At 71.1% G+C, this 112202-nt stretch carries 104 protein-coding genes and 5 pseudogenes (1 of these 109 cut by a window edge); 62 read left to right on the top strand and 47 right to left on the bottom strand.

The window, feature by feature from the left end; all coding sequences use genetic code 11:
• The first annotated feature begins 119 nt into the window (after positions 1 to 119).
• The 3 genes and pseudogenes from FB465_RS04185 to FB465_RS37660 form a co-directional block, all read left to right on the top strand.
• Entirely contained in the window at positions 120 to 2669 is a 2550-nt protein-coding gene (locus tag FB465_RS04185) for an ATP-binding protein (RefSeq protein ID WP_145787697.1), read from the top strand.
• Entirely contained in the window at positions 2666 to 3340 is a 675-nt protein-coding gene (locus FB465_RS04180) for a response regulator (RefSeq protein ID WP_145787695.1), read from the top strand. Before FB465_RS04185 ends, FB465_RS04180 begins: the two co-directional genes overlap by 4 nt.
• Positions 3341 to 3441: 101 nt before the next feature.
• Positions 3442 to 3555 (top strand): annotated as a pseudogene (locus FB465_RS37660) (transposase); the annotation flags it as partial.
• 88 nt (positions 3556 to 3643) lie between these two features.
• Here the strand turns inward: FB465_RS37660 and FB465_RS04175 are convergent.
• From FB465_RS04175 to FB465_RS04160, 3 genes are all read right to left on the bottom strand, one after another.
• The gene (locus FB465_RS04175) at positions 3644 to 4351 is read right to left on the bottom strand and encodes a hypothetical protein (RefSeq protein WP_170290497.1); all 708 of its coding nucleotides are present in this window, start codon (positions 4349 to 4351) and stop codon (positions 3644 to 3646) included.
• Between the two features lie 392 nt (positions 4352 to 4743).
• Entirely contained in the window at positions 4744 to 5337 is a 594-nt protein-coding gene (locus FB465_RS04165; RefSeq protein WP_145787690.1) for an HD domain-containing protein, read from the bottom strand.
• Positions 5315 to 5515, bottom strand: a complete 201-nt coding sequence (locus tag FB465_RS04160; RefSeq protein ID WP_246192499.1) for a helix-turn-helix domain-containing protein — start codon at positions 5513 to 5515, stop codon at positions 5315 to 5317. The genes FB465_RS04165 and FB465_RS04160 overlap by 23 nt, the downstream gene beginning before the upstream one ends.
• A gap of 64 nt (positions 5516 to 5579) precedes the next feature.
• Between FB465_RS04160 and FB465_RS36670 the strand changes: the two genes are divergently transcribed.
• Positions 5580 to 5954, top strand: coding sequence for a hypothetical protein (locus FB465_RS36670; protein ID WP_246192498.1), 375 nt, complete (start codon positions 5580 to 5582; stop codon positions 5952 to 5954).
• On the opposite strand, the pseudogene FB465_RS37855 reads toward FB465_RS36670, so the two are convergent.
• A pseudogene (locus tag FB465_RS37855) lies at positions 5904 to 6086 on the bottom strand (carbonic anhydrase); the annotation flags it as partial. The gene FB465_RS36670 and the pseudogene FB465_RS37855 sit on opposite strands and share 51 nt — an antisense overlap.
• A 192-nt stretch (positions 6087 to 6278) precedes the next feature.
• Between FB465_RS37855 and FB465_RS37850 the strand changes: the two are divergent.
• Positions 6279 to 7058: a DJ-1/PfpI family protein gene (locus FB465_RS37850; protein ID WP_145787688.1), complete on the top strand. Its 780-nt coding sequence runs from the start codon at positions 6279 to 6281 to the stop codon at positions 7056 to 7058.
• On the opposite strand, the gene FB465_RS04145 is transcribed toward FB465_RS37850, so the two are convergent.
• Both FB465_RS04145 and FB465_RS04140 read right to left on the bottom strand, forming a co-directional pair.
• Positions 7000 to 7221, bottom strand: a complete 222-nt coding sequence (locus tag FB465_RS04145) for a helix-turn-helix domain-containing protein (RefSeq protein ID WP_010981499.1) — start codon at positions 7219 to 7221, stop codon at positions 7000 to 7002. The two genes, FB465_RS37850 and FB465_RS04145, sit on opposite strands and share 59 nt — an antisense overlap.
• Complete coding sequence (locus FB465_RS04140; RefSeq protein ID WP_145787686.1) at positions 7221 to 7706, bottom strand: DUF2975 domain-containing protein; 486 nt, start codon at positions 7704 to 7706, stop codon at positions 7221 to 7223. Before FB465_RS04140 ends, FB465_RS04145 begins: the two co-directional genes overlap by 1 nt.
• A 224-nt stretch (positions 7707 to 7930) precedes the next feature.
• On the opposite strand from FB465_RS04140, the gene FB465_RS04135 reads away from it, so the two are divergent.
• The 4 genes from FB465_RS04135 to FB465_RS04120 all read left to right on the top strand — a co-directional run bounded on the left by FB465_RS04135 (position 7931) and on the right by FB465_RS04120 (position 10076).
• Entirely contained in the window at positions 7931 to 8080 is a 150-nt protein-coding gene (locus FB465_RS04135) for a hypothetical protein (RefSeq protein WP_246192497.1), read from the top strand.
• 185 nt (positions 8081 to 8265) lie between these two features.
• The gene (locus tag FB465_RS04130; protein ID WP_246192496.1) at positions 8266 to 8823 is read left to right on the top strand and encodes a sigma-70 family RNA polymerase sigma factor; all 558 of its coding nucleotides are present in this window, start codon (positions 8266 to 8268) and stop codon (positions 8821 to 8823) included.
• A complete protein-coding gene (locus FB465_RS04125; RefSeq protein ID WP_145787682.1) occupies positions 8820 to 9590 on the top strand; it encodes a zf-HC2 domain-containing protein in 771 nt (256 codons plus the stop codon). The genes FB465_RS04130 and FB465_RS04125 overlap by 4 nt, the downstream gene beginning before the upstream one ends.
• A 120-nt stretch (positions 9591 to 9710) precedes the next feature.
• Entirely contained in the window at positions 9711 to 10076 is a 366-nt protein-coding gene (locus FB465_RS04120) for a hypothetical protein (RefSeq protein WP_145787680.1), read from the top strand.
• Here the strand turns inward: FB465_RS04120 and FB465_RS04115 are convergent.
• From FB465_RS04115 to FB465_RS04095, 5 genes are all read right to left on the bottom strand, one after another.
• On the bottom strand, positions 10060 to 10998 hold the full coding sequence (locus tag FB465_RS04115) for an SGNH/GDSL hydrolase family protein (protein ID WP_145787679.1): 939 nt from the start codon (positions 10996 to 10998) through the stop codon (positions 10060 to 10062). The genes FB465_RS04120 and FB465_RS04115 overlap by 17 nt on opposite strands.
• Positions 10998 to 12167 (bottom strand): glycosyltransferase, encoded by a 1170-nt coding sequence (locus FB465_RS04110; RefSeq protein WP_145787677.1) that lies wholly within the window; start codon positions 12165 to 12167, stop codon positions 10998 to 11000. Before FB465_RS04110 ends, FB465_RS04115 begins: the two co-directional genes overlap by 1 nt.
• Complete coding sequence (locus FB465_RS04105) at positions 12164 to 13381, bottom strand: glycosyltransferase family 4 protein (RefSeq protein WP_145787675.1); 1218 nt, start codon at positions 13379 to 13381, stop codon at positions 12164 to 12166. Before FB465_RS04105 ends, FB465_RS04110 begins: the two co-directional genes overlap by 4 nt.
• Before the next feature lie 237 nt (positions 13382 to 13618).
• Complete coding sequence (locus FB465_RS04100) at positions 13619 to 15220, bottom strand: phytoene desaturase family protein (RefSeq protein WP_145787673.1); 1602 nt, start codon at positions 15218 to 15220, stop codon at positions 13619 to 13621.
• A gap of 241 nt (positions 15221 to 15461) precedes the next feature.
• Complete coding sequence (locus FB465_RS04095) at positions 15462 to 16334, bottom strand: universal stress protein (RefSeq protein WP_145787671.1); 873 nt, start codon at positions 16332 to 16334, stop codon at positions 15462 to 15464.
• A gap of 234 nt (positions 16335 to 16568) precedes the next feature.
• Between FB465_RS04095 and FB465_RS04090 the strand changes: the two genes are divergently transcribed.
• Together FB465_RS04090 and FB465_RS04085 are read left to right on the top strand one after the other, a co-directional pair.
• Complete coding sequence (locus tag FB465_RS04090; protein WP_145787669.1) at positions 16569 to 16838, top strand: SHOCT domain-containing protein; 270 nt, start codon at positions 16569 to 16571, stop codon at positions 16836 to 16838.
• Positions 16839 to 16944: 106 nt separating this feature from the next.
• Positions 16945 to 17601 carry an Rv1733c family protein gene (locus FB465_RS04085; protein ID WP_145787667.1) on the top strand — a complete coding sequence of 219 codons (657 nt, stop codon included), beginning with the start codon at positions 16945 to 16947 and terminating at the stop codon, positions 17599 to 17601.
• 44 nt (positions 17602 to 17645) lie between these two features.
• Here the strand turns inward: FB465_RS04085 and FB465_RS04080 are convergent, their stop codons facing one another.
• From FB465_RS04080 to FB465_RS04070, 3 genes are all read right to left on the bottom strand, one after another.
• Positions 17646 to 18173 carry a hypothetical protein gene (locus FB465_RS04080; RefSeq protein WP_246192495.1) on the bottom strand — a complete coding sequence of 176 codons (528 nt, stop codon included), beginning with the start codon at positions 18171 to 18173 and terminating at the stop codon, positions 17646 to 17648.
• A gap of 114 nt (positions 18174 to 18287) precedes the next feature.
• Positions 18288 to 19634 carry an amidase gene (locus FB465_RS04075; protein WP_246192494.1) on the bottom strand — a complete coding sequence of 449 codons (1347 nt, stop codon included), beginning with the start codon at positions 19632 to 19634 and terminating at the stop codon, positions 18288 to 18290.
• 168 nt (positions 19635 to 19802) lie between these two features.
• A complete protein-coding gene (locus FB465_RS04070; protein ID WP_145787663.1) occupies positions 19803 to 21173 on the bottom strand; it encodes an FAD-binding oxidoreductase in 1371 nt (456 codons plus the stop codon).
• Positions 21174 to 21327: 154 nt separating this feature from the next.
• Between FB465_RS04070 and FB465_RS04065 the strand changes: the two genes are divergently transcribed.
• Complete coding sequence (locus FB465_RS04065; RefSeq protein WP_145787661.1) at positions 21328 to 22440, top strand: sulfite oxidase; 1113 nt, start codon at positions 21328 to 21330, stop codon at positions 22438 to 22440.
• Between the two features lie 16 nt (positions 22441 to 22456).
• On the opposite strand, the gene FB465_RS04060 is transcribed toward FB465_RS04065, so the two are convergent.
• The 4 genes from FB465_RS04060 to FB465_RS04045 all read right to left on the bottom strand — a co-directional run bounded on the left by FB465_RS04060 (position 22457) and on the right by FB465_RS04045 (position 26237).
• Positions 22457 to 23920 carry an amidase gene (locus FB465_RS04060; protein WP_145787660.1) on the bottom strand — a complete coding sequence of 488 codons (1464 nt, stop codon included), beginning with the start codon at positions 23918 to 23920 and terminating at the stop codon, positions 22457 to 22459.
• 19 nt (positions 23921 to 23939) lie between these two features.
• A complete protein-coding gene (locus tag FB465_RS04055) occupies positions 23940 to 25172 on the bottom strand; it encodes an MAB_1171c family putative transporter (protein WP_145787658.1) in 1233 nt (410 codons plus the stop codon).
• Between the two features lie 9 nt (positions 25173 to 25181).
• Positions 25182 to 25700, bottom strand: coding sequence for an ImmA/IrrE family metallo-endopeptidase (locus tag FB465_RS04050; RefSeq protein WP_211785718.1), 519 nt, complete (start codon positions 25698 to 25700; stop codon positions 25182 to 25184).
• A gap of 66 nt (positions 25701 to 25766) precedes the next feature.
• Positions 25767 to 26237 carry a helix-turn-helix domain-containing protein gene (locus FB465_RS04045; RefSeq protein ID WP_425461124.1) on the bottom strand — a complete coding sequence of 157 codons (471 nt, stop codon included), beginning with the start codon at positions 26235 to 26237 and terminating at the stop codon, positions 25767 to 25769.
• Between the two features lie 184 nt (positions 26238 to 26421).
• Here FB465_RS04045 and FB465_RS04040 point away from each other — a divergent pair, with 184 nt between their 5' ends.
• The 16 genes from FB465_RS04040 (at position 26422) to FB465_RS03965 (ending at position 42632) form a co-directional block, all read left to right on the top strand.
• Positions 26422 to 27501 carry a ParB/RepB/Spo0J family partition protein gene (locus FB465_RS04040; RefSeq protein ID WP_246192493.1) on the top strand — a complete coding sequence of 360 codons (1080 nt, stop codon included), beginning with the start codon at positions 26422 to 26424 and terminating at the stop codon, positions 27499 to 27501.
• Between the two features lie 63 nt (positions 27502 to 27564).
• Complete coding sequence (locus tag FB465_RS04035) at positions 27565 to 28491, top strand: ABC transporter ATP-binding protein (protein ID WP_145787655.1); 927 nt, start codon at positions 27565 to 27567, stop codon at positions 28489 to 28491.
• Positions 28478 to 29308, top strand: a complete 831-nt coding sequence (locus FB465_RS04030; protein WP_145787653.1) for a hypothetical protein — start codon at positions 28478 to 28480, stop codon at positions 29306 to 29308. The genes FB465_RS04035 and FB465_RS04030 overlap by 14 nt, the downstream gene beginning before the upstream one ends.
• Before the next feature lie 26 nt (positions 29309 to 29334).
• On the top strand, positions 29335 to 29637 hold the full coding sequence (locus FB465_RS04025; protein WP_145787651.1) for a hypothetical protein: 303 nt from the start codon (positions 29335 to 29337) through the stop codon (positions 29635 to 29637).
• A gap of 312 nt (positions 29638 to 29949) precedes the next feature.
• The gene (locus FB465_RS04020; protein WP_170290496.1) at positions 29950 to 30618 is read left to right on the top strand and encodes a sporulation delaying protein family toxin; all 669 of its coding nucleotides are present in this window, start codon (positions 29950 to 29952) and stop codon (positions 30616 to 30618) included.
• 118 nt (positions 30619 to 30736) lie between these two features.
• Positions 30737 to 31306, top strand: a complete 570-nt coding sequence (locus tag FB465_RS04015; RefSeq protein WP_145787648.1) for an SdpA family antimicrobial peptide system protein — start codon at positions 30737 to 30739, stop codon at positions 31304 to 31306.
• Positions 31297 to 32229, top strand: coding sequence for a sporulation-delaying protein SdpB family protein (locus tag FB465_RS04010; RefSeq protein ID WP_145787646.1), 933 nt, complete (start codon positions 31297 to 31299; stop codon positions 32227 to 32229). Before FB465_RS04015 ends, FB465_RS04010 begins: the two co-directional genes overlap by 10 nt.
• A 146-nt stretch (positions 32230 to 32375) precedes the next feature.
• On the top strand, positions 32376 to 34145 hold the full coding sequence (locus tag FB465_RS04005; RefSeq protein ID WP_145787645.1) for a cation:proton antiporter: 1770 nt from the start codon (positions 32376 to 32378) through the stop codon (positions 34143 to 34145).
• An 89-nt stretch (positions 34146 to 34234) separates the two neighbouring features.
• Positions 34235 to 34444, top strand: coding sequence for a hypothetical protein (locus tag FB465_RS04000; RefSeq protein WP_145787643.1), 210 nt, complete (start codon positions 34235 to 34237; stop codon positions 34442 to 34444).
• A 101-nt stretch (positions 34445 to 34545) separates the two neighbouring features.
• Positions 34546 to 35454, top strand: a complete 909-nt coding sequence (locus FB465_RS03995; protein WP_145787641.1) for an oxidoreductase — start codon at positions 34546 to 34548, stop codon at positions 35452 to 35454.
• A gap of 168 nt (positions 35455 to 35622) precedes the next feature.
• A complete protein-coding gene (mutA, locus tag FB465_RS03990) occupies positions 35623 to 37500 on the top strand; it encodes a methylmalonyl-CoA mutase small subunit (protein ID WP_145787638.1) in 1878 nt (625 codons plus the stop codon).
• The gene (gene scpA / locus FB465_RS03985) at positions 37497 to 39701 is read left to right on the top strand and encodes a methylmalonyl-CoA mutase (RefSeq protein WP_145787636.1); all 2205 of its coding nucleotides are present in this window, start codon (positions 37497 to 37499) and stop codon (positions 39699 to 39701) included. Before mutA ends, scpA begins: the two co-directional genes overlap by 4 nt.
• Positions 39702 to 39713: 12 nt before the next feature.
• Positions 39714 to 40712, top strand: coding sequence for a methylmalonyl Co-A mutase-associated GTPase MeaB (gene meaB, locus FB465_RS03980; protein WP_145787634.1), 999 nt, complete (start codon positions 39714 to 39716; stop codon positions 40710 to 40712).
• An 82-nt stretch (positions 40713 to 40794) separates the two neighbouring features.
• Positions 40795 to 41283, top strand: coding sequence for an ATP-binding protein (locus FB465_RS03975; RefSeq protein ID WP_145787633.1), 489 nt, complete (start codon positions 40795 to 40797; stop codon positions 41281 to 41283).
• A gap of 101 nt (positions 41284 to 41384) precedes the next feature.
• Complete coding sequence (locus FB465_RS03970) at positions 41385 to 42191, top strand: SigB/SigF/SigG family RNA polymerase sigma factor (RefSeq protein ID WP_145787631.1); 807 nt, start codon at positions 41385 to 41387, stop codon at positions 42189 to 42191.
• An 84-nt stretch (positions 42192 to 42275) separates the two neighbouring features.
• Entirely contained in the window at positions 42276 to 42632 is a 357-nt protein-coding gene (locus FB465_RS03965) for a WhiB family transcriptional regulator (RefSeq protein ID WP_145787629.1), read from the top strand.
• Positions 42633 to 42702: 70 nt separating this feature from the next.
• Here FB465_RS03965 and FB465_RS03960 read toward each other — a convergent pair whose 3' ends face one another.
• The gene (locus FB465_RS03960; RefSeq protein ID WP_145797116.1) at positions 42703 to 43053 is read right to left on the bottom strand and encodes an SHOCT domain-containing protein; all 351 of its coding nucleotides are present in this window, start codon (positions 43051 to 43053) and stop codon (positions 42703 to 42705) included.
• Positions 43054 to 43320: 267 nt separating this feature from the next.
• On the opposite strand from FB465_RS03960, the gene FB465_RS03955 reads away from it, so the two are divergent.
• Both FB465_RS03955 and FB465_RS03950 read left to right on the top strand, forming a co-directional pair.
• Complete coding sequence (locus tag FB465_RS03955; RefSeq protein WP_145787627.1) at positions 43321 to 46011, top strand: winged helix-turn-helix domain-containing protein; 2691 nt, start codon at positions 43321 to 43323, stop codon at positions 46009 to 46011.
• A 109-nt stretch (positions 46012 to 46120) separates the two neighbouring features.
• Positions 46121 to 46318 carry a hypothetical protein gene (locus tag FB465_RS03950; protein WP_145787625.1) on the top strand — a complete coding sequence of 66 codons (198 nt, stop codon included), beginning with the start codon at positions 46121 to 46123 and terminating at the stop codon, positions 46316 to 46318.
• Between the two features lie 161 nt (positions 46319 to 46479).
• On the opposite strand, the gene FB465_RS03945 is transcribed toward FB465_RS03950, so the two are convergent.
• Positions 46480 to 47028: a YjbH domain-containing protein gene (locus tag FB465_RS03945; RefSeq protein ID WP_246192492.1), complete on the bottom strand. Its 549-nt coding sequence runs from the start codon at positions 47026 to 47028 to the stop codon at positions 46480 to 46482.
• Between the two features lie 231 nt (positions 47029 to 47259).
• Between FB465_RS03945 and FB465_RS03940 the strand changes: the two genes are divergently transcribed.
• Positions 47260 to 47772, top strand: a complete 513-nt coding sequence (locus FB465_RS03940) for a DinB family protein (RefSeq protein WP_145787624.1) — start codon at positions 47260 to 47262, stop codon at positions 47770 to 47772.
• Positions 47773 to 47806: 34 nt separating this feature from the next.
• Here FB465_RS03940 and FB465_RS03935 read toward each other — a convergent pair whose 3' ends face one another.
• Positions 47807 to 49009 carry a glycoside hydrolase family 1 protein gene (locus tag FB465_RS03935; protein WP_145787622.1) on the bottom strand — a complete coding sequence of 401 codons (1203 nt, stop codon included), beginning with the start codon at positions 49007 to 49009 and terminating at the stop codon, positions 47807 to 47809.
• 122 nt (positions 49010 to 49131) lie between these two features.
• Here FB465_RS03935 and FB465_RS03930 point away from each other — a divergent pair, with 122 nt between their 5' ends.
• Together FB465_RS03930 and FB465_RS03925 are read left to right on the top strand one after the other, a co-directional pair.
• On the top strand, positions 49132 to 49785 hold the full coding sequence (locus tag FB465_RS03930; RefSeq protein WP_145787620.1) for a TetR/AcrR family transcriptional regulator: 654 nt from the start codon (positions 49132 to 49134) through the stop codon (positions 49783 to 49785).
• A 156-nt stretch (positions 49786 to 49941) separates the two neighbouring features.
• A complete protein-coding gene (locus FB465_RS03925) occupies positions 49942 to 50727 on the top strand; it encodes a DeoR/GlpR family DNA-binding transcription regulator (protein WP_145787618.1) in 786 nt (261 codons plus the stop codon).
• A 58-nt stretch (positions 50728 to 50785) separates the two neighbouring features.
• Here FB465_RS03925 and FB465_RS03920 read toward each other — a convergent pair whose 3' ends face one another.
• Positions 50786 to 52774, bottom strand: coding sequence for an alpha-galactosidase (locus FB465_RS03920; RefSeq protein ID WP_145787616.1), 1989 nt, complete (start codon positions 52772 to 52774; stop codon positions 50786 to 50788).
• 303 nt (positions 52775 to 53077) lie between these two features.
• Here FB465_RS03920 and FB465_RS03915 point away from each other — a divergent pair, with 303 nt between their 5' ends.
• Entirely contained in the window at positions 53078 to 54331 is a 1254-nt protein-coding gene (locus FB465_RS03915) for an extracellular solute-binding protein (protein WP_145787614.1), read from the top strand.
• Between the two features lie 28 nt (positions 54332 to 54359).
• Here the strand turns inward: FB465_RS03915 and FB465_RS03910 are convergent, their stop codons facing one another.
• Entirely contained in the window at positions 54360 to 55019 is a 660-nt protein-coding gene (locus FB465_RS03910) for an NADPH-dependent FMN reductase (RefSeq protein WP_145797114.1), read from the bottom strand.
• Positions 55020 to 55493: 474 nt separating this feature from the next.
• Here FB465_RS03910 and FB465_RS03905 point away from each other — a divergent pair, with 474 nt between their 5' ends.
• Entirely contained in the window at positions 55494 to 55952 is a 459-nt protein-coding gene (locus tag FB465_RS03905; protein WP_145787612.1) for a DUF5709 domain-containing protein, read from the top strand.
• A 54-nt stretch (positions 55953 to 56006) separates the two neighbouring features.
• Here FB465_RS03905 and FB465_RS03900 read toward each other — a convergent pair whose 3' ends face one another.
• From FB465_RS03900 to FB465_RS03885, 4 genes are all read right to left on the bottom strand, one after another.
• Positions 56007 to 56684: a response regulator transcription factor gene (locus FB465_RS03900; protein WP_145787610.1), complete on the bottom strand. Its 678-nt coding sequence runs from the start codon at positions 56682 to 56684 to the stop codon at positions 56007 to 56009.
• Positions 56681 to 57880 (bottom strand): sensor histidine kinase, encoded by a 1200-nt coding sequence (locus FB465_RS03895; protein WP_145787608.1) that lies wholly within the window; start codon positions 57878 to 57880, stop codon positions 56681 to 56683. The genes FB465_RS03900 and FB465_RS03895 overlap by 4 nt, the downstream gene beginning before the upstream one ends.
• Before the next feature lie 106 nt (positions 57881 to 57986).
• Positions 57987 to 60197, bottom strand: coding sequence for an MMPL family transporter (locus FB465_RS03890; RefSeq protein ID WP_211785717.1), 2211 nt, complete (start codon positions 60195 to 60197; stop codon positions 57987 to 57989).
• 165 nt (positions 60198 to 60362) lie between these two features.
• Positions 60363 to 60845, bottom strand: coding sequence for a MarR family winged helix-turn-helix transcriptional regulator (locus FB465_RS03885; RefSeq protein ID WP_145787604.1), 483 nt, complete (start codon positions 60843 to 60845; stop codon positions 60363 to 60365).
• 155 nt (positions 60846 to 61000) lie between these two features.
• Here FB465_RS03885 and FB465_RS03880 point away from each other — a divergent pair, with 155 nt between their 5' ends.
• The gene (locus tag FB465_RS03880; RefSeq protein ID WP_145787602.1) at positions 61001 to 62446 is read left to right on the top strand and encodes an MFS transporter; all 1446 of its coding nucleotides are present in this window, start codon (positions 61001 to 61003) and stop codon (positions 62444 to 62446) included.
• Between the two features lie 43 nt (positions 62447 to 62489).
• Here the strand turns inward: FB465_RS03880 and FB465_RS03875 are convergent, their stop codons facing one another.
• The 4 genes from FB465_RS03875 to ltrA form a co-directional block, all read right to left on the bottom strand.
• Positions 62490 to 63080, bottom strand: coding sequence for a hypothetical protein (locus FB465_RS03875; RefSeq protein ID WP_145787600.1), 591 nt, complete (start codon positions 63078 to 63080; stop codon positions 62490 to 62492).
• 153 nt (positions 63081 to 63233) lie between these two features.
• Positions 63234 to 63974 carry a DUF8189 domain-containing protein gene (locus tag FB465_RS35605; protein ID WP_170290430.1) on the bottom strand — a complete coding sequence of 247 codons (741 nt, stop codon included), beginning with the start codon at positions 63972 to 63974 and terminating at the stop codon, positions 63234 to 63236.
• A gap of 93 nt (positions 63975 to 64067) precedes the next feature.
• On the bottom strand, positions 64068 to 64457 hold the full coding sequence (locus FB465_RS36665) for a transposase (RefSeq protein WP_246192490.1): 390 nt from the start codon (positions 64455 to 64457) through the stop codon (positions 64068 to 64070).
• Between the two features lie 118 nt (positions 64458 to 64575).
• Positions 64576 to 66138 carry a group II intron reverse transcriptase/maturase gene (gene ltrA / locus FB465_RS03860; protein WP_484140823.1) on the bottom strand — a complete coding sequence of 521 codons (1563 nt, stop codon included), beginning with the start codon at positions 66136 to 66138 and terminating at the stop codon, positions 64576 to 64578.
• A 769-nt stretch (positions 66139 to 66907) separates the two neighbouring features.
• On the opposite strand from ltrA, the gene FB465_RS03855 reads away from it, so the two are divergent.
• The 3 genes from FB465_RS03855 to FB465_RS03845 are packed head-to-tail and all read left to right on the top strand — an operon-like array spanning position 66908 to position 68498.
• On the top strand, positions 66908 to 67621 hold the full coding sequence (locus tag FB465_RS03855) for an SDR family NAD(P)-dependent oxidoreductase (protein WP_095878400.1): 714 nt from the start codon (positions 66908 to 66910) through the stop codon (positions 67619 to 67621).
• Positions 67622 to 67659: 38 nt separating this feature from the next.
• Entirely contained in the window at positions 67660 to 68049 is a 390-nt protein-coding gene (locus tag FB465_RS36660) for a Cif family virulence factor (RefSeq protein ID WP_246192489.1), read from the top strand.
• The gene (locus FB465_RS03845) at positions 67974 to 68498 is read left to right on the top strand and encodes an IS5 family transposase (RefSeq protein ID WP_246193119.1); all 525 of its coding nucleotides are present in this window, start codon (positions 67974 to 67976) and stop codon (positions 68496 to 68498) included. The genes FB465_RS36660 and FB465_RS03845 overlap by 76 nt, the downstream gene beginning before the upstream one ends.
• 50 nt (positions 68499 to 68548) lie before the next feature.
• Here FB465_RS03845 and FB465_RS03840 read toward each other — a convergent pair whose 3' ends face one another.
• Positions 68549 to 70246 (bottom strand): DUF8189 domain-containing protein, encoded by a 1698-nt coding sequence (locus FB465_RS03840; RefSeq protein WP_484140828.1) that lies wholly within the window; start codon positions 70244 to 70246, stop codon positions 68549 to 68551.
• A gap of 441 nt (positions 70247 to 70687) precedes the next feature.
• Here FB465_RS03840 and FB465_RS03835 point away from each other — a divergent pair, with 441 nt between their 5' ends.
• Together FB465_RS03835 and FB465_RS36655 are read left to right on the top strand one after the other, a co-directional pair.
• Positions 70688 to 72265 (top strand): helix-turn-helix domain-containing protein, encoded by a 1578-nt coding sequence (locus FB465_RS03835; protein ID WP_246192488.1) that lies wholly within the window; start codon positions 70688 to 70690, stop codon positions 72263 to 72265.
• A gap of 93 nt (positions 72266 to 72358) precedes the next feature.
• Positions 72359 to 72598 carry a hypothetical protein gene (locus FB465_RS36655; protein ID WP_246192487.1) on the top strand — a complete coding sequence of 80 codons (240 nt, stop codon included), beginning with the start codon at positions 72359 to 72361 and terminating at the stop codon, positions 72596 to 72598.
• A gap of 62 nt (positions 72599 to 72660) precedes the next feature.
• Here the strand turns inward: FB465_RS36655 and FB465_RS36650 are convergent.
• The 8 genes and pseudogenes from FB465_RS36650 to FB465_RS03800 all read right to left on the bottom strand — a co-directional run.
• A pseudogene (locus tag FB465_RS36650) lies at positions 72661 to 72789 on the bottom strand (IS5 family transposase); the annotation flags it as partial.
• Positions 72735 to 72884 (bottom strand): hypothetical protein, encoded by a 150-nt coding sequence (locus tag FB465_RS03825; protein ID WP_246193393.1) that lies wholly within the window; start codon positions 72882 to 72884, stop codon positions 72735 to 72737. The pseudogene FB465_RS36650 and the gene FB465_RS03825, both read right to left, overlap by 55 nt.
• A gap of 121 nt (positions 72885 to 73005) precedes the next feature.
• Complete coding sequence (locus tag FB465_RS03820; protein ID WP_246192486.1) at positions 73006 to 73413, bottom strand: hypothetical protein; 408 nt, start codon at positions 73411 to 73413, stop codon at positions 73006 to 73008.
• A gap of 147 nt (positions 73414 to 73560) precedes the next feature.
• Positions 73561 to 74001 (bottom strand): DUF6262 family protein, encoded by a 441-nt coding sequence (locus FB465_RS03815; RefSeq protein ID WP_145787594.1) that lies wholly within the window; start codon positions 73999 to 74001, stop codon positions 73561 to 73563.
• A complete protein-coding gene (locus tag FB465_RS03810; protein ID WP_246192485.1) occupies positions 73991 to 75382 on the bottom strand; it encodes a tyrosine-type recombinase/integrase in 1392 nt (463 codons plus the stop codon). The genes FB465_RS03815 and FB465_RS03810 overlap by 11 nt, the downstream gene beginning before the upstream one ends.
• A gap of 55 nt (positions 75383 to 75437) precedes the next feature.
• The gene (locus tag FB465_RS36645; protein ID WP_246192484.1) at positions 75438 to 76223 is read right to left on the bottom strand and encodes a hypothetical protein; all 786 of its coding nucleotides are present in this window, start codon (positions 76221 to 76223) and stop codon (positions 75438 to 75440) included.
• The gene (locus tag FB465_RS03805) at positions 76220 to 77338 is read right to left on the bottom strand and encodes a tyrosine-type recombinase/integrase (RefSeq protein WP_145787592.1); all 1119 of its coding nucleotides are present in this window, start codon (positions 77336 to 77338) and stop codon (positions 76220 to 76222) included. Before FB465_RS03805 ends, FB465_RS36645 begins: the two co-directional genes overlap by 4 nt.
• 120 nt (positions 77339 to 77458) lie before the next feature.
• Positions 77459 to 77877 (bottom strand): annotated as a pseudogene (locus FB465_RS03800) (transposase); the annotation flags it as partial.
• Between the two features lie 437 nt (positions 77878 to 78314).
• Between FB465_RS03800 and FB465_RS03795 the strand changes: the two are divergent.
• From FB465_RS03795 to FB465_RS03780, 4 genes are all read left to right on the top strand, one after another.
• Positions 78315 to 78743 (top strand): VOC family protein, encoded by a 429-nt coding sequence (locus FB465_RS03795; protein ID WP_145787590.1) that lies wholly within the window; start codon positions 78315 to 78317, stop codon positions 78741 to 78743.
• 396 nt (positions 78744 to 79139) lie between these two features.
• On the top strand, positions 79140 to 80132 hold the full coding sequence (locus FB465_RS03790) for an ATP-binding cassette domain-containing protein (RefSeq protein ID WP_145787588.1): 993 nt from the start codon (positions 79140 to 79142) through the stop codon (positions 80130 to 80132).
• Positions 80129 to 80932: an ABC transporter permease gene (locus FB465_RS03785; RefSeq protein ID WP_145787586.1), complete on the top strand. Its 804-nt coding sequence runs from the start codon at positions 80129 to 80131 to the stop codon at positions 80930 to 80932. The genes FB465_RS03790 and FB465_RS03785 overlap by 4 nt, the downstream gene beginning before the upstream one ends.
• 114 nt (positions 80933 to 81046) lie before the next feature.
• On the top strand, positions 81047 to 83101 hold the full coding sequence (locus FB465_RS03780; RefSeq protein ID WP_170290495.1) for an ATP-binding SpoIIE family protein phosphatase: 2055 nt from the start codon (positions 81047 to 81049) through the stop codon (positions 83099 to 83101).
• Positions 83102 to 83176: 75 nt separating this feature from the next.
• On the opposite strand, the gene surE is transcribed toward FB465_RS03780, so the two are convergent.
• Complete coding sequence (gene surE, locus FB465_RS03775; RefSeq protein WP_145787582.1) at positions 83177 to 84076, bottom strand: 5'/3'-nucleotidase SurE; 900 nt, start codon at positions 84074 to 84076, stop codon at positions 83177 to 83179.
• A 516-nt stretch (positions 84077 to 84592) separates the two neighbouring features.
• Here surE and FB465_RS03770 point away from each other — a divergent pair.
• Positions 84593 to 85306, top strand: a complete 714-nt coding sequence (locus FB465_RS03770) for a phosphatase PAP2 family protein (protein WP_145787580.1) — start codon at positions 84593 to 84595, stop codon at positions 85304 to 85306.
• 90 nt (positions 85307 to 85396) lie between these two features.
• Here FB465_RS03770 and FB465_RS03765 read toward each other — a convergent pair whose 3' ends face one another.
• On the bottom strand, positions 85397 to 86107 hold the full coding sequence (locus FB465_RS03765) for a phosphatase PAP2 family protein (protein ID WP_145787579.1): 711 nt from the start codon (positions 86105 to 86107) through the stop codon (positions 85397 to 85399).
• A 555-nt stretch (positions 86108 to 86662) separates the two neighbouring features.
• Here FB465_RS03765 and FB465_RS03760 point away from each other — a divergent pair.
• From FB465_RS03760 to FB465_RS03735, 6 genes are all read left to right on the top strand, one after another.
• A complete protein-coding gene (locus FB465_RS03760) occupies positions 86663 to 87610 on the top strand; it encodes an ABC transporter permease (RefSeq protein ID WP_246192483.1) in 948 nt (315 codons plus the stop codon).
• Positions 87607 to 89490, top strand: a complete 1884-nt coding sequence (locus tag FB465_RS36640) for a dipeptide/oligopeptide/nickel ABC transporter permease/ATP-binding protein (protein ID WP_145787577.1) — start codon at positions 87607 to 87609, stop codon at positions 89488 to 89490. Before FB465_RS03760 ends, FB465_RS36640 begins: the two co-directional genes overlap by 4 nt.
• Complete coding sequence (locus FB465_RS36635; protein ID WP_145787575.1) at positions 89487 to 90476, top strand: ABC transporter ATP-binding protein; 990 nt, start codon at positions 89487 to 89489, stop codon at positions 90474 to 90476. The genes FB465_RS36640 and FB465_RS36635 overlap by 4 nt, the downstream gene beginning before the upstream one ends.
• A gap of 29 nt (positions 90477 to 90505) precedes the next feature.
• Entirely contained in the window at positions 90506 to 92059 is a 1554-nt protein-coding gene (locus tag FB465_RS03745) for an ABC transporter substrate-binding protein (protein WP_145787574.1), read from the top strand.
• 77 nt (positions 92060 to 92136) lie between these two features.
• The gene (locus FB465_RS03740) at positions 92137 to 93738 is read left to right on the top strand and encodes a carboxylesterase/lipase family protein (RefSeq protein WP_145787572.1); all 1602 of its coding nucleotides are present in this window, start codon (positions 92137 to 92139) and stop codon (positions 93736 to 93738) included.
• 86 nt (positions 93739 to 93824) lie between these two features.
• Positions 93825 to 95426: a carboxylesterase/lipase family protein gene (locus FB465_RS03735; RefSeq protein ID WP_145787570.1), complete on the top strand. Its 1602-nt coding sequence runs from the start codon at positions 93825 to 93827 to the stop codon at positions 95424 to 95426.
• An 8-nt stretch (positions 95427 to 95434) separates the two neighbouring features.
• Here FB465_RS03735 and FB465_RS03730 read toward each other — a convergent pair whose 3' ends face one another.
• A complete protein-coding gene (locus tag FB465_RS03730) occupies positions 95435 to 97666 on the bottom strand; it encodes a tetratricopeptide repeat protein (RefSeq protein WP_246192482.1) in 2232 nt (743 codons plus the stop codon).
• Positions 97667 to 97867: 201 nt separating this feature from the next.
• Between FB465_RS03730 and FB465_RS03725 the strand changes: the two genes are divergently transcribed.
• On the top strand, positions 97868 to 98407 hold the full coding sequence (locus FB465_RS03725) for a hypothetical protein (protein ID WP_145787568.1): 540 nt from the start codon (positions 97868 to 97870) through the stop codon (positions 98405 to 98407).
• A gap of 91 nt (positions 98408 to 98498) precedes the next feature.
• On the opposite strand, the gene FB465_RS03720 is transcribed toward FB465_RS03725, so the two are convergent.
• On the bottom strand, positions 98499 to 99356 hold the full coding sequence (locus FB465_RS03720; RefSeq protein WP_145787566.1) for a LysR family transcriptional regulator: 858 nt from the start codon (positions 99354 to 99356) through the stop codon (positions 98499 to 98501).
• Positions 99357 to 99425: 69 nt separating this feature from the next.
• Here FB465_RS03720 and FB465_RS03715 point away from each other — a divergent pair, with 69 nt between their 5' ends.
• Entirely contained in the window at positions 99426 to 100331 is a 906-nt protein-coding gene (locus FB465_RS03715; protein ID WP_211785716.1) for an EamA family transporter, read from the top strand.
• 40 nt (positions 100332 to 100371) lie between these two features.
• Here the strand turns inward: FB465_RS03715 and FB465_RS03710 are convergent, their stop codons facing one another.
• Together FB465_RS03710 and FB465_RS03705 are read right to left on the bottom strand one after the other, a co-directional pair.
• Positions 100372 to 101697 carry a cytochrome P450 family protein gene (locus FB465_RS03710; protein WP_145787562.1) on the bottom strand — a complete coding sequence of 442 codons (1326 nt, stop codon included), beginning with the start codon at positions 101695 to 101697 and terminating at the stop codon, positions 100372 to 100374.
• 133 nt (positions 101698 to 101830) lie between these two features.
• Positions 101831 to 102778, bottom strand: a complete 948-nt coding sequence (locus FB465_RS03705) for an alpha/beta hydrolase (protein ID WP_211785715.1) — start codon at positions 102776 to 102778, stop codon at positions 101831 to 101833.
• Positions 102779 to 103040: 262 nt separating this feature from the next.
• Here FB465_RS03705 and FB465_RS03700 point away from each other — a divergent pair, with 262 nt between their 5' ends.
• From FB465_RS03700 to FB465_RS03665, 8 genes and pseudogenes are all read left to right on the top strand, one after another.
• Positions 103041 to 104663, top strand: a complete 1623-nt coding sequence (locus FB465_RS03700; RefSeq protein WP_145787561.1) for an AMP-binding protein — start codon at positions 103041 to 103043, stop codon at positions 104661 to 104663.
• Between the two features lie 67 nt (positions 104664 to 104730).
• The gene (locus tag FB465_RS03695) at positions 104731 to 105216 is read left to right on the top strand and encodes an acyl-CoA thioesterase (protein WP_145787559.1); all 486 of its coding nucleotides are present in this window, start codon (positions 104731 to 104733) and stop codon (positions 105214 to 105216) included.
• A gap of 146 nt (positions 105217 to 105362) precedes the next feature.
• Positions 105363 to 107735 carry an oxidoreductase gene (locus FB465_RS03690; protein WP_145787557.1) on the top strand — a complete coding sequence of 791 codons (2373 nt, stop codon included), beginning with the start codon at positions 105363 to 105365 and terminating at the stop codon, positions 107733 to 107735.
• A 40-nt stretch (positions 107736 to 107775) separates the two neighbouring features.
• Positions 107776 to 108825, top strand: coding sequence for a carbon-nitrogen hydrolase family protein (locus tag FB465_RS03685; protein WP_145787555.1), 1050 nt, complete (start codon positions 107776 to 107778; stop codon positions 108823 to 108825).
• Positions 108822 to 109943 (top strand): cupin domain-containing protein, encoded by a 1122-nt coding sequence (locus FB465_RS03680; RefSeq protein WP_145787554.1) that lies wholly within the window; start codon positions 108822 to 108824, stop codon positions 109941 to 109943. The genes FB465_RS03685 and FB465_RS03680 overlap by 4 nt, the downstream gene beginning before the upstream one ends.
• A gap of 191 nt (positions 109944 to 110134) precedes the next feature.
• Positions 110135 to 111040 carry a fumarylacetoacetate hydrolase family protein gene (locus tag FB465_RS03675; RefSeq protein WP_145787552.1) on the top strand — a complete coding sequence of 302 codons (906 nt, stop codon included), beginning with the start codon at positions 110135 to 110137 and terminating at the stop codon, positions 111038 to 111040.
• Positions 111041 to 111173: 133 nt separating this feature from the next.
• Positions 111174 to 111917: a maleate cis-trans isomerase family protein gene (locus FB465_RS03670; protein WP_145797109.1), complete on the top strand. Its 744-nt coding sequence runs from the start codon at positions 111174 to 111176 to the stop codon at positions 111915 to 111917.
• A gap of 70 nt (positions 111918 to 111987) precedes the next feature.
• A pseudogene (locus tag FB465_RS03665) lies at positions 111988 to 112176 on the top strand (PaaX family transcriptional regulator C-terminal domain-containing protein); the annotation flags it as partial.
• A 3-nt stretch (positions 112177 to 112179) separates the two neighbouring features.
• Here FB465_RS03665 and FB465_RS03660 read toward each other — a convergent pair.
• On the bottom strand, positions 112180 to 112202 hold the 3' end of the coding sequence (locus FB465_RS03660) for a LacI family DNA-binding transcriptional regulator (protein WP_145787549.1). The gene runs 985 nt beyond the window's last position; 23 of the gene's 1008 nt are visible here — the last part of the coding sequence; the start codon falls outside the window, past its right edge — the gene reads right to left on this strand; it ends in the stop codon at positions 112180 to 112182.

Genomic DNA, 112202 nt, shown 5'->3' with positions numbered 1-112202 from the left:
TGCATCAGCTGTGAGAAACCGGCCGGCCCGGCGTGGGGAGTCCCCCCGCACCGGGCCGGCTGCCGCCCGTTTCCCCGCCGCCCTCGTAGCAGCCGCCCTCGTAGGAAAGAGCAGCGCCCATGGCCCGCGACCTCACCCCCGGCACTCTCACCCGCCGCGGCAGGCTGAGGGTGTACCTCGGTTCGGCCCCGGGCGTCGGCAAGACGTACCGGATGCTGGACGAGGCCAGGCGCAGACAGGAGCGCGGCGCGGACGTGGTGGTCGGCTGGATCGAGTGCCACGGCCGGCGGCACACCGAGAACATGCTCCAGGGCCTCGACGTCGTACCACGGCTCACCCGTACCTACCGGGGCACCGAGTTCGCCGAGATGGACCTCGACGCGCTGCTCGCCCGTAAGCCCTCGGTGGCCCTGGTGGACGAGCTGGCGCACACCAACATCCCGGGCGGGCGCAACGCCAAGCGCTGGCAGGACATCGAGGAGCTCCTCGAGGCGGGCGTCGACGTGATCACCACCGTCAACATCCAGCACCTGGAGTCGCTGAACGACGTCGTCCAGAAGATCACCGGCATCCCGCAGCGCGAGACCGTCCCCGACGAGGTGGTCCGTCGTGCCGACCAGATCGAGCTGGTCGACATGGCACCGCAGGCGCTGCGCCGCCGGATGGCCCACGGCAACGTCTACAAGGCCGAGAAGGTGGACGCCGCGCTCTCCAACTACTTCCGCGTCGGTAACCTGACGGCCCTTCGGGAGCTCGCCCTCCTCTGGGTCGCCGGGCGGGTGGACGAGGGACTGCGCGACTACCGGGCGAGCCACAACATCGACCGGGTCTGGGAGACCCGCGAACGCGTGGTGGTCGCGCTCACCGGGGGCCCCGAGGGCGAGACCCTGATCCGCCGGGGCGCCAGGATCGCCGACCGCACCGCCGGCGGCGAACTGCTCGCCGTCCACATCACCCGCAGCGACGGTCTGGCCGGCGCCTCGCCGGGCGCGCTGGCCGAGCAGCGGCAGCTGGTGGAGACCCTCGGCGGCAGCTACCACGTGGTGGTCGGCGACGACATCCCCACCTCATTGCTGGCCTTCGCGCGCGGCCGCGACGCCACTCAGCTCGTCCTCGGCACCAGCCGGCGGGGCCGGATCAACCGCTTCCTCACCGGCCCGGGGATCGGCGAGACCACCGTGGACGCGTCCGAGGACATCGACGTCCACATGGTGACCCACGAGTTCACCGGCCGCGGCCGGCTGCCCTCCCTCGGCCGCCGCCACTCCACGCGGCGGACCGTCGCCGGGTACCTGGCCGGCGCGGTCCTGCCGACCCTGCTGACCGCGGTCCTGTCCCAGGTGAACGGCCTGAATCTCACGACCGTCGCCCTGATCTTCCAACTCGGCGTGGTGGCCGTGGCGTTGCTCGGCGGCGCGGTCTCCGCCCTGCTGGCCTCGCTGGTCGCGTCCCTGCTGCTCAACTACTACTTCATCCCGCCCGTCCACACCTTCACCATCGGCGAGACCAACAACGTGATCGCGCTGATGGTCTTCGCCGCCGTCGCGCTCACCGTCTCCACCGTGGTCGACCATGCCACCAAGCTGACCAGCCGCGCCGCCCGGGCCACCGCCGAGGCCGAGACCCTCTCCACCCTCGCGGGCAGCGTCCTGCGCGGTGCCGACGCGCTGCCCGCGCTGCTGGAGAAGTCCCGTACGGCCTTCGGCATGGACTCCGTCGCCCTGCTGGAGCGGACCGGCGGCGAGGTGCTCGCCCGCAGCGACTCGGGCGGCGAACCCGCGCCGGACCGGGTGGTCACCGAAGTCCCGGTCGGCGCCGACGCGTTGCTCATCCTGGCCGGCCGTCGGCTGCCCGCCGCCGACCAGCGCGTCCTCGCCGCGTTCGCCGCCCACGTCGCCGTCGCCCTGGAACGCGACCGGCTCGCCACGGTCGCCGCCGAGGTCGAGCCGATCAAGGCCGCCGACCGGATGCGCACCGCCCTGCTGGCGGCCGTCAGCCACGATCTCCGTACGCCCCTGGCCGCCGCCCGCGCCTCCGTCGGCTCACTGCGCAGCCCGGACGTCGAGTTCTCGGCCGAGGACCAGGCCGAACTCCTCGCCACGGCAGACGAGTCACTCGTGAAGCTGACCGGGCTGGTGGACAACCTGCTCGACATGAGCCGCCTCCAGGCCGGTGCGCTGACCCTCCACCTGGCGGCCACCCACCTCGACGAGGTGCTGCCCCGGGCGGTCGACTCGCTGGCCGACCCCGAGGCTCCCGTCCAGCCGCTCGACCTCGACTCGGCCCCGGCCGTGCTCGCCGACCCGCCGCTGCTGGAACGCGTCCTGGCCAACGTCATCACCAACGCGCTGCGCCACAACGCCCCCTGGGCGCCCGTACTGGTGACCGCCAGCAGTCACCGGGACCTGGTGGAGATCCGGGTGATCGACCGTGGCCCCGGCATCGCCCCCGAGGACCGCGACCGCGTCTTCCTGCCCTTCCAGCGCCTCGGCGACACCGACAACACCACCGGTGTCGGCCTCGGGCTCGCGCTCTCCCGCGGCCTCGCCGAGGCCATGGGCGGGACTCTCGAGGTCGAGGACACCCCGGGCGGTGGCACCACCATGCTGCTCACCCTGCCCGCCGTCCGACTCGTGCCCGACACGCCACCCGGAGAGGCCACGGAATGAGCCACATCCTCGTCGTGGACGACGAGCCACAGCTGTTGCGCGCCCTGAGGATCAGCCTGCACGCCCGGCACCACTCCGTGCTCACCGCGGCCACCGGCGCGGAGGCCCTGGACCTGGCAGGCCGCGCCGCCCCCGGAGCCGTCCTGCTCGACTTATGCCTGCCGGACCTCGACGGCATGGACATCATCCGCGGCCTGCGCGCCTGGAGCGGGGTGCCGATCATCGTCCTCTCCGGCCGCAACGACCCGGCGGAGAAGGTGAAGGCGCTCGACGCCGGCGCCGACGACTACCTCACCAAGCCCTTCGTGATGGACGAACTGCTGGCCCGCCTACGGGCGGTGCTCCGCCGCCCGGCGGCCGAGGTGGCACCGCCGCGGGTCGTGATCGGCGATCACCACATCGACGTCGCGGCGGGCACCGTCACCGGACCCGACGGGCCGGTGCGGCTCACCCCCACCGAGTGGCGGATCCTCGCGCTCCTGCTGGCCGGCCCCGGACGGCTGGTCCCCGGCAGGCACATACTGCGCGAGGTCTGGGGCCCGGAGCAGGAAGGCCGTGGCAACTACCTCCGGGTCTACTTCGCAGGCCTGCGCCGCAAGTTGGAGCCCGATCCGGCCCGGCCGCGCCACCTGATCACCGAGCCGGGCATCGGGTACCGGTACGAGCCCTGAGAGGGCGATACGTGAGCCGATGTCCGGTTCGTGGTCGCCTGATCGTGTGGTTCTGCGGCGTCCGGTGTGGTCGGGCGGCTTGGCCGCGTTGGGGTGCCCGGGTGAGTGGACACAAGCCGTACCGGAGCGACCTATCGGATGAGCAGTGGGCGTTGATCGAGCCGGCGATCGCGGCGTGGAAAGCCGGGCACCGGTCGGTCGGCGGGCATTCGGGCCGCCCGCCGACGCCGCCCGCCGACGCCGCCCGCCGACTACGCTGCCGACGGCCGACAGGGCGGCAACCGGGGCTCGACGCCGCTTCGGCTACTTCGGCTTCTCGGTGGCGGCGCGGAACTGGCGGGTGTGGGCGGCGGTCTTCGACATGCCGGGGTCGTCGAGACTGAACTCCTCGCTGAACGCGCCGAAGGTGTTGTCCCCCACCCAGTAGCACTCGGCCATCACCGTCGTCATGTTCGCGCCCTCGAACCTGGTGGTCACCCCTCGGCAGCGCATCAGCCCGCCTTGTGGGCCCGGGTCCATGTTCTTGAGAGAATCGTTGATGATGGTCACGCCCGGCGCCGACTGCTCCGGCGCCGACACCAGCTGCATCGCCTCCTCCTTCGACGGGAAGTCGGTGTCGCTCTCACCGGCCACGCCGACCACGGTTTTCAGCAGGTTCGAATAGATCGCCATGTCCAGGTGCAGATCGGGCTGGGACTTGAAGATGCTGAGCGTCGCCTCCCGCACGCCCGCGAACGCGGGGTCGTCATCCGCACGCGGCAGGCCGAGGAAGCTGTCGGGCAGGACCACCTTGAAGCGGCCGGGCACCTGCTTCGCCGTCGGGGCGTTGTTCGTCCCGCCGTTCGCTCCGCCGGTCCCCTTCGTCGTGCCTGCGCCGCCGGTCCCCTTCGTCGTGCCTGCGCCGTCGGCGGCCGTCGCCGGCGCGCCCCCGGCGGCGGAGCCCACGGGGGCCCCGTCCTTCTGGTTCACCACGGCCGTCGCGGTGCCAGCCAGCACCAGAGCGCAGATCACGCCCAGAGCGATCCAGAGCGGCTTGCGGGACGACGCGGGCGCGGCCGGTACCGGCGGCGGGTGGCCCGGACCGTAACCGGCCGGCGGCAGCGGCAGCTGCCCAGGGTCGGGCGGGGGAGGCCCCATGAGGCGCGGCCCGGACGGGGGCCGGGGTGCCGGCTGCCCGTACGCGGGCGGCTGGGGCGGGGGCTGCGGGGCGGGATTGCTCGGTGGTGGCGTCCCGGTCGGGCCGTCATGCATCGGTAGGCTCCTGATTCTCACGTGGGGCGCGCGGCATGTGGGCGAGATGCAGTCCTGGGGATTTCTCGAATCCTCATCAGCGCCCCCGGTCGTGGCCGAGGACGAGCTGCCGAAGCCCGCGACGAGGACATGGTCTCTTCGTAGCGTGGCGGTCAGTCGTTGAACGGGGCTGCGGCGACCAGGTCGAGGAAGCGCGCGTGCTGGAACAGGGCGGCGATCGTCGAGTCCGGTTTAGCGGTCGCCTGCCGGGTCATTGCCTTGGTCACATAGGCGGAGAACCCCTGCCGGGGGTGGCGTTCGAGCACCTCGGCGACCAGTTCGGGCGGAAGCTGGTCCAGGCGTAGGCCGATGACGTCCGCCACGGCGCCCAGGTGGACCGCGGCTACCTCGGGCCGGGGGTCGTCGGCCGTGCTGATCTCCATGTGCAGGGCGATCGCGTCCCGGACCAGCTCGACCAGCTCGGGCCGCGCCCCGCGGGTGGTCAACTCCTGTGCAGCCAGCCGAGATCCGTGCAACTCGAACGGGGTAACGGGGTCGTCGTACGCTTCGACCAGAGCAAGGTCGTGCAGGGCGGCGGCGATGAACAGGGCTTCCGCGTCGAAGGCGCCCTGCCGTCCGTCGAGGAGGGCGGCGCCGAAGCGGTAGGTGCGGTGGCAGTGGGCCACCAGGGTGGGCGGGCAGGCGGTGTGCAGCAGCTGGTCGGCTGCGCGAGCGAGCGGTGAGTCAGGGAACGGGGACAGTGGCACGAGTGGGCTCTCTTCGTTGGTCGTGGTGGCGGAAGCGGCGGCGGTATTCGGCGGGGGTGGTGACGAGCCGTCGGTGGAAGGCTCGGTGCAGCGCCTCCACCGAGGCGGGCCCGCTCGCGGCCGCGACCTCGGGCAGGCTCTGCTCGGTGTCCTCCAGCAGGCGGCGCGCGGCCTCCAACCGGACGGCTCCGATGAACGCAGCGGGGCGTGCTGCCCGTGCGCCGGCGGAACAGCCACGAGAAGTGACGCATGCTCAGCTGCAGCTGCTCGGCGGCGCCTGGCATCCGAATCGACGGTGTGGGGCCGCCGTTCTCGACCCGGTCGACCGTGCCGGTCTCCACGTCGTAGACGAGGCCGGCCAAGCGGATGTCGGTGGGGATGAGCGGTGTGTTGCGAAGGAGGTGCAGGTCTGCCTTTACCGCGGCGACCGGGTCCGTGAGGTGCTTGGCGTCGAGCTCGTCCTCGCTGACGCCGAAGATCTGTGCGGCGAGGGCGGCGTGCTCCGGTCGGGCAAGGCGGGAGGTGCCGCAGTCGGTGTGGTGCATGACGACGATCTCGACGTCCAGGTCCAGGTTCTCGACGAGGGCCACGGTGGCGAGGGTCGTCAGCGTCCGTAGCACGTCCGGTGTGACCCGGCCGCCCTCGTTGCGGATCACCACGGCCTCGTCGAGTCGCAGCCCCAGCACGTGGGCGGGGTCGACCCGGTGGTCGCAGCAGGTGATCAGAACGGTCTGGAGCGACGGCACCATGGACGAGGCGCGCCGGGGGTGGTGCTCGGCGTGTACCTGGTTCCGCTTCAGCAGTTCGCCGGTGACGGTCATGGGGATGTCCTCCTCGGTGATGGGCCGGCGAAAAGTGCCGTCCTCCGAGAGAGATCGTCTCCCGCGCTCACGTTTCTGCCGAGGGGCGGGATCGCCCTCTTCCGGGGGTAATCTCGCCATATGAATCACGTACCGTACCGAATCGGCGTCCTGGCCTTCAACGGGTGCTTCGCCTCGGAGGCGTTCGGATTCGCCGACCTGATGACGGTGGCGAACCAGGTTGCCGGGCACCTCCACGGCGACACGGCGCCCAGGTTCGAGGTCGCGATCGTGGCCGCCCGCCGCCGGGTGACCGCCTCCGGCGGTGTCCCCGTCGGCGTGGTCGCCGTGCCCACCTCGCTCGACCTCCTGGTCGTACCGGGCTTCGAGCTGCTCCCGACCCAGGATCTGGATGCTCGGATGGGCGCCCTTGGCAGAGAGGTCGATGTGATCGGGCAGCTCGCCGGGCGCGGGGTGCCGATCGCGTCGATCTGTCTCGGGGCGTTCCTCCTCGGGGAGGCCGGGCTGCTCGACGGGCGCCGGGCGACGACCGCCTGGCTGTTCGCCCGGGCCCTGGCCGCTCGCTACCCGCAGGCGACGGTGGACGAGAAGGCCCTCATCATCCGGCCCCCGGTGCCACCGCGCCTGTCGGCCAACCAGCGGCCCCCTGGGGTTTGCGGTGGGGAGGTCGACGTTCGCAGGTCGCGATCGTCGACCAGGACGGTGCGGTGCAGGTCAACCGGAATCTGTCCAACGAGGTCGGGACGGTGCTGCGGGCGATCGGCGATCCACGTTCATGCGGTCCACGTGCCGCGGCACCGGCCGGTGGTGCCAGGCGTTCTCACGCCCGCCCTGGGGCGCGTCATCCGCCCGCGGCGTCCTCGGCCTCCCAGCGCAGCAGGTCGCCCGGCTGGCACTTGAGCACCTCGCAGAGCGCGGCGAGCGTCGCGAAGCGTACCGCCTTGGCGCGGCCGTTCTTGAGTACCGCCAGGTTGGCGGGAGTGATCCCTACGCGGTCCGCGAGCTCGCCCACGGACATCTTCCGCCTGGCCAGCATCACGTCGATGTCGACGGCGATCGGCATCAGATCACCTCGTCCAACTCGGCCTGCATCTGCGCCGCTTCGACGTCGCGCGCGACGGCCTGGGCGAGCAGCATCCGCAGCACGAGCACGATGAGCGCGACCCCCAGGATGGCCACGCCAACCCCGCCCATGATCACGGTGACGCCCGGGTCGTCCCGCTGGCCCGGCGCATTGAGGGCCGTGACCGCGAACCACACGAGGGCAGCCGCCACGATCGCGCCGATCACGCCGTCCACGTACCGGAAGGCGGCGGGGGAGAACACGGTTCCGCGTCGCACCATCGCCACCAGCCGCCATACACAGACCAGGGCGACCTGGGCCGACACCATCCCCAGGATCGTGATCACGCGCAGCGGGGTCAGCGGGAGCGACCCGTCCTCCGGATCGGTGGCCAACGCCCACACCATCAACGCCTGTACGAACACGGTGCCGGCGAGCACCACCGCGAGCACGGCGCGCAGCGCACGCACTGTCAGCTTTCCCATGACCCATCCCTCCATCGAGTTGCGATGGGAATCTATCGACTTTCGATAGGTGAGGCAAGGGCTGGGACGGAGGATGGGCGGCGGTTTCGCACCGTGGCGGGACGCCGCCGCCCCCACCCATGACATGGCGTTCACGCCAACCGTCTTGATCTTGTCGAAGTCGGCCTCCCTGAGCACAAATCCGGGCGCCACCCGACTACGCCGAAGCCCTGGCGGCGTTCCACGTGAGCACCAGGACGATGCTTCGACGGTTCCGGGCCGAGACCGGCGAGAGCCCGCTCGGCCACCTCCAGCGTGTGCGCATCGGCATGGCGAAGGTGCTCCTCGAGGCCTCCGATCTGTGCATCCTGGCAGGTGGCGGAACCGTCCTCTGAGGGGGACGGAGAAACCCCGGAAGGGATTTCCGGTCCATGCGTTGAGTGGATTCCGGCTGCCGACCGTACTGAGAGGTACGAGCGGGAGGCGGCGGCCCAAGGGCGGCAGCGGGTACCGACCGCACAGCGCGCGGACCGCCCGGGCGCTCTCGACCGGGAGCTGACGAGTGCGAGACACTACGGCGGTGACAGACCATCCGCTGACCAGCCGACACCCTTCAGGGCGTCCGGAGCCCGTACCGGACGAGGAGCTGATACGGCTCCTCCACCAGGAGCACGCCGGGCCTCTGCTCGGCTTCGTGCTGCGGCTGGTGGGCGGTGACCGGCAGCAGGCCGAGGACGTGGTCCAGGAGACCCTCGTTCGGGCCTGGCGCAACGCCCAGCGTCTGGACGTCGATGCGGGGTCCCTGCGTCCGTGGCTGGTCACCGTCGCCCGGCGTATCGTGATCGACGGCCATCGCGGCCGACTCGCCCGGCCCCGGGAGGTCGACTCCTCGCACCTGGAGGCCGTGCCGGCCGAGGACGAACTCGACAAGGCGCTCCGGCTGATGGCCGTCTCCGAGGCACTCGACGACCTCACCCCGGCCCACCGCGAGATCATCGTCGAGACCTATCTGAAGGGCCGCACCGCCAACGAGGCAGCCGACGCACTCGGCATACCGCCCGGCACCGTCCGGTCCCGGGTCTTCTACGCGCTTCGCTCGCTGAAGCTCGCGCTCGAGGAACGAGGAGTAACGTCATGACGCCGCCGCAGGACCAGCACCTCGACGCCGGCGCGTACGTCCTCGGTCTCCTCGAAGCGGACGAGCGCGCCCGGTTCGAGGACCACCTCGCCACTTGCGCCCTCTGCACGGCCGAGGTCGACGAACTCTCCGGCCTCGAACCGCTGCTCGCCGAGTTCGCCGACGCGACCCGCCCGGCTGCCACGCCTCCGGAGGTCGGCCGTCCGCAGGCCGCCACCGTTCCCGACCCGCTGCCGCGCCCCAGCGAGGAGCTCCTGGACCGCCTGGTCGGCCAGGTGACACAGGCCCGCCGTGCCAGTCGAACCAGGCGCCTCTTCCTGGTCGCCGCAGCCGCCGTGCTGATCGTCGGCGGACCACTGGCCGGGGCGCTCGCCGCGGGGGCCGGCAGCGACCACGGCGGTACGGTGACCGCCCACTCCACCAGCCCCGCCCAGGACCTGATGGACCACGGCGAGCCGCACACCGCGACCGACCCCGCGACCCATGTGGTGGCCACCGTCGCCCTGGAGACGAAGAAGTGGGGCACCCACGTGGCCCTGCGGCTCGGCAACGTCTCCGGCCCGCTGGTCTGCGACCTGGTCGCCGTGTCCCGCACCGGCGAACGCCAGACCGTCACCACCTGGTCCGTCCCGCCGGCCGGCTATGGCATCCCCGGCTCTCCGGACGCGCTCGTCACCCACGGCGGCTCGGCTCTGCAGCGCTCCGACATCGACCACTTCGAGGTCCGCACCCTGGACGGCAGGCAACTCGTCGCGATCCCCGTCTGAGCACCCGCAGGGCTCAGTCCGGACGACCGTGGGCGCGGGCGTCAGGTCGGAGGGAGGGAGATCTGGTGGCGCACACCGCCGATAAGCTGTGGCTGTCGGTCAAGTGGGGGGAGGTAGGCGATGGGTGGCTGGCTGTGGTGGCTCATCCCCGCCGTGGTGGTCGGCGGGGGCTGGGTCAGCGAGAACGTCCGGAGTGCATTGAAGACCCGGCACAAACGGAAACTCGAGCTGCTCAAGTTCGCCGAGCGGCAGCAACTCGCGTTGGACGCGGCGAACAGGCCGCCCGAGCCGGTCTGCGGCTGCACTCACCACCTGGCCAAGCACGACAAGGATGGCAAGTGCCATGAGGTGGTCGAGGCGCCGACCGCCTGGGACGCCGAGCGCAAGCCGCTGCAGTACGAGCCCCGACCGTGCACTTGCCAGCAGTACATTGGCCCCGAACCGCTCGCGACTGTCTTCGCGCCGGAGATCACCGACTTGCGCTAGCCGATCTCGAAACGACCGTGTCACTGACACTCTCAGTCCGGATACCTGCCTGCTCATCGGTCAGAACTCCACCGGCAACGCCGGCCCGCGCCGCGGGAGCAAGGTGCAGGCGGGCCAGGGCGGAGGCCGTGGCACGGGTGGACCGTTCGTCGAGCTCGGCGGTACTGCCGCGGAGGAGGTGGCGGGTCTCCACGGCGGCCAGGGCGAGCAGTCCCGGGAGCAGGTCGGTGCAGCGCGCCGCGACCCAGCGGGTGCCCTGGGTCGCCATCCACCAGGCGTCGGCGAGCCGGCCCGGGGGAGGGGCCGAGGGCTCGGCGGCGGGGGCCGCGCCGAGTCGGTGCCCGTGCGCGGTCAGCCGGGTGTGGAACTCGCGGGCGATCCGGTGGTGGCCCGCCGCGCTCGGGTGCAGCCGGTCCACGCTCACCAGGGGGCGCTCCTCCTGCCAGGGCAGCTCGGCCACATGCAGGTGAACCGCTCCGTAGCGGTCGGAGAGCGCGTGCACCACGGCGTTGACCGCCCGCATCCGGCGCGCCAGCGGGCGGGCGAGCGGCTGCGGCAGACCCAGCAGCAGGCCCGGGTCCGGCAGGCAGGCGGTGAGCAGCACCGTGCCCTCGGCGTGCAGCGCGTGCATCGCGGTGTCCAGGTGATGTGCCGTCCGGCCGATGTCGAAGCCGGCGCGCAGGGTGTCGTTGCCGCCGACCACCACGGCGGCGAAGTGCGGCCGCAGGGCGGTCGCGGCCGGTAGCTGATCAGTCGTCAGATCCCTGCTGAGCACGCCGCTCCGGGCGAAGTTGTGGAAGTCCACCGGCCCGTCGGACAGGGCCGGAGCCAGGAGGGCGGCCCAGCCCCGTCGGCCGACCGGGGCAGGATCGCCCACCCCCTCGGTGAGCGAGTCGCCGAGGGCGGCGAATCTCAACGGCATCACGAACTCCCCTCCGAAGGCTGAGCGGTGGGTGCCGTGGCTCCCCGGGCGCCGTGGGCGGCCAGGAAGGCCGCCACGGCCGTATCCCACCCGAAGCCCTCGGCCCGGGCGCGGGCCGCCGCGCGTCGCTCGGCCTCCGGTCGGGACAGCAACTCCCGTACGGCCTCGCCGAATCCGGCTCCCGTGTCGTCCGCGACCGCTCCCGCAGCGCCGATGATCTGCGGCAGTGCGGAGGAGCGGCTCACCGCGACCGGCGTCCCGCAGGCCAGGGCCTCCAGGGCGGCCAGACCGAAGGTCTCCACCGGTCCGGGAGAGATGACGGCATCCGCGCTCGCCAGCAGCGCCGCCAACTCCTCACGCTCGGCGAGATGGCCGAGGAAGCGGACCGGAAGCCGCTGGTCACGGGCCCGCGCCTCCAGCCGGCGGCGCAGCGGTCCCGTCCCCGCCACCGCGAGTACGGCCGGCACCCGGTGCCGGCGTCGCAGCTCGGCGAGTGCGTCCAGCGCCCGGTCGGGCCGCTTCTCGGTGGACAGCCTGGAGCACAGCACCAGCAGCACCTGCCCGGGATCGGCGTACCGGGCCCGCACGGCGGCGTCGTACCGCTCGGGGTTCAGCAGCTCCAGGTCGACGCCCAGCGGCGCCTGGACGACGTTGCGTGCCCCGATCCGCCGGAACTCGGCGGCGGACCAGGCCGTCGTGCACACCACGGTGTCGTACGCACGGGCGGTACGGGCGTTGAGCCGGTCGGCGAGCACCCGCGAGGCGGAGGCGCGCACGCCCCAGGTGCCGAGGACCCCGGCGGCGCTCTCGTGGGAGACCATCACCGAGCGGATGCCCCGGCTGCGGGCCCAGTCGCCGGTCCAGCGCAGCGTGGTCCGGTCCGAGACCTCCAGGCGGTCGGGGGCCAGCCCGGCCAGCGTCCGTGCGACGGCACGCCGGTCGGTGAGCACCCGATAGCCGCCGCTGCCCGGAACGGCGGGCCCGGGGAGGGTGATCACCCGGCCCTGGGCGGTCCACTCGTCGCCGTGCCTGCGGCCGGGCACGACCAGGACCGGCAGGTGCCCGGCGGCGAGGTAGCCCGCCCCGAGGTGGTGCAGGGCGGTGCGCAGGCCGCCGGAGACCGGGGTGACGAAGTTGGCCACCCGGACGATGCGCAGCGGGGTGGTCATACCGGCTGTTCCTCCGCGAGTGCCACGGGCGCGGGCGCCGGCATCGTCGGTGCGGGCGCGGTCGGCAGAGGTGTGCCGTGGTGCTCGGCCAGCACCTCCCGGTAGTGACGCAGCAGCAGGTCACCGACGGCTTCCCAGGTACGGGCCGTCACGTCCGCCCGCCCGGCCCGGCCGTAGGCGGCCCGCAGTTCCGGCTCGGCGGCCAGTGCGGCGACGGCCCGGGTGACCGCCTTGGCGTCCCGCGGCGGGACCAGCAGGCCGGTGCGGCGGTGGCCGACCAGGTCCAGCGGCCCGCCGACCGCGGGGGCGACCACCGGGACACCGCTCGCCATCGCCTCCTGGATGGTCTGGCAGAAGGTCTCCAGCGGGCCGGTGTGCACGAAGAGGTCCAGGGTGGCGAAGTACCGGGCGAGTTCCGCTCCGGTGCGGCGGCCGAGGAACACCGCGCCGGGCAGGGCCGTACGCAGGGCGGGCCCGCTGGGGCCGTCCCCGATCACCACCACCCGTACGCCGGGCAGCCCGCACGCCCCGGCGAGCAGGTCGACGCGCTTCTCGGGGGCGAGCCGGCCGACATAGCCGACCAGCACCTCGCCGTTGGGTGCGAGGGCGCGGTGCAGCGCCTCGTCGCGGTGGCTCGGGTGGAACCGGGCGGAGTCCACGCCGCGCGGCCAGAGCTTCACCCGGGGTACTCCGTTGGCCGTGAGGTCGTGCGCGGCCGGGGTGGAGGGGGCGAGGGTGCGGGCGGCCGAGCGGTGGATCGTCCTGATCCGGTGCCAGGCGGCGGCCGAACCGAGCCCGCGGCCGACCCGGTACGCCTGGGCGTAGCCGGCGAGGTCGGTCTGGTACACCGCGACCGCGGGCAGGCCGAGCCGCTGGGCGACCTGTGCGGCCCGCGCGCCGAGCACGAACGGCCCGGCCAGGTGCACCAGGTCGGGCCGGTGGCCGGCGATGGCGGTCGCGAGGCGGGAGCTGGGCAGGGCGATGCGCACCTGCGGGTAGCCGGGCAGCGGAACGGAGGGGATCCGCACCACCGGCAGCGGAGTCTCCTCGGGGCCGAAGGAGTGCGGCGGGCAGTGGGCGCCCCGCGCGGGGGCCGGGGTGATGACCAGGGGCTGGTGGCCACGGCGGGCCAGGTGCTCCGCGGTCCGCAGCACGCTGTGGGCGACGCCGTTGACCTCGGGAGGGAAGGACTCGGTGACGATGGCTACTCGCATGCCAACGTTGTTGCCGGGCGGAGCGTGCGGCTGACCAAAGGGATCTTTCGTACAGGCGAACGTATGCCGGTATTTCCGCGCGGCCCGGCGAGTACCGATCGGGATCGGCTCACCACAGGGGCGCGGGGAACTGCGCGAAGCGGTAGGGCACAGGTCGTTGGCTTCCGTTCTCGCGCAGTTCCCCGCGCCCCTGGGATTCCCGATCCTGATGGGTTGCCCCCGAATCGGCGGAGCCGCTCAGCGGCCGAGGGCAGCCATCGCTGCGTTGTGGCCCGGGATGCCGCTGACGCCTCCGCCGCGCAGTGCGCCCGCCCCGCAGAGCAGGACCTTGGGATGGCCGGTGGCGACGCCCCAGCGGTTGTCGGTGCCGTCGCCGTAGGGGAACTCCAGGTCCTGGTGGAAGATGTTCCCGCCGGGCAGGCCGAGGTCGTGCTCCAGGTCCAGGGGGCTCTTCACCTCGATGCACGGCCGGCCCTCCCCGTCCAGCGCCAGGCAGTCCGCGAGCGGCTCGTCGAGGCAGGCGTCCAGGGGTGCCAGCACGGCGTCGAGGGCCGCCCTGCGCGTCGCGTCGCCGCCCTCCGTGAAGAGCCCGGCGGGCAGGTGCAGGCCGAAGAGGGTGAGGGTGTGGAAACCCCGGGCCGCGAGGTCCGGGCCCAGGATCGACGGGTCGGCCAGCGAGTGGCAGTAGATCTCCGACGGTGCGGGTGACGGGATGCGGCCATCGGCGGCCTCGCGGTACGCGGCCTCCAACTCGCCGTACGACTCGGCGATGTGGAAGGTGCCGGCGAAGGCCTCGCGGGGGTCCACCGAGCCGTCCCGCAGGCGGGGGAGCCTGCGCAGCAGCATGTTCACCTTCAGCTGCGAGCCCTGCGGCCCGGGCACCGCGGGCTTGCGGCCGAGCAGCCCGGCCAGGGTCTGGGGAGCGGCGTTGGACAGCACCTGACGGGCCCCCACCCGGCGTTCGACGTCGCCCGTCCGGTAGGCCACCTCCGCCACGGCGCCGTCCGGGTCCAGCGCGGTCACCTCGCAGCCGGTGAGGATCTCCGCCCCGGCGGCCCGCGCAGCGTCGGCGAGCGCGTCGGTGAGCGCGCCCATGCCGCCGACGGGTACGTCCCAGTCGCCGGTGCCGCCGCCGATCACGTGGTAGAGGAAGCAGCGGTTCTGACGCAGCGACGGGTCGTGGGCGTGGGTGAAGGTGCCGATCAGAGCGTCCGTCAGCACCACGCCCCGGACCAGGTCGTGGCTGAAGAAGCGCTCCACCGTCTCGCCGATCGGCCGCTCGAAGAGCGCCTCCCAGGCGGCCGGGTCGGCGACCCGCTCGCGCAGCTCCGCCTGGCTGGGCAGCGGCTCGGTGAGGGACGGGAAGACCCGCTCGGCCACCTGCCGGGTCATCCCGTAGAACTCCCTCCATGAGTCGAACTCGCGGTCGGAGCCGGTCAGTTGACGGAACGAATCAGCGGTGCGGGCCTCGTCGCCGTTGTCCACCAGCAGCCCGCCCGGCCGGCCGTCACGGGTGGTCGGGGTGTACGAGGAGATCCGCCGGCGCCGGACGGCGAAGCGCAGCCCCAGCTCGTCGACGATCTTCCGGGGCAGCAGGCTCACCAGATACGAGTACTGGGACAGCCGTGCCTGCACACCGGGGAACGCCTGGGTGGACACGGCGGCGCCGCCGGTCCGGCCGAGCCGCTCCAGGACCAGCACGCTGCGCCCCGCGCGGGCCAGATAGGCCGCCGCGACCAGGCCGTTGTGCCCGCCGCCGATGATGACGGCGTCGTACGTCGAACGAGCGGGTGGCCGCGAGGCACCGCCGGCCGCCGGGATTCCTTCACGGGGCTGCATGACGCAGTCCTACCAGAGCCCGCGGGCCGCCCACCAGAGGTGCACGGAGCAGGATCGGGCATCCCAGGGGGCGCGGGGCTCTGCTTGATGAAGTGCGTGCGCGAGACCGGAAGCCAACGACCTGTGCCCTACCGCTTCGCGCAGTTCTCCCCCAGCCTTCGGCCGGGAGGTGCCCCCACGCGCCCCTGCTGCAGTGCTCGTCCACCTGACCTGCCGGCGGAGCCGCTCCGGCGGCCCCGGGTCACTTCCCGTCCCGCGGGGGTACGGTCACGACCGGGCAGTGGGCGTGGTGCAGCAGCCCGTGCGGGACGGAGCCGAGGCGCATCCCGGTGAAGCCGCCGCGCCCGCGCCGTCCGACGACGACGGCCAGGGCGTGCTCCGACGCGCCGGCCAGCTCCTCGACCGGGTGGCCGCGCACCACCTCGTGGCTCACCTGCACGTCGGGGTACGCCCCGGCGCGTCCGGCCACCGCCTCCGAGAGCAGGCGGCGGCACTCCTCGATCGCGGAGGGCTCGTCCACCAGCCCGAGCGGCGGGGCCTGCCAGACCCACAGGGCCCGGAGGTCGGCACCGCGTAGGGCGGCGGCCTCGAAGGCGTGGTCGACGGCCGCCTCGGACGAATCGCTGCCGTCCACGCCGACCACCACGTACGGCGGCTGCTGGGTGACGTGCTCGCCGTCGACCACCACGACGACCGGGCAGGCGGCCTGTGCGCTCACGGGCACGACCACCGAGTTGGCGCTCACGACCTCCTCCAGCCGCGACAGCCGGCGTGATCCGAGCACCACGAGCCGCGCGTGATGGGCCTGCCGGAGCAGCACCTGGGCCGGCCCGCCGTCCGCCAGCAGCGTGGCCACCTCCAGCCCGGGGCGCCGCTCGCGGACGAAGGCGGCGACCTCGTCGAGGACCTCGTCACCCCGCTTGAGCAGCGACTTGTGGTACACGTCCCCCTCGAATCCGCGGGCGTCGTGGACCAAGGGCGGCACCCCGTGCACCAGCCGCAGGGGCAGTCGGCGACGCTCCGCCTCGTCGGCGGCCCACGCGGCGGTGGGTCGCCAGGAGCGGACGGCGTCGATGCCGGCCACGATCGGACCGCCTTCGCCGGTGACTGTCATGGCTCCTCCACGGTCTCTCCTGAGCCGGGGCAGCAGCGCCCATCCCTGCCGACAACGGTCGGCCACGGCGTCCTCGGGCCTCATCTCCACTCTATGGACCGCACCGGCCGGGCCGGGAGGGGTCAAGGGGCCCCGCCTGCGGCCGAGCCGCTCGGCCCGCCCCGAAGGGGGATCCGGATGCACGATGGGTGGTGAGGGCTCAGCCTTCACCACCTCGTCCGGGAGGAGCCCGCAATGTACTGGCACGACCGCATGGGCGGCTGGGGCTACGGCCTGATGACCATCATCATGCTGCTTCTCCTGGGAGTGATCATCTTCGGGGCGGTCGCCGTGGTCCGTTACCTGGGCCGCGCCCCGCAGCGCACCCCGATGCCGCCGTCGGATCGCCCGACCCCCGAGCAACTGCTCGCCGAGCGCTTCGCCCGGGGCGAGATCGACGCCGAGGAGTACCGCCACCGCCTGGACACCCTGCGAGGCGGGCCACCCGGCCCCGCCGGCGGATGACCGGCACCGCACGAAGTCTGCCCGTCTGCCCTTGGAACGGCGGGGCAGCAGGAGGATGCTGGAAAGCCGGAACCTTCACTGAAGGACCGGCCCGAGGAGGCGGATCATGGCCCGCAACTCTCCCGACCTCCGGCCGAAGGGCTCTCCGCGTCCGTCGGCGGCGCATCTGCGCCGGGCGCTCGGCACGGACCACAACCCGCTGTGCCGCCCGCTCGACCGAGCCCGCAGCAGGCTCTGGCTTGGTGCGCGGCTGAGCATCCTGCTGGCGGCCGCACTCGCCTGCGCCGCGGCTTTCCTGACCCTGCGGGAGGCGGAGGCGAACGCGCGAGCGGCGGCCGCGCACGTCCACCGGTCGCAGGCGGTCCTGCTCACCCCGCCCGAGGGGACGGACCCGTCACCCACGGGTGACGGCCATGTCACCTACGAGGCCCAGGTGGCCTGGACATCACCTGCCGGGCACACCACGACCGGCCAGGCGACCGTCCCCGCGAACGCTCAGCCGGGGTCGACCGTGACGGTCTGGCTGAGCGACAGCGGCACGCTCGCCCCCGCGCCCCGCTCGGCCGCCGGCCTGCAGAGCGACGCGATCGCCGTCGGGATCGGCACCGTGACCGCCGTGTCGCTGACCGTCATCGCCGTTCTCGGCGTGCGCCGGATCGCCCTCGACCGCCGTGCGGCCGCGGACTGGGACAGGGAGTGGGCCGAGGTGGAGCCGACCTGGTCGGGCCGGGCACGCGGCACGCCGGACGAACCCGGGGTCTGACGGCGTGGCGTCCGGCCCCCGATCCGAGAGCGGGCCGTACGGGCTCAGTGCCCGGCGGTGACCTTGACGAGGGCCACGGCCACGCCGATCACGGTGTCCACCGCACCGGCGAGCAGCGCGGCCGGCACCCCGCCGCCCATCCGCACCCCGCCCACGCAGCCCCAGACGAACAGTGAGGCGATCGCGAGCGCCACCGCCGTGACCAGGGCGGTGTGCAGTGACATGGCACCCGTGGCCGCGATCCCGACCATCACCAGCGGGGCGACCGCGGACAGCAGGAGCGGGCTGCTGACGTAGAGCATCCTGCGCAGCTCCGCCCCGGTGGCGAGGCTTCGGTAGACCGTCCGGTGAGCCTGCTGGTCCGCGACCAGGGCGGCGAGCCAGAGACCGAGCGCGGTGGTTGCCAAGGTCGCGGCGGCTCCGCCCGGCCCGACCCCGTGGGTGGCGGAGAGTCCCACGATCACCGAGATCATGGTGATCGTGGCGTAGATGCGCTCCTTGAGGCGCTCGGCCGCCGCTTCGACCGGCACCTCCGCCTCCTGCGGCGACGCCGCCCCGCCGTGACCCGTCACAGCCGCCTCCTCCCGGAGCCCGGCAACGGCAGCCGCGCCAGGGCCAGTCTCCTCCGCCCGGCCCAGAGCCGGCAGGCTGACGCGCCGTCACGCGGAGACGGGTGGGGGGCGGGCTCAGTCGGCGTAGATCGAGGGCTGGCGGTCCTTCCATGGCACGGCCTGCTCCAGCTGTGCGGCCACCCGCAGCAGCAGGTCCTCCCGGCCGTGGGCGGCGACGAGCTGGACGCCGATCGGCAGTCCTTCGCGGCTCTGCCCGAGCGGGAGGCTGATCGCGGGGTGCCCGGAGACGTTGAACGGCGCGGTGAAAGGCCCGTACGCGAAGATCCGCCGCAGCCAGGAGCGCACCGTGTGGCCGGGGTCGTCGTAGTCGAGGGTGCCGTGCGGTGCCGGGAGCCGGCCGAGGGTCGGGGTCACCAGGAGGTCGTGGCGGGTGAAGAACAGGCCGACCGGGCGGGTCACCCGGTGCTGGGCGTCGATGGCCGCCATGACGTCGACGGCGGTGAACGCCTCGGTCTCGGCGAGGACCTTCTGTGACACGGCTTCGAGCAGGGACCGGTCGGGTCGGCGCGGCGCCCTGAGCATCGCGGCGCCGGCGGCGACCACGGGGAGCATCGACGCCTCGACGACGGACTCGGAGTCCACGGCCGGGCTCGCCTCCGTCACCGTGTGCCCGATCCACTCCAGGACCTTGCCGACCGAGACCGCGACCTCCGCGACCTGCGCATCGACCGCCGTGCCCGACCACGCCTCGGTCGTGAGCGCGACCCGCAGGCGTCCGGGGTCGGCGCGCAGCTCGTCGGCGTACGGCCGGGAGGGCGGCGGTGCCGTGTACTTGTCGCCGACGGTCGGCGCCGCGACGGCGTCGAGCAGGTGCGCGGCATCGCGTACGGTCCGGGTGAGCCCGAACTCGACGGTGTGCCCGAACCCGCTCTCGCCGACCAGCGGGCCGCAGGGCGTCCGGCCGCGGCTCGGCTTCAGCCCGACAAGACCGCAGCAGGAGGCCGGGATACGCAGCGACCCGGCCCCGTCGTTGCCGTGCGCGAGCGGCACCGCTCCGGCGGCGACCAGTGCGGCCGAGCCCCCGCTGGAGCCGCCGACACCGCGGTCGAGGGCCCACGGGTTGCGGGTCGGTCCGTAGCGCACCGACTCGGTCGAGAAGCTCAGCCCCAGCTCCGGTGCGGTGGTCTGGCCGAGTGTCACCAGGCCGGCGGCACGGAAGCGGGCCATGAGGTCGTGGTCGGCCACGGCGGCGGCACCGCGGATACTGCGGCTGCCGAGCGCGAACGGAACGCCCCGCGCGAACGGGCCGCTGTCCTTGACGAGGAAGGGCACGCCGCCCAACGGCCCGTCGGGCTCGTGGTCGAGCGCGGGCTCGAAGGGCGGCAGGGTCAGGGCGTTGAGCTCGGCGTCCGCGTACTCGAGTGCGCGCCGGGCGAGAGCCTCGACCTCCGCCGCACTCACCTCACGCGCCCGGATCAGCTCACGCAGACCGACCGCGTCGAGGCTCGCGTATTCGTGCAGTTCCAGCGGTCCGGCTCCTCACATCCCATGGCTCGGACCAGCCTGGCGCACGCACTCGTGCGGCACCAGCGAATTTCGGCCACCGGACCGCCGGAAGGCGCAGAGGCGTCAGGCCTTGATGTTCTGGTTGAGGTGGAAGAGGTTGTCGGGGTCGTAGGTGCGCTTGATCTCGGCCAGCCGCTCGTAGTTGCCACGATAGTTGGCCTTGATCCTGCCCTGGTCGTCCGAGGCCATGAAGCCGATGTAGCCGCCCTCCTCCGAGTGCGGTGCCGTGGCCTCGTAGTAGCCGCGCACCCAGCCGATGTTGGCCTCGGTGTCGGCTGGATCGGGCCACGCGCCCGCGATGACGGTGGCGAACGTGGCGTCCCGGTAGGAGAAGGCCGTTCCGTCCGGGGCCACCCGGTGGCACGCGCCGTTGATCGAGTAGAGGTGCATGGTCGAGTTCACGGTCGGTACCCGCGGGCCGTGCTCCACATGTGCGGCGATGGCCTCGTCGGTGAGCTCGGTGACGAAGCTGGCCTTCCAGTACTGCTGGAGGCCCGGCGGCAGCAGGGCGTCGAAGGCGCTGTTCAGCACGGGGTAGGGCATCAGGCCTACGCCCTCGGCTACGCGGGGTGCCAGATCGCGGAGCGGCTGCAGGACGCGGTCCGCCTCCTCCGGTGGCCCGGTCCAGCAGGGGATGAGCGCGATGAAGGTGTCACCGTGCCGGTCCTCCGGGATGAAGGGAAGCGGCGGAGCGATGTGGAACCCGGGGAACAGCCCGAGCTGTTCGGGAGCGTCCTTGATGAACTCCCGGTAGAAGCGCAGGACCGTCGCGGCGTGCTCCAACTCGTAGAAGAGCGGGCCGGCGTAGACGTTGTTGACCGGGCTGAGCCGGTACTCGAACGACGTCACCACCCCGAAGTTGCCGCCGCCGCCGCGGAGGGCCCAGAAGAGGTCCTGGTTCTCCTCCTCGCTGGCCGTCAGGAACCGGCCGTCGGCGGTGACCACGTCGGCCGAGAGCAGGTTGTCACAGGTCAGGCCCAGGCCCCGGCCCAGGTGCCCCATACCGCCGCTGAGGGTCAGCCCGGCGATGCCGGTGGTGGAGATGATCCCGCCGGTGGTGGCGAGGCCGAAGGCGTTCGTGGCGGCGTTGAAGTCGCCCCAGGTGGCGCCGCCGTCGGCGCGGGCGGTGCGCCGCTGCGGATCGACCCGGACGCCCCGCAGGCCGGAGAAGTCGATCACCACGCCGCCGTCGCAGGTGCCGAAGCCGGGCACGCTGTGGCCGCCTCCGCGCACCGCCAGGTCGAGCCCGTTCTCCCGGGCGAAGTCGACCCCGGCGATCACGTCGCCGGCGTTGGCGCAGCGGATGACGACCGCCGGCCTGCGGTCGATCATCGCGTTGTAGACCTTGCGTGCCTCGTCATAGGCATCGTCGTCGGGGGTGACGATCTGCCCCCGGACTCGTTCTCTTAAGTCTTCGATCGTGGGCTTGGCCATGGCCGTCACTCCTGGTGCGCCGGCCCCCCTGAGACGTTGCTGAACCCCCGTCCCACGCTACGCCGAACGGGCGAAGGCTCAACTTCTCGTGGCACTGGGCCGGCCACGGTACGGCCGAGGTGCGGCGCCGTCCGCCCGGACGGAGACTGAACGCATGGACCCACGGCTCGTCAGCGGGCCCGCGCGACTGGCCGCGCCCGCTGAAGGCATCACCATGGAGGAACTCGCCCTCGCCGCCCGGAATCACGGCATGCCGCTCGAGGCGCTGCGCGAGGACCTCACGCCACCCGGTCTGCACTACGTGCTGGTGCACTACGACATCCCCTGGGTCCGCCCCGGAGCCCCGTGGCCGCTGACGGTACACGGGAGGGTGCGCCGCCCGCTGAGCATCGACGTGGCGGACCTGTACGTGCGGCACGCGACGACCTGCCGGGTGACCATGGAGTGCGCGGGGAACGGCCGGGCCCGGCTCGAACCACGGCCGGTGAGCCAGCCCTGGCTGGTCGAGGCCGTGGGCACGGCCGAGTGGACGGGGGTGCCGCTGCGGGAGCTGCTCACCGAGGCCGGCGTCGAGCCGGATGCCGTCGAGGTGGTGTTCACCGGCGCCGACCACGGCATCGAGCGCGGCGAGGAGCAGGACTACCAGCGCAGCCTGCCGCTCGCCGAGGCGATGCGCCCCGAGGTGCTTCTCGCCTACGAGATGAACGGCGCGCCCCTGCCGCCCCAACACGGCTACCCGCTGCGGCTGGTGGTCCCCGGCTGGTACGGCATGGCGCAGGTGAAGTGGCTCAGCGACATCAACGTGGTCGACACACCCTTCACCGGCTTCCAGCAGGCGGTCGCCTACCGGATCCGGCAGACGCCGGACGAGCCCGGGCAGCCCGTCACCACGATCGAGCCGCGGGCCCTACTGATCCCGCCCGGCTTCCCCGACTTCATGACGAGGACCCGCCTGGTGCGCCCCGGCCAGGTCACCCTGGAGGGGCGCGCCTGGTCCGGACATGCGCCGGTCACCAGGGTGGAGGTGAGCGCGGACGACGGCAGGTCCTGGACCGACGCCGTGCTGGACGCGGCAGGCGGCCACCCCTGGGCATGGCGGAGCTGGGAGGCCCGGTGGACCGCCACGCCCGGCACCCACGTCCTGGCCGTGCGGGCGAGCGACGCCGCAGGCCGTACCCAGCCCCTCCAACAGCCGTGGAACCGCGGCGGGTTCGCCAACAACCTCGTCCAACGCGTCCCCGTCGTATGCCTGGAGGACGGCCCCTGACCCCTCGGCGCCGATGTCACAGCTGCGGTGGCGGCTGGAAGCCGCCGAGCAGCCGGGTGAGGTGTCGCGCGAGGTCGGTGACCGTGCGGTCCTCCAGGTGGGGGCCGATGATCTGGATGCCCACCGGCAGACCCTCCGGCGTGAGACCGACCGGCGCGACTGCCGCGGGGAGGTGCGCGAGGGAGGCGAGGCCGGTCCACGGGCTCTGGTCCCAGTAGGGGCGCTCCTTCCCGTTGACCGTCAGCCGGCGGGCGCCCAGGTCCGGGTTGTGGTCGTGCGGGATCGCGGCCGTCGGGGTGACCGGGCAGAGGAGCACGTCGTGGTAACGGAAGTACTCAGCCCAGACCGCCCGCAGCTGCTCACGCTGTTCGTTGGCGTGGTGCCAGTCGCGCAGGCGCTGCGTCGTGTTGCGCAGGAACCGGGCGCCCGGGTCGTCCGCGTCGGCGGGCAGTCCGGCGGCGAGTGCGCAGGAGCGCTCGAAGTCCGATTCCTGCCAGGACGCGACGGCGGTGCCGTGCATGAGTTGTTGGAACAGCCGGTCTCCGGTGGCGAGTTCGACTGGCCTGGTCCGCTCGTCCGTACGCGCGCCGGCGGCGCGGAGTGCGGCGACCGCGCCGGCCAGCAGATCGCCGACCGTGGTGTCGATCGGACAGTACGGGTCATCGAGCCAGACACCGACCCGGTAGCCGTCGAGGTGCGCCGCCCGCGGTCGCGGCAGCTCGAGCCGCCAGGCGACCGCCTGGGCGGAGGCCGGTCCGGCCAGGACGTCGAGGCCGAGGTCCAGGTCCTCGGGGCCGCGCCCGAGAGGTCCGATCGACATCATGTCACTGCTGGTCAGCCACCCGGGTGCGCGCGGGATGTGGCCGCGGGAGGGGACGATGCCGAAGGAAGGCCGCAGCGCGTACACACCGCAGTAGTGCGCCGGATTGCGTATCGAGCCCGCGAGGTCACTGCCCACCTCGAAGCCGGTGAGCCCGGCGGCGAGGGCGGCTGCGCCGCCGCCGGACGACCCACCCACCGCACGGCCCTGGTTCCAGGGGTTGTTGGTCGTGCCGAACAGGGGGTTGTAGGTCTGGACATCCCTGGCGTAGCCGGGGACGTTGGTCTTGCCGAGGATGACCGCCCCGGCGGCCCGCAGCCGGGCCACGCTGTCGGCGTCCCGCTCCGGCAGGTGGTCCGCCAGCTCGGGGGCGCCGGCCGTGGTCCGGATCCCGGCGGTCTCGATGGTGTCCTTGACCGTCATGGGCAGCCCGTGGAGCGGCCCGAGCCGTTCTCCCCGTGCGAGGGCCGCGTCGGCCGTGCGGGCCTGGGCCCGCGCCTGCTCGGGGTCGATCGTGCTCACGGCGTTGACCGCCGGGTTGAGCTTCTCGATCCGGCCGAGGTAGTGGTCCAGCAGCTCGACGCTCGAGATCTCGCGACGCCGTAGGGCGGCGGTGAGTTCGGCGGCGGTCCGGAACGCGATGTCGGTGGTGTTCGTCATGGTTCTTCCGAGTCGGTGGTCATGTGGTCCGGTCCGCGCGCTGCTCGCGGACCTCGGTCACCGCGGTGGCTGCCGCGACAACGGGGGATCTTCGGAAGGCGGTTGACACCAGAGTGAGCCAGAGGACCTCGTCGGTGAGATCGGCCGACTCCGGGCCGTCGGTCGTCCAGCCCCCGGAGTCTCCGGCTGCCGGTAGGCCGAGCTCCTTGGCCCGCAGCGCCGCTCCGATCTGCGCTGCGACCACGGTGGCCCGCAGCCTGTCGCCGCTCAGACCGGCGGCGCGGCAGAGGTGTCTGGCCGCGTCGGCCGCTTCGGCATCGTGGTGGGATCGCAGCGCCAGCTGCCCGTCCCGGATCTCGATCACCCGGCGGTAGAGGCGGAATTCGAGGTTGCGGACGGTCAACAGCCCGGCGAGCGCCGAACGGGAGGGTTCCAGCGCGATCGTCGGGTTCGCCCGGTGGAGTGCGCGCCACAGTGGGTACAGGCGCTGGTAGTGCAGGTAGTGACGAACTCCGCGGTGAGCGGCGGTGAGCCGAGGCCCCCACCCGGGAAGCGTCCACCCGACGAGTGTCAGGAGAGCGCCGAGATCGCCGCACACCCAGGCCACGGTCTCTGCCCGGTGCAGATCGAGGCCGAGCTGCGCTGCGGTGAGATCGGCGATCCGGACAGCGCTGTACCCCAGGGTGGTCCAGGCCCCCACGGCCGTGGTGCGAAGGCCTCGTTGCAGCCACCGCCGGTTGGAGATTCTCGCGTATCTCCAGCAGCGGAGTCCGACCTCGGCCTCGCCCGCGGTGTAGGCCGCGATGTAGAGCAGGAGGTACGCCGCGTAGTAAGGGTCCTGGGCGTAGCGGAGGGTGAAGTCGACCGGGTGCTGCTCGGCCGGTGCCATGAGCGAGAACAGGACGACCATGGCCGTCAGCACCGCCACGGTCGCCGGTAGCCGGCGGACCGCCAGGCGGACGGCCTGCTGCCGTGGCGCGAGCCAGAAGGAGAGCAGTAGCTGCTGACTGCCGACGAGGGCCATCACGCAGCTCTGCGCCAGCAGTGCGGCGATGTCGGGGATTCCCGCCCAGCGGTCCAGGTGCAACCAGACCGTGGGGATCGAGAGTGTGAAGCTGAGTGCGGAGAAGGCCAGTACGGCACAGAGCGCGATCAGGGCCGGGTCGCGTGGAGCCCGTCGTAAGGCGGCGAGTTTGTACAGCAGGGCCATCCAGGCCACGATGGCGCAGGGTGGATGGAGCAGCGTGGTCATGCGGGTCCTTCAGGGTGACTGCCGCAGCGAGCGTTCGAGGCGGTGGACGAGGTCTGCCGTCCCTGCCTGGGCCGTCCAAGCCGGGTCGGCCGGCCGGTGGTTGGCCTGCTGAAGGATCAGCGAGGCGATCATCTCCGCCTCCTGTTCCTCAGCGGCGCTGTAGTGGGTTCTTCGCAGCACACGCCTGACCATCTCCGGGTCGAGCTCGGGCAGCAGCACGTGCGGGATGTCCTCGTCCACGGCCTTCTGCGTCTGGTGGTCGCAGAGAAGGTGTCCCAACTCGTGGGCGATGATGTGCTCCTGGTGAAGCCGGCTGGTCCTGCGTTCGTAGAAGATGAAGTCGAGCCGCGGTGTGGCGACCCAGAGTCCGCAGGGGCCTTCGGCGGGAAGGGACATCGGCTCCAGGTGGATCGGCCGACCTGAGCGCCGGGCCGCTCGCTCGCAGAGTTCGCGCACGTCGAACGGGCTCGGAATGTCCAGTTGACGGACCAGTGATTCGCAGCGCGACTGCAGCCGCCGCAGATTCACTGGCCGTCTCTCCTCAGCTCTTCCGATGTCCGCACAGCTGACCTGGCGTCATACGAGAGGACTGTATCAATTCATCCGGACAGGCGTCGGTCCGTCGTCCGTCTGCGGAGCATCGGGGGGCAGGCCTTCCAGTTCGCGTACCCGTTCGATCACTTCGGTGATCGAACGGAGGCTTCTGGCCGACAGGCCCGCCGCCCGGAGTGCGACGCGTTGCACCTGCGTGTCCCGGAGCGCCACGAGCAGGCCGAGTTGGGCGTCGACGTCCTCGGCCACCTGGTCGTCGAAGAAGTACGCCGCGGGTACGCCGAAGAACTTCGCGATCCCCTCCACGTGCCGAAGTGTGGGGTTGTCCCGCTGCCCTCTGCGCAGCAGCCAGATGTAGCTCCCGGAGATCGGCACGCCACCCGCGCTGATCTCGCGAGCCACCTCTTCGGTGTTGTACGGGCCGCGGCCTGCTGGAATCACCGTTTCGAAGAGGTGGTTCAGCTTGTCGGCCAGGGCGTGTCCGGCCGGGGCGTCGGGATCGGTCAAGGTCACACCTCCACGTGTCCGGGCGGTCAATCTAGCGCCAAGTACGCGAATCGGTCGACCGAGGTGGCGAGGACGTGTTCGACTCATGTTTGATGAACCTGACAGACGGTCAATCATGAGTCGGCCGTACGGGCCCCGGAATCACCCACGACGGGGCCGCGCGATCCCTGCTTGCTCACGGAGGAGCACCATGTCCGAGGTGTTGGCCTACAGCCCGGTTCCCACACCGGCGGCCGACGGGCCCCGACGGTTACCGGCCGTTGGCCGGCCCGGCGCCGAGCAGGAGGAACGGGCGGCGGTGATGGTCCCCATCAGCTCGTTGTCGCCCTCGGACTCACCGCGTGTGGACGGCGAGAACCTCCACCACGTGCGAGGGCTGGCGGAGCTGGACGCCCCGCTGCCGCCGATCACGGTGCACCGGCCGACGATGCGGGTCGTCGACGGCATGCACCGTCTGCGGGCCGCGGAGCTCCGCGGTGAGAATCAGATCGCGGTCCGCTTCTTCGAGGGGGAGGAGGCCGATGCCTTCGTTCTCGCCGTCAAGCTGAACGCCACCCACGGCCTCCCGCTGTCCCTTCCGGACCGGGTCGCCGCTGCCGCCCGGATCATCCACTCCCATCCGCAGTGGTCGGACCGGTTGGTCGCCTCGGCCACCGGCCTCGCCGCCCGCACCGTGGCGTCCGTCCGCAGCCGTTCAACCGACGACGATGCGCAGTTGAACGCGAGGATGGGCCGAGACGGACGGATGCGCCCGCTCAACTCCGCCGAAGGGCGCAGGCTCGCAGGCAGGTTGATGGCCGAAAAGCCCGACTCCTCGCTGCGGGAGATCGCGGCGGCGGCGGGCGTCGCGCTGGCCACCGTCAGAGATGTCCGCGAGCGGATGCGCCGGGGGGACGACCTGGTCCCGCCGAAGCTTCGTGAGCGGGAGGCCAAGCGGTCTGCCGCCGGGGCGGCCGTGACGGCGCGCAGTGCCGACCGCGTCCTTCCCGAACCGCCCTCGACGGATCTGAGCGCCGTCCTGCAGAGTCTGAGGCGGGACCCCTCCCTGCGCTTCACCGAGGTGGGCCGCACGCTCCTCCGCCTGCTGAGCGCCCACCCGGCCGCCGCGGAAGGGTGGGAACGATGGGCCGGAGCCGTCCCGGCGCACTGCGCCGAGGCCGTGGCACAGGTGGCTCGCGGCCATGCCCAGAACTGGCTTCGGTTCGCCGCGGTGGTGGAGGGGCGGCGCCGGGCTGCCCACCGTGCTCCCGATGGCTCGAACAGCCCTTGAGCGGCGGGCTGTTCGAGCAAGCCTGACGTATCGTCACAAAGACCGCGATGCTACGTTGGATCAATGGCCAAACTGACTGTCGAGAATGTCTGCGCCGGTTACCGGGGTAAGTTGGTCGTGCGCGATATCAACCTCGAGTACGACGCAGGGATCCATATCCTGCTCGGGCCCAACGGCGCGGGTAAGACGACCACATTCCGAGTGCTCGCCGGCATTCTGGCGCCGATGAGCGGAGTCGTCAGAATCGACGGAAGGGATCCGCACTCCGCCGTGGATGCCAAGGCCCTCATCGGTATGGCGACCCATCGCTCCGCCCTGGCACCCCGGTTGAGCGTCGTGGACAACCTGCGGTACTGGGCCCGGGTACTCGGCATGTCGTCCGGGACGGCGGAAGCACGCATCGCCGACGTCCTCGGTCTGCTCGGTCTCACGGGATTCGCCGACCAGCGCACGGAGACCCTCAGCCGCGGGCAGAGCCAACGGGTCAGCCTGGCGAAGGCGTTCCTCAACAGGCCGCCGATCCTCCTCCTCGACGAGCCGATGTCCGGTGTCGACCCGGGGACGGCAGCGCAGTTGTCCGACCACCTGCGGGCGCTGGCCGATGCGGGACACACCATCGTCGCGTCGACGCACGCCCTGGCCGATGCGAGCCGGCTCGCCGACGATGTGACCGTCCTCCATGGCGGCCGGATCGTCGGCCGGGGTGAACCGGCAGCGCTGCGGGCCTCCCTGATGGGCAGTGCGTACCGCCTGCAGTTACGCGGATCAGGTGACATACCCGGGGCGCTCGCCGAGCTGGGCTACCGGTGGGAGCAGTCGCGTACCGGTCACGTCGTGATCGAGGTGTCCGACGAGGGCGAGGCCCGGTCCCTGGTGGCCCGGCTGATCGGCTCCGGAATCGGTGTGCACGAGGTTGCGCCCGTCCGAAATCCGCTGGAGGACGTCTACCAGCAGCTCCAGAGTGAGGGTGCCGACAGTGTCGCAGAGTGATCAGAAGTCGAGTGCGCCGCGGGCCGGCGTCCTCATGTGGGCACTGCTCTGGCGCATGCGGCGGGAGCAACTGCGCTACCTGCTCACCATCTTCGTCCCGTTCACCCTGACGGTGACGGTCGTGGTCGTGCTGCCGATGCTCTCCGACGACAGCACCATGAACGGAGCGGACAGCAGCGCGGCCTTCGGCCTTCGCTACGGCGCGAGCACCGACTCGGTCGCAGCCGGACTGCTGCTCATGCTGATGCCCGGACTGGTGGCCCTGTACAGCACGGCCGCCGCGGCGATGGCGGTGCGGAACGTGGTCGGCGCCGAGGCAGGGCAGGGCGCGCTGGAGTCGCTGCTGGCAGCCCCGTACACGCCGGGCGGAATTGCCGGCGGGCTGCTCGGTTTCGCCGTCGTCATCACCACCGGTCAGTGGGCGGTGATGAGCTGTCTGGGCGTCATCGCCGTGGGGACCTCGGTACTGGTCCACCACGACAGTCTCACGCTCGACGCCGGGTACTGGGCGCTGGCCCTCGGGTTGCCGCTGATGTCGGCATGGGCCGGTGCCAGTCTCGCCCTGCTGGTCAACCTGCTCTTCCCGCGTCTCTCCCAGCCGGGCCGCAGCGGCCTGGCCGGAAGCGGGGGAGGCCTGGGGAACATCGTCGCCATGCTGCCGGGATTCGGCGCACTGCTGGCGCTCGCGCTGGGCTCGGTCGATCTCGGCGCCGTCAGGCTGCTGCTCATCGCGGGCGGAGCCACCGCGCTGATCGCCGTGGCCAGCCTGGTCGGCGTCGCACGCGGCTTCCGGCCCGAATCCGTGCTCGGATCCTGAACCCGCGAGAAGGACGTGTCGGACATATGAAGAAACTCGTCATCGATATCCAGCCCTCTCTGATCGCCCTGCCCTTCCACCGCCTTTTCACCACTCCGCTGGTCGATATCGACGGCGCGGAGACCCCGGCGGCGTGGGGCACCACAGAGCTTGCCGTCGACACCGGGCCGCATCAGATCCGCGTGTACTTCCGTTACCGCGGGCAGCGGAACGCCCGCCTCGGCGAGGGGCGCCTGGAATTCTCCGTGGCGGGCACTGCCCCGGAAACCCGCCTGAAGGCCACTCTGGGCGTTCGGAACGGCAGTAGTTTCCGCATCACCACCGTTTGACGGCACCACCCGAAAGCGCCTCGGCCGGCTGATCACGTCAGCCCGCCGGGGCGCTTTTCCGTACTCGAGATGCGGGCGTTGACCTTCGCGCGGCGCCCTGCCTACTATCGATAACGCCTTGAGAACGGGGACGAGGCCAACGGGGGTTGATGCGGGTTCCGGCGATGCGCAGAGCAGCCGGACCATGCCGGTTTCCTATTGCCCCGGTTCTTCTCCATGGCGTTTTCATGGCTTTTTCAAACCGCCCGGAAATATCCGGGCGTCTTTTCCGTGCCGTCAGCCGGGAAAGTCGGTCAGATGAAAGTTGGTTCCATGAAGATTTCCAGGACCCGAGCGCTGGTCGGTTCGGCTCTCGCCGCCACCATGATCGTCGGAATTGCCGGGACCGCTGCGGCGCAGGCTCCCTCGGGGGACACCGTCGCTCCGGTCTCGTCGGCGTCGGCCGGCGGCGGGGCGTACTCCGACGGTGATGTCGTCAGCTTCCTCGTCTTCGGGCAGGGCAAGGCTGCGGCGGCGCACCCCGCGCTGGCTCAGCAGATCAGGGACCGGCGCGGCGACACGTCGGTGACCGGCGAGCAGCTGGACTACCTGATGAACAAGCTCCACTCGGTCGACCCGGCGTTCCGGACCAAGGTGACCGTTCCCGTCCAGTCCAAGGACCCGTTCCTGGTCCAGGCCGGCATGGAGCGTCTGAACGGCGACCTCAAGCAGGTCATCGCCCAGGAGAGCAACCCCGACACGCTCAACAGCAACGCCATCGTCCGACCCAACGGCTGGGTCTGGACGAAGGCGAACATCGTCACGGTCGCCAATGTCGCGGCCGGAATCAATGTGGCGGCCGGCACGAACGTGGCGGTGGGGGCGGAGGCCGTGGTGGTCGTCGTGATCGTCCCCGCAGCGGCCAGCTACGGGTTCGACCTGCAGCAGCCGAACAAGCTCGACCAGAACGACATGGTGGCGGCGGTCGCAGCCGCCCTCTGACCCGGCCAAACCTCGGGAATCAATTCCTGACGGGCCGGCCTGCCCCGTCCGCGGCGTGGCAGGCCGGCCCGTCGGCCGCTCTGTCGCCCTCCTTCGAGGGCAGAGGGAAACCTGTTCAATGTCGACCAGTTCATCTCCGGGAGTCCGGCGGCGACAGCTGATCGTGTTCTCGGTCGCCTGTCTTACGATCTTCTCCTACCTCGCCATGTCGCTCTTCTACACCATTCCGAGCAATGCTCTGAGCAGCCGTCATTCCAAAGGCGCCAGGGCGTACTTCAATACCGTGACGCCGCAGGTATGGGCGTTCTTCACGAAGAACCCGGAAGGCACCCAGATCGGCTTCTACTCCCGTGAAGCAGGCGTGGCTCATAACCTGCTCCGGACACCCCAGGGAAACCCGTCGAACCTTTTCGGCCTCGACCGGACCCAGCGGGCCCAGGGTCCCGAGATCGCCTATCTGAACGCCGGGGTCACGAGTTGGGAGGACTGTGCGGGGCTGCTCGACAGCTGCCTCGACGACGCGGCGGCAAGAACGGCCCAGAAAGTCGAGAACCACAGCCCGGTCCGGACGATCTGCGGTGACTCGTACATCACCCAGGAGGAGACCGTCCCCTGGTCCTACCGCAATCTCGTGAAATACGAGAAGCGAGTCGTCCGAATCGCACACCTGGATGTCATATGCGCCTAGACACGATTGTCGACGATCAGGCCACTCGCCTGCACCGCCACCTCAGCCGGTACTCGGCCCGGACCAGGTGGTTCGGCATCGGCCGCTCGATCATCTGCTTCGCCGAACTGACCGTTGTCCTGCTGACGCCGTCGAACGCGCTGCTCATTCCCGTCCTGAGCATCACCGACGGAGCACGGTGCGACGGGGTACGCGCCGTCTCGGCCTTCTGTGTCGGGGACCAGTCGTCCGGTGGTGAGTACGCCAGGTGGCTGCTGGTCGCCATCCTCCTGGTGGCCGCCAGCGGGTACCGGCCGCGATGGACCGTCATCCCGCAGACCTGGGCCGTCTTCTCCATCGCGAGCAGCATCTCCGTCCCCGACGGCGGGGAGTCGATCAGCCTGATCATGTCGATGCTGATGGTGCCGATCGCCCTCGCGGACGGCCGCAAGTGGCACTGGACCAAGGCGGAACGTCCCAGCTCTCCGACCTGGCACGCGGTCTCCTTCGCCGCCTTCTGGGCGATCAGACTGCAGCTCGCCTACGTCTACCTCGACACGGCGATCAGCAAGTTCGGAGTGTCCGACTGGGCCAACGGGACGGCCGAGTACTACTTCCTGCGGGACAACATGTTCGGTGTCGCGCGGCCACTGGACGGGATCTTCCTGGAGCTGTCCAAGAATCCCGTGATCGTGGTCGGCATGACCTGGGGTGCTCTGGTCGTCGAACTGGCCATCGCCGCGTGCATCCTCTCCTCGGGCCAGTGGCGAAAGGTCGGACTGGGTCTGGATGTCATGCTGCACGGGATGATCATCCTGACCATGGGGCTGTGGAGCTTCGGCCTGGTGATGATCGGATCCGCAGTCATCGCCTCCACCCCTGCCGTCATCGCCCCCACCCCCGCACTCGCGGAACCGTGCCGGGGTACCGTGCTCGCCGCGTAGGGGTCGGGGCCTGCGAAATACGTGGCCGGGCCAGGGGGAACGGACGAGGACATCGAGCTCGTGTCCTGCTTGACTCTCCAGGTCGGTGCCAGCACAGTCACGATGAGTGTTCATCGTGTTGCTCCCGGCCACTGGAGGGGACGGCCGTGTCGACTGACCAGATCCTCATCGGGCTCGGCCTGACCATCGTGCTCGCGGTCGGCTCCCAGGTGCTGGCGAGCCGACTGCGGGTCCCGGCGCTCGTGATTCTGCTGCCGGTCGGGTTCATCGGGGGCGCGCTGACCGACGACCTCGATCCCAACCGCTTCCTGGGCCCGGCCTTCTCGCCGCTGGTCTCGCTGTCCGTGGCGGTGATCCTCTACGACGCCGGCCTCGGGCTCGACCTCCAACACCTGAGGGGCCACACCCGACGCGTCGTGGTCAGACTGCTGTGGCTCGGTGTCGTCATCACCTGGCTGTTCGCCACCCTCTTCGCATGGCTGCTGCTCGACCTGTCGCGCAGCGCGGCGGTGATGCTCGGAACGATCCTCGTCGTCTCCGGGCCCACGGTCGTGGGCCCGCTGCTCAACTTCGTCCGGCCGGTCGAGCGGCTGCAGCGCATCCTCACCTGGGAGGGTTCGCTGATCGACCCGATCGGCGCCATTCTGGGGGCCCTGGTCTTCCACACCGTCATCGCGAGCAACAGCACCACCGGACACATCGGCAGTCGCGCCACGCAGTTCCTCGAGAGCGCCGCGGTGGGCCTGGCCGGCGGCGCCGTGGGGATCGCAGTGCTGTGGCTGCTGCTCAGCAGGCTCCGGCTCCCCGAATCGCTCGCCACCGCGGTGCAGCTCGCCACCGTGATCGGCGCGGCCGCCGTCTGCGATGTGCTCCGGGACGACACGGGGCTGATCGCCGCAGTGGTCATGGGCATGGCCGTTGCCAACATGCCGGGATTCGACCTCCCGACGAGGGATCCCTTCTTCGAGACGCTGGTCCAGCTGATCCTGGGGCTGCTGTTCATCTCCATCTCGGCCACCATCACGCCGCAGTCCCTGCGTCACGTGGTGCTCCCGGCGCTCGGGCTGGTCGCCGTCCTGGTGCTCGTCGCCAGACCCCTGGTCGCGGTGGTGTCCACGGCCGGTACGGACCTCAGCCGGGGCGAGCGCGGCTTCGTCGGGTGGATGGCGCCGCGCGGCATCGTGGCCGCGGCAACCGCTTCGACCTTCTCGTCCGGCCTCGTCGCCAAGGGCATCGGCGGGGCCTCGAAGATCCTGCCGGCCACCTTCATGGTCATCGTCGCCACCGTGAGCCTGTACGGGTTCACGGCGGTGCCCGCCGCCAGGCGACTCGGCGTCAGACGCCAGGCCCGCTCGCTGCCGCTGCTGGTCGGCGGTGCCCGGTGGGTGGTGGACGTGGGCCGGGTTCTCAGGTCCGGCGGTCTGGACGTGCTGATGTGGGCCGGCCTGGAGCAGGAGCGCGAGCGGATCAGGGAGTCGGGGCTCGAGCTGGCTCCGGGCGAGCTGCTGGCGGCGGCCACGGGACAGGGCGCGGAGCTGGAGGGGATCACCGCCGTGCTCCTGCTCACCGAGGAGGACGACTTCAATGCGCTCGCCGCAACGATTCTGCAGGGCACCATCGAGGGTCCGGTCTACCGTCTCGGGCCGCCCGGCGACAGCCACGGGGTGGTGGCCCCCTACACGGGCGGCGAGGTCCTGTTCGGTGCCGACCTGACCAGACCGGCGCTGGCCCGCCGCTACGCGGACGGGTCCCGCATCGTGGCGTGGCCCCTGCCGGACGGGATTCCGGAGGGGCACGACCTCCTCTTCCGGGTGCGCAAGGACGGCACGCTCGTACCGGTGATCGACGGCAGCACGCCACTCCCGGAGGAGGGGGACGTCGCGATCCTGCTCGGCCCGTCCTCGCGTCAGGCCTAGCGGAATGAAACGGGATTAAATGCCTGCGATCATGACATGACGGGGCGTATGGTCATGAGCTTCCTGACGGGACAGGAGGTACACCCGACATGGGACTGTTCAAGGACGCACCCCCGAGCGAACACCCGGACTACACCCAACTGCGCTTCATGGCCGCCGGATCACCGTCCTGGTGGAAGCGGAACCGGCACAAGGTCCTCGCGGTCGCAGGCCTGCTCACCGGTTTCTGGCTGGCCGGACACCACGACACCACCGCCGGCTCGTGCTCTCCGGCTGCCACGGCCAGCGACGCCCGCTGATCCGTTGATGTGGTGGCGGAGCGTCAGCTTCGCCAACCGCACTGCATGCTCGGCAAGTTGCACCACCCGGGTGCTCCGCAGGAGTGTGGCAGACTGCGATCATGACCTCGGAGACAATCACCGCGGAGTCCGCGGGTACCTGGAAGCTCGGCGACCTGACGGTCAACCGGATCGGATTCGGCGCGATGCGCCTGCCGCAGATCGGTACGGCACTGAGGGCCGACGCCGCCCCGAGCGATCGCAACCAGGCGATCACCGTGCTGCGCCGCGCCGTCGAACTCGGCGTGAACCACATCGACACCGCCGCGTTCTACTTCTCGCCGCTGCGCTCCGCCAACGAACTGATCAACCGAGCGCTGGCCCCCTACCCGGATGATCTGGTCATCACCACCAAGGTCGGGCCGGGCCGCGACCCGTCGGGTCACTGGCTGGACCATGCCACCCCGGAGCAGCTGCGCGGCCAGGTCGAGGAGAACCTGCGCCAACTCGGCCGTGACCACCTCGACGTGGTGAACCTGCGCATCCTCGGCACCGCTTCGATCGCCGAGCGTTTCGGCGCGCTGGCCGACCTGCGCGACGCCGGGCTCATCCGCCACCTGGGCATCTCCAACGTCAGCCCCGAGCACCTCGCCGAGGCCCAGGCCATCGCGCCGGTGGTCTGCGTACAGAACCAGTACGGCATCGGCGTACGACCCGAGTACGACGAGTTCCTGCGGACCTGCGGCGAGCAGGGGGTCGCGTTCGTGCCGTTCTTTGCCATCGCCGGTGCCGGGCGCGAGGCCGGCGCGAGCGGCGCCGACGGCGAAGAGGTGCTCGCCGTCGCCCGCGCCCACGGCGCGACGGCCGCCCAGGTGCGGCTGGCGTGGACGCTGCACCGCGGGCCGCACGTGCTGGCCATCCCCGGCACCGGCAACCCGGACCACCTGGCCGCCAATGTCGCCGCCGGCGCGCTGCGGCTCTCGGAGGACGAACTGGCCCGCCTCGAGTCCGTCCACCACGGCGGTGCGTGAGCGAGCGGAGTGACCACACCCTCGACGTCTCGTCAGCGCCCGCGCGAGCCGAGCCACTCCAGGTGGGCCGGGACGTCGGGGCACTGTACGCGGCGCAGAGTGCAGCGAGGGGAAGGTCACACCCTCCGGGCCTGCTGCGACCCTGCTAACGGGCATTAACCTTCCTCCATGACGGTCTCGCCCGAAGGGCTTCCCCTGGCCGCCGAGTTCCCGGATTCCTCCCGTGAGCAGTGGCAGCGCCTTGTCGAAGGCGTCCTACGCAAGTCAGGCGCGCAGGACGTAACCGGCGCGCAGGCAGAGGACGCGCTCGCCACCACACTCCAGGACGGGCTTCGCGTCCGCCCGCTGTACACCGCCGAGGACACCGCGGCCGAAGCCGGCTATCCGGGCTTCCCGCCGTTCGTGCGGGGCAGCCGGGCGGAGGGGTCCGCGGTCTCCGGCTGGGACGTCCGCCAGCGGCACGCGCACCCGGATCCGCAGCAGTGCAACGAAGCGGTGCTCGCCGACCTGGAGAACGGTGTCACCTCGCTCTGGCTGTCGGTCGGCGGGACCGGTCTGCCGGTCGCCGCGCTGCCGGACGTCCTCAAGGGCGTCTACCTCGACCTGGCGCCCGTCGTCCTCGACGCCGGCCCGGAGTTCGCCGCCGCCGCCGAGCAGCTGCTCGCCGTCCTCGCCGAGCGCGAGGTCCCGGCCGGAGCCGCCCAGGGCAACCTCGGCGCCGACCCGCTGGGCCTGCTCGCCCGCACCGGCCGGGACGAGGACACCGCACGGCACCTCGCCGACGCCGCCGCACTCGCCGTGCGCTGCGACCGCGACCACCCGGGGATCCGGGCGCTGACCGTGGACGCCCTCCCGTTCCACGACGCCGGGGCCTCGCCGGCCCAGGAGCTCGGCTGCTCGCTCGCCACCGGCGTCGCCTACCTGCGCGAGCTGACCGCCGCGGGGCTGTCCGTCGACGTGGCCTGCGCGCAGCTGGAGTTCCGCTACGCGGCCACCGAGGACCAGTTCCTCACCATCGCCAAGTTCCGTGCGGCCCGCAGGCTCTGGGCCCGCGTGGCCCAGGTCGCGGGCGCCGCGCCCGGCACGGCGGCGGCCCAGCGCCAGCACGCGGTGACCTCCGCCGTGATGATGACCGAGCGCGACCCGTGGGTGAACATGCTGCGCACCACGGTCGCCTGCCTGGCCGCCGGTGTCGGCGGCGCCGACGCGGTGTCCGTGCTCCCGTTCGACAGCGCGCTCGGCCTGCCGGACGCCTTCGCCCGGCGGGTCGCCCGCAACACCCAGGCGATCCTGCTGGAGGAGTCGCACCTGGCCAAGGTCATCGACCCGGCGGGCGGCTCCTGGTACGTCGAGCAGCTGACCGAGGAGCTGGCCCGGGCCGCCTGGGCGTGGTTCCAGGAGATCGAGCGGGCCGGCGGCCAGGCCGCCGCCCTGCGCTCCGGGGCTGTCCAGGAGCGGATCGCCGAGACCTGGGCGAAGCGCTCCGCCGATCTGGCGCGCCGCCGCGAGCCGATCACCGGCGTCAGCGAGTTCCCCAACCTCGCCGAGCAGCCGGTGGTACGGGAGCCGGCGCCCGCCCCGCTCGCGGGCGGTCTGCCCCGGGTGCGCCGCGCGGAGGCCTTCGAGGCACTCCGTACCCGCTCGGACGCGCACCTGGCCGGCGAGGGCGAGCGGCCGCGGATCTTCCTGGCGGCCATCGGTCCTGCGGCCGTGCACACGGCCCGGTCCGCCTTCGCCGCCAACCTGTTCCAGGCGGGCGGCATCGAGACCGTCCCGGCCGAGGGCGTCGATCCGGCCGCGCTGGCGGAGGCCTTCGCCGCCGGCGGAGCGAGCCTGGCCTGCCTGTGCTCGAGCGACCAGCTGTACGCGGAGCACGGCGAGGCCGTCACCGCCGCGCTGAAGAGCGCCGGCGCACGCCGGGTACTGCTGGCGGGCAAGCCGCAGGAGGCGTACCGGCAGGCCGGGGTGGACGAGTTCGTCTTCGCGGGCTGCGACGCCGTCGCGGTCCTCTCCTCGGTCCTCGACGAGATCGGAGTGGCGCAGTGATCCCGGACTTCTCGGAGATCGGCCTCGACGGGGCCGACGCCCCCGGGGCCACCGGCGGCGACTGGCGGGAGGCCTGGCAGCAGGCCACCGGCAAGGAGGTCGAGGACCTGGTCTGGGACACCCCCGAGGGCATCGGCGTCAAGCCGCTGTACACGGGCGAGGACCTGGCCGGGCTGGACTTCCTGGCCACCCACCCGGGCATCGCGCCGTTCCTGCGCGGACCGTACCCGACCATGTACGTCAACCAGCCGTGGACGGTGCGTCAGTACGCGGGCTTCTCCACGGCGGAGGAGTCCAACGCGTTCTACCGGCGCAACCTGGCGGCCGGTCAGAAGGGCCTCTCGGTCGCCTTCGACCTGCCGACCCACCGCGGGTACGACAGCGACCACCCCCGCGTCACCGGCGACGTCGGCATGGCGGGCGTGGCCATCGACTCCATCTACGACATGCGCCAGCTCTTCGACGGCATCCCGCTCGACAAGATGTCGGTGTCGATGACCATGAACGGCGCCGTGCTGCCGGTGCTGGCGCTCTACATCGTGGCGGCCGAGGAGCAGGGGGTGCCGCCCGAGAAGCTGGCGGGGACCATCCAGAACGACATCCTCAAGGAGTTCATGGTCCGCAACACCTACATCTACCCGCCGCAGCCGTCGATGCGGATCATCTCCGACATCTTCGCGTACACCTCGCAGAAGATGCCGCGCTACAACTCCATCTCCATCTCGGGCTACCACATCCAGGAGGCCGGAGCCACGGCCGACCTGGAGCTGGCCTACACCCTGGCCGACGGCGTGGAGTACCTGCGCGCCGGGCTGGACGCGGGTATGGACGTGGACGCCTTCGCACCCCGGCTGTCGTTCTTCTGGGCGATCGGCATGAACTTCTTCATGGAGATCGCCAAGCTGCGGGCGGCCCGGCTGCTCTGGGCCAAGCTGGTCAAGCAGTTCGACCCGCAGAACGCCAAGTCGCTGTCGCTGCGCACCCATTCGCAGACCTCCGGCTGGTCGCTCACCGCCCAGGACGTCTTCAACAACGTCACCCGCACCTGCGTCGAGGCGATGGCCGCCACCCAGGGCCACACCCAGTCGCTGCACACCAACGCGCTCGACGAGGCGCTGGCGCTGCCGACCGACTTCTCCGCCCGGATCGCGCGCAACACCCAGCTGATGCTCCAGCAGGAGTCCGGCACCTGCCGGGTCATCGACCCCTGGGGCGGCAGTGCGTACGTCGAGAAGCTCACCCACGACCTGGCGGCGCGGGCCTGGCAGCACATCCAGGAGGTCGAGGCGGCCGGCGGCATGGCCAAGGCCATCGACGCGGGCATCCCCAAGCTGCGCGTGGAGGAGGCCGCGGCCCGTACCCAGGCCCGGATCGACTCCGGCCGTCAGCCGGTGATCGGCGTCAACAAGTACCGGGTCGCCAACGACGAGCAGATCGACGTCCTCAAGGTCGACAACTCCTCCGTCCGCGCCCAGCAGATCGAGAAGCTGCGCCGACTGCGCGCCGAGCGCGACGAGGCGGCCTGCCAGGACGCCCTGCGCGCCCTCACCGCCTCCGCCGAGGCCGGCCCGCAGCGCGGCGGCGGCCTGGACGGCAACCTGCTGGCCCTCGCCGTGAACGCGGCCCGGGCCAAGGCGACGGTCGGTGAGATCTCCGACGCACTCGAGAAGGTCTACGGACGGCACTCCGGCCAGATCCGTACGATCTCCGGTGTGTACCGAGACGAGGCAGGGCCGTCGGAGGGCGTCCGGCGCACCCGCGAGCTGGTCGAGCGATTCGAGGAGGCCGAGGGCCGCCGCCCGCGCATCCTGGTCGCCAAGATGGGCCAGGACGGGCACGACCGCGGGCAGAAGGTGATCGCCACCGCCTTCGCCGACCTCGGCTTCACGGTGGACGTGGGCCCGCTGTTCCAGACCCCGGCGGAGGTCGCCCGGCAGGCCGTGGAGGCCGACGTCCACATCGTCGGCGTCTCCTCGCTGGCGGCCGGCCACCTCACCCTGGTGCCCGCGCTGCGCGCCGAACTCGCCGAGGCCGGACGCGAGGACATCACCATCGTGGTCGGCGGGGTCATCCCTCCGCAGGACTTCGACGCCCTGTACGAGGCCGGTGCCGCCGCCGTCTTCCCGCCCGGCACGGTGATCCCGGACGCCGCCCACGACCTGCTGAGGACGCTCGCCGCGGACCTCGGCCACGAGCTGTGAGCCACTGAGCCGATGGCCCGGACGATCGACCTCGACCAGTACGTCAAGGGTGTCCTCGACGGCTCGCGCGCCTTCATCGCGCGGGCCATCACCCTCGTGGAGTCCACCCGGCCCGACCACCGCGAGCTCGCCCAGCGGCTGCTGATCGAGCTGCTGCCGCACTCGGGCCAGGCCGTCCGGGTCGGGATCACGGGCGTGCCCGGCGTGGGCAAGTCCACCTTCATCGAGGCGCTGGGCACCATGCTCACCGGCCTCGGACACCGGGTCGCGGTCCTCGCCGTCGACCCGACCTCCAGCAGGACCGGCGGCTCCATCCTGGGCGACAAGACCAGGATGGAGAAGCTGGCCGTCGACCCGAACGCCTTCGTCCGGCCCTCACCCACCTCGGGCACGCTCGGCGGCGTGGCGCGGGCGACCCGGGAGAGCATGGTCGTCATGGAGGCGGCCGGCTACGACGTCGTCCTGGTCGAGACGGTGGGCGTGGGGCAGTCCGAGACCACGGTCGCCAACATGGTGGACTCCTTCCTGCTGCTCACCCTGGCCCGGACCGGCGACCAGCTCCAGGGCATCAAGAAGGGCGTCCTGGAGCTGGCCGACATCGTCGCCGTCAACAAGGCGGACGGCCCGCACGAGCTCGACGCCCGCGCCGCGGCCCGGGAGCTGACCGGAGCGCTGCGGCTGCTCCAGGCCCCGGACGCCGCGTGGACGCCACCGGTGCTCACCTGCAGCGGGCGCGACGGCTCCGGCCTGGACACCCTGTGGGAACGCCTGCGCCAGCACCGCCAGATCCTCGAGGCGACCGGGTCACTCGCCGCCCGACGGCGTGACCAGCAGGTGGACTGGACCTGGGCGATGGTCCACGACCAGCTCCTGGCCCAGCTGCGCGAACACCCCGAGGTCCGCCGGATCGTCCCCGCCGTCGAACAGCAGGTACGCGACGGCGCCCTGACCCCGACCCTGGCCGCCGAGCGCATCCTGGCGGGCTTCCGGCGGCCGGGCGCCGACGACTGAGCCGTCGAGGGGGTCGCCGTCCGGGCAGGTGTTCTCCTCGGCAGTGTGGGCAGGCGTGAGGCATCGGACAGAGGTGACACCGATGACCAACTCACGTCCGCACCCGGACGGGTTCCATCACCGGCGGCCGCGCCGGCGCGGTCTGCGGCTCTCCGGTGCGTCCAGGCCTGTTCTGCTGGGCCGGGAGTTCACCCTGCAGGTCCTGTCCGACTGGGGATTCCTCCCAGGCCGGCCGGACCCGTTCGGGCAGGACGCCGTGGACGACGTACTGCTGATCGCCTCGGAGGTCCTGTCCAACGCCTGCCTTCACGCCGGCGGTCCCACGGAGATGGTGATCACGGTGTCCGACCGGGTGCTGCGGGTCGAGGTTCTGGACGCCGACCCGAGGGCCCCCGACCCCCGGGTACCGCAACGGCAGGGGGCTCCGGGCGGGCACGGGCTCCACATCGTGCAGCGGCTGTCCGACCGCTGGGGCACGGAGGACCGCGACCACGGGAAGGCGGTGTGGTTCGAGGTCGGCACCGCCCGGCTGGCTGCCGCCCTCTCGGAGCCCTCCTCGCGTAGCCGCTGACCCTCGGACGACGGATCTGTCCCACTCATCCCGGTTTGCAGGATTGATCCTGGGTAGGGGCCAGAAGCACATCGGTGACGACTCGAGGGAGGAAATTCGTCATGGCCGCGCTCAGTGAAGCCCTGCCGGAGATCCAGGACCCCACAGCCGTCGACTGCGAGGAGGCCAAGGCACTCTCGAGGGCGCTCTTCGACCGGCTGCGGCTGCTGGAAGAGGGCTCGGCGGCCTACTCGTACGTGCGCGGGACCCTCATCGAGCTGAACCTCTCGCTGGTGAAGTTCGCCGCGCGCCGCTTCGGCCACAGCCACGAGTCCATGGAGGACATCGTCCAGGTCGGCACGATCGGGCTGATCAAGGCCATCGACCGGTTCGACCCCGAGCGGGGGCTGGAGTTCACCACCTTTGCGCTGCCGACCATCTGCGGCGAGATCAAGCGCTACTTCCGTGACACCACCTGGGCGGTCCACGTGCCCCGGCGCCTTCAGGAGCTCCACCTCGCGCTGGCCAAGGCCGGTGACGAGCTGGAGCAGGAGCTGGAGCACACCCCCTCGGTCGCGGAGCTCGCCGAGCATCTGCAGCTCAGCGAGCAGGAGGTCGCCGAGGGCATGGTGGCCTCGAACGGCCGCACGGTGGGCTCGCTCGACCTGCAGCTCGAGCTGGACTCCCGCGAAGGCAGCCTGGGCGAGCGCCTCGGCGCCGATGACCCCGGGATCGAGAAGGCCGAGTACCTGCAGGACCTCAAGCCGCTCATCGCCGCGCTGCCCGAGCGGGACCGGACCATCCTCTCGCTGCGCTTCTCCGACGACCTGACCCAGTCCCAGATCGCCGAGCGCCTGGGCATCTCCCAGATGCACGTCTCCCGCCTGCTCTCCCGGGCCCTGGCGACCCTGCGGTCCGGCCTCGAGTGAGGCGAAAGGCCGGTTAGGCCGCGGGAACGGGGGCAGCCGCAGGCCATGCCCACCCGTGCACCGACCCCGAAAGGGTGCCTGCCGATGTCCGAGATATCGCGCCTGCCCGGCCCGTTCGAGCGCTTCTGGGACTGGCAGCTCGACGCCGCCTGCCGCGGCGTGGACAGCAGTCTCTTCTTCCACCCGCCCGGCGAACGCGGCGGCCCGCACGACGAGCGCGAGGAAGCCGCCAAGCGGATCTGCGCCGGGTGCCCGGTCCGCGCCCAGTGCCTCCAGTACGCCCTTGCGGCGCGCGAGCGGTACGGCGTGTGGGGCGGCCTGACCGAGGACGAACGGCAGGCCCTGCTCGGCCCCGCCGGCGCCCCGCGCACCCGGCGCCGGGCCCCCTCCCGGCGTACCCGGCCCGACCGCCCGGCCCGGCACACCGCCGGCGCCCGCTGACGACCCCGCGGCACACGCCCCGGCCGGTCCCCGCCCCAGGAAGGGCGGGGACCGGCCGGAGCTTGTCCTCTCAGGCCAGAATCTTGGCCTTGGCGCGCTCGTACTCCTCGTCGGTGATGTGGCCGCTCGCCTTCAGTTCGGCGAGGCGTGCCAGCTCATCCGTGGTGCTGGGCGGGCCGGCGGCCTCCCGTACGTAGGAGCGGAACGCCTCCTCGCTCTTCTGTGCCTGGCGCAGGTCACGTTCGCCCATGCCCGAGCCCCGGGCGATCAGGTACACGAAGACCCCGAGGAAGGGCAGGATGACGACGAAGACCAGCCAGCCGGCCTTGCCCCAGCCGTTCAGCGCGGAGTCGCGGAAGATGTCGACGATGATCCGGAACAGCAGCATGAACCAGAGGATCCAGAGGAAGAACCAGCACATCGTCCAGAACGCGTTGAGCAGCGGATAGTCCGATGCCAGATGTTGCAGTGCGATCTCCACCGTCGGCCTCCTTCGGTTGTCTCCTGCGGTCGGCTCGTGGGCACGTGATGGTGATTCCACGGTGACCGCGCCGCCCGTCCCGGTGCACCACCCGTATCGGGTGAGACGCGTCGTCGGGCGGACGGCCGCAACTGGTGATCACCGGGCTGCGGCGGTTGAGTGGAGGGGTGGCCTGATCATGAAGCCTCCCGTGAATCCGGTGACCTCATGCAGAACCCTCCGGTGACGGACTCGTCCGACTCCTCGCAGTACCGGGGCCCCTCGCCCGCCGACGACCCGATGCTGGCCGCCAGGCTCGCCGTCCCGGCGCTGCCGAAGATCCTCATCCGCCGTCCGGCCCTGCTGGAACGCCTGACGGCAGGACTGCAGGACCCGCTCACCCTGCTCACCCTGGTCAACGGTCCGGCGGGAGCGGGAAAGACGGTCCTCGTCACCCACTGGCTCTCCGAGAGCCGGGCTCCCGGCCCGGTCGTCTGGCTCACCCTGGAGCCCGGCGACGCTCCGGGCGCCTTCTGGGCCTACGTCATCGAGGGGCTCCACCGCAGCGGCGTACGCCTGCCGGCCAGGGTGGGCCGCCCCGCGCGGGCCGAGGGGGTGGACCGATCGCTGCTCGTCCATCTGGCCGAGGCTCTGGCGGCGTCACCCGAACCGGTCGTCCTGGTGCTGGACCGGCTGGACGCCGTCCCCTCCCAGGAGACGGCCGAGGGACTGGACTTCGTCCTGAGGCACGCCTGCGGTGGTCTCCGTCTCGTGCTCACCAGCCGGACCGAGCCCATGCTGCCGCTGCACCTCTACCGGGCCTCCGGTGCGATCACCGAGATCAGGAACGCGGACCTGAGGTTCACCGGCGAGGAGAGCGCGCTGCTGCTCAAGGAACACGGACTGGAGGTCTCGGAGGAGGGGATCGGGCTGTTGGCCGCACGGACCGACGGCTGGGCGGCGGGCCTGCGCCTGGTCGCCCTGGCCATGCAGCAGAGCGCCGACCCGGAGACCTTCGCCCGGCAGTTCGCCACCGACCGCACCACGATCGCCGACTACCTGATCACGGAGGTGCTCGACGCCCAGCCCCTGCCCCTGCAGGAGCTGCTGCTGCGGGCCTCCATCGCCGACCGCATCCACCCCGACCTGGCCGACGTGCTGACGGGCCGTCAGGACGCCGACTGGGCCCTGGCCGACCTCGCCCACGCCAACGCCTTCCTGGAACGGCTGGACGGCTCGGACTGGTACCGGCTGCATCCCCTGTTCGCCGAGGTGTTGCACGCGCATCTGCGGCACCGCAGGCCCGGGCTGGAGCCCGAGCTGAGGGCTCGGGCCGCACGCTGGTTCGCCGAGGCGGGCCGGCTCACCGACGCCGTGGCGCAGGCCGCGGAGGCGGGTGACTGGCGGTTCGCGGCAGGGCACCTGGTCGATGATCTGGCGATCGGCCGGCTCTTCACCGGCCTGGACACGGAACAGCTGCGCCGGACGTTCTCGGCCATGCCCGAGGATCTGGACGGCCCGGCTCCCGCCCTGGTCAGGGCAGCCGGCCGGCTCGCCGACCACGACCTCGACGGCTGCGCAGCCGATCTGCGCCTCGCCGACGAGCACCTCGAGCCGGCAGGCCCGGCCCTGCGGCTCTGCCGGGCTTTCGTGGGCATGCTCGCCGCCGGGCTGGCCGGCGATCCGGAGGAAGCCGGCCGGGAGGCCGGGGAGGCCGACCGCCTGCTGCCGGACGTACCCCAACGGCGCCTCGACGAGCATCCGGAGATCCCGGCCATGCTGATGACCGGCCTCGGTGCGGCCGAGCTCGGAGCCGGCCGGCTCGATGACGCGGAACGCCGCCTGCTCGCCGCGGTCGAGGCGTGCGGGCAGCCGGGGCTGGAGTGTCCGCTCACCGATGCCCTGGGGTCGCTGGCGATGGTCGAGCTGTTGCAGGGCCGGCTCCGCAGGGCGGAGCAGCACGCGCGATGGTCACTCACCGCCGCCGAGCGGTCCGCGCTGCCACCGGAGCGCCGCTCCGGGCTCGGCCATCTGGTCCTGGCGGGCGTGGCCACCGAGCACGACGACCTGGAGACCGCCCGCGCCGAACTCACCCTGGCGACGGCCGCCGCCGGCACCTTCCCGCAGCCCGTCGCGGCGGTGGAGTCCGCCGTGATCGGGGCGCGGCTGGCGACCGCCGCAGGCGACCGGGAGGGCGCGCTCGCCCTGCTGGGGAAGGCGGGCTCCACCTCCGCGCGGTGTCTGCCCGACTGGGCGGCGGACGAGCTGGCGATCGCCGGGTCGGCCGTACATCTGGCGCACGGCGACGCGGCGGCCGCCCTGGACGTGCTCGACCTCGGGGCTTCCGACCGGCCCGAGCACACCGTGGCCACGGCGCGGGCGCTGGTGGCGGGAGGTCAGCCGGAGCGTGCGCTGGACATGCTGGCCGGCCTGCCCGCCGACGATCCGGCCTCGGCGGGCGCGGAGGCCTCGGAGGCGTGGCGGGTACGGGCATGCCTGCTGCGGGCCGAGGCCGTCGCCGGGAGCGGCGACCCGGACGAGGCCTGCCGCCTGCTGCGCGAGGCGCTCGTCCTGGCCAGGCCGGAGGAGCTGCGGCGGGTGTTCACCGAGAGCGGTCCGTGGTTACGAGAGGTGGTCCGTCGCGAGCCCCAGCTGGCGAGAGCGCACAGCTGGCTTCCGGGGGCGGGTAAGCGGACGGGAGCGCACGAGCAGCTGCCGCTGCTGGTCGAGGCGCTCAGTGAGCGGGAGAGCGAGGTGCTGCGAGAGGCCGCGCAGATGCTCACCACGGAGGAGATAGCGGCGAACCTCTATCTGTCCGCCAACACGGTCAAGACACACCTGAAGAGCATCTACCGCAAGCTCTCCGTCACCCGCCGCAGCGAGGCGGTCCGCCGCGCGCGGGACCTCGGCATGATGTGACGGCGCACCGGCGCAGATCGCCCGAAGCGGGCGATGCCGGGGACCGGGCGGAGGAGAAGGCTGCTACGTATCAGCCTTCCGCCCCAAGGGAAACCGGGGTACCGCCGTCATGCGCTACGAATTCCGCGTCACCGGCGTCGTGTCCGAGGCACTTGCCGAGGCCTTCCCGGAGCTCGACCGTTCCGCCCTGCCGGACCAGACCCTGTTCGTCGGCAGGATCATCGACGAGGCTCATCTGTACGGGCTGCTGGTCCGGTTCCAGTCGCTCGGACTGCGCGTACTCGAGATGCGACAGGTGTTCGAGTGAGCCACCGGCCCACGGGTACGGGCCGGACACCCCCGTGCGGGGGTTCCCGGTGGGCGAGGGGCTGACCCCGGCCGGGGTGCGGCGGGTCTTCGAGCTGCGGGCACGGGTGGTGGAGCTCGAGGTCGAAGCCGCCCGTAGCGGGCGGTGACACCGGTGCCACCTCACTCCGGATCGGCCGCGCGGCTCTCCTGGCGTTCGGGAGACCGGGCGAGCGTGGCACTGCCGCCCTGGTGTCTGACGTCGTCACGCAGTCTCCGCAGGGCGTCGGCCGGGGCACCCAGGCCGTTCACCCGCAGACGGGCGGCCTCGACGCGCTCGTTGTCCCGCTGCGAGGCGAAGGCGAGCCTGAGCGACTCGTGGATCATCCACAGGTCGTACGCCAGCAGCCGCGAGGCGCGTTCGCGCACCTGAGCGAGCTCGCCGTCGAGGCTGAGCTCGCCGAGCCGGAAGGCCAGGTGGTTGAAGGTGATGAGCTGCCAACCGCCGTCCTGGGCGAGCGAGCCGGGCACCGGGCCGTACGCCCCGCATGCCGCGACCACCTGGTCGGCGAGCGGCTGGGCCGCCACCGCGTCGTCGAGGACCTCGAGGAGGGCCTCCAGCTGTTCCTCGCGGGTGGGGCGGGGTGGTGCCTCGTGGGCGCGCGACCGGCGCAGCAGCGCGCGTCGGCATCCACGCAGTGCGGCGAGGGTCCTGGGAAAGGTCGTGGGCATGACGTCTCCTGGTCGGGCTCCCTCAACCAGGGATCGTCCATGGCAGATGCCGCGGTTGCGGTGAGCCTCATCACCGGTCCGCTCGACGGGTCCTTCCAGTGTGCTCCGTCGGGCACGGATCGGCAGTCCCACGGATGGCGGCCCGGGGCTGCCCTCCCTCACCGCGCTCGCTCCGTCACCGGCCGAAAACACCGTGCGACGTGAGGCTCGGCTGAGGTACCGTCAGCGCTCATGACCCCTCCTCGCATTCGCCCTCCGTACGGCGCCGACGAGCGGACCCAGCTTCTCGGCTGGCTCGACATGCAGCGCGCGGTCATTCACTGGAAATGCGAGGACCTGTCGGACGCGGATGCCCACCGATCCGTCCTTCCGGCCTCGCCCCGGATGACGATGGCGGGTGTGGTCTCCCACCTGCGCTGGGTCGAGCACCTCTGGTTCGAGGTCATCCTGCTCGGCCGGCCGGCCGTGGGGCCTCGGTTCGAGGGCGGCCCCGAGGACGCCGACATGATGGTCGACGGCATCCCGCTCGCACAGCTCCTCGAGGAGTACGACCGCCAGTGCGCCGTGTCGGACGAGATCATCAAGGCCCACGCACTGGACGACGTGGGCCGGCACCCGGACTTCCCCGCCTCTGCGGCGAGCCTGCGGTGGATCCTGTTCCACATGATCGAGGAGACCGCCCGGCACGCCGGTCACGTGGATGCCGTCCGGGAGATTCTCGACGGCGAGAAGGGCTACTACTGACGGAGCCCGCCGCCCGGGCACGGAGGACATCCGGCTACGGGCAGGCCAGGGGCAGCACCCCGCTGCGGGCGATCCGGCCGAGCCAACGAGCCGACGGCCGGGGGGCCCGCAGGAAGGTCTCCAGGTCGACGGCGATCAGGCCGAAGGTGGGGCGGTACGAGCCCCATTCGTAGGCGTCCAGGGCGCTCCGGTGGAAGTAGCCACGGATGTCGAGGCCGTCCGCGATGGCCGCCGCCAGGTCCTGGAGCGCCTGGGTGGTGTAGTCGATCCTGCGGGTGTCGTCGGCGGTGGAGACACCGTTCTCGGTGACGATCAGCGGTACGTCGCCGACCACTCGGGCGGTGTGGCGCAGAGCGTGCCCGAGCGCCGCCGGGTAGTACTCCCAGCCGCTGAGCGTGCGCTCGGCCTCCCGGGGTGCGGGGAGTGGCCCGTCGGGGCCGACCAGGGTGCGGGTGTGGGCCTGGACGCCGACCCAGTCGTCGTCGCGCGCCGCCTGCAGGAAGACGTCCTCGAGCGGGTACCGGTACGCGGCGGTGACGTCCTCCGCGCCTGGCAGGGCCTGGTGGACCTGGTTGGCAACCGACCAGCCGGTCCGGATCTCCGGGGAGATGTCCTTGATCACGGCGACGGCCCTCCGGTGGGCCTGGATGAGGACGTCCGTCAGTTTCCGGCAGGGCACCGGCAGCGCGGCCGGGGGCGGCATCCCGGTGCCTGGCCCGGTGGCGCCGCCGAGGGCGGCGACCAGGTTGGGTCCGTTGATGGTGCAGACGTGCCGGACACCGCTGTCGATGACGGGCGCCGTCGCGGCGACGTACCGGGCGAAGCGGTCGACCGCCGCGTCGGCGGTCCACCCGCCCTGCTCGGCGAACCAGCGGGGCACGGTGAAGTGATGCAGTGTCACCATGGGGCGCAGGCCGCGTTCGAGCGCGCCCTCGACCATCCGCCGGTAGTGGGCGATCGCGGCCCGGGAGAAGCGGCCGGGGGCGGGTTCGATCCGGGCCCACTCGATGCTGAAGCGGTAGTCGGTGAAGCCGAGCTCGGCCAGGAGGTCCATGTCGACGTGCCAGCGGTGGTAGCTGTCGGCGGCGTCGCCGCTCGGCTCCTTGACCGGGCCGTCGCCGTGTTCGAGCTGCCACCAGTCGCTGTTGGTGTTGCCGCCCTCGGTCTGGTGGGCGGAGGTCGAGGCGCCGAAGAGGAAGCTCTCGGAGAGCAGCAGCCCCCGGGTGCGGAGGATCATCGCAGGAACCTTTCGGGTGGGGCGGGGAGGGTCGGGCATCGCCCGCTCCTGCCACGGTAAATCTTAAAACCTAGTAAGGCGAGGTTTTAGAGTCGCGGTCTTCGCGGGGCTAGAGTTCTTCGGTGAGCACTCGAAGCCCCCGTGGCCCGTACGCCAAGAGCGCCGCCAAGCGGAAGCTGATCCTCGAAGCGGCGCTGGCGGCCTACGCGGAGGCGGGCAGCCGAGGCGTGTCGGTCAGGGACATCGCCGAGCGCGTCGGCCTGACGGACGCGGGGGTGCTGCACCACTTCGGCAGCCGCGAGGCCCTGCTCACCGCCGTGCTCGAGGCCCGCGACATCGCCGCCGCCGAGACGTACGGCGAGGAGGCGGCGTTCTGGCGTCCCGAGATGCTGGCCAAGAACGCCGAGACGCCCGGTCTGGTCAAGCTCTTCGTCGACCTGGCCGCGGCCGCCGCCGAGCCGGAGCACCCGGCGCACGACTTCTTCGCCGAGCGGTACCGCGTGCTGCGGCAGCGCATCGCCGGTGCCGTCGCCGCGGGGAGGCCTTCCGGCGAGCCCGCCTCCCCGGCCGGCCAGGCCTGTGATGCCGACTGGGCGGCCCGGGTCCTGCTGGCCGCGACCGACGGTCTGCAGCTGCAGTGGCTGCTGGACCCGTCGATCGACATGGCTTCGGACATCGCGCGGCTGCGTGACGTGCTGCTCGACGCGCTGGACCGCGCCGGTGGCGGCAAGGAGGCCGACCTGTCACCTGGGCCCGCGTCAGAACGTCAGCACTGAGCGGCCCTTGACGGCCGGCTCTCGATCACCGTGTCGGGGCTGCGATCGGTGCGGGTGCGCCGCGCTGTCGAGCGCGAATGCGCACCAGTGCGTAGATCGCTGCGCCCGGTCTACGCGCGATACGCTCGGTGTCGGCGCGATATTTGAGGAGTTGTGATGAGCACGCACGAGCGGTGGACGCGGCTGCTCGAGATCCTGGGCAACCAGGGTCGGATCGAGGTCGGTGAGGCCGCCGAGCTGCTGGGTGTCTCCACGGCTACGGTCCGCCGCGACATGGAGGAGCTCGCCCGGCAGCAGCTGCTGACCCGGACCCGTGGCGGTGCGGTGCTGAGCGGAGTCGCGTACGACCTGCCCCTGCGTTACAAGACCGCGCGCCAGGCGGACGAGAAGCACCGGATCGCCCGGGCGGCGGCGGGGCTCGTCCCGCCCGGGGCGGTGGTCGGCCTGAACGGGGGGACGACAACCTCGGAGGTGGCGCGCGAGCTGGCGACCCGGGCCGACCTCGCCGACCACGCCTCCGGGACGGCCCTGACGGTCGTCACCAACGCCATCAACATCGCCAATGAGCTGGCCGTCCGGCCCTATGTGAAGACCGTGGTGACCGGGGGAGTCGCCCGCCCGAACTCCTATGAGCTGACAGGCCCGTTGGCCACTATGGTGCTTCAGGGGCTCTCGCTGGACTACGCGATCCTCGGGGTGAACGCCGTGGACCCGAAGTTCGGCGCCGCCACCCATGACGAGGGTGAGGCCAGCGCCAACCGCGCCATGGCCGAGAGGGCGGACAAGGTGATCGTGGTCGCCGACTCCACCAAGCTCGGCAAGCGCGCCTTTGCCCAGGTGTGCGCGGTCGCCGAGATCGGGGTCCTGGTCACCGACAAGGACGCGCCGGACGAGCTGGTCGAGCAACTGGCCGGCCAGGGCGTCGACGTGCTCTGCGTGTGACGACGACCGTCCGCGGTGAGGCCGTCGGGCCCACCGCGGACGGTCGTCGGGCGGGCCGTCAGGCGCCCGGAGGTGTGCTGAACGGTGCTGCCCAGGCCTGGTTGGTCTGGATCGCGTTCGGCGAGGTGCCGCAGGTGTACAGGTCGACGGGTGTGCCGTTGGTCGTGGTCTTCCCGCTGTAGACGTCAAGGCACTTGGCGGTACCGGCCAGCTTCAGGTTGCCGTCCCGGTTGTAGGTCCAGGTCTGGTAGCCGGGTGCCGAGCCGCACGGTGCGACGCCGGCCCACTGGCCCTGCTGGCCGTTGATCACCCCGGCCGTCTGTCCGCTCTGCGCGGTGAGGCAGAGGTTCGACGTACCGGCCTGCAGCAGCTGGACCGAACCGTCACCGTTCATCTGCCACTGCTGGTTGGACGTTCCGGAGCAGGGGTAGACGTCGACGGGGTTGTTGGTGCCGGTGCCGGACTGGTAGTTGTCCAGGCAGAGCGAGGCCTTGCCCCAGTTGTCACGGGAGACGGTGATCTGGCCGCGCGGGGTGAAACCGCCACAGCCGTTCTGCGGGGTGACCTTGAGCATCGCGCTGTCGTGCGAACCGATGGTGAGCGGGACGCTGCCGGTCGAGCTGCTGGTGGCGTGCGCCCACAGGTCGCGCACGGTATAGCCGCAGCCGGAGGTGTTGAAGCCGATGCTCGACAGGTTGAGGGTGTAACCGGCTGACGTACCACCCTTGTTGAGCACCACGACCGCCCGGCTGCCGTCAGCGAGCGGCTTGACGACGACGTCGAAGCCGCTGGTGGCGGCCGGGGTGCCGTCGGCGTTGGCCGCTCCGCCCGCCACCCGGTAGCCACCTGCTCCGAGCGGGTCCTGGTCCACCGCGATGACCTCGGAGTTGCCCAGGATCCCGATCGAGGCGTTGAGGTGAGCGGCCTCGGCGGGGTGCGAGGCGATGTACGAGGGCTCGAACTTGCGGGCGTCGGTGGAGATCACCAGCGGCGCGGCCAGCGCGGAGAACAGCGACATCTGGCTGCGCTCCTCGGCGGTGGTCATGCCGTTGTCACCGATCAGCAGCATGTCGGCGTCGTTCCAGTTGCCCGGGCCCTGGTACCGGGAGAGCTCCAGGGTGTTGTCGAAGCTCTGGTACGCGCCGAAGTTGTAGCCCGCCAGCGGTACGTTCCACGGGTTCTTGCCGTCGCCGTAGTTCCAGATGTCGGGGCCGACCCGCCACAACTGGCCGAGGGAGCGGACCCAGTTCATGACCGCGAACTTGGTCGACCCGTTCGCGTAGGCGGCCGGAGCGGAGATGTTGAACATGACGTTCGGCGTCGCGTTGCCGGAGTTCGCGGCGTTGGTGACGGCCGTCCTCAGGTCGTTCGCCATGCGGGCGTCCAGCGTCTGCATCGGCTCCTGCTGGCCGCAGTTGTCGTACTTGAGAGCGTCAACGCCCCAGTAGACGAAGGAGTTCGCGTCGTTCTGCTCGTAGTACTCGCTGCCGTTGGGCAGGTTCGGCGCGGTCGGCGTCGCGGTGCTGCAGGTGTGGGTGCCGGAGGTCTCGTAGATGCCGAACTTGGCGCCGAGGCTGTGCAGGTAGTCGCCGTAGGCGGTCAGCTCGTGGTCGAAGCCCGGCTGCCGGGTGGTGTCGCGGACATCCGTGGCGCCGCCCCAGTTGAGCGCGCCGTGCAGGTAGCCGGAGCTGTTGCGGTACATCCAGCAGTCGTCGACGGTGATGGTCTTGTACCCCGCCGCGATCAGGCCGGTGTCGTACAGGCCCTTGGCGTTGTCCTGCATGTACTGCTGGAACGAGTAGGCGAGCCGGTTGGAGCCGTCGAGCGGCGCCTGCGGTGCACAGGTCGAGCGCGACCAGTTGTTGAAGCCCATCGGCGGGAGCTGGGCGATCGGCCCGCTCGGGGTCGCCGCGGACGAGTAGTTGGCGGCCGACTGGCTCTCGCCGTCGTTCGCGACGGCCGGGGCCGCGCTGAGGGCGGAGCCGGCGGCGAGCAGGACGGTGCTCAGGAGGAGCGGCGTAGTCCGGTACAGGATGCGCTTGGTCACGGTGGGGCTTCCTTCCGCCTCTGATTGATTCTGCGCTAATCGACCATCGATCAAGCAACTTCAATCACTCGCGGCACAGCTTCGGGTCTTCGCCGGGGTCGCGTCAAGACATGTGCAGCCATGCCCTGCGCCAGGCCCGCCGATGGCAACACTTCGGTAACGCGGACTGGCCTGCGAACTCCTGATGGGGGCACACTCTCACCACCGAAGCGTTCAAACTTGAGCAGAACGCAGAGAATCAATCATCTTTGCGCAGATCTGCGCCCTCTTCACTCGCCTCCCGTGCAAAGGCGGTACCCCGCGATGAACCCGCGCTTCCTCGTCCTCCCGGCCGTCTGTGTGGCCGGCGCGCTCGCACTCTCGGCGTGCGGCGCCGGCGCCGGCGGCTCCTCGGCCGGCGGTGTCACCACCATCAGGTTCGTCGCGGCGGACTACGGGTCGAACGGCCAGAACCCGACCCGGGCGTACTGGCAGGGCGTGATCTCGGCGTTCGAGCAGCAGCACCCCAAGGTCAAGGTCGACCTGCAGGTGATCGATTGGAACGACCTCGACGCCCAGGTCAGGACCATGGTGCAGAACGGCGACCAGCCGGACATCCTGCAGACCGGCGGCTACGCCGACTTCGCCAGGAACGGCCTGCTCTACCCGGCCCAGGACGTGCTGTCCGGCCCCACCGCGCTCGACTTCATCCCCGCGATGGCCAGAGCCGGCGAGCAGGACGGCACGCAGTACGGCGTCCCGTTCGTCTCCAGCGCCCGGATGTTCCTGATCAACAACGCCCTCTTCAAGAAGGCCGGTCTCGACCCGGCCAAGCCCCCGAAGACCTGGGACGACCTCACCGCCGCCGCCACCGCGCTCAAGAACGCGGGCGTGGAGATCCCGCTCGGCGTCCCGCTCGGCAAGGAGGAGGCCCAGGCCGAGGCCTTCATCTGGATGCTGGAGAACCACGGCGGCTACCAGAGCCTCGACGGCCACTACACCATCAACTCCAAGGCCAACGTCGACACCTTCACCCGGCTCAAGAGCTGGGTCGACGCCGGACTCACCGAGAAGAGCCCCGCCGCCGTCAACCGCACCGACCTCACCAAGGACTTCGCCTCCGGCAAGGTCGGCATGCTCAACGGCTTCCCCGGGCAGCTGGCCGACCTCAGGACCATGGACGTCACCTGGACCGCCATGCCCAGCAGGGACGGCACCACCAGGACCACGCTCGGCGTCGCCGACTGGGTGATGGCCTTCAAGAAGGGCGGCCACCGGGACCAGATCAAGGCCTTCCTCGACTTCGCCTACCGCACGGACAACACGGTGAAGTTCGACAAGGAGTACGACCTGATGCCGGTGACCCAGTCGGCTCTGGCCGCCCTGCAGAGCGACCCCGAGGAGAAGGCCCTGCAGCCGTTCCTGCAGATCCTGCCCACCGCCACCTTCTATCCGCTCAGCGACCCGAGCTGGCCCGCCGTCTCCGCACAGATCAAGACCCGGATCGGCAGCGCCGTCACGGACCCGAGGAAGGCACTCGATGCGCTGCAGCAGGCCGCGCAGCAGACCGGTCGGTAGGACACCCGGCACATCGCCCGTACGGGTGTCAGTCCTGCGCCCTCTGGGTGATCGGCGCATCGGTGCAGTCGGCGAGGAACTCGTACCAGCGGCGCTGCAGGACGACGTAGCGTACGTCGGCCTCCACCAGGCGGAGGAAGGACGTGACGGTCTCGGACAGGCGCTGCTGGAGGACGGCGTCGGAGAGGTGGCCGCCGTCGGTGAAGCCCTGGTAGGCGTTGGCCAGGCTGAACATGTCGGGGTAGACCCGGGTACCGAGATGCTCCAGGGGCACCCGCAGAGCCCAGAGCCCGCGGTTGCCGCCGACCAGGGAGGGCGACGCGGAGACCAGCATGGCGTTCTTGTCCTTGAAGGGTTGCGGGCGGACGCGGGAGACCCAGTCGATCGCGTTCTTCAGAACCCCCGGCACGGACGCGTTGTACTCCGGGGAGGAGATCACGAAGCCGTCGCACCGCTCGATCCGGTCGCGCAGCTCGAGGGCGCCCTGCGGAAGTCCCTGGTCGAGCTCGACATCGCCGTTGTAGAGGGGCATCTCGAAGTCGCCCATGCCGGCGAGGTCGGTCTCGGCGTCGGCCTCGGCGAAGAGCCGGGCCACCAGTGAGGCGAGCCTGGCGTTGACCGAGTCGGTCCGCAGGGACGCGCCGAAGACCAGCACGCGCAGCGGCCCGGGGTGGGCATCCGTGGTCATCGCGGTCATGGCTCTCCTCCTGCGGGTCTGCGGTCGGCACCACCGCTCCAAGCCGATCACAGCTCGCAGTCGCTCCGGCACCAACACGCCGCCCGGGTCCGATCAGGTGCGCGGACGGGTGCACGTACCCGCCGACTCGCCCGCGCCACCCCCGCTTCGCCAGGCCGCGCCACGCTTCCCGGGCCCGGGACGGGCTCCTAGCGTGAGGAGCAGCGCTGCCGAACCCCTCGTCGCCAGTGCACCGCCGGCCTCCGCAGGGCCGTGGCCGCGGCCACGCGGAGGCCGGTGACCGCTGCTGCGGAGCGGCCCGTGACCGCTGTTACGGAGAGGCACCGCCTGCGGAGCGGATCACCGCGTGGGACCCTGGGAGTGACCCCCCATTGCAGGGGTGGTCGCCGCCGGGCCCTTGCCTTCACGGCGAGCGGTGGACACCTCGGCCAGGTGGAGGGGCCGTGGCCAGCGAAGGAGAACCTCATGTCGGACGAAGAGTTGATGGGCGACCAGGTTTACCAGCCCGACGGCTCCGAGGTACAGGACGACATCGGGCCTCTGGAGCCGGAGGACACCCTGGAGAACCGAGGCCTCGAGTCGGCGCTCGACGAGGGCTACGCGCCCCCGGAGCGGCCGCTCGCCGTGGAACGCCACGGGGTCACCGCAGCCGAGCAGCATGATCGCGAGAGCTTCGACCGGCGGCTGGCGGCGGAGCTGCCGGAGGTCGCGGCGCCCGAGGGCGACGGGATCGGCGACACCTACGGCACGGACGCGGAACTGATCGACATGGAGGCCGGCGAGACCCGGAGCGGTCGGCTGATCGTGGCCGCCGGTGCGTTCAGCGACACGATCGCGGAGGACGTCGGGATCTCCGGTGGCGCGGCATCGGCGGAGGAGGCGGCCATGCACACCACCTTCGACCCCGAAGCGCTCGACGAGTGAGGTCCGGCGGCCGCGCCGCCTCCGCCCGGTCTCCGCAAGCCACCTGACAGAGCGTCACTGCGGCGGCGTGGGCCGAACGAGGCCGGACTGGTAGGCGATGACGACCAGTTGAGCCCGGTCGCGGGCGTCGAGCTTGGTCATGGCGTGGTGGATGTGGGTGCGAACGGTCAGGGGGCTGAGGAAGAGCCTCTCGGCGATCTCGGTGTTGGAGTGCCCCTCGGCGGCCAGCGCCATCACCTCCCGTTCTCGGGCGGTGAGGTCGTCGAGGCGGTCGAGTGATGCGGGCCGGTCGCCGGGTTCGGGGGTGGCGAGGAAGCGGGTGATCACCACCCGGGTGGCCTGGGGGGAGAGGAGCGCGTCGCCGGAGGCGACCGTACGGATGCCGGTGAGGAGCTCGTCGGCCCCGACGTCCTTGCCGAGGAACCCGCTTGCTCCGGCGCGCAGTGCCCGGGCGACGTACTCGTCGATCTCGAACGTGGTGAGGATGAGGACGTGGGTGGCGGACAGGGCCGGGTCGTCGCAGATCGCGGCGGTGGCGGACAGCCCGTCCGTGCCGGGCATGCGGATGTCCATGACGACGACGTCGGGGCGGTGGGCGCGGGTGAGTTCGACCGCCTCCTTCCCGTCGGCCGCCTCGCCGACCACCTCCAGGTCGTCGCAGGAGTCGATCAGCATCCGGAAGGTCGCGCGCAGCAGGGCCTGGTCGTCGGCGAGCAGGACGCGGATGGTCATGTGAGGCGGTCCTCTTTCGGGGTGTGGGGGTGGAGCGGCAGCTCGGTGGAGACCTCGAAGCCGCCCGCAGGGCGCCGCCCCGCGCGGAGGCGGCCGCCGACGGAGAGGGCGCGCTCGCGCATGCCGAGGAGGCCGTAGCCGGGACCGGCCGAAGCGGAGGGTGAGGCGCCGTCCCCGTCGTTGGTGACGGTGATGCTCAGCCGGTCGCGCGTGTACGCGAGCCGCACGAGGGCCGCCTGCGTGGCAGCGTGCTTGGCGACGTTGGTCAGGGCTTCCTGCACGATGCGGTACGCCGTCAGATCCACCCCCGGGGACAGGGGCTCCGGCTCTCCCTCGGTGACGACGGTGACCTTGAGCCCGGCCGAGTCGAACGAGGCGGCCAGGTCGGGCAGTTGCGCGAGGCCGGGGGCCGGCTCCAGCGGTGCGTCAGGGTCGTCCGCCCGGCGCATGAGGCCGACGGTGGCCTTGAGTTCGCGCAGCGCCGCGGAGGTGGTGCCGGTCAGGTCGTCCAGGATCTTCTGCGTCTGCTCGGGCTGGGTGCGCATCAGGTGCGCGGCCGCGTTGGCCTGGGCGTTGGCCAGGGCGAGGTGGTGGGCGACGACGTCGTGCAGCTCGCGGGCGATGCGCAGGCGCTCCTCGACGACCCGGTGCCGGGCCTCCTCCTCGCGGGTTCGCTCGGCGTGCTCGGCGCGGGCCTGCACGGACTCCAGGTAGGCGCGCCGCAGCCGGCTGACCACGCCGAGGGCGGCGGGCAGCAGCAGCCAGACGGCGGGGCCGATGGCCTCGAGGTCCACCGAACGGTCACGAGGGCCGGCGAGCAGTGCCGTGGACACCAGCAGGGCGACGGTGACGGGGACGTAGACGCGCGTGGTCCTCCAGTCGGTGCGGTCGGCCACCGCGTAGATCGCGGCCATGACCGGTGCGATGAGCAGAACGGTGGGCAGATAGCCCAGGGCTGCCACGGTCATGGCGCAGGCGGTGGTCAGCACGAGGGTGGTGCGAGGGTGGCTGCGGCGCCACATCAGGGCCGTACAGGCGACTCCCGCGCACAGAACGGCGGGCCACCAGGTCGGGCGGGGGGAGCTCGGATCGGTGAGCATACTGCCGGGGATGGAGTTGGCGAACAGCAGCAGGGCCAACGCCGCGTCGACGGCGCGCGGGTGGGCGCGTACGTATCGCCGCCCGTTGGTCATCATCGGAGGGGCTCCCGTCAGGTCGTGTGCCCATAGTGCGCGTCGGTGCAGCTGAACGGCAGTCCAAGGGCCGCCCGTGTCGTGCGGGGCGGCCCTTGGGGTGCGGGGGCTAGTGGGTGGGCGTGAGGGTCGGCTCGGCGGTGTGGTGGATGGTGCCGGCGGGCTGGTGGTGGAGGGCTTCGCCTTCGATGTCGAGGCGTGGCAGGGCCTTGTCGAGTCGGCGGGGCAGCCACCAGGCGTGCCGGCCGAGCAGGGCGAGAGCGGCGGGGACGATGGCCATCCGGACCACGAAGGCGTCGAACAGGACGGCGATGGCCATGCCGAAGCCGATCATCTTGATCATGGATTCGCCGGAGCCGATGAAGCCGGAGAAGACGGCCATCATGATCAGTGCGGCGGCGACCACGACCCGGGTGCTGGTGCTCATGCCCGAGACGATCGCCTCGGCGGGCCGCTTCCCGTTCACGTAGGCCTCGCGGATGCGGGCGACGAGGAAGACCTCGTAGTCCATGGCGAGGCCGAACACGATGCCCACCATGAAGATCGGCATCAGGCTCATGATCGGGCCGGTGGTCCGGACGCCGAGGAGGCTCGCGAGCCCGCCCCACTGGAAGACGGCGACGACCGCGCCGAGGGCGGCGAGCACCGAGAGCAGGAAGCCGAGGGCCGCCTTGAGGGGGACGAGGACGGAGCGGAAGACGACCAGCAGGAGCACGAAGGCGAGGCCGACGACGATCGCCAGATAGGGGATGAGCGCGTCCTGGACCTTCTGGGCGCTGTCGATGTTCACTGCCGTGGAGCCGGTGACCTGAAAGGTGGCGCCGGTGGCGGCGGCGATCGCGGGGCGCTCGGCGCGCAAGGTGTGGACCAGGTCGGCCGTCTTGGTGTCGGCCGGGCCGGTGGCCGGGACGGCGGAGAGCACGGCGGTGTCACCGGCGGGGTTGAACCGGGGGGTCGAGACGGAGACGACACCCTCGGTGGCGCCGATCTGCTGGGCGGCCGTCGCCACGGCGGCCTTGGGCTCCTGGGCTCCCCTGGCGTCGACGACGATGGTCAGCGGGCCGTTGAAGCCGGGGCCGAAGCCCTGGGCGAGGTCGTCGTAGGCGCGGCGTTCGGTGGTGGAGACGGGCTTGGACTCGTCGCCGGCGGTGCCCAGGTGCAGCTGCGTCACCGGGACGGCGATCACGCCCAGGCCCACCACGGAGAGGATCAGCACCGGCAGCGGGCGGCGCAGCACGAACCGCGCCCAGCGGGTGCCCCCGTTCGGCCTGTCGTCCTCCACGGGCCGCAGTCCCCGGCGGGGGAGGACGGCTCGGGGCCAGAGGGCGAGGAGGGCGGGGACGAGGGTGAGGGCGACCAGCACGGCGATGACGACGGTTCCGGCGGCGGCCAGGCCCATCTTGGTGAGCATGGGGATGCCGACGACGGAGAGCCCGGCGAGGCCGATGACGACGGTGAGGCCCGCGAACACCACCGACGAGCCGGCGGTGCCGACGGCCCGGGAGGCGGCCTCCTGCGGCGCATGGCCCTTGGCGCGTTCCTCGCGGTAGCGGGAGACGATGAACACGGCGTAGTCGATGCCGACCGCCAGCCCGAGCATCGTGGCCAGGGTGCTGGTGGAGGCGGACAGGCCGAAGGCGCTGCCCAGGGCGAAGATCGAGGCGGTGCCGACGCCGACGCTGATCATCGCGGTCAGCAGCGGCAGCCCGGCCGCGGCCAGCGAGCCGAAGGTGACCAGCAGGACCACCGCGGCGACGGCGATACCGATCCCCTCGCTTGCCCCGCCCGCGGAGGGCTGGGTGGCGAGCGCGGTGCCGCCGACCTCGACCGTCAGGCCCGCGTCGTGTGCGTGCTGGACGGCCTGCCTCAGAGTCTGCTTGCTGGCGTCGGTGAGGTCCTTGGCCGCCACGTTGTAGGCGACGGTCGTGTACGCGGTGGTGGCGTCCTGGCTCACCGTGTGCGCCTGGAACGGGCTCGCCGCGCCGGCGACCTGCTCCCCGCCGGCCACCTCGGCGACGGCCTTCTCGATCGCCGCCTGGTTCTGGGACGCGGTGACCTTCTGCCCGTCCGGAGCGACGAACACGACCCGGGCGACCGCGCCACTGCCACCGGTCGCGCTGCCCGTGTCGGGGAACCGGTCCTTCAGCAGGTCGAAGGCCTTCTGGGACTCGGTACCCGGCATCGAGAACCCGCTGTCGGGGGCGGCCGGCGCCAAGGCCGCGCCCGCACCGACGCCGCACAGCACCACCACCCACACCAGGACGACGGACCAGCGCCGCCGGAAGGCCAACCGGCCCAGTCGATAGAGGAAAGCAGCCACGACGGGTCTCCACATCTGTCTTGGATTACCCCGTCAGGCTCTCCCGGCGGCACCCCTCCGGTCGTCGTTCCCCTGCCGACAAACCGACTACTGAGAACGCAGTACACCGGCCACACGGGCAGTACGTGTGCAGGTGTCACACGACAGCGCGCCGAGGAGGCGGGGTCAGGGCCGGGGCCGGGGCCAGGGCCGTCCGTTGACGCGTTCGATGTCGGTGTTGAACCGCTTGAGGCAGGCGGCGAAGACGGCCACCTCCTCGGGCGTCCACTCCTTCAGGATGTTGTCCAGGCCGCTGACGATCTCGGCGCGCTCCGCCTCGAGGCTCCGCGCACCTTCCTCTGTGATGCGGAACTTGCGGGCGATCCCGCCCTTCTCGTCGGGGATGCGCTCCACCAGGCCCGCACGCATCATCGCCGCGGTCTGCCGGTTGAGGGTGGAGGCGTCGAGGCCGAACGCATCGCTCAGCTGCCCGATGGACATGGGCCCTTCCATCCGGAGGCGGCTGAGCAGGATGTAGGCGCTGCGCTCCAGGTTGCCGCTGCCGCTGCCGCTGCCGCTGCCGCTGCCGCGCTTGGCGCGGGGGCTCATGTGTACGTGCCGACCCAGCAGCATGGTCTCGTACTCGATCAAGTCCGTGGGCCTGTCCATGGCCATCCCCTCTGATCTTCGCGCCTGCCCGTCAGTATGCATGTCGCCATGCGTATGCATCATGCACGGATTGTGCATGGAGAACAGAATATGTACTGTACACATGGCATGCATAGGGCACGCCGCTCTTCGCTGTCGAGTCAAGGGAGATCCAGATGGACGGCTCCAGGCCAACCGCCCGCCCCGGCGCCATCGTCGGCGTGCTGGCGATCGCCGGCATCGTCGCCTCGCTCATGCAGACCCTGATCGTGCCGATCATCGGCAGACTGCCGGTCCTCCTGCACACCACGGCCTCCAACGCCTCCTGGGTGGTGACCATCACCCTGCTGGCGGCCGCGGTGACCACCCCGGTGATCGGCCGTCTGGGTGACCTGTACGGCAAGCGACGCATGCTGCTGGTCTGCTCGGTGCCGCTCATCGCGGGCTCGGTGGTCTGCGCGATGGCCGGCTCCCTGGCGCCGATGATCGTCGGTCGAGGCCTGCAGGGCGTCGGCGCGGGCATGGTGCCGCTGGGCATCAGCGCCCTGCGCGACGTGCTGCCGCCCGAGAAGCTCGGGTCCTCCATCGCGCTCATCAGCTCCTCGCTCGGCATCGGCGGCGCGCTCGGCCTGCCGATCTCGGCAGCGGTCGCCCAGCACGCGGACTGGCACGTGCTGTTCTGGGCCTCGGCCGCGCTGAGCGCGCTGGTCGCCGTGCTGATCCGGCTGGTGATCCCCGCCACACCCGCCGGTGCCGAGGGCGGTTTCGACGTCGTCGGTGCGCTCGGCCTCGGTGGTGGACTGGTCTTCCTGCTGCTGGGCGTCTCCAAGGGCGCCGACTGGGGCTGGGGGAGCGCCACCACCCTCGGGATGCTCGCCGCTGCGCTGGTCATCCTGCTCGCGTGGGGCTGGTGGGAGCTTCGGTCCGGCTCGCCGCTGGTCGACCTGCGGGTCACCGCCCGCGGGCAGGTGCTGTTCACCAACCTGGCCTCGATCGTGGTGGGCTTCTCGATGTACGCCCAGGCGCTGATCGTGCCGCAGCTGCTGCAGCTCCCCACCGCGACCGGTTACGGCCTCGGCCAGTCGATGCAGGCCGCAGGCCTGTGGATGGCGCCCTCGGGCCTGATGATGATGCTGATCTCGCCGCTCGGAGCGAAGCTGTCGGCCGCCCGCGGCCCCAAGACCACGCTCGCTCTCGGCAGCCTCGTCAGCGCCATCGGCTACGGGTCCTCGATGGCACTGATGGGCTCGACCTGGGGCCTACTGGTCGTTACCTGCCTCTGCAACGTGGGAGTCGGGCTTGCCTACGGCGCCATGCCCGCCCTGATCATGGGCGCGGTGCCCCAGTCGGAGACCGGCTCGGCCAACAGCTTCAACACCCTGATGCGCTCCATCGGTACCACCGTGTCGGCCGCGGTGGTCGGCGTCGTTCTCGCCCACATGACCGTCCGGATGGGCGGGTACACATTGCCGTCCGAGAACGGCTTCCGCACCGGCCTGCTCATCGGCTGCGGCGTCGCCCTGGTCGCTGCGGCGATCGCGCTCACCATCCCCGTACGCAAGCCCATCCGCGCCGAGGCGCAGCACGTACAGGCGGGAGCGGAGGTCGCCCAGAGGCTCTGAAGGCGCAGGAATGTGAGGGCCCGCCGGCTCTGCCGACGGGCCCTCAGTCGGGCTCGCCGATACGGACCTCCTGCAGGAGACCCCAGGTGAAGTCGGCGGTGCAGTGGCGCGCCAGACCGGCGGCGTCGGGGGCGGTGAAGTCGAGCTGCCACCGCATCGGCGCGCTGCCCTCGCGCGGGACGGCGGGCGCGAACGCCACGGCGACGTCGGAGACGACGCAGCTCCACGGCGTCAGGTCGACGAGCGTGTGCAGGGTGGGCAGTGGTGTTCCGGCGGCGCGGACCAGCCACTCGTTCCAGACCGGGCCGCCGCTGTCCTGGGGGCCGAGCAGAATCTCGAAGCGCAGCTCGGGCCAGAGCGGCAGCGCCCACTGCTGCGCCGTACAGCTGAGGTCGCCGATCCGGCGGGGGAGCGTCAGCTGGGGCGGGCCGAGCACCGCGGCGTAGCGGCGTGCCCCGTGCGGGAAGCGGGAGGAGCGGATCATCGCCTGCCAGCGCTTGTTCGCCTCCCGCATCTCCGCCCGGGACGCGCCGAGTTGGTGCACCGCCTGCTCGACCAGCTGCGGGCGGAAGTCGGCCATCCGCCGCAGCAGCACGAGTTGGAACTCGGTGGTCCCGAAGCCATGGATCGCCATCCGGCCAGGTTAGCCACCCGGAGGTTCTGAAACGTATTCGGCGGACGGCTATGCGCCGGTGGCTGAGGCGGGATCGGTGCCTTGCCGTGAATCTCCAGTGGGAGTGCCGCACCACCCGGCGGCGACCATGACCGGGTCGCCGCCGGGAACGGATCATGCGAGGTTGGTGGCGATGGTGAGGCTTGGACTCCAGTTCCCGGAGGAGCTGTTCATCCAGTTCAGCCGCAGGTCGCCGTTGGTGCCCCGGCTGAGCACGACGGTATTACCGTCGCTGCCGACCACGGCGGCCGGATTGCCGGCGGTGTTGATGTTGAGCGTGCCGGGGCTGCTCCACCGGCCGGTGCTCTTGTCCATCCACAGGTACTTCAGGATGCCGTCCGCACCGGTGGCAAAGGCCTGCAAGTTGCCGTCAGCACCGACTGTCAGCTGTGGCTTGGTCAGTTCGTGGACCGGCAGCGGTGCGGTCCAGCCACCGTTGCCATCCGGGAGAGGCTCTGTGGAATCAGGGTCGGGAATGCTCGGGTAACTGACCGGACCAGCGGGGTAGGCGGTGCCCTCGTACCAGGGGCTGTACACGACGTGGTCGAACCTGCACGTGAGGCCGTCCCTGCAGTCGTACACGTGCAGAATGTTGCGGTGCATGTACAGGTTCGGCCGGAACTCGTCGTAGAAGTAGTGGTTCGCGTTGCATACGGTGAACTTCTGAGCCTCGACGACCGTGTTTTCGATGTAGCCGTATGCCAGATATCCGCCGTCGTCGTCGCTCGTATTGGACGAAAGCAGGGTCTGCGAGTGTGATCCGAGGCTCGGGCGCCTTGTCGGCGCGGACCTTGTCAGGCCGGGTGCGCGGACGCCCCGGGCCGAGCCTGGGCACACGGATGCGGCCCAGGACAACCTGGAACTGCGGGGAGTCACCACGCTGTCCGGCCGTGATCACGAGCGACATCAGCTTCTGGGCCTGCTCGACCGCCAGGTGGATCTTGGTAGTCAGTCCGCCACGGGAGCGTCCTGGTCCGTGGTTGTCGGGCTCGGTGAAGACGCCGCCGGGTGGCTCGACCTGCAGGTCCCCCTTTTGCGCGCACCGGCTGCGTGCTGGTGGGCGCGGGTGATCGTGGAGTCCACGGAGATGTCCCAGGTGATCAGGCCCTTCGCATCGGCTCGGGCCTGGAGCTGTTCGAGGATCCGGTGCCACGCGCCGTCGCGCTGCCAGCGGCGGAACAGCCCGTACACCGTCTCCCCCGGCCCGTACCGCTCGGGCAGATCCCGCCTCGGTACGCCCGTGCGGGTGCGAAACCGTATCCCGTTTATCAGCTGCCGCTTCGTGTGCATCGGCGGCCGACCGGCCTTGATGCCCTGCGGCAGCAGCGGTTCCAGCACCGCCCGCTGAGTAGGCCCGGGGCGCGGTGTCGGGATTGCTCCCGGCCAGTTTCCCCGGACCTCTCGCCGAACCCGCCGTGCGCCTCTCAACGCAACGGGCTCTCCACGGCCTTTGCCGTCAAGCTTCTTGCAGGGGCCAGGGACTGGGGATCGACTTGCTGCGGTAGCGATACCGGGTGACCGGGATCGCGCTGATCTTCTGCAGTTCGACCTCGCCCGCCGCTATCGGAAGCCACCGCCCGGAGGGGGTGACGAACCGGCGGCGGACATCCGACCACGTCCAGTGGTGCCGCTCGCGCAGCATCCGGATCAGCCTCCACCAGGTGAAGTTGTCCAGCATGCTGAAGGTGTTCTTCGCGACGGCGTGCCGGAAGTAGTTGGCCCATCCGCGCATGACCATGTTCAGACTGGTCAGCACGTAACCCAGGTCCTGTTGCGACGTCTTGCGGGTCAGGGCACGGATCTTCGCCTTCACCGACCGCTGGGGCCGTTGAGCGACGAAGGTGTAGACGTACCACTTGCTCGTTCCTCGCTTGCGGCGCCACTGGATGTGGAACCCCAGGAAGTCGAAACCCTCGCTCATGTGGACGACGCGGGTCTTCGCTGGCGAAAGCCGAAGGCCCATCGGCCGCAGGACGTGAGCGATCTCCTCGCGCAGGATCTCGGTGTCCTGCTCGGTCCCGTGGACCAGAACCACGAAGTCGTCCGCGTAGCGGACGACTCGCCAGTTCGGCAGGCCCTTGATACGCCGCCGCCTCTCCCGCTGTCGCTGGGTCGACATCACACCCTCCGGCTCCCATGCCCGGTGAAGGTGCTCATCGAGCACCGACAAGGCGATGTTGGCCAGGAGGGGCGAAATGACGCCTCCCTGCGGTGTCCCGGTGTGGGTGTCCTGAAGCTCTCCGAGTTCCGTGAGGACCCCGGCCTTCAAGAACGCCTTCACCAGGGCCAGGACCCGCTTGTCCTTGATCCGCATCCGGATGCGGTCCATCAACGGGGCGTGTTCGATCTCGTCGAAGCACGCCTGGATGTCCGCGTCCAGAACCCAGCGGTATCCGCGGGTTCCGAAGAAGTGGATCTCGGCAATCGCATCCTGGGCCCGCCGGTTGGGCCGGAACCCGTAGGAGACCGGCTTGAAGTCGGCCTCGAAGATCGGCTCCAGCACCAGCTTCAGCGCGGCCTGGACGACCCGGTCGGCAACGACGGGAATCCCCAGTCGCCGGACCTTCCCCGACCCGCCCGGCTTGGGAATCATCTTCTCCCGCACCGGAAGAGCCCGAAACGTGCCCGCCTTGAGCTGAGCACGCAGGTCGTCCAGAAACCCGGGAACTCCGATCCGCTCCTCCACGTCGGCGACCGTCAGGTCATCAACGCCGGCGGTTCGAGCCCCCCGGTTGCCGGCCACCCGATCGAACGCCACGATCAGCGTCGCCGGGTCGTGCACGAGGTTGAACAAGTCGTCGAACCGGCGGCCGGGATCGGCCGCCGCCCAACGGTGAAGCTTGGCCTGCATCTCCGATACCCGCTGACGAGGCCCCAACGGGGCTTGTTCCAGCAGGGCACCGGTGTTCACCGGTGCTTCTTTCGGCATTGCAGCCTCCTCCCTTCTCAAAACCGCTGCCGCCCTTCCCCATGCGCCGGGCTTTCCCCGGCTCGGAGTACTACGGCGGCTCCGCCCCACCCATCCCGTTCAGCAGTCGATGTGCCTATCCCGGCCCGCGAGTTGGAGGCCCGCCGACCGGGAACCGTGGACAGGCGGTTCCCGTGTTCACTGTGATTCGCTCGGTGGAGTAGGAGCCCGGCTGTATCCCAGCGGCATCGCCATGAGTACGCCGCAGACCTTCCTCATGGCCTCCCGGGCGCAAGCAATAAGACGCCCCAGGAGTTCCGGCCCCCGAAGGCGACCGTGCGCACCGCGCCCGACCCATATCCACCAGATTGGAGTCGGTGACGAAGTTAGGACGTAACGACGCCGGTTCCTCTCGTACTCCTCTCCACCACGCTTACCGGACCCGCACCATCTGGCAGTACTGGCACGTCCCGACGTTGTCAGGGCCGCTCCCGCCCTCCCCGGCATCACCCGGATCAGGCTGCCCTCAGCTCCACCGCCTTGCTGCGACAAGGTCAGCGGCGAAGGTCTCCCACCTCCGCTCGAACCAACAGCGCCTCACGGCGCAAACTGCGCATCCGTCAGATCTCCCCGAGCCATGGAACGTGATCATCGCATGACCTTGATCCACTTTCGAAGCAGACCCTAGGGCGTCGACCTTGCGTGGGAGGCCCTGCCTTTCACCTGGGAGGAAGCCGGTTCCGGCAGATGGCCGGTGAGCGGTTGCCCGCCCGGCACCCGTCTGCCTACCTTCGATTCATCGACCGGCGGCCAGAGCAGAGGTCGAGAGATCCCACCCGCTGCCGAGCCGAGTGCTCGGCTACACTCCGGAAGGTTTGAAATGAGCATTCAGGGACGGAAGGTCGCCGTCATCACTGGCGCCTCGCAGGGCATCGGCGCCGGCCTCGTCGCGGCCTACGCCAAGCTCGACTACGCCGTCGTCGCCACCTCGCGGTCGATCGCCCCGACCGAAGACGCCGGCATCCTGACCGTACCCGGCGACATCGCCGACCCGGCCACCGCCGAGCGCGTCATCTCCGCCGGCATCGAACGGTTCGGCCGGATCGACACCCTCGTCAACAACGCGGGCATCTTCATCCCCAAGCCCTTCACCGACTACACGGCCGAGGACTACGCGGCCATGACCGGCGTGAACCTGTACGGGTTCTTCCGGATCACCCAACTGGCCGTCGGCCAGATGCTCGGTCAGGGCGGCGGCCACATCGTCAACCTCACCACCAGCCTGGTCGACAACGCCGACACCAGGGTCCCTTCCGTGCTCCTCTCACTCACCAAGGGCGGTCTGCAGTCCGCGACCAAGTCCCTCGCCATCGAGTACGCCACCCGCGGCATCCGGGTGAACGCCGTCTCCCCCGGCACCACCCGCACCCCGATGCACGCCGGGGAGCCCGAGGACTTCCTGGCCGGCCTGCAGCCCACCGGCCGGCTCGGCGAGGTCAGCGACATCGTCGACGCGGTCGTCTACCTGGAGAACGCGCCGTTCGTGACCGGCGCGATCCTCCACGTCGACGGCGGCATGAGCGCTGGCCACTGAACCCGGCCACCCGACAGCGCACCGTCAGGAGCAGTTTGATGTCCAGCGACACGACCGACGACCAAGCCGTCCTCCGCAGCGTCCTCGACCGGTGGAAGGCCGCCGTCGACAAGCACGAACCCGGGCTGGCCGCAGCCGAGTTCACCGAGGACGCGATCTTCCAGGGGCTGCCCCCGTACACAGTCGGACGGGAGGGCATCGCCGAGTACTACGACTCCCAACCCCTCGGCCTGACCGCCGAACAGCTCCAGGCCCGAGCCGATGCGAAGGGCCTGATCACCTGGGACATCTCCGTGGACTCCACGATCACCCGCGCCCACCAGCACGCAGCCGGTGCGCGCAAAAGGGGGACCTGCAGGTCGAGCCACCCGGCGGCGTCTTCACCGAGCCCGACGACCACGGACCAGGACGCTCCCGTGGCGGACTGACTACCAAGATCCACCTGGCGGTCGAGCAGGCCCAGAAGCTGATGTCGTTCGTGATCACGGCCGGACAGCGTGGTGACTCCCCGCAGTTCCAGGTTGTCCTGGGCCGCATCCGTGTGCCCAGGCTCGGCCCGGGGCGTCCGCGCACCCGGCCTGACAAGGTCCGCGCCGACAAGGCGTACGGCTCCCGCGCGAACCGCGTCTACCTGCGCAGACGCTGCATCGGTTGCACGATCCCGGAGAAGAAGGACCAGATCGCGAACCGCAAGAAGCGGGGCTCCCACGGCGGTCGGCCACCGAAGTTCGACAAGTATGACTACAAGGAGCGCCACGCGGTGGAGTGCGGGATTAGCCGCCTCAAGCGCCACCGCGCGGTCGCGACCCGGTACGACAAACTCGCCGTCCGCTACGAAGCGACCGTGCTGGTCGCAGCCATCAACGAGTGGCTGTGACCAGCACTTTCGAAACAGGCCCGAGGGGCCTGGGCAGGCCCCTCGGCCGGTCAGGCCATATCGTTGGCCAGTGCGAGGCTGCCGCTCCACTGGCCGTTGTCCTTGTTCATCCAGTGCATGCGCAGCGTGGCGTCCGCGCCGCGCAGGAGCGTCACGAGGTTCCCGTCGCTGCCGCGGACCAGCGCGGGGTCACCGGACAGGTCGCCGGTGACGTTGAGGCTGCTGCTCCAGACCCCGTTGTCCTTGTTCATCCAGTTCAGGCGCAGGGTGCCGTCGGTGCCGCGGGTGAGGACTACGGAGTTGCCGTCCGCGCCGACGACTGCCGCCGGGGCTCCGGCCATGGCCGTGTTGAGCGCCATGGTGGCGCTCCACTGCCCGTTGCTGCGGTTCTGCCAGAGGTACCGCAGCGTCCGGTCGGTGCCGCGGGCGAATGCCTGGAGGTTGCCCTGGTTGTCCTTCATCACGGCAGGGTCGCCGGCGATGCCGGTGGCGATGGTGAGGCTGCCGCTCCAGATGCCGTTGTCCTTGTTCATCCAGTTCAGACGCAGCGTGTTGTCGGTCCCGCGGGTGAGGACGACGCTGTTGCCGTCACTGCCCAGCACTGCAGCGGGGTCGCCGGCCATGGCCGTGTTGAGCGTCATGGTGGCGCTCCACTGCCCGTTGGTGCGGTTCTGCCACAGGTACCGCAGCGTGCCGTCGGTGCCGCGGGCGAATGCCTGGAGGTTGCCCTGGTTGTCCTTCATCACGGCAGGGTCGCCGGCGATGCCGGTGGCGATGGTGAGGCTGCCGCTCCAGATGCCGTTGTCCTTGTTCATCCAGTTCAGACGCAGCGTGTTGTCGGTCCCGCGGGTGAGGACGACAGTGTTGCCGTCACTGCCGACCACGGCGGCCGGGTCGCCAGCGACGTTGACGTTCAACGCGCCGTAGTCGTGCCACACGCCGTTGGTGCGGTCCATCCACTGGTACCGCAGCGTGTTGGCCGCACCGCGGGCGAAGGCCTGGAGATTGCCGTCGTTTCCGACGATGACGGCCGGCTTGCGTTCGGGACGTGGTGCATTCGGGTACACGCCGTCGGCGCCTTGGCAGAACGGGACGCCGGGCAGCACGTTGTCGGGGTAGTTGATCCACCAGGACGGGATCCAGCCGGTCTGCTTGTGGCTGGTGGTGCCGTACACCCAGTACGGGTTCTGGCCGATGCTCTGGCCCGACTTCTGGCAGTGCGGGGTGAAGCGGTCGCCAGTGTTGATGGTGTCGATTCCCGGCGCGCAGGTGGTGCCACTCGGGTAGTTGGCGCAGTCCGGGTTGGCTGCGCCCACGGTGACGCCGTTGGTGGTGACGGTGTAGTAGTCGTAGCCGGCCGAACCGCCGTTGTTGCCGCCGCCGGTGTCCGAATCCGGGTTGTCCGGGTCGATCGGCGGGTGGTGCCCGCCCCCCGCGGGGGTGCGGGGGCCGGGGCCGCCGCACACGATGTCGGTGACGATCAGAGTCGGGTCCTCACCGTAGACCTTGATCCACAGGCTTGTATCGGTCCATCGGTTGTACGTGGTCGGCGTACCGAAGAGGCCTATCTGGACCGTCGTGATGCACCCGCGGAAGGCCCGGAAGGCGTCCGTGTCGTTGAAGTACTCCTTCGAGTTGTGGTCGGGAGGCAGATCGACCGTGGATCCGCAGCGCGGAGCGTCGCCCTGGAATCCGTTTTTCGTGTGTGGGTCGGATCGGTCAAAGCACCAGTCGTTGGCGATTTGCACGGCCAACGGTGCTTTGTTCCAAACCACACCACAGCCGATTAGCCCCCAGTCGAAGGCGCAGTCGTCTGCAGCGGCCGGGGTACTGCCCACTGTGGCGATCCCGGCAATGGACAGGCACAGGGCGAGCAGGAATGTGAGCCCGCGTTTCAGTATGCGCATGATTTCTCCCTGACGGCACGGAGGTGGGGTGCCCGGCGAGCGTCGTGCCCGGGCCGGACGGATCCTGGTGGATCCGCTCGCTCGTGGTCAACAGGCTTTCGGCCCAACGGGACGATGGGATGCGACCTCTACTCTGACCTGCACTGATGTGGGCTCCTGGGACGGGGACGGTGGGTGTCCTAGGCCGCCGTGGGACACTGGCCCGGCCGATTTCGGACAGTGGAGTGGTGAGGCATGTCTCGCTCGGGGGCCCTACAGGAATTCGCCGATTTCCTGGACTGGTTGAAGAAACGTCAGGGCGTAAGTTACGAGTGGCTTTCCCGTAAGACGAATCTGAGCCGCTCCAGCGTGCACCGGTACTGCTCCGGGAGCGGCCTTCCCCGTGATTTCGGCACCGCCGAGACCATCGCCCGGGCCTGCGGCGCGGACCGGGCCGAGATCGACCGGCTGTACCGTCTGTGGTCCCGGGCCGGCGAGCCCGGCGATCGGGTCGAGTCAACGACTCTGTCGGCTGTCGAGCCGCGGGCGGCGCCGGCCGCACCGGAGCGGCGGCACATACCGGCGCTCCCGGGGCCGCGGACCAGAACAGCGGCCTGGGTGGTCGCGTGGGCCATGCTCGCGCTACTGGCCGTGCTGCCAGGCGAACCGACGCCCCCGTCCGGCGCCGCCGCGCAGCGGCCGGTCTCCATTGGTCACCCCTGGACGCAGGCCCCGACTCCCGTCCCGCCGAAGTTCTTCGGTGTGACCATGAACAGCTCCAGTGGTGCCATGCCCACCTTCCAGGTCGGCGCCGTGCGGCTTTGGGACAGCCGGACCAGGTGGGCGAACATCCAGCCCCGGCGCGGCGAGTTCGACTGGTCGATCCTGGATCGATTGGTGGCCGGCGCGAGCCAGCACGGTCTGCCGGTGACGTTCACGATGGGGGGTACCCCCGGCTGGGCCAGCCCCGGCGGGCCGCGGGCGGCGTACGACGACGGTTCACGAACCTCTCCGCCCGACGACCTGGCCGACTGGGACGCCTTCGTCACCGCGGTTGCGCAGCGCTACCAGGGCCGCATCGAGGCGTACGAGCTGTGGGTGATGGGCAACGACGCCCGCTACTTCAGCGGCTCGATGGAGACGCTCGCCGAGATGACCCGCCGGGCGTCCGCGATGGTGAAGGCACAGGATCCGGCGGCGGTCGTCGTCTGCCCCTCCATGGGACAGCTCTGGAAGCCCGAGGCGCAGTCCGCCCTGGAGCAGTTCGCCCGCCTGGGCGCCTACGATCACTGCGACGCCGCCGGCGTGAAGCTGCACCAGCGCCAGGCATCCGACACACCGGAGACCATGCTCGAGCTCACCGAGCGCATCGACCAGGCGTTCCACCGCGCCGGTGCCCATCCAGCGCTGTGGAGCACCGGTACGACGTACGACATCCCGCTCGCGCAACCGCTGGACCCGCAGATGGCCACCGACTCCGCGGTGCGCTTCTACCTCGTCGGCCTTGTCGCGCAGATCCGGCGGATGTACTTCTACAACTGGGGCGGCTCGAAGATCCCGATCGTGCTGCAACCCGACGGCGGGTCACCGACCCCGGCCGCCATGGCAGTCGAGGAGCTGCAACGCTGGCTGCACGGGGCGCTGATCCGGTCGTGCGGGCAAGGCTCGGCGGCCGGGCTGCCGGAAGGCATCTGGCAGTGTGCCTTCACCGGTGAGGACGGCCGGGCGTTCCTGATCCAGTGGACATCCGTCGGCACCGTCCGCACCGCGGTTCGGCCAGAGGTTCGACACGTCAGGTACCTCGACGGCAGCACCTCGGAGCCCCGGACCGGCGAGGTCATCACCATCACCACCCGGCCGGTGCTCCTGGAGTTGGCCTGACCACCACCCGGAAGGAGCCGAACACGCCGGTCCGGGGCTCCGGGCCGCTCGGGAGCTGTGCTCGCGGCAGGGACGACTGCGGCGAGGTTCGAGATGAGAAAGCTCATCCTGATGATGTCGGTATCCCTCAACGGGTTCATCAAGGGGCCGGAGCAGCACATCGATTGGCACCTGGTCGACGATCCGGCGGGGGCGGGGTCCGGAGGAGCCCCCGCCGGGGCTCCCGCGCGGCTGGAAGCCGAGCACATCCAACGCGAGGGCAATCACGCCGCAGTCCGGCCAGGCGCAGCGAAGCGGGCGCGGCACCGCCGGATCGGCCGCCGGCTGATGTAGAGCCCGCCCAATCATGTGATCTCGCCCACTCTGACTGGGCGTTTCGTCCCCGGTTTTGAGGGTCAGGTTCCGTGCCAGGTGGGGGTGGCTTCGCCGGTGAGTCGGCGGGTCATGAGGTTGATCATCGCGAGATGGATCATGGCTTCGGAGCGGGCGGGCAGGGCTTCGTAGTCGCGGGCCAGACGGCGGTGCCGTCCTGCACGCTCGCGGCGGTGACCAGCACTGCCAGAAGCAGGCCGAGGGTGTCGGTGATGATGCTCCGCTTCCGGCCGTTATCTTGAGCCATCGAGATGAGGATGAGACTGACCAGCGGCGATGCGATGTGGACGGTGTCCTCGACGCGGAGGATTCGAGACCTTTCCGGCTGCGGAGATTGTGTAGCCCGGCGTGTCGCTCGCTCCGGACGGTCAGCCGGATGATGTCTCGACTGTCACTCCGACGGAATGGTGTCGGAGCCGGGCGGCTACGAGTTCCATCTCGACGAACGTGCCCACGAGGCTGGTCGTCTTCAACTCGTCTGCCAGGGCCCGTGCTTGTGCCAGTGACAGGCCGTGCACCTCTCGAAGAGCGCGAAGGACGGGCACTGCACTCGCCTCGGGCGCTGTCAGCCGGAGCCGGGCGGGTCCGTGTTCCGCGAGGAGGGCCTGACGGATCGCCTCCGGAGTCGCGTCGCCGAAGTCCTGCTCGCACCAGGCGACGGGGCAGGATTGGCAGGCCCCCTCGGTTCCCCACCACAGGCGCCCGCGTTCGATGGACTGGCCGGTGTCGAGTATCAGCACACCGCCGCAGGCTTCGCATCGTGTTGTGATCTTCACGCCCTGGCTTATCACCGTGCTCCTCATCATCGGACCTTGCCCCGGATAGTGCCGTAACAGCGTCCCTTCGTCGACCGCGTTATCCTCGCCGACCTCCCGGGTTGGCTGCGGGAACAGATGCGGTCGCGATGCCGGTGCGTCAGCTCCTCAGCACGGGCCGATCGCCCTTGCAGCTGGTGACGTCGCCGTGGCGCGGATGCCGCAGATGTCGGCCGTGCGGCGTTCGCCCAACGCCAGGGCCAGGGCCTGCCTGAGCTCGCGGTTCTCCGCCTCCAGCTGCCGGTTGCGCTCGGTGGCGGCCTCCAAACGCCGCAGCAGGGATGCTTCGGAAGCCCGCTGCCGGTCGGGAACCGGGCGGGCAGCGGGGACGGGGCGATGCCGGGCTCGCAGACGTTCGATCTCGGCTCGTAGGTCCGGCTGGTTGTAGAGCCAGGACCGGGAGACGCCCGCTTCGCGGGCGACTGCCTCGAAGGTGATCACGGTGCCGGTGGCGTCCATCTGCCGCAGGGCCGAGGTCGCGCGTCGGCGGGTTGCCGCGGCCCGCCGTCGGGCCGCGGCGACGATCAGGTGGGCGTTGTCAGCTGGCATCGGCGGACTCCTCGTGTTCGTCCTGGCCGTCTTCCAGCTCGCTGATCATGCGGTCGAGGTTGTCGGTGACCTGCTGGTTCATCTCGGCAACGCGAGTGTGGCCACAGCTCTTCGCGTTGTTGATCAGCGTCAATGTGCGGGTGCGCTGTTCGCGAAGCTCGGGCAGGAACTCGGGTCCCGTGAGGAAGACCGGGCAGGTCAGGCAGGCGTTGGCGTGCGGGCAGGTCTTCTGAACGGGCAGTCCGCAGTAGCCGTTGGGCAGGGTCTGGGTGGCGATGCCGTAGCGGGTCTTGGCCCACTGGGCCTGGCCGAGCGGCCCGTCGGGATCGAGGACCACGCGTTCGCCCTTGATGTTGACCCTGGTTGCCTGCTCCCAGTGTCGCCGCACGGTCTGGTCAGTGATCTTGGCGTAGTGCGAGGTCATCTTGTGCGAGTCGTGGTCCAGGAGGACTCGGACGACCTCTTGCGGGACGTCCCGGTTGATGAGTCGGCAGGCGAATGTGTGCCGCCACTGGTGGGGCGTCAGGTGTGCTGGCCGGCCGTGTTCGTCGCGGACCTCGCAGGTCGCCAGCCAGCGGCCGAGCATCCGCCGGTAAGTGCCGTCCGCCAGCGGGAGATTCCCTGAGACGTTGGCGCGTTGGCGGGGGAACAGGCAGGGCGTCCCGTCCGGCCAGCGGTCCAGCACCCGGCGTTGCTGGTCGCGGACGGCTGCTTCGAGTTCCTCATCGATGGGCACCGCCGCCTCGCGCCTCATCTTGGTGTTGAAGTAGCGCAGGTAGGGGGCGCCCTGGCCGTCGTGGGGGAGGCAGTCGAAGTCGAGGGCCAGAGCGCTGGAGATCCGCAGTCCGCAACGGGTGAGGATGAGCGTAATCAGCCGACCGGCAGCGTCGGGCCAACGGTCCAGGTTGCCGGGCGATTCGACCTGGGTCATGACGTACTCGGCGAGGCGGCGGTCGACCTGCTCGGGGACCGGCGGGACGTCACCGACGTAGAAGGTTGCGGTGCCGGGCAGCGTGTGCTCCCAGCCGTGCTGCCGGATGTTCTGGAAGAACAGGTTGAGCGAGCCGATCCGCGTCTTCTTCATGCCGTGCCCGCCGGGCTGTGACATCACGTGCGCGAGGTAGCGCTCCAGCAGCGGCCGGTCCACGTGCGCGAGCGCGTCGACGCCGACGAACGTGAGGAAGCCGCCGAAGCAGATGAGAGCGTCGACCCCGGCCCGGGCGGCGCCGATGCTCAGCCCGGACGTCAGCCGCAGCCTCGTCCACCGTTTACCGAGCTCACGCAGCCAGGGCTGGCTGATGCGGTCGAACCGCAGCCGGGCGCGCGGGCAGGGACGCCCGGCCGGAGTAGTGATGCCGGGCAGCTTGTCCAGCCGCCACACATCCCTGGAATACTCGATCTCCCAGCCGATCCCGTCCCGCAGGGCCTCAAGCGCATCACGGGCATCGAGTAGGAACAGGACCGACTCGTCGGCGCCACTGCTGTTCCGACAGGTCCAGCAGCGATGTGATCCCGAGTGCCGTGACGCGCCGGACGGCCGGCATGACCAGGCGAGGGGCGGCGGTCCGGGAGCGGACGTCGTGCCGACACTGCAAGGCGTACTGGATCTCCAGCCTCAACTGCGGTGCCAGGTCTCGCAGATCGATACTGGCGGTTCCGACCAGTTCGCAGTCGGCGATGAAGCGGTCGGGGTCGGGGCGGTCGTGACGGTGCCACCGGTCGTCGTGGCCTGCGCAGAAGAGTTTCGTGGGATTGGCGACCCAGAGGTCGCAGAACGGCAGACGGCACTCGGAGGTCGCGCTGTCGCCCGGGGCCAGGTCAGGGGCATCCCAGCTGGCCAGGTCGGGCTTGCCGGCCCGAGTCCACCGGTCGCGGTGCTTGGCGCACAGGCCGTTCTTGGCGCCGCGTCCGTATCGGCAGCCGGCGACGACGCAGGCGGCCAGGGATCGGCGGCCCCTCACCGGCGGGCCGGGATCGGCCAGGAAGTCCGCCATCGGCGGGCAGCCGCGCTTGCGGAACCGGATGGCATGCGCGTTGCAGAGTCTGCGGCGGGTCGACGCCGCTGTCCGGTCGCAGTTCGCGACCGCGCACTCGTCGGCGGCGAACACGGGGTCGTCCGGGGCGGGGATGTAGATCTCGGTACGGAACTCGGGCCGGACGACGGCCATCAGCCGCTCAAGCAGCCTCGTTCGTCCCGGAGCCTTCTCGGCGGGGAAGGTCACAGCCGGACCTCCCGGCCGGTGAACCAGCCTGCGGCCTCCAGCGTCTGGCGGGCGTCCTCGACGGTGAGGTGACCGTATGTGTCGATCGTCGTGGTGATCGATGCGTGCCCGAGGCACTCCTTCACCGTCTCCATCCCGGCGCCCCGACGAAGGAGCCAGGTGGCGTAGGTGTGGCGGTATTGGTGGGGTTCGAAGGCGATCCCCGTGGTCTTCCGAAGCCGTTGGACCAGGTCATAAACCGCCGGATAGCCCCAGGGACGGCCGTGCGGTTCAGCGAAGAGGTTCACGAAGACGTAGTCGGAGTCCAGGGCGCCGTACTCGCGGTGCAGGTAGTCCGAGTACAGCCGCATCAGCTCCGCGCTCGCCGGGATCGTGCGGGAGCGGCCCGCCTTCGCCCGGGCCCGGTTGTCGTTCTGCCGCGGCACCACGGTCACCTGCCGTTCCGCGATGGCGATGTCGTCGTGCCGCAGGCCAAGGGCCTCGCCGATGCGGACCCCGGTGTCCAGCAGGAGGGCGAACAGCAGCCGGTCCCGCAGGTGTCCGCAGGCGTCCAGGATCTTCTGGACCTGGGCGGCGGTCAGGACACGCGGATGCGTCCGGCCAGTCTTGAGCTTGATGGTCCGGGTCCGCTCGGGCTTCCCAGAGGCGATGTGCTGCAGGAACGGCTTGTAGGACGTGGCCGCGGACCGGTGCGGTCCGGCCGGGCGCATCGTCACCAGCAGCCCGGCGACCTCAATGCCGCCTCGGGCGTGAAACTCGTAGAACGTGCTGACCGCGGCGAGCTTGCGGTTCACGCTGGACGCCGTGCAGTGGTGCTCGACCGTCGGCAGCACCGCCACCGCCCCGTTCCGGGCCGCTGGCGGCAGCCGCAGCCAGGCGACAAACCCGGCCATCGCCTCCAGATCCACCGACTTCCAGTCCAGGCCACGGCCGTCGAGGTAGGTCCACCAGTCCTTCAGATCGTGGGCGTACGCCTTGACGGTGTTCGGCGACCGCTCAACCGCAGACAGGTACGCGAGGAACGACTCCACCGGACCGACCGGCCGCAGGTCCTCCCCCAGCAGCGTCCACGACTCCGTCGTGGATCCGGGCATCAGCACCCTGTGAACGCGCATCGTGCCTCCAACTCCTCCGTGATGGACGGCGGCAGATAACCGCATCCACCACGCGAGTTGGGGGACCTTCAGCGAACTTCACACACATGAAGGACACGGAAGTGCTGGCTCAAGATAACTGCCCGCGATCCTCTTGCCGACGTCGACGCCCTGGGTGTCGGCGGGGACGTTGGTGGAGGTCTTGACGCTCTGGGAGTCGATGATGCAGGCCGTGGGCTCGGCCTCGCGCCCTTCGGCGGTTCGGACGAGTCGTCGGAGCAGACCGTTGAGCTGGGCGAACACTCCGTCCTTCTGCCAGCGGGCGAAGTAGGCGTAGGTGGTTTCCCAGGGTGGGTAGTCGTGCGGGAGATAGCGCCAGGGAATGCCGGTGCGGTCGACGTACAGGATCGCGTCGAGCAGGTCACGCAGGTCGTGCTCGGTGGGCGGCCGAAGGCCAGGGCGCGTTGGGTGCGGGCCTGGCGCCAGGCGGTCAGGGTGGGCTCCACCAAGGCCCAGCGAGCGTCGGACAGGTCACTCGGATACGGTCGACGATCCGTCATGATGTCTGCGTACCGCTGATTTTGCGGCCTGCCCAGAGACCGCGGCGGTCGAAGGGCAAGTGCCGTCCAGCCTGGCTTCTTGGGATGAGACAGGAGGAAGCGCACAGTTTCGGCGGCATTTCATGGACAGGCAGCACTTCCGCCACTGCCGCCACCGTGGTCGCGTCGGACGAGCCGGGACTGTAGCCGGAGAACCGTCAGCAACCAGCACCTTCAAGGACGAGACGCCCAGTCAGGTATGTGAGGCACGATCCCGGTCAGCAGTGGAAAATTGGTTGAGCCTCGGGTGATCATGTGTCAGGCTCGCCAGCCTTGACCGAGATCACCAAGTTGCACGACGACGGGGTGGACATCGATGCATCTCTGATGGCGCGTCTGCTCTCCACACGGTGATGACATCCGGCGTTTCGGTGAACAGCACGCGTTATGGAGCACTGATGGCATCGATCAAGCAGTTCCAGGTCACCTTCGACTGCGCAGAACCTGAGCGCCTCGCTCGTTTCTGGTGCGAGGTGTTGGGGTATGTCGTACCCCCGCCACCGGAGGGGTTTGCCACTTGGGACGATTTCAAGCGCTCGCAGCCACCTGAGCAGCGGGATTCATGGTTCGCCTGCAGTGATCCCTCAGGTGTGGGCCCGCGACTGTACTTCCAGCGCGTCCCCGAAGGGAAGGCCGCCAAGAACCGGTTGCATCTTGACGTGCGGGTCGGCACCGGACTCGTAGGTAAAGAGCGCCTCGCCGTACTTGAGGCCGAATGCGCACGACTGGTCCCGCTCGGTGCGGTACACGTGCGAACGCTGTATGACGGCAATGATTCGTGCATCCCGATGCAGGACATCGAGGGCAACGAGTTCTGTATCGACTGAGGGGCCGCGAACGCGTCCTCGTTCTGTCCCCATGGGCCATGACGAAGAAGCGCCCCCGACCCGTCAGGGCGCTGCAGCGCCTCCCGCACCGTCCGGCGATGGATCCCGTACCTTCGGGCGAGCGCCCGGACAGCCGTGCCCTCAAGCCGCGCGTCCCACCGCAGCTCCTCCGGTGGGGCCAACACCGGCTCGCCCATCGACAGCGGCCAACGGGCGAACTCCTGTGGCACGCGGGCTGGAAGTCGAGCGGACATCCGGTCCGACTTCAACGGCGGCCCGCCCGGTCTGCGGCCGGGCGCCGGACCGGTGCCGTGCGGGTGGTGGAAGCTCACAATGGAAGGAGGTCCGGCCCGGCCGGCCCGGCGGCAACCGACAGCTCGAGTGGGGACATGGCCCATGGGACAGGCAGCCATCAGCGTCGTCGGTCTCAGCAAGCGGTTCGGGTCGGTGACCGCCCTGGACGCCGTGGACTTCGAGGTCCCGCCCGGGAGCGTCTTCGGTCTCCTCGGGCCCAACGGTGCGGGGAAGACCACGGCGATCCGCATTCTGACCACCATCCTGCGCCCGAGCGGCGGTCACGCCGCCGTCCTCGGGCACGACGTGGTCCGGGAGGCGGCCACGGTCCGTCGGCAGATCGGCCTGGCCGGCCAGTACGCGGCCGTGGACCCGAACCTCACCGGCCGGGAGAACCTGCGGCTGATCGGGCGCCTCACCCAGCTGCCCGCCGCCCGGCTCCGCCCCCGCGCAGCCGAGCTCCTGGACCGCTTCGACCTCGCCACCGCGGGCGACCGACCCGTGCGGACCTACTCGGGCGGCATGCGCCGACGACTCGACGTCGCCGCGGCCCTCGTACCGGAGCCGCCGGTGCTCTTCCTCGACGAGCCGACCACGGGCCTGGACCCGCAGAGCCGCACGGCCCTGTGGGAGCTGATCCGCGAGCTGGTGCGCGACGGCACGACAGTCCTGCTCACCACCCAGTACCTGGAAGAGGCGGACCGGCTCGCCACCCGGGTCGTGGTCGTGAACGAGGGCCGGATCATCGCCGACGACACGCCGGCCGTCCTCAAATCGCGGCTCGGGAACACCGTGATCGAGCTGGGGATGGGTGATGAGGCCCGAGCGGTGCGGGCGGCCAACGTCATCGCCGGGCGCCTCGGTGAGCCGCCCGAACGGGAGGGCGCGCTGCTCAGGCTGGCCTCCCGGGACGGGTCACGGCTGCTGCTCGAGGTCCTGCACTCACTGGACCGGAGCCAACTCGTCCCGCGCACGGTCACCGTCCGCGAGTCGAGCCTCGACGACGTCTTCCTGGCCCTGACCGGGCACCGTACGCGGACCGGACCAGCGACCCGGCTCGCCGACGACCCCGCCCTCCCCGGAGGCACACCATGACCGTGATCGACGCCGGGCAGCTCGGCGCACGGATCGCCGCACCGGTCCGGGACGGCCTCGCGGTGGCCTGGCGCAACCTGATCGCGCTGCGCCGGGTGCCGCGCCTGCTCATCTTCTCCACCATCCAGCCGTTGGTCTTCGTGCTGATGTTCCGCTACGTCTTCGGCGGGGTGGTCGGCCCCGCGCTGCCACCCGGGGTCGACTACGTCGACTTCCTGATTCCGGGCATCTTCGTGCAGACCGCCGTCTTCGGCTCGATGAACACGGCCATCGGTCTGGCGACCGACATGCAGACCGGTCTGATGGAGCGGTTCCGCTCCCTGCCGATGGCGAGGTCCGCCGTGCTGTCCGGCCGGACGACGGCCGACCTGGCACGGAACGTGTTCGTGGTGGCACTGATGACCGCCGTCGGCTTCGCCCTCGGATTCCGGATTCACGCGGGTGTTCCCGCCTTCCTCGGCGGCGTCCTGTTGGTGCTGGCGTTCGGCTTCGCGATGTCGTGGATCTTCGCGGTGGTGGGCATGGCGGTCGGCGACCCGGAGACCGCACAGGCCGCAGCCTTCCCCGTACTCGCGCCGCTGGTGTTCGCCTCCTCGGCGTTCGTCCCGGTGAGCACCATGCCCGGCTGGCTGCAGGCCTTCGCCAACCACCAGCCGGTCTCCAAGACCGCCGAGGCGGTCCGCGTCCTGGTGCTCGGCGGACCGGCCACCAGCGCGGTCTGGCAGGCGCTCGCCTGGGACGCCGGGATCGTCGCGGTATTCGCTCCACTGGGCGTGTGGTTCTACCGCAGAGCGGTGTAGCGCCGGCCGGTGTCCATCGACGGTGGCAGGTGTCTCCAGGGCGTGAGGGGCCGGTCGCCTCCTCCCCGACAGCGGGCGACAATGAGGGGACGACACACGTGAGGCGTCATGCCCATGAGCCGCAGCCAAGTCCTCGAACGAGACTCAGCGGCCGTGCACGACCGCGCGGCGGTCGTCGTGGACGCCGAAGCGCGCGTCCTCCTTCTCACGCCGGCCGCCGCCGAGCTCATCGGAAGCAGGCCCGGAGCACCGTGCGAACCGATTCGTGCGCTGCTCTCGGAGCAGCACAGGGATCAGCCCCGTGAGATCCGCCTGGCCGATGCATCGGGCACGGTCCGGACGGTCGTTGCCACCGCGACCCCGATGGCGGCGGGCACCACCGAAGGGCTGCCCGGGGCGGCGCATTGGCTCGTACTCCTGACGCAGAGCGGTTCACCCGCCGATGCCACCCTTGCAGACGCCGAAACCCGGAGGCGGCTGGAACTGTCCCACGACGCGGCGGCCAGAATCGGCGAGTCGCTGGATCTCGTGGACACGGCCCAGACCCTTGCGAACCTGCTCGTCCCGGACTTCGCCGACCTGGCAACGGTGGACCTCGCCGAGGCGGTCCTGATGGGAGACGAACCGCCCCAGCTCTTCAGAGGCGGCGATGTCCGGCTGCGCCGGGTGGCTGCCGCCCAGGGCACGGATGTCCGCGCGGAGGACCTCCTCCCGGTGGGCGAGGCCGTCCCGCCCGTACCCGACAACACGCTGATGCAGCCCCTGATGATGGGCCGCCCCGTGATCGTCTCCGACATCGGCGTCCTGCGGGACGCACTCACCGTCGACCCCGCGGTGCTGCGCTCCTTCATCCCCGAGGGAGCCCATTCCTCGATGGCCGTCCCCCTCTACGCCCGGGGCCTGGTGCTCGGGTGCCTGACCCTGTGGCGCGGCCAACCCCTCGACCCGTTCGGCGGCGCTGACGCTGAGCTGCTCGAGGAGATCACCTCCCGAGCCGCCTTGAGTGTGGACAACGCCCGCCGCTACACCAAGGAGCACCGCTCGGCGGTCGCGCTGCAGCGCAGCCTGCTGCCACGATCGGTGTCCCGACTCCCCGGGGCCGAGACCGCCGGCGTCTACCAGCCCGCGGGCGGCGGCATCGGCGTCGGCGGGGACTGGTTCGACGTCATCCCGCTGCCCTCCCTGCGGGTGGCGTTCGTCGTCGGAGACGTGGTCGGCCACGGCCTCGACGCCACCGCCGCCATGGCCCGGCTGCGCACCGCCATTCAGGCGCTCGCCGACCTCGACCTGGAACCGGACGAACTGCTCACCCACCTCGACGACCTCGTGCTGGGATTCTCGGCGGAGCACGACAGCCAGTCCTCCACCTCCGAACTCGCCGTCCTCGGCGCGACCTGCCTGTACGCGGTGTACGACCCGGTGGCAGGCCGCTGCGCGGCGGCCACCGCGGGCCACCCTCCCCTTGCGATGCTCACGCCGGGTCAGGAGCCGGCCTTTGTCGACGTCACGCCCGGCCCGCCTCTGGGAGTTGGCGGCATGCCGTTCGAGATGACGGAGTTCGAGGTACCGCCCGGCTCGACGCTGGCGTTCTTCACGGACGGCCTCGTCGAGAGCCGTACCGGCGACATCGAGGAGGGCATGGGCCGGCTGCGGAGTGCCCTCGCCGAGATCGAGCGAGCCGACGTCTCCCTGGGCGAGGCCGGCCAGGCAGTCTTCGACCGCATGCTGCCGCCGACCCCGACGGACGACGCGGCCCTGCTGCTCGCGCGCACCCAGCGGCTGCGTCGCGAGCAGGTGGCCGAGTGGGAATTCGAAGCCGATCTCTCCCTGGTCGCAAGGGCGAGAGAACTGGTCGTGACACAACTGGCCGGCTGGGACCTCGAGGAGCTCGCCTTCGTCACCGAACTCGTCGTCAGCGAACTGGTCACCAACGCCATCCGCTACGCGGGAGCCCCCGTCCTGCTCCGGCTGATCCATGACCGCGTCCTGGTCTGTGAAGTGTCGGACCCGAGCAGCACCCAACCCCGGCTGCGCCGCGCCCGGGAGACCGATGAGGGCGGTCGCGGCCTGTTCCTGGTCGCCCAGCTCACCGATCGCTGGGGCAGCCGCTTCACCGGTGGGGGCAAGACGATCTGGTCGGAGCAGGCCATCCCGGCCGCTCCGGCCTGAGTGCCGCGGCCCGCGAGTGCTGGGCGGGGCGCCGGTCGGACCGGCGCCCCGCCCCTCGGCGGCTGGGTACGGCGGTTACGGGCGCAGCCCGGCCAGCACGGCGGCGGCCTGCGCAGCGTCGGCCGGGCCGGCGTTCCAGTCCGCCGTCATCGGGGAAATGGCGATCCTGCCGTCCTGCAGGGCTTCCAGGTCCGAACCGCGGGAGGGCGTCTCCAGCTTGAAGGCCACGCTCACGTTCCAGGTGTTGCCGCCGGCCGGGGTGTAGCTGGGGGTGAGGAGGCGCTGGCTGTCCTGGGTGGTCAGGGCGACGCCCTTCGCCGTGCCGGTGCCGTCGGCACCGATGACCGGGTGGTTGATGTTCAGGCCCACACCCTCGGGCAGCAGCCGGCCCGACTTGCTCCTCTCCTTGAGCCGGCCGACGAGCTTGGCGGTGAAGTCGGCCGTCGGGAGCATGGCGTTGAGCGTGGCCTGCGGGTTGCTGCCGGCGTCGGTGCTGACGGCGATCGCCGGGACGCCGTTCTCCAGCGCGGCGACGGCGGCCCCCACAGTGCCGGAGTGGTTGGCCAGCACAGCGTAGTTCGGGCCGAAGTTGGTGCCGGAGATCACCAGATCCGGCGCCTTGTCCTTGAAGACCTGGTAGAGGCCGAACAGGACCGAGTCACCGGGCGTGCCGTCCACGGCCCACACGTGCTCCTCGGGGTGCTGGACGGTCACGGTGGGCGCGGAGTTGATTTTCGTCCCGGCGCCGCTGTTGTTGCGCAGCGGCGCGACGATCGTCACGTCGTACCCGGCCGCGGTGAGCCGGTCGTAGACGGCCCTGATCCCCGGGGCGTTGTAGCCGTCGTCGTTGCTGAGCAGGATGCGCAGCGGCGCCGCAGCGGCGGGCTTGTCGGCCGCTGCGGCCGGCAGTGCCCCGGAGAGAGCGGGGGTGCAGAGCAGCGCGGCTGCCATCGGCAGAGCGCGGGAGCGTCGCATGGGAAACCTCTCGGGTGGGGGAAGGGGGCGGCCTCGTGATTACACGTGTCAGCACGCAGGAGTCTTTCTACACCCCTCCGTGGTGTCGCGCTAGATCTCGGCATGCATCGAAGTGATTCGGCTTGTCGACTCCCCTGTGCGGCAGCCCAGTTGGTGACGTAGGGGCGATGGGCATGCGCGCGCTGGGTTGGGGCGGCGACGTGCCGCTCAGGTCTCGCGCTCTGGTGACGATGGCTGAAATAGCGCTATGCTCTGGCCCCTTCAGTGGACAGGCTCGGGCCGAAGTTCGCCATCACCCCCGAGATCACGCGCAACCCGGCAGCCCACCGGCGTCGACGGGAACGCCGTGACCGGCGAACGGCCGAGCGACCTTCGCATCGTCCGCGCAGCCCGAACAGGTCGGCCGCCCGGCGCTCCGGTGACGTCCGCTGTCGGTCCGTCCCCCTCGCCGGGACCCCACCCCCTCTTCGGCCGGCGCGCGCTGATGCCTGCGGCGGCTGATCCGAAAGGTGCCACATGTTCGATGTCCTTCCCCCGGAGGAAAGACCGAGGGCGCAAGCCACTCCCGATCCGATCCCGTCCCCCGCACCGCGCTTCGCGGTCCTGACCGGCGCGGCGGCGCTGGCCGCGTCGCTGGTGATCGCGGGCCTGTTGGCGGACGATCCGCACACTCCGGTCCTGCGCGGCCTGGACGCGGCGCTGACCAGTGCGATGACCGGCCCTCACGACAGTCTCTTCACCGTTGCGGCCACGGTCGTCCAGGCCGGAATCGGAGGTCCCTCGGGGCTCATCGGCCCCCTCCTGCTGGTCGGCTACCTGCTCGTCCACCGCCGGTGGTGGTCCGCGCTCTACGTCTTCCTGACCTGCGCCGCGGCGAACGTGCTCGTGATCGTCCCCCTCAAGAGCGCCGTCGAGCGGCCCCGGCCGGCGGACCCGTGGATCCTGGTGAACGGGGGGTCGTTCCCGTCGGCGCACGCCTACAGCGCGGCCGCGCTCACCGTCGTGCTCAGTGCGGTGATCTCCGGCGAGGCCGCGCGCCGGCGGTGGTGGCTGTTCGGGGTGTGCTTCACGGTGGTCGTGATGTGGACCAGTGTGTGGGTCCACTCGAACTGGCCCAGCGATGCGGTGGCCGGTGCCCTCGCCGGGGTCGGAGCTGCGCTGCTGCTGTGGAAGGCGTTCTCCCCGCTGCTGCGGCGCGAGGCCGAAAGGGTCTCGGCCGACTGGCGATAGCACCCGCTCTCACCAGCCGCCTGGCCGGGAGGCGAGCCCCAGCGGCTCGCCTCCCGGCCAGGTCGCATCGGTGGGCCTGCACCGGGGCCGCTACCGGCGTCGGCTGCGCTCGCGCTGCTGTACCTCCCTGGTCAGCAGCGGAGCGAACGCGCACCACAGCAGGAGCGCGGTCGCGGCACCGGCCGCGGCACCGGCGGCCGTGTCGCTGAGCCAGTGGGCGTGCAGCCAGGTGCGGCTCCACATCATCGCCGCCGTGAAGCAGGCGCTGAACAGCCACCACGCGCGCCGCCGTGCCGTGGGAACGAACAGTGCCCCGACGAGGACGGTCAGCAGCGCCGCGCCGAAGGAGTGGCCGGAGGGGAAGGAGCCGTGGTCCACGCGGACCAGGGGGAACGGCGGGCGGGGGCGGTCGACGGCGTTCTTGAGCATCTGGACGATGACCATGCTGCCGCCGAGGTAGGCGGTGAGGAAGTACAGGGTCGACCACCAGCGCCGCTGGATCATCAGGGCGATCACCAGCGCGAGCGGGACCACGATCCCCAGCGGCCCGCCGAACCAGTCGAGCGCGGTGGCCAGGACCTGTACGACGCCGCGGTGGGGACCGCCCATCCACTGCAGCCAGCGGCCGTCCACGCCTTGGAAGACGGGATGGTCGACATCGGCGGCCACGGTCGCGCTGATTGCGGCGGCCACGAGCGCGCAGCCCGCGCCCACGGCGAGCGTGCGCGGACCGGCGGGCCGCGGTGTCCGGCTCCGGGTGGGGACGGTCCTGTCCGGAGTGGGGGTAATCGTGTCGGGCATGGGGCTCTCTCGGGGGAGGAGGGTCCGTAGCCCGCTCGGGTGGCGCCGTGCCGTCCGGGGGCTGCGGAAGCGATGGATGACGGGCGGGCCCATCGGTGGCCGCGGCGAGAAGGGCGCGGCTGCCGGCAAGGGCGGCGACAGGCCCTGGAAGGTCGGCTCTTTCGGGGCCGGAGACCCGGGGTCGAACGCTTTCGATGTTACACGTGTTACCTCAGCGTAGATGGCCGAGCCGGGCCTGTCGATCATCCGCTCGATCGCGGGGCCCGAGGTGGCCCGTGAGACCCCGTCGGCGCGACCTCGAGGATCGCTTGTGCATTTCTTCTAGCGGTAGTCAAATCAACGCGATACTCTGCGGGCACCGCGAGGGCGACAGCCCGCGGTTCCCTTCCCTCTGCCTGCCCATGGCCTCGGCGATGTCACGTGTAACCCATGTGGACGCCGCCACCCGAGGGTCCGAAAACCCTGCCGGCACTCTGCCGGCCTCTCACACCGCGCCTGGTGGCGCCCCACGCCTCACCCGCCGTTTCCCAGAGTTGCGTATCAAATGAGGTAAGCATGGCCATCCTTCGGCTGGTGGCCCGGCGACTACTGTCATCGGCCCCCCTGCTCTTCCTTGTCTCAGGTCTGACATTCGTCCTGGTCTCGCTGGTCCCCGGAGACCCCGCCCGCACGATCGTGGGCCAGCACGCCACCGCCGAGCAGTACGCGAGCGTCCGCGCCCAACTCGGCCTGGACAAGCCGCTTGCCACGCAGTACTGGCAGTGGCTGGAGAAGGTCTTCCACGGTGACCTGGGCTCCTCGCTGTTCAGCGGAGAGCCGGTCACCGCCGTGCTCAACAGCCGCCTGCCCGTCTCCCTGTCCCTGATCGTCGCGGGCACCGCGGTGTCAGGGGTGCTGGGCGTGGGCCTCGGGCTGGCGAGCGCGCGCCGCGGCGGGCTGCTGGTCAAGAGCGTGGACGGGCTGTCCCTCCTGGGGCTGGCAGTGCCGGCGTTCTGGTTCGCACTGGTCCTCATCGCCCTGTTCGCCGTCAAGCTGCCCTGGTTCCCGGTGACCGGCTATGTGCCCTTGCTCGACGACCCCGCCGAGTGGGCCCGTTCGCTGGTCCTGCCGGTGCTGTCCCTGTCGCTCAGTGCGGTGGCGATCATCGCCAAGCAGACCCGCGACTCCGTCCTGGACACCCTGGGCAAGGACTTCATCCGCGTGATGGAGGCCAACGGCTTCCGGCGGCGCTCCGTCCTGTACCGGCACGTGATGCGCAACGCCGCCCTGCCGGTGGTCACCGTGCTGGGCGTGGTCCTGGTCAACCTGCTGGCCGCCGCGGTGCTCGTCGAGACCGTCTTCGCCATGCCGGGCCTGGGCAGCCTCACCCAGCAGGCCACCGTGCAGCACGACATCCCGGTCATCCAGGGCGCCGTCCTCTACATCACCGTGCTGGTCGTCGTCGTCAACCTCCTGGTCGACCTCGCCTACGGCCGCCTCGACCCCCGGGTGCGTGCGTCATGACCGACCTGACCACCCGCCTCAGCGCGCTGCGCCGCCTGGCCCGGCGGCCGGCCGCCGTCATCGCCGTCGGCTGGCTGGCGCTGCTCACCCTGGCCACCACCGGTGCGGCGCTGCTCGCCTCGTACGGCCCGCTGGACCAGGACCTCAACCGCGTTCTGGCCGGTCCGTCCGGCGCGCATCCGCTGGGCACCGACACTCTCGGCCGGGACCTGCTGAGCCGGCTGCTGTTCGGCGGCCGCTCGACCCTGCTCGCGGTCGCCGAGGCCCTGGCTGTGTTCCTCGTCATCGGCATCGGCCTCGGTCTGGCGTCGGGCTACCTCGGTGGATGGCTGGACTGGCTGATCACCCGGACCGCCGACCTGATGTTCGCCCTGCCCGGCATCATCATCGTCCTGGTCGTCCTGTCGGTGTTCCCCGGCAACCTGCACGCCGCGATGGTCACCTTCGGCATCCTCGGCAGCCCCGGACTGGTCAGGATCCTGCGCGCGCAGACCCTCGGCATCCGCGAGGAGCTGTACGTCGCGGCGGCCAAGGTCGCGGGTCTGTCCCGCAGTCAGATCCTGCGCCGCCACGTCCTGCCCCGCCTGGCGAGCACGGTCATCGTCCAGGCCGCGCTGTTCGCCGCGATCGTCGTGACCATCCAGGCCGGGCTGGGCTTCCTCGGGCTGGGCGCCCAGCCTCCGAACCCGTCGTGGGGCGGCCTGGTCGCCGACGCCTCGCAGGCCATCGACCGCGACCCGTGGATGCTCGTACCGGCCGGTGTGCCGCTCGTGATCACGGTGATCGCCCTCGGCCTGCTCGGCGACGCGATCCGCGACACCGCCGTCGAGAACTGGTCGATCCCCAAGACCGCACCCTCGTCACACCGCCCGCCCGCGCCGCAGCGGCAGGCCGACGCCCCCGACGACGAGGCGCTGCTGTCCGTGCGGAACCTGTCGATCTCCATCGGCGGCGTCCCCGTCGTGCAGGACGTGAGCTTCGACGTGCACGCCGGCGAGACCCTCGGCGTGGTCGGCGAATCCGGCTGCGGAAAGTCCGTCACCTCGCTGGGCATCCTCGGTCTCATCCCGGGCAGCGGACGGATCACCGGCGGCCGCGTCGTCTTCGACGGCACCGACCTGGTGGACATGCCCGCCGCACTCGCCCGGGTACGCGGCGCCGGCATCGCCTACGTCTCCCAGGAGCCGATGGTCGCCCTCGACCCGACCTTCACCGTGGGCCGGCAGTTGGCCGAGGCGGTCCGCACCCACCGGCGCGGCACCCGCCGAGCCGCCCGCGACCGTGTCCTGGAACTCCTCGCCATGGTCAACATTCCCGACCCTGCCGGGGTGGCCAGGCGTTACCCGCACCAGCTGTCCGGCGGCATGGCGCAGCGCGTGGCCATCGCCCTGGCCCTGGCCGGCGAGCCGAAACTCCTCATCGCGGACGAGCCCACCACCGCCCTCGACGTCACCGTCCAGGCCGAGATCCTCGCCCTGCTGCGCACCCTGCAGGACCGGACCGGCATGGCCGTCGTGATCGTCACCCACGACTGGGGCGTGGTGGCGGACCTGTGCCACCGGGCGGTGGTGATGTACGCCGGCCAGGTCGTCGAACACGCCGACGTCGAGCGCCTGTTCACCCTTCCGCTCCACCCGTACACGGCCGGGCTGCTGGCCGCCAACCCGCACCGCGCCGCCTCCGGCCAGGCACTGCCGACCATCCCCGGCAGCGTGCCGCCGCCCGGCCACTGGCCTGCCGGCTGCCGGTTCGCCGCCCGCTGCCCCCGGGCCGACGAGCGGTGCACCGCAGCCCCGGTACCCCTCACCGAGCCGACCCCCGCCCGGATCACCCGCTGTGTCCACACCGAGCAGCTTCTGCTGGAGGCCGAGCGCCGATGACCACCCCGCACATCCTCGAACTCTGCGACCTGAGCGTCGAATTCCGCCAAGGCCGCCGCACCCCGCCCTTCAGAGCCGTCGACGGCGTCTCCCTGACCATCGGCCAGGGCGAGACCGTCGGCCTGGTCGGCGAATCCGGATCCGGCAAGTCCACCATCGGCCGCGTCGTGCTGGGCCTCAGCCCGGTGCACTCCGGCCAGGTGCTCTTCGACGGCGCCGACATCACCCGCGCGGGCGCCAGGACGCGACGCACCCTCAGCTCCTCGCTCCAGGTGGTGTTCCAGGACCCGTACTCCTCCCTCAACCCGGCCCGCACCATCGGCCAGACCCTCGCCGAACCCCTGCTGGTCCACGAGAAACTCGACCGTCGGCAGACCGCCGCCCGGATCGCCGCCATGCTCGAGCGCGTCGGCATGCCGGCCGACACCGCGAACCGCTACCCGGGCCAGTTCTCCGGCGGTCAGCGCCAGCGCATCGCCATCGCCCGGGCCCTCATGCTCTCCCCGCGCCTGGTCATCTGCGACGAGCCCGTCAGCGCCCTGGACCTGTCCATCCAGGCCCAGGTGATGAACCTGCTGGCGGACCTCCAGCGGGAGTTGTCGCTCAGCTACCTGTTCATCGCCCACGACCTGCCCGTCGTCCGCCATCTCTCGCAGCGCATCGTGGTCCTCTACCGCGGCCAGATCATGGAATCCGGGCCCGCCGCACAGGTGTACGCCGAGCCCGCGCACCCGTACACCCGGATGCTCATCGCCGCTGTCCCGGAACCGGACCCCGCCGCCCAGCGCGGCCGCCGGACGCCCCGCGAGGCCGACGCACCCAAGCCCCCGGCCCCCACCGGCTGCGCCTTCGCCCATCGCTGCGCCCATGCCGTCGCCATCTGCCATGCCGCCCGCCCGGTCCTCCTCCCGCGCGCCGGAGGCCCCGATGCCGGGGCCGCCGAGCACCTGACCGCCTGCCACCGCTCCGCCGAGCTGGCGGCCTGACTCTCCGTCACATCCGAAAGGAACCCCCCGTGCTCAGACACCGAACCGCGCCCGCCCTGGCGGCGATCGCCCTCCTCACCGCCGCCTCCGTCACCGCCTGCGGCAGCTCCGCCACCGGTACCTCCCAGGAGCAGGGCGACACCCTCACCGTCGTCTCCGCCAGCCCGCCGGCGAGCATGGACCCGGCCAAGGCCAACGTCGGCTCCGACAACTGGTTCGTCAACCTCACGTACGACACCGTCCTGCGCATGCGGGAGGGCGGCAAGGTCGATGCGGGCCTCGCCACCAAGTGGGGCTACGTCGGAGACGGCAACCAGACCTTCGACTTCACCCTCCGGGACGGCGTCAAGTTCGCCGACGGCACCCCGGTGACCGCCGAAGCCGTGGCCGCCTCACTCGAGTACTCCCGCAAGAACGGCCTGAACGTCTCCTGGGTCTCCGCGATCGACTCCGTCACCGCCACCGGCCCCCTCACCGTGCGGATCCACTGCTCCTCCCCGCACCCCAACGTGCCCCACCTGCTCACCCAGCTCCTGATGATCGGCTCCGTGATCAGCCCCAAGGGCCTGGCAGATCCCGCGAAGCTGGGCACCCAGTCCTTCGGCGCCGGCCCGTACGTCCTGGACACCGCCAACACCGCCTCCGGCGACCACTACACCTACACCCCGAACCCGAACTACTGGGACAAGTCCAAGATCCACTGGAAGAAGGTGGTCATCAAGGTCGTCCCCAACCCGAACTCCGCCCTGCAGGCCGTCAAGACCGGCCAGGCCGACATCATCAGCCTCAACGCCGGCCAGGTCGACACCGCGAAGTCCGGCGGGCTCACCATCACCAAGTCGCCCATCTTCTTCATGGGCGTCAACCTCGCCGACCGCGAGGGCATCCTCGCTCCGCCGTTGAAGGACGTACGGGTCCGCCAGGCCCTGAACTACGCGGTCGACCGCCAGGCCATCGCCAAGGCCGTCGTCCAGGACTACGGCCAGCCCACCGACCAGATCACCCTGCCCGGCCTGGACAGCTACGCCGCCGACTACGACAACCACTACCCCTACGACGTCGCCAAGGCCAAGCAGCTCCTCGCCGACGCCGGATACCCCAACGGCTTCTCCCTGAAGATGGAGACCCAGGGCATGGCCGGCATCGACCTGGTCACCCAGGCCGTCGTCCAGCAGTGGAAGCAGATCGGCGTCAGCGTCGACCTCACCACCGACACCAGCATCGGCCAGTGGCTCAGCAACGCCACCTCCAAGAAGTACTCGGCCCTCGGCTTCGGCTACGGCGGCGCCACCGGCTACCTCGCGTCCCTGGACTGGATGCTGCCGCACCCCACCGCGTTCAACCCCTTCGCCTCTCAGGACCCCGAGCTCACCCGCCGCCTGGCAGCCGCCGCGGCCGCCCCCGCCGACCGGGCCCCCGCCCTCTACCAGGACGTCATGCGGTACGCCGTCGACCAGGCCTGGTTCGTCGCGGTGCTGCGCATGGACGGCATCTACGCCTACAACGCCAAGAAGGTGACCGGCTTCGCCGCCGCGATCGGCTACCTGCCCGACCTCGCCTGGACCACCGCGCCCAAGGCGTAACCGGCCCTGTGCTCTCCCGATCGGAACGTGCACCATCCGGCGTTGAGTGCCCCACCACTCGTCCTGGAGGACAATCCATGCGACCCCACTCGCTCGCCCGACCGCACCCCGCCCTCGTCCTGCTGCTCGCGCTTGCGGCCCTGCTCCTGTCGGCCGTCCCCGCCCTCGGCGCGCCGCGCTCGGCTGCCCAGCCGCTCGCCGTCACCAGCTCCGGCCCGCTGGCGGGCCAACGCCTGGACGGGGCCCAGGCGTTCCTCGGCATCCCGTACGCAGCGCCGCCCACGGGAGAGCGCCGCTTCCGCCCGCCCCAGCCGCCCGCCCGCTGGGACGGCATCCGCCAGGCCACCCAACAGGCGCCCGCCTGCCTGCAGTTCTCGCCGTTCGGCCTCAGCGACCCGCAGAACGTCAGCGAGGACTGCCTGTACCTCGACGTCTACCGCCCGGCCACCGCAACCCCCGGCGCCCGCCTGCCCGTGATCTTCTGGATGCACGGCGGCGCCTACTCCCAGGGCACCGGCACCCAGTTCGGCGGCCAGACCATGGCCAGGCTCACCAACACCATCGTCGTCAGCATCAACTACCGCCTCGGGCAACTCGGTTACCTCACCCTGCCCCAGTTCGGCCAGGAAGGCACCACCGGATCGGGTACCTGGGGCCTGCAGGACCAGATCGCCGCACTCGGCTGGACCCGCCAGAACGCCGCGGCCTTCGGCGGCGACCCCGGCAACATCACCATCGCCGGTCAGTCCGCCGGCGCCGGCTCGGTGTGCGCGCTGCTCACCTCCCCGAAGACGGCCGGCCTGTTCGGCCGCGCCATCCTCCAGAGCGGCCCCTGCAGCCTGCTCGCCGCCCCCGACCAGCCGACCGCCCAGGCCGACGGCCAGGCCTACGCCGCAGCCGCGGGCTGCCCCCAGGGCCCCGACACCCTCACCTGCCTGCGCGCCGCACCGCCCGCCGCCCTGCTCACCGCAGCCCAGAACCACCCGACCCCCGGGCCGGCCACCGGTACACCCGTCCTGCCCCGGCAGCCGGCCGAGGCACTTGCCACCGGAGCCTGGCACAAGGTCCCGATCCTGATCGGCTCCACCGCCGCCGAGGCCCGCTTCTTCGTCGCCCTCACCCAGCCCCACCTCACCGGCGAGCAGTACACCGCCCAGATCAACGCCACCTACGGGCCCGCCGCACCCCAGATCCTGGCCCACTACCCGCCGGCGGACTACGCCTCGCCCTACCTCGCCTACTCGGCGCTGCTCACCGACGCCACCTTCGCCTGCCACACCTACTGGACCGCGGAGCTGCTGCGCACCCAAGTCCCGACCTACGTCTACGAGTTCGACGACCCCGACTCGCCGACCCTCCTCGGCGCCCAGGTCCCGGGGCTGGACGAGTCCAACGCCCACAGCGCCGAACTCGCCTACCTGTTCGACTTCACCATGGGCGACCGTCCGCTGACCGCCCCTCAGGCAGCACTGGCGGACCAGATGAAGCGCTCCTGGGCGTCGTTCGCCCGAACGGGGAGCCCGAACACCGCCGGCCAGGGCGCCTGGCCGACCGCCGGCGGCGGCGACAGCTACCGCGTCCAGAGCCTGCGCCCCGATGGTGCGACCCGTACCACCACCACATTCGCCACCGACCACCAGTGCGGCTTGTGGGCCTCACTGGCCGGCAACCGCCCGTAGGCGCGAAGGTCGTCGGCGAAACAGTCCGATAGTGATGGGGCGGGGCGCGAGCCCCGCCCCGAACCACCGAACAGGAGGCACCCCGCATGGAACCGGTCGTCATGACCACCGCCGGGTCGGTCGAGGGGACAGAGACCGACGGGCTGAGGATCTTCAAGGGCATCCCGTACGCGGCACCGCCCCAGGGTCCGCTGCGATTCCAGGCCCCGACCCCGCCTGAGCCCTGGGAGGGGGTGCGGCCCGCCCGTGCGTTCGGCGCCGCACCGCCCCAACTGCCCCTGGTGCCGGGGATGTCGGTGCCCTGGCGTCCCGAGGACGGCCTGGACTGTCTGACCGTCAACGTCTGGACACCCGGCGAAGCCGGCGACGGCCTGCCGGTGATGGTGTGGATCTACGGCGGCGGCTGGAAGAGCGGCTACTCCGCCGACCCCGCCTACGACGGTGCCGTCCTGGCCCGCGGCGGCGTGGTCATGGTGACGTTCAACTACCGCGTCGGCTTCGAGGGCTTCGGGTACGTGCCGGGCGCCCCCGCGAACCGCGGCTTCCTCGATCAGGCGGAGGCGCTGCGCTGGGTCCGGGCGAACATCGCCCAATTCGGCGGGGACGCGGACAATGTGACGATCTTCGGGGAGTCCGGCGGTGGTGCGTCCGTGGCGGCGCTGCTGTCGGCGCCGGCCGCCAGGGGCCTGTTCCGCCGCGCCATCGTCCAGAGCATGGCCGGGCGTTTCCTGCCCGAGGGGGAGGCCCGGCGCATCTCCGCCCTGATCGCGAAGGCCGCCGGTGTGCCTGCCGCCGATGTGGGCACCGTGGCGCCCGAGCGGCTCCTGGCCGTCCAGGACGCGCCGCTGGAGGCGATGGAGGCCGACCCCGCCGCCTGGACCACACCCGAGGCGATCACCGCGTTCTCACCCGTCATCGACGGTGTCACCGTGGTGGACCAGCCGTGGCTGGCCGTCCGCTCCGGTGCCGCGCGCGACATCGACCTGATCTGCGGCTACACCCGCGACGAGTTCACCATGTTCGCGATGGAACGCGGCATGATCAAAATGGGGCTCGCCGACCTGGTCGGTACTCTGCCGATGGCCCTGCGCATGGCCCGACAGCAGCTCCGCAGCAAGGAGCGGCCCGCCCCCGCGGCCCAGCCCCGGCGCAAGCGCCCCAAGGGCCGAACCGCCCGCGCCGAGCTCGACCTCGCCGCCGTCGCCGGCCACCTGCGCCTGCCCGCCTCGGCCGCCGACCGCTACCGCACGGCCTATCCCGGGCTCACCGATCCGCAGCTGTACACCGTGATGTACTCCGACGCGCTGTTCCGCATGCCCACGACCTGGCTGGCCCGGGCCCACGCCGAGGCGGGCGGCCGCACGCACCTGTACGAGTTCGCCTGGGAGAGCCCCGCATGGGGCGGCGTGCTGGGGTCGGTCCACACGCTGGACCTCCCGGTGACCTTCGGAAACCCGGACAGCCCGCTGGCCTCCTTCACGCTCGGCCGCTCCGCCCCCGACGACTTCTTCACGCTGTCCAAGCGCCTGCGCACCTCCTGGATCTCCTTCGCGAAGTCGGGCGACCCGGGCTGGCCACGCTTCACCGCCGACAGTCCGGTGGCGAGGATCTGGGACGTCGAGCCGTCGGAGGTGAAGGACCCGCTCGCCGCCTCCCGAGAGATCTGGGAGCTGCGCTCAGGGCTCTAGGCGGGTCGCTACTGCGCTTTGGGCGGGCTGGTGTCCGGTTCCAAGCCGTATCGCAGTACCTGCTGCCATCTGGGCTCGAAGGCGTGGGTCTCGGCCAGCGACGTCAGGGCGAAAGTGTCGCCGGCGTCGGCAGCTTGGCGGGCGAGCCGTTCGGCTTCCTGATAGTCCCCGGCCGTCTCCCGCATCAGGGCCAGTTCCCTGAGAGCGCGGACGATGCCGGTACTGGCAGCCTGTCGATACAGCTGTTCCGCTTCCCGAAGATCTCCCACCCGCTTCCGCAGGCTTGCCAGGCCGGTCAGAGCGATCCGGCTGCCGGAGGCGGCGGCCTGCCGGTACAGCCGTTCCGCTGCCCGATAGTCACCGGCTTGTCCCCGCATCACGGCCAACCTGGTGAGCGCGCTTGTACTCCCTGAATCAACAGTTTGCCGGACGAGCCGTTCCGTTTCCTCACGATCGCGGGCCATCCCCCGTATCTCGCCCAGCCGTCTCCGGGCGCTCGCGTCGCCTGCGTGAGCAGCCTGCTGGTAGAGCTGTTCGGCTCCCTGATGGTCTCCGGCCTGTTCCCGCATCGCGGCCAGCTTGGTGAGCGCGCTTGTATCGCCGGCGTCAAAGGCTTGCCGGTACAGCCGTTCTGCTGCTCTGTGCTCTCCGGCCCGCTCCCGTATCTCGGCCAGGCTGTTGAGAGCGTCGTTGTCGCCGGCGTCGCATGCCTTCTGGTACAGCAGGGCCGCGTGCCAAAGGCGCCATCGTGCGTGGGCGGCGTCCGCGAGGGCTCTGAGGTCGGACGCGTTGCGTATGTGGTTGGCGGCGGCGGTCCAGAAGGCGGCAGGTGGGCAGAGCATGCGTCGGGCCGCTTGACCGTGTTCTTCGAGATAGTCGGCGAGTCGGACCACACCGGGGATGGTGCCCATACCGACGGGGTGTGGGATGCCCTCCAGGGCTGCAACGACGTCCTTGACCTTGGTACGGGCGTAGGCCAGGGCGTGGGTGAACCAGCTGCCGGGATCAGCGGCAGCGCGTTGCGCATCGGTGAGGTAGCCGACGGCCGCCTCTTCGAGCATGGCGAGAGGGATCGGGTCGGTGACGCCGAGCCGACGAGCGTCGATGGCAGCGCTGATGACGGCCTGGCCGTAGGGTCCGTGAGGGTCGGTCGGATGTTGGTAGTGGTGGACCAGGTCCGGTCCGGCGGCCAGAATCTGGGTGACAGCCGGCGCTCCGGTGCGCTGGGCGAGAGCCAGCGAGGCATCGCTGCGGGCCAGGTCGCGCAGAATGTCCAGGTCGTCGTCGGTGAAGGCCGCCGGGATGTCGGTGCGGTGCGCCTGCGCGAGCAGGCTTCTCGCGTGCGGGTGCGGGCCCACCGTGCCGTAGGCGGTGAGCTCTTGGTGGTAACGCGGCCACAGCGTAGCCACGATGACTGCCGGGCCGGGGTGGTCCAGCCTGCGAAGGAGTGCGGCCGCGGAGGTTTCCCCAGCAGGCCCGTACAAGAAATTCTGGGCCTCGTTCAGCCACAGCACGGTCCGCGGGCCGACGGCGCCGGCGGTCAGCGCCGCCAGCAGGCTGTCCGGCCCGGTGGGGAAGATCAGCTCCCAATCGGACAGGGCCGCCCGTACGGCCTCGTAGGCGGTGCGCGTCTTGCCTGAGCAGGATGCGCCGAGCACGACTACCAGCGATGTATCGCCGGCGGCGGCGACGTCGACAAGGTGTGCGCGCAGCTCTGCGTCATGCGGCCGGGGTACGTAAGCGGGGAGTACGAACCCCTGTTGGGGAGTGGTTGCCGCCCGCCCGGGCACGGCGGGGTGGACACCGAGTCGGCGCGGGGACCACTGCCCGAGCGGTCGCGGCTTATCGGGCAGCGCCGCCAACGTTGCCAGGCGCTCGTCATGAGTCAGCACCCTATGGGCCTGGGCGCGCTGGACTCCATCGCGGACGGGCCGCGTACGCCGGGCGGCCTCGGCCCGGTACACCTCATGCAGGCGACCCTCGTCCAGCAGAGCCTTGGTCTCTTCATCGAGCAGGCCGCGGCGGTAGGCCTCAGCCTGAACTTCGCGCAGTACGGCCCTGATCGGATCGAACTCCTGGGGGAAGCGGTTGCCTCGTAACCAGTCGCCGACCGTTGTCGGCCGCACCTTCGCCTTCTCGGCGAGGGCACGATCGGACGGCTGCCCCCCGAGCCGTTCCTTCTTCAGTTTGCCGAGTCGGCGCAGGCTGTCAAAGAAACCGTCCTCGTCCCCATGCTGCACTGGCGCACCATGCGGCGCGGTACCGCGCAGCGGGCCGGCACGCATTCGTGACGATCACAGATGTCGGAATCCACTGGGGATTTCTGAGCCGAGGAGAGAGACTGCGACCATGTGTTCCAGCTCCGTCCCCGACCGGCGGCAACCTGACGGCGAGAGTTCACTTCCTCCGACTGTCGCCTCCTTCGCCGAGGAGCATCGCCGATGAGCCGGTCTGCGATCCCGGAGCTCGCCTGGTGGTACGAGGATCCGGAGCGCTGGGAGCTGCTGGAGTTCGACGGGCAGAGTGATGAGGACGGTCTTCCTGCGGACGCCCGGTGGGAAGATCGGCAGCAGGTTCTCGAAGCTCTCGTCCAGGACCCCGAAGCGCGCCAGGGGGACTTCGCGCGGTACCTGCTGGTCCAGGAGACTCGGTGGCACGGGCATTGCTGGGGGTTCTGCCACAGCATCGAAATCGCCGCCCTGCTGGTGGCCCAGGAACGGCAGGTCGATGACGTCTGGCTCCTGTGGGCGGCCGTGTGCCGGAGCTTCGACACCTGGTGCGGTCTGCCGCACCGCTTGCTGCTCGCGGCTGGTGTGGCTCGCACTGTCGGCCACGTCAGCGGCTCGGATCACCCGCAGCGGGACAACCTGTTGGAACACCTCCGGGGTCTGCCTGCGAGCACGGACGGCGACGTGGAGCGGGAGATCAGGGGCCGGCTCGAGTACTACAACGAGGTCCTCGGCGAGTCGGCCGGCCGGTGATGCGTCCGCATTCACGCACGCCTGTACCCGCTGACCCGCCCGTCCGGCAGGGTTGAACCGGCGCGCGCCAGTGCCCTCGGGGGCTGCGTTGCTACCGGTGGTCGCGGTACAGGTCGCTGAGGAGCGCGACCGCGGCGTGGGTGGCGGGGTGCGGGTCGTGCGGGCGCCAGATGACGTGGACGGGGACGGGTGGCGCGTCGCGGACCCGCCGGTAGGCGATGCCGTCGCGGCGGTACTGGGCCACCGTGCCCTCCGGGGTGACGCCGACGCAGCGGCCGGTGGCGATCGCGGCGAGCCAGTCGTCGATGTCGCGGGTGTGTTCCAGTGAGGGGCGGGCGTCCTCGGGCCACAGATCGACGGTGGTGGTGCCGGTGCGGCGGTCCACGACCAGGGTGCGTTCCCGGATCTCGTCCAGGGTGACCGTCCGGCGGCGGGCCCAGGGGTCGTCGCCGGCCATGGCGCAGTACCGGCGCTCGTGGCCGACGAGGGCGTGGGCGTAGCGGCGGGTGTCGGGGGTGGCGCGGACGACGGCGAGGTCGCACCGTCCTTCGGCGAGGCCGCCGGTGGGGGTGTTGGCGCGGATGAGGTGGACTTCGATGTCGGGGTAGCGCTCGGCCCAGCGGCGTTGGAACTCGGCGGTGTGGCGGCCCATGGCCGACCAGGCGTGGCCGATCGTCAGCTGGGTGTGGCCGGTGGCGGCTTCGCGGATCAGGGTGTCGGCATCGGCGAGCAGGTGGCGGGCGCGGGCGAGGACCTGGACGCCGGCGGTGGTGGGGGTGACGGTGCGGCTGGTGCGGTGCAGCAGCCGGACGCCCAGGATCTTCTCCAGGGCGAGCAGGGTGCGGGAGACGGCGGCCTGGGAGAGGCCGAGTTCGGTGGCGGCGTCGGTGAAGCTGCCGGTGTCGACGATCGCGACCAGGCAGCGCAGGTGTCGCAGCTCCATATCCATGACTCCAGCGTATGGATAACGGCGCACATGCATTTTGCGTATGGGTCCGGCGGGCGGATCCTCTCCGGCATGACGACGCAGGCACAGGTATCGCGGCTCGACGGCGACGCCCCGCATGACGCGGGCTCTTCCTCCGGACGGCCGGCGGGGATGGCGATGATGTTCGGCAGCGGCCTGTCGAACCAGGTCGGCGCGGCTGTCGGGGCTCTGGCGTTCCCGCTGATCGGGCCGGTGGGTGTGGTGGCGGTCCGTCAGTGGGTGGCCGCGGTGGCCCTGGCGGCGGTCGGCCGGCCGAGGCTGCGGTCCTTCACCTGGGCTCAGTGGCGGCCGGTGCTGGCCCTGGCGGTGGTGTTCGCCACGATGAACCTGTCGCTGTACACCGCGATCGACCGGATCGGGCTGGGCCTGGCCGTCACCCTGGAATTCCTCGGCCCGCTGTCCGTGGCGCTGGCGGCGTCCCGCCGCGCGGTGGACCTGGGCTGCGCGCTGCTCGCCGGGGCCGCCGCCGTGGTCCTGGCACGCCCGCAACCGTCCACGGACTACCTCGGGATCGGGTTGGGCCTGCTGGCCGCGGTGTGCTGGGCCTCGTACATCCTGCTCAACCGTACGGTCGGCGCACGTGTGCCGGGGGCGCAGGGGCCGGCCGCCGCCGCGGTCGTCTCCGGCCTGCTGTACGTCCCGATCGGACTCGTCCTCTTCGTCCACCGCACACCGTCCGCCGGTGCCCTGATGCACGCGGCCACGGCAGGCGTCCTGTCCTCGGCCGTCCCGTTCCTCGCGGACCTGCTGGCGCTGCGCCGGGTCCCGGCCAGGTTCTTCGGCCTGTTCATGAGCGTGAATCCGGTCCTGGCCGCCCTGGTCGGTCTCGTCGTCCTCGGCCAGGCGCTGGGATGGGTGGAGTGGGCCGCCATCGCCGGGATCGTGGCGGCCAACGCCCTCTCGGTACTGGCCGCCGCTCGCCGCACGATTCGGTGAGATGAGTCGTGGGCCGGCCGGTCCACGCGAGCCGCCCTACTCACAGATCCAGGCTCCACCAGGCCCAGTTGGTGGTGCGGGGCTTCCGGCCGGTCTCGTCGGGGTCCTCGTTCTCGGCAGGCTTCAGTGGTGCGGTTTCCGGCTCCGGTTCGGGCACCGGCCGGGGCGGTGGTGCCGTAGGGGGGAAGTGGACGGGAAGTGCGGTGAGGGCGCGGGCCCAGGGGGACGGGCGCCAGAGGAGTGCGGTCGGCTCGACGGCCAGGCGCATCGCCGGTACGCGCAGCAGCAACCGCTCCACGGCGCTCTCGGCGATCAGGCGGGCGGGGTCCCTGGCCGGGCAGGCATGGGGGCCGGCTCCCCAGGCGAGGTGGGCCCGATTGACGGTCGGGGTGGGGGAGTTCGTGCCGTGGTGGGCGGCCGGATCCGCATTGGCGGCGGCCAGGGCGAGCACGAGCACGTCTCCGCGCTGGATCCGACGGCCGGCGAACGTCAGGTCTGAAGTCGCCCAGCGGGCAGCCACGTTGTGCACGGGCGGATCGGCCCACAGGGCCAGCTCCAGGGCGTCCGAGACGGTCGAGCGGCCCGCAGCGACTGCGGCCAGGAGACGGGGCCGGGACAGCAGGTGCACCAGGGTGTTGCCGATGAGGCCGGTGGTGCTCTCCAGGCCGGTCAGCACCAGGACGGTCAGTTGGTGGACCAGTTCTGCCTCGCTCAGACCGGCAGCGGTCTGCAGGAGCCAGGACGGGATGTCCTCGGCCGGGTTGGTGCGCCGTGCGTCGATCAGCCGCAGGAGCGATGCCTGGAGATCGTGGTCGGCCGCCCGGGCTTCGGAGGCGGAGTCGACGACCTTGCTGACGAGGGTGTGCAGCGTCTCGCCGTCGCTGTCGCGGATGCCGAGCAGCCGGGTGAACGCCAGGGAGGCCACGGGACGGGCGAACCGGCCGACCAGGTCCGCCTGCCCGTGCTGGAGCCAGGCGTCGATGAGGGCGTCGGCCGCGGTGGCGGTGACGCGCCGCAGTCGCTGCCGGTCGATCCGCTGGAGTACGTCGAGGACGGTCTGCCGCAGCCGCAGGTGCGCCGGCCCGTCCTGACGGGTCAGGGCGGGGCGCGGGCCGACCATGGGCAGCAACGGCGAGTCCTGGGGCAGCCGGCCGCCGGCGGTGGCATGCCAGTGGCGGGCGTCGCTCGAGAAGAGCTCCACGTTGCGGGCGACGGCCAGTGCTTCCTGGTAGCCGAGGACCAGCCACGCGGGCACACCGGGCCCGACTTCGACGGGCGCGATCGGACCCCAGCGGGAGCGCAGCCGGGCGTAGAGGCCGTGCGGGTCCCGGGCGAAGTCGGCCCCGTACAGCCGGGCGGGTGGCATCTGCCCGGTATCGGTCGTCGGCCGGGGAGGCGGAACGTAGGACACGGTGTCGGGCTCCCGGTCAGATGGTGCACAACGGGCCGGCGTCGGCCAGGACAGTGCCCTGGCCGACGCCGGCGGGCCGTCCGCGAGGTCAGCGCGCGGCGCTCAGGTGGCGGGCGAGGAACTCCACGCTCTGCTCGACGATGGCGGGGATCTCCTCGGAGCCGAGGAAGATGTGGTCCGCGCCATGGACGGGTACCAGCTCCACGGACGCGCCCTGCGCGGTCAGGTGCTCGGCCAGCCGCTCGCTCTGGCTGTAGGGCACGAGGTTGTCCTCGGTGCCGTGGACGAGCAGGAACGGCGGGACGACCGACGGCACGTGGTTGACCGGGCTGGCCGCGGCGGCGAGATCGGGCCGGTCGGCGGGTGAGGCGCCGAGCAGCGCGGTGTACGGATCGCCCACGGCCGGCACCTCCAGCCCCGCGGATCCCGCGAGAGCGGGAAAGGCGGACGCGGCCGCGCCGATGTCGGACACCCCGTACCAGTCGACGGCGCACAGGACGGCGGTGCTCCCGGCCGGGACGCCTTCGGCGCCCTCCAGCCGGCCGTCGGCGGCGCCGGCGTCGGTGAGTGCGGCCATGGCGGTCAGGTGGCCTCCCGCGGACTCGCCGAACACGCCGATGCGCTCGCCGTCGATCCCCAGCTGCGCGGCGAAGTGCCGTACGTAGCGGATCGCTGCCTTGACGTCGTGCAGCTGTGCCGGGAAGGGCGCCTCCAGGCTGTGCCGGTAGTCGATGGTCACCACGGCCATGCCGGCGTCGAGGATCGAGCCGAAAAGCAGGTCGACGGGCACGGTCGGCGGCGGGTAGCGCCGGTCGCCGTCCATCCAGCCGCCGCCGTGGATCCACACGACGGCCGGCACCGGCGCGGTGCCGGCGGGGACGTGCACGTCGAGCAGGCGCGGCCGGTAGCCGAAGGTCCGGGCGTAGGTGACCCCGTCATACCTGAGCACGCCGTCGTCCGCGCTGTGCGGCGGCGGTGGCGGGAGGAATGGCGGCGGCGGCCAGCCCGTGTCCTGGTCCTGCAGCGGCTCGGTCAAGGTGGCTCCTCGGGTACGAGATGGGCGGAGGGGTGCTGGCACGGTAACACGTGTAAGCGACGAGATCCAGGCACCGGGACGAGCTTCGGTGGATCGAGGCGGAGTGGCCTCAAAGGCCCTTGTGGGCCGGTCAGTTCGCGCTGCATCCGCAGCGACGGGGGTGGCGGGACGATTTACCACGTCGAAATATGTAGAAGTCTTGACTGTCGTCAGTATGGCGACATACTTACCTCACTCCCTGCTGACCCGAGAGGTGCCGCCCATGGAGCTGTCCCCTTCCGCCCATGTCGACACGTTCTGTCGCGACCGTCTGCCACCGGCCGAGCAGTGGCCGGAACTCCTCTTCGACCTGCCCGAACTCCGCTACCCGGACCGCCTGAACTGCGCGCGTGTCCTGGTCGACGACGCCGTCGAGCAGTGGGGCCCGGACCGCCGCTGCCTGCTCACCCCCACCCAGGAGTGGACCTACGGCGACCTCCGGAGCTGGTCCAACCAGGTCGCCCAGGTGCTCACCGAGGACCTGGGCCTGCTGCCGGGCAACCGCGTCCTGCTGCGCGGACCCAACAACCCCTGGCTGGTGGCCTGTTGGCTCGGCGTACTGAAGGCCGGCGGCGTCGTCGTGACCACGATGCCGCTCCTGCGGGCTTCCGAGATCACCTCCCTGCACGAGATCAGCAAGCCGGTCGTGGCCCTGTGCGACCACCGCTTCCTCGACGCGGTCGAGGCGGCCGACACGCCGGGTCTCGTGGCCGTCCCCTACGGCGGCGGGGGAGCGGACGACCTTGCCGTGCGCTGCGCCGCCAAGGACGGCGTCTTCACCGCGGTCGACACCGCGGCCGACGACGTGGCGCTGATCGCCTTCACCTCCGGCACCACCGGCCGCCCCAAGGCGACGCTGCACTTCCACCGGGACGTGCTGGCCAACGCCGACACCTTCTCCCGGCACATCGTGCGGCCCGAGCCCGACGACCTGTTCGCCGGTACGCCGCCGCTGGCGTTCACCTTCGGCCTCGGCGGCCTGGTGGTCTTCCCGCTGCGCGTCGGCGCGGCCACGCTCCTGGTGGAGCAGGCCACCCCCGACCAGCTCTCAGCGCTGGTGGCCGAGCACAAGGTGAGCGTGCTGTTCACCGCGCCGACCGCCTACCGGGCGATCCTCGCGGCAGGCCTGGTCGAGCGGCTACGCGGACTGCGCCGCTGCGTCTCGGCGGGCGAACCGCTGCCGGCGGTGGTCTGGGAGGCCTTCCACCAGGCGACCGGACTCCGCCTGATCGACGGCATCGGCGCCACCGAGATGCTGCACGTGTTCATCTCCGCCGCCGACGGCGACATCAGACCGGGCGCCACCGGCAGACCCGTGCCCGGCTTCCGGGCGACCGTCGTGGACAAGGACGGCGCCCCGGTGCCCGACGGGCAGCCCGGACTGCTCGCGGTCAAGGGCCCGACCGGCTGCCGGTACCTGGACGACGAACGCCAGAGCGTGTACGTGCGCGGCGGCTGGAACGTCACCGGCGACACCTACATACGCGATGCCGACGGCTACTTCTGGTACCAGGCCCGCAGCGACGACATGATCGTCTCCTCCGGCTACAACATCGCCGGACCCGAGGTCGAGCAGGCCCTCATCGCCCACCCCGACGTCGTCGACTGCGCCGTCGTCGGCGCTCCCGACGACGGCCGCGGCACGATCGTCAAGGCCTACGTCGTCCTGCGCGAGGGCGTGGCCGCCGACGCGCAGACCGTGAAGGCACTGCAGGACTTCGTCAAGCAGACCATCGCCCCCTACAAGTACCCGCGCGCGGTCGAGTTCGTCGAAGGTCTGCCCCGCAACTCCAGCGGCAAGCTGCACCGCGCCGAACTCCGGCGCTGGGCGCACAGCGGCCGCTGACCCGCATCCCCCCGCCGCCCCGATCCGCGTCCGCTGGCGGCAGATCCAACCGATGAGAGGCACCGTCATGGAACACCCCGCGCCCCGGGAAGCCGAGCCCGCCGAGCCCACGGCAGGGGACCACCCCGCCACCCCGGCGCTGCCCAGCGTGGTGATCGAGCGCAAGGTCGAGTGGTCGGACACCGATGCCGCCGGCCACTACCACTTCTCCTCCGTGCTGCGCTGGGCCGAGGCGGCGGAGGCGGTCCTGCTGAGCCGTCTCGGGCTCGGGGCCCTGTTCGGCAGCATCCCCCGGGTCCACTTCGAGGCGGACTACCTGGAGCGGCTGTGGTTCGGGGACCTCGTCCGCGTCGAGTTCCGGGTCCACAAGGTCGGCACGTCCTCGCTGCACTACACCTTCGACGTGCACGGCCCCAACGGCCCGGCCGCCACCGGGCGGACGTCGGTCGTCCACTCCGCCGCGACCGCCAAGGGCGCGGCCCCCTGGCCGGAGGAGACGCGCAGGAGACTCACCGAGTCCGGCCCGCAGCGCCCGGAGTCCTACACCGGCTGAGTGCGCTCGCGGCGGCTGTCCACGGGCCCGGACAAGCCCCCGTGCGGGCCCGAGGCCGCTGCCTGGAGCAGAAGATATAGCGACTGGTTGACGGTCGCCAGATTTACGCAATACATTGAGTTTCACGGAACCACTGGAGGACCTTCATGCGCGTAGCAGTCATCGGGGGAGGGCCCGGCGGCCTCTACTTCGCCGCTCTGGCCAAGCAGCTCTCCCCGGCGTGGGACATCACGGTGTGGGAGCGCAACGCCCAGGCGGACGCGTTCGGCTTCGGAGTCGTCTTCTCCGACGAGACGCTGGACGGGATCGCCCAGGCCGACCCCGAGGTGTTCGCCGCGATGTCGGCCCAGTTCGCCCGGTGGAGCGACATCGACGTCTGCTACGGCGGCCAGACCCGCACCTCCGGCGGCCACGGGTTCGCCGCCCTGGACCGCAACAGGCTGCGCGCGATCCTGCAGGAGCGCTGCGCGGCCCTCGGTGTCGAAGTGCGCTACAGCACCGAGGCACCGCCGGCGGCCGAACTGTCCGCCGCCTACGACCTGGTGGTCGCGGCGGACGGCGTACGCTCCCTCACCCGCGAGACCTATCCCGACAGCTTCGGCACCGATCTGGACGAGCGGACCTGCCGCTACATGTGGCTGGCCAGCGACCGGGTCTTCGAGGCGTTCACCTTCATCGTCGAGCAGCGGGACTTCGGTGCCCTGCAGGTCCACGCCTACCCCTTCGACGACAGGCGCAGCACCTTCATCGTGGAGATCGAGGAGGAGGCCTGGCGCCGGGCCGGCTTCGAGGCCCTCGCCGACCGGGAGTTCGCCCGGGGCGAGAGCGACGAGGCGAGCGTCCGCCGGTGCGAGGAGATCCTCGCCGACCACCTCGGGGGCCACCGGCTGATCCCGAACGCGTCGAAGTGGATCCGCTTCACCACCGTGCGCAACGCCTCATGGCGGCACGAGAACGTCGTGCTGCTCGGCGACGCGGCCCACACCGCGCACTTCTCGATCGGGTCGGGCACCAAGCTCGCCATGGAGGACGCCCTCGCGCTCGCCGCGAGCCTGCACGAACACCCCACGGTCGCCGAGGCGTTGGCCGCCTACGAGGCCGAGCGCAAGCCGGTCGTCGAGTCCACCCAGCGGGCCGCCCAGGCCAGCCTGGAGTGGTTCGAGAGCATCGGCCGGTACACCGGCCAGGGCGTCGACCAGTTCGCCTTCAACCTGCTCACCCGCAGCCGCCGCGTCACCTACGGCAACCTGCGTGAGCGCGACGCCGCGTTCGTCGACGCGGTCGACGTCGCCTTCACCGACGGCGGCGCCCCGGTGCCGCCGATGTTCCAGCCGCTGCAGCTGGCGGGCCTGACCCTGCGCAACCGGATCGTGGTGCCGCCGCTGGCGAGCTTCACGGCCGTCGACGGTGTGCCCGGCGGGTTCGAGCACGCCCAACTCGCCGCCCAGGCCCTCGGCGGAGCCGGCCTGGTCTTCGCCGGGATGACGGCCGTCAGCCCCGACGGCCGCGTCACCGCGGGGTGCCCCGGTCTCTGGACCGACCGTCAGGAGGCCGGCTGGACGTCGATCGTCCAGGCCGTCCGCACGGTCTCCGACACGCCGCTGGGTATCCAGCTCACTCACGCCGGGCGCCGCGGATCCACCACGGTTCCCGGTCCGGACGGGGTCGGCCTGCCGTTGGGTGGGGAGGGCTGGCCGACCCTGGCCGCTTCGGCGCTCGCGTGGGACGACGCGTACCCCCTCCCGCGCGAGGCCACCCCCGTGGAGTTGGCGGCCGTCGCTTCCGACTTCGCCGAGGCGGCGGCCCGGGCCGACCGGGCGGGATTCGACGTCCTGGAGCTCCAGTTCGGCCACGGCCACCTGGTGTCCGGCTTCCTGTCGCCGCTCACCAACCACCGCACGGACGCCTACGGCGGCACGCTCGAGGGCCGGCTGCGCTTCCCGCTGGAGGTGCTGGCGGCCGTCCGCACCGCTTGGCCCGTCGGCAAGCCGCTGATCGTACGGATCTCGGCGGGCGACTGGGCGGAGGGCGGCACCACCGAGGCCGAGGCGGTCGAGATCAGCCGGGCTCTGGCCGCCGGGGGAGCGGACGCCGTGGATGTGTCCACCGGCGAGGTCGTCGCGCATCAGCGGCCGCCGTACGGACGCAGTTACCAGACCCCGTTCGCCGACCTGATCCGCAACGCGACCGGCATCCCCACCATCGCGGTCGGGGCGATCTCCACCTACGACGACGCCAACTCGATCATCCTCGCGGGCCGTTCGGACCTCGTCGCGGTGGGCCGGGCCCACCTGTGGGACCCGCTGTGGACGTTGCACGCCGCAGTCGAGCAGGGCTACGCCGGGCCGGGTGCCCGCTGGCCCGAGCCGTGGCGGGCCGGCAGCCGTAAGCCCGCCGGTCCGCGTGCCGACCGCGTCCCGCCACGCCTGCAGCTGCTGCGCGAGGAGGCCGCCCCGGTCCGCAAGCGGTGGCTGCCTTCCCGCCCGCCGCGGCCGCTCGCGGTCACGGCCTCCTGCTGACCCGCCCGCTCGCCCTTCCGATCCGGAAACGGAGGAACTGATGGACCTGCCCTGCTTCACCGCGGCCGCCGTCCAGGCGTCCCCGGTCTACCTGGACGCCGCCGCGACCGTCGACAAGGCCGTCTCCCTGATCGCCGAGGCGGCCGGCCACGGCGCCTCGCTGATCGTCTTCCCCGAGGTGTTCGTTCCCGGATACCCGTACTGGAACTGGACGATGAACCCCGTCCAGGGCTCGCCCTGGTTCGAGAAGCTGTACCGCTCCTCGATCGACCTGCCCGGCCCGCACGTGGACGCCCTCCGTGACGCCGCCCGCAGGCACGGCGTCACGGTGGTCATCGGCGTCAACGAGCGCGGCGCGCACAGCCTGGGCGTCCTGTACAACACCATGCTGACCATCGGCTCCGACGGTGAACTGCTCGGCGTACACCGCAAGTTGGTGCCCACCTGGGCCGAGAAGCTCACCTGGACCGGCGGGGACGGCAGTTCGCTGAAGGTCCACCGGACCGAGATCGGCCCGCTCGGGGTGCTCGCCTGCGGGGAGAACACCAACACCCTCGCCCGCTTCACCCTCCTGGCTCAGGGCGAACTCGTCCACGCCGCAAGCTACATCGCGCTGCCGGTCGCTCCGGAGGACTACGACATGGCGGACGCCATCGCGGTCCGCACGGCGGCGCACTGCTTCGAGGGCAAGGTCTTCTCGGTGGTGGCCTGCTCGACGATCTCGGGGGATATCGTCGATCAGGTCGCCGGCGAGGACGCGGAGATCCGCAAGATGCTCGCCCGCCCGCGCAGCGCCCTGTCCGGCATCTTCGGCCCCGACGGCCGGCCCGTCACCGAACCGCTGATCGACGACGAGGGCATCGTCTACGCCGAGATCGACCTCGCCAAGTGCATCCAGCCCAAGCAGATGCACGACATCATCGGCCACTACAACCGCTTCGACGTCTTCCAACTCCACGTCGACAACCGGCCGCGCAGCCCGCTCGCCTTCGCCGGCGACCCCGCCGCCGCGCCGCCGTACAGCACCCCCGGCGACGGCCTGAGCCAGGCCGCCTCCCGCCCTGACACCCCGTCCAAGGAGGAAGCGTGACCGACTACGACGACACCCGGCTGGGACGCGCCCGAGTTGCGGACACCCCCGAACTGAAGGCCTACTACGACGAGTTGGCCACCCTCGACGCGGGTGCGCTGTGGACGGTCGCCAACGACATCGAGCCCTGGTACCCACAGCCTCAGTCCGTGCCCGTCCTGTGGCGCTACCGGGACCTGCGCCCGCTGGTCCACAAGGCGCTGCCGCTGGTCAGGGCCGACGACGCCGGCCGCCGGGTGGTCATGCTGGTCAACCCCGGCCGCAAGGACGTCAGCGCGGCCGTCGGCCTGCTCTACACCGGCCTGCAGATCATGGGCCCCGGCGAGGCCATGACCGCCCACCGCCACCAGGCCGCCGCCCTGCGCTTCGTCCACGAGGGCACCGGCGCCTGGACCATCGTCGACGGCCAGAAGCTCAAGGTCGGTCCGCGCGACTTCGCCATCACCCCCAACGGCACCTGGCACGAGCACGGGAACGAGTCCGACGACGCGCCCGTCATCTGGCAGGACGGCCTGGACATCCCCCTGGTCAACGCCCTGGACGCGGGCTTCTACGAGGTCCACCCCGAGCTGAACCAGGTGCCCGGAGAGGTCGTCAACTCCTCGGTGCTGAGCTACGGCGGCAACCTGCTCCCGTACGGCATGGAGAAGTGGACCCGGCCCTACTCGCCGGTCTTCGGCTACCCCTGGGAGCCCACCTACCAGGCCCTGCTCAACCTGGCCAAGGCGAGCGAGGGTTCCCCGTACGACGGCGTGATCATGGAGTACACCAACCCGCTCACCGGCGGCTCGGTGATGCCCACCATGGGCGCCCACATCCAGCTGCTGCGCCCCGGCCAGGCCACGAAGGCCCACCGCCACACCGGCTCGGTGATCTACACCGCGGCCAAGGGCAAGGGCGTGTCGGTGATCGCCGGGCAGCGCTTCGAGTGGCAGCAGGGCGACATCTTCTGCGTCCCGTCCTGGGCCTGGCACGAGCACCGGAACCTCGACGCCTCCGAGGACGCCTGCCTGTTCTCCTTCAACGACTTCCCGGTGATGCGCTCGCTGAGCTTCTCCCGCGAAGAGGCCTACGCCGACAACGGCGGCCACCAGCCCGTCCAGCCGGACGGCCACTAGACGGTGCCGCCGCGCAGTCACGAACGGTCCGGGCCCACTCGAGGGCGCGAGGTCCGGACCGCTGCGCGGGGGCACCCCCGGAGACGATCCGTCGTGCGCTGTCGTCCCCGGACGGGCCGGCGATCCACCACCTGACCCGGTGTCGCCGGCCCACCCTCACCTTCCCGACAGAGTCACCGCAAGGAGCCACCATGCGCCTGGTCACCTACACCCCGAACGACACGAGCGAGGCGCCCGCCCGCCTCGGCGCCCAGCTCGACGACCGCGTGGTCGACCTCGCCGCCGTGGCCCGGGCCGCCGGCACCGACCTGCCCGGCGACCTGCTCTCGCTCATCCGGGCGGGGCAGCCTGCCCTTGACGCGGCCAAGGCCCTGCTCGAGAGCGGGATCCCGGCCGATGCCGTCCACGAGCTCGCCGACGTCACCCTTGAAGCCCCGCTGCGCCCCGGCAAGATCATCGGCGTGGGGCTGAACTACGTCGAGCACGTCGCCGAGTCCCACCGGACCCTGGACACCGACCGGGAGATCCCCGACCGGCCGGTGCTGTTCTCGAAGCCGGCCACCGCCGTCACCGGGCCCGGCCGGCCGATCCTGCACAACGCCGACCTGACCAAGCAGCTCGACTGGGAGTGCGAACTCGCCGTCGTCATCGGCCGCACCGCGTTCCGCGTGTCCGAGGACGACGCGATGGAGCACGTCTTCGGCTACAGCATCATCAACGACATCAGCGCTCGCGACCAGCGCCGCTCCGGGCAGTGGTTCTTCTCCAAGGGCCAGGACTCCTACGCGCCTTTCGGCCCGGCCGTCGTCACCGCCGACGAGATCCCCGACCCGCTGAACCTCAACCTCTCGCTGCGCGTCAACGGCGACACCAAGCAGGACTCCAACACCCGCCACATGCTCTTCAAGATCCAGCGGCTGATCGCCGACATCTCCTCCGGCGTCACCCTGGAGCCCGGCGACGTCATCGCCACCGGCTCCCCGTCCGGCGTCGGTGCCGGCCACGTGCCGCCGCAGTTCCTCCAGCCCGGCGACCTGGTCGAGGCCACCATCGAGCGGATCGGCACCCTCGCCAACCCGGTCGTCGACGCCCGCTGAACCCCGTGGGGCCGGATTCCTGCCCTGGCCCGGCCCCACGGCCCACCCCACCCGCACCACGAACACAAGGGAGCGCCCCGTGTCGGCACGCACCTACCGGATCGGCCAGATCGTCCCCAGCTCGAACGTGACCATGGAGACCGAGGTCCCCGCCATCCTGCGCGCCCGGGAGACGATCGCCCCCGAGCGCTTCACCTTCCACTCCAGCCGCATGCGGATGACCCACGTCACTCCCGAGCAACTGCGGTCCATGGACGCGGACTCCGACCGCTGCGCCGTCGAACTCTCCGACGCCGCCGTCGACGTCCTCGGCTACGCCTGCCTGGTCGCGATCATGAGCATGGGCCACGGCTACCACCGCGTCTCGCAGGAGCGCCTGCGCACCCGCACCGCCGAGAACGGCACCCCCGCCCCGGTGGTCACCAGCGCCGGCGCCCTCGTCAACGGCCTGCACACCCTCGGCGCGAAGAAGATCGCGCTGGTCGCCCCCTACATGCGCCCACTGACCCGTACGGTCGTCGACTACCTGACCAACGAGGGCATCGAGGTCCTCGACTACGCGGCCCTGGAAATCCCCGGCAACCTCGACGTCGCCGCCCACGACCCGGCCAAGCTGCCCGCCATCGCCAAGCGTCTCGACCACGCCGACGCCGACGTCGTCGTGCTGTCCGCCTGCGTCCAGATGCCCTCGCTGGCCGCCATCGAGGAGGCCGAGCAGCTGCTGGGCAAGCCCGTGGTGTCCGCCGCCGTCTGCACCGTCCACCAGATGCTCCGCTCCCTCGGCCTCCCCGCGCTCGCCCCGGGCGCCGGTCACCTCCTGTCCGGCGCCTACGCCGACGCCCCGCTACGGACCGACACCGCCCCTGCCGCCGGATGACCTGGGCGACGGCCGGCGCGGCCCCCCGCCCGGCTGCTGCCGGACGCCCGGCTGATGCTCGTTTCTCGACTGCGTACCGATGCTCACCGACTGGCGACGCCTGCCCTACCTCGACCCCGGGCTGCCGGTGGAACGCCTGCCGGACGACTGGAACGCCGTCGAAGCCCGCCAGATCTTCGTCGCACTCCACACCCTGCCGGCCGAACCCAGCCTGTGCCAGGTCATCAAGGTCGCCGGCTTGGAGTCGCAGAACACGTAGGCGTCACGAGGACTGCCGGGCCACGA

This window comes from Kitasatospora atroaurantiaca (assembly GCF_007828955.1).
GTDB classification, from domain to species: Bacteria; Actinomycetota; Actinomycetes; order Streptomycetales; family Streptomycetaceae; genus Kitasatospora; species Kitasatospora atroaurantiaca.
Note: the sequence above shows the minus strand (reverse complement) of the source record. Positions and strands in the feature narration are given on the sequence as shown.

Excerpts from the sequence above, each read along its gene's own strand:
- FB465_RS04185 (WP_145787697.1), top strand. The coding sequence starts at position 120 with ATGGCCCGCGACCTCACCCCCGGCACTCTCACCCGCCGCGGCAGGCTG.
- FB465_RS04180 (WP_145787695.1), top strand. The coding sequence starts at position 2,666 with ATGAGCCACATCCTCGTCGTGGACGACGAGCCACAGCTGTTGCGCGCC.
- FB465_RS37850 (WP_145787688.1), top strand. The coding sequence starts at position 6,279 with ATGAATCACGTACCGTACCGAATCGGCGTCCTGGCCTTCAACGGGTGC.
- FB465_RS04145 (WP_010981499.1), bottom strand. The coding sequence starts at position 7,221 with ATGCCGATCGCCGTCGACATCGACGTGATGCTGGCCAGGCGGAAGATG.
- FB465_RS04140 (WP_145787686.1), bottom strand. The coding sequence starts at position 7,706 with ATGGGAAAGCTGACAGTGCGTGCGCTGCGCGCCGTGCTCGCGGTGGTG.
- FB465_RS04125 (WP_145787682.1), top strand. The coding sequence starts at position 8,820 with ATGACGCCGCCGCAGGACCAGCACCTCGACGCCGGCGCGTACGTCCTC.
- FB465_RS04120 (WP_145787680.1), top strand. The coding sequence starts at position 9,711 with ATGGGTGGCTGGCTGTGGTGGCTCATCCCCGCCGTGGTGGTCGGCGGG.
- FB465_RS04115 (WP_145787679.1), bottom strand. The coding sequence starts at position 10,998 with ATGCCGTTGAGATTCGCCGCCCTCGGCGACTCGCTCACCGAGGGGGTG.
- FB465_RS04110 (WP_145787677.1), bottom strand. The coding sequence starts at position 12,167 with ATGACCACCCCGCTGCGCATCGTCCGGGTGGCCAACTTCGTCACCCCG.
- FB465_RS04105 (WP_145787675.1), bottom strand. The coding sequence starts at position 13,381 with ATGCGAGTAGCCATCGTCACCGAGTCCTTCCCTCCCGAGGTCAACGGC.
- FB465_RS04100 (WP_145787673.1), bottom strand. The coding sequence starts at position 15,220 with ATGCAGCCCCGTGAAGGAATCCCGGCGGCCGGCGGTGCCTCGCGGCCA.
- FB465_RS04095 (WP_145787671.1), bottom strand. The coding sequence starts at position 16,334 with ATGACAGTCACCGGCGAAGGCGGTCCGATCGTGGCCGGCATCGACGCC.
- FB465_RS04090 (WP_145787669.1), top strand. The coding sequence starts at position 16,569 with ATGTACTGGCACGACCGCATGGGCGGCTGGGGCTACGGCCTGATGACC.
- FB465_RS04085 (WP_145787667.1), top strand. The coding sequence starts at position 16,945 with ATGGCCCGCAACTCTCCCGACCTCCGGCCGAAGGGCTCTCCGCGTCCG.
- FB465_RS04070 (WP_145787663.1), bottom strand. The coding sequence starts at position 21,173 with ATGGCCAAGCCCACGATCGAAGACTTAAGAGAACGAGTCCGGGGGCAG.
- FB465_RS04065 (WP_145787661.1), top strand. The coding sequence starts at position 21,328 with ATGGACCCACGGCTCGTCAGCGGGCCCGCGCGACTGGCCGCGCCCGCT.
- FB465_RS04060 (WP_145787660.1), bottom strand. The coding sequence starts at position 23,920 with ATGACGAACACCACCGACATCGCGTTCCGGACCGCCGCCGAACTCACC.
- FB465_RS04055 (WP_145787658.1), bottom strand. The coding sequence starts at position 25,172 with ATGACCACGCTGCTCCATCCACCCTGCGCCATCGTGGCCTGGATGGCC.
- FB465_RS04040 (WP_246192493.1), top strand. The coding sequence starts at position 26,422 with ATGTCCGAGGTGTTGGCCTACAGCCCGGTTCCCACACCGGCGGCCGAC.
- FB465_RS04035 (WP_145787655.1), top strand. The coding sequence starts at position 27,565 with ATGGCCAAACTGACTGTCGAGAATGTCTGCGCCGGTTACCGGGGTAAG.
- FB465_RS04025 (WP_145787651.1), top strand. The coding sequence starts at position 29,335 with ATGAAGAAACTCGTCATCGATATCCAGCCCTCTCTGATCGCCCTGCCC.
- FB465_RS04020 (WP_170290496.1), top strand. The coding sequence starts at position 29,950 with ATGAAGATTTCCAGGACCCGAGCGCTGGTCGGTTCGGCTCTCGCCGCC.
- FB465_RS04015 (WP_145787648.1), top strand. The coding sequence starts at position 30,737 with ATGTCGACCAGTTCATCTCCGGGAGTCCGGCGGCGACAGCTGATCGTG.
- FB465_RS04010 (WP_145787646.1), top strand. The coding sequence starts at position 31,297 with ATGCGCCTAGACACGATTGTCGACGATCAGGCCACTCGCCTGCACCGC.
- FB465_RS04000 (WP_145787643.1), top strand. The coding sequence starts at position 34,235 with ATGGGACTGTTCAAGGACGCACCCCCGAGCGAACACCCGGACTACACC.
- FB465_RS03995 (WP_145787641.1), top strand. The coding sequence starts at position 34,546 with ATGACCTCGGAGACAATCACCGCGGAGTCCGCGGGTACCTGGAAGCTC.
- mutA (WP_145787638.1), top strand. The coding sequence starts at position 35,623 with ATGACGGTCTCGCCCGAAGGGCTTCCCCTGGCCGCCGAGTTCCCGGAT.
- meaB (WP_145787634.1), top strand. The coding sequence starts at position 39,714 with ATGGCCCGGACGATCGACCTCGACCAGTACGTCAAGGGTGTCCTCGAC.
- FB465_RS03975 (WP_145787633.1), top strand. The coding sequence starts at position 40,795 with ATGACCAACTCACGTCCGCACCCGGACGGGTTCCATCACCGGCGGCCG.
- FB465_RS03970 (WP_145787631.1), top strand. The coding sequence starts at position 41,385 with ATGGCCGCGCTCAGTGAAGCCCTGCCGGAGATCCAGGACCCCACAGCC.
- FB465_RS03965 (WP_145787629.1), top strand. The coding sequence starts at position 42,276 with ATGTCCGAGATATCGCGCCTGCCCGGCCCGTTCGAGCGCTTCTGGGAC.
- FB465_RS03960 (WP_145797116.1), bottom strand. The coding sequence starts at position 43,053 with ATGTGCTGGTTCTTCCTCTGGATCCTCTGGTTCATGCTGCTGTTCCGG.
- FB465_RS03955 (WP_145787627.1), top strand. The coding sequence starts at position 43,321 with ATGCAGAACCCTCCGGTGACGGACTCGTCCGACTCCTCGCAGTACCGG.
- FB465_RS03950 (WP_145787625.1), top strand. The coding sequence starts at position 46,121 with ATGCGCTACGAATTCCGCGTCACCGGCGTCGTGTCCGAGGCACTTGCC.
- FB465_RS03945 (WP_246192492.1), bottom strand. The coding sequence starts at position 47,028 with ATGCCCACGACCTTTCCCAGGACCCTCGCCGCACTGCGTGGATGCCGA.
- FB465_RS03940 (WP_145787624.1), top strand. The coding sequence starts at position 47,260 with ATGACCCCTCCTCGCATTCGCCCTCCGTACGGCGCCGACGAGCGGACC.
- FB465_RS03935 (WP_145787622.1), bottom strand. The coding sequence starts at position 49,009 with ATGATCCTCCGCACCCGGGGGCTGCTGCTCTCCGAGAGCTTCCTCTTC.
- FB465_RS03925 (WP_145787618.1), top strand. The coding sequence starts at position 49,942 with ATGAGCACGCACGAGCGGTGGACGCGGCTGCTCGAGATCCTGGGCAAC.
- FB465_RS03915 (WP_145787614.1), top strand. The coding sequence starts at position 53,078 with ATGAACCCGCGCTTCCTCGTCCTCCCGGCCGTCTGTGTGGCCGGCGCG.
- FB465_RS03910 (WP_145797114.1), bottom strand. The coding sequence starts at position 55,019 with ATGACCACGGATGCCCACCCCGGGCCGCTGCGCGTGCTGGTCTTCGGC.
- FB465_RS03905 (WP_145787612.1), top strand. The coding sequence starts at position 55,494 with ATGTCGGACGAAGAGTTGATGGGCGACCAGGTTTACCAGCCCGACGGC.
- FB465_RS03900 (WP_145787610.1), bottom strand. The coding sequence starts at position 56,684 with ATGACCATCCGCGTCCTGCTCGCCGACGACCAGGCCCTGCTGCGCGCG.
- FB465_RS03895 (WP_145787608.1), bottom strand. The coding sequence starts at position 57,880 with ATGATGACCAACGGGCGGCGATACGTACGCGCCCACCCGCGCGCCGTC.
- FB465_RS03885 (WP_145787604.1), bottom strand. The coding sequence starts at position 60,845 with ATGGACAGGCCCACGGACTTGATCGAGTACGAGACCATGCTGCTGGGT.
- FB465_RS03880 (WP_145787602.1), top strand. The coding sequence starts at position 61,001 with ATGGACGGCTCCAGGCCAACCGCCCGCCCCGGCGCCATCGTCGGCGTG.
- FB465_RS03875 (WP_145787600.1), bottom strand. The coding sequence starts at position 63,080 with ATGGCGATCCATGGCTTCGGGACCACCGAGTTCCAACTCGTGCTGCTG.
- FB465_RS03855 (WP_095878400.1), top strand. The coding sequence starts at position 66,908 with ATGAGCATTCAGGGACGGAAGGTCGCCGTCATCACTGGCGCCTCGCAG.
- FB465_RS36660 (WP_246192489.1), top strand. The coding sequence starts at position 67,660 with ATGTCCAGCGACACGACCGACGACCAAGCCGTCCTCCGCAGCGTCCTC.
- FB465_RS36655 (WP_246192487.1), top strand. The coding sequence starts at position 72,359 with ATGAGAAAGCTCATCCTGATGATGTCGGTATCCCTCAACGGGTTCATC.
- FB465_RS03825 (WP_246193393.1), bottom strand. The coding sequence starts at position 72,884 with ATGGCTCAAGATAACGGCCGGAAGCGGAGCATCATCACCGACACCCTC.
- FB465_RS03815 (WP_145787594.1), bottom strand. The coding sequence starts at position 74,001 with ATGCCAGCTGACAACGCCCACCTGATCGTCGCCGCGGCCCGACGGCGG.
- FB465_RS03805 (WP_145787592.1), bottom strand. The coding sequence starts at position 77,338 with ATGCGCGTTCACAGGGTGCTGATGCCCGGATCCACGACGGAGTCGTGG.
- FB465_RS03795 (WP_145787590.1), top strand. The coding sequence starts at position 78,315 with ATGGCATCGATCAAGCAGTTCCAGGTCACCTTCGACTGCGCAGAACCT.
- FB465_RS03790 (WP_145787588.1), top strand. The coding sequence starts at position 79,140 with ATGGGACAGGCAGCCATCAGCGTCGTCGGTCTCAGCAAGCGGTTCGGG.
- FB465_RS03785 (WP_145787586.1), top strand. The coding sequence starts at position 80,129 with ATGACCGTGATCGACGCCGGGCAGCTCGGCGCACGGATCGCCGCACCG.
- FB465_RS03780 (WP_170290495.1), top strand. The coding sequence starts at position 81,047 with ATGAGCCGCAGCCAAGTCCTCGAACGAGACTCAGCGGCCGTGCACGAC.
- surE (WP_145787582.1), bottom strand. The coding sequence starts at position 84,076 with ATGCGACGCTCCCGCGCTCTGCCGATGGCAGCCGCGCTGCTCTGCACC.
- FB465_RS03770 (WP_145787580.1), top strand. The coding sequence starts at position 84,593 with ATGTTCGATGTCCTTCCCCCGGAGGAAAGACCGAGGGCGCAAGCCACT.
- FB465_RS03765 (WP_145787579.1), bottom strand. The coding sequence starts at position 86,107 with ATGCCCGACACGATTACCCCCACTCCGGACAGGACCGTCCCCACCCGG.
- FB465_RS03760 (WP_246192483.1), top strand. The coding sequence starts at position 86,663 with ATGGCCATCCTTCGGCTGGTGGCCCGGCGACTACTGTCATCGGCCCCC.
- FB465_RS36640 (WP_145787577.1), top strand. The coding sequence starts at position 87,607 with ATGACCGACCTGACCACCCGCCTCAGCGCGCTGCGCCGCCTGGCCCGG.
- FB465_RS36635 (WP_145787575.1), top strand. The coding sequence starts at position 89,487 with ATGACCACCCCGCACATCCTCGAACTCTGCGACCTGAGCGTCGAATTC.
- FB465_RS03740 (WP_145787572.1), top strand. The coding sequence starts at position 92,137 with ATGCGACCCCACTCGCTCGCCCGACCGCACCCCGCCCTCGTCCTGCTG.
- FB465_RS03735 (WP_145787570.1), top strand. The coding sequence starts at position 93,825 with ATGGAACCGGTCGTCATGACCACCGCCGGGTCGGTCGAGGGGACAGAG.
- FB465_RS03725 (WP_145787568.1), top strand. The coding sequence starts at position 97,868 with ATGAGCCGGTCTGCGATCCCGGAGCTCGCCTGGTGGTACGAGGATCCG.
- FB465_RS03720 (WP_145787566.1), bottom strand. The coding sequence starts at position 99,356 with ATGGATATGGAGCTGCGACACCTGCGCTGCCTGGTCGCGATCGTCGAC.
- FB465_RS03715 (WP_211785716.1), top strand. The coding sequence starts at position 99,426 with ATGACGACGCAGGCACAGGTATCGCGGCTCGACGGCGACGCCCCGCAT.
- FB465_RS03710 (WP_145787562.1), bottom strand. The coding sequence starts at position 101,697 with ATGCCACCCGCCCGGCTGTACGGGGCCGACTTCGCCCGGGACCCGCAC.
- FB465_RS03700 (WP_145787561.1), top strand. The coding sequence starts at position 103,041 with ATGGAGCTGTCCCCTTCCGCCCATGTCGACACGTTCTGTCGCGACCGT.
- FB465_RS03695 (WP_145787559.1), top strand. The coding sequence starts at position 104,731 with ATGGAACACCCCGCGCCCCGGGAAGCCGAGCCCGCCGAGCCCACGGCA.
- FB465_RS03690 (WP_145787557.1), top strand. The coding sequence starts at position 105,363 with ATGCGCGTAGCAGTCATCGGGGGAGGGCCCGGCGGCCTCTACTTCGCC.
- FB465_RS03685 (WP_145787555.1), top strand. The coding sequence starts at position 107,776 with ATGGACCTGCCCTGCTTCACCGCGGCCGCCGTCCAGGCGTCCCCGGTC.
- FB465_RS03675 (WP_145787552.1), top strand. The coding sequence starts at position 110,135 with ATGCGCCTGGTCACCTACACCCCGAACGACACGAGCGAGGCGCCCGCC.
- FB465_RS03670 (WP_145797109.1), top strand. The coding sequence starts at position 111,174 with ATGGAGACCGAGGTCCCCGCCATCCTGCGCGCCCGGGAGACGATCGCC.